This window comes from Streptomyces sp. NPDC052043, from assembly GCF_044548235.1.
Lineage (GTDB): Bacteria > Actinomycetota > Actinomycetes > Streptomycetales > Streptomycetaceae > Streptomyces.
Map to the genome: position 1 here is coordinate 627,670 of NZ_JBIUBT010000003.1, position 82,323 is coordinate 709,992.

Annotated in this window: 90 protein-coding genes and 1 riboswitch (1 of these 91 only partly in view); of the genes, 30 read left to right on the plus strand and 60 right to left on the minus strand. The window is 73.6% G+C overall.

Annotated features, from left to right (window positions below; genetic code table 11):
* From ACIHCX_RS10785 to ACIHCX_RS10800, 4 genes are all read right to left on the minus strand, one after another.
* Window positions 1-330 carry the 5' portion of a hypothetical protein gene (locus ACIHCX_RS10785; protein WP_400028563.1) on the minus strand. 138 nt of this gene lie to the left of the window's left edge, so the window shows 330 of its 468 coding nt (coding positions 1-330); the start codon lies at window positions 328-330; the stop codon falls past the left edge of the window.
* The gene (locus ACIHCX_RS10790) at window positions 327-2,441 is read right to left on the minus strand and encodes a hypothetical protein (RefSeq protein WP_400028564.1); all 2,115 of its coding nucleotides are present in this window, start codon (window positions 2,439-2,441) and stop codon (window positions 327-329) included. The genes ACIHCX_RS10785 and ACIHCX_RS10790 overlap by 4 nt, the downstream gene beginning before the upstream one ends.
* Before the next feature lie 10 nt (window positions 2,442-2,451).
* The gene (locus ACIHCX_RS10795; protein ID WP_400028565.1) at window positions 2,452-3,939 is read right to left on the minus strand and encodes a hypothetical protein; all 1,488 of its coding nucleotides are present in this window, start codon (window positions 3,937-3,939) and stop codon (window positions 2,452-2,454) included.
* A gap of 124 nt (window positions 3,940-4,063) precedes the next feature.
* Window positions 4,064-5,320 (minus strand): DUF2637 domain-containing protein, encoded by a 1,257-nt coding sequence (locus ACIHCX_RS10800; RefSeq protein ID WP_400028566.1) that lies wholly within the window; start codon window positions 5,318-5,320, stop codon window positions 4,064-4,066.
* A gap of 145 nt (window positions 5,321-5,465) precedes the next feature.
* On the opposite strand from ACIHCX_RS10800, the gene ACIHCX_RS10805 reads away from it, so the two are divergent.
* Complete coding sequence (locus ACIHCX_RS10805; RefSeq protein WP_400028567.1) at window positions 5,466-5,729, plus strand: hypothetical protein; 264 nt, start codon at window positions 5,466-5,468, stop codon at window positions 5,727-5,729.
* A gap of 94 nt (window positions 5,730-5,823) precedes the next feature.
* Window positions 5,824-6,045 carry a hypothetical protein gene (locus ACIHCX_RS10810; RefSeq protein ID WP_400028568.1) on the plus strand — a complete coding sequence of 74 codons (222 nt, stop codon included), beginning with the start codon at window positions 5,824-5,826 and terminating at the stop codon, window positions 6,043-6,045.
* Window positions 6,046-6,055: 10 nt separating this feature from the next.
* On the opposite strand, the gene ACIHCX_RS10815 is transcribed toward ACIHCX_RS10810, so the two are convergent.
* The 25 genes from ACIHCX_RS10815 to ACIHCX_RS10935 form a co-directional block, all read right to left on the minus strand.
* A complete protein-coding gene (locus ACIHCX_RS10815; RefSeq protein WP_400028569.1) occupies window positions 6,056-6,286 on the minus strand; it encodes a hypothetical protein in 231 nt (76 codons plus the stop codon).
* Window positions 6,287-6,555: 269 nt separating this feature from the next.
* The gene (locus ACIHCX_RS10820; RefSeq protein WP_400028570.1) at window positions 6,556-7,548 is read right to left on the minus strand and encodes a hypothetical protein; all 993 of its coding nucleotides are present in this window, start codon (window positions 7,546-7,548) and stop codon (window positions 6,556-6,558) included.
* A gap of 143 nt (window positions 7,549-7,691) precedes the next feature.
* Window positions 7,692-8,030 (minus strand): hypothetical protein, encoded by a 339-nt coding sequence (locus ACIHCX_RS10825; protein WP_400028571.1) that lies wholly within the window; start codon window positions 8,028-8,030, stop codon window positions 7,692-7,694.
* Between the two features lie 33 nt (window positions 8,031-8,063).
* Window positions 8,064-8,273 carry a hypothetical protein gene (locus tag ACIHCX_RS10830; protein WP_400028572.1) on the minus strand — a complete coding sequence of 70 codons (210 nt, stop codon included), beginning with the start codon at window positions 8,271-8,273 and terminating at the stop codon, window positions 8,064-8,066.
* The gene (locus tag ACIHCX_RS10835) at window positions 8,270-8,845 is read right to left on the minus strand and encodes a hypothetical protein (RefSeq protein WP_400028573.1); all 576 of its coding nucleotides are present in this window, start codon (window positions 8,843-8,845) and stop codon (window positions 8,270-8,272) included. Before ACIHCX_RS10835 ends, ACIHCX_RS10830 begins: the two co-directional genes overlap by 4 nt.
* A 35-nt stretch (window positions 8,846-8,880) precedes the next feature.
* Window positions 8,881-9,105 carry a hypothetical protein gene (locus ACIHCX_RS10840; RefSeq protein ID WP_400028574.1) on the minus strand — a complete coding sequence of 75 codons (225 nt, stop codon included), beginning with the start codon at window positions 9,103-9,105 and terminating at the stop codon, window positions 8,881-8,883.
* Entirely contained in the window at window positions 9,102-9,740 is a 639-nt protein-coding gene (locus ACIHCX_RS10845; RefSeq protein WP_400028575.1) for a hypothetical protein, read from the minus strand. Before ACIHCX_RS10845 ends, ACIHCX_RS10840 begins: the two co-directional genes overlap by 4 nt.
* Window positions 9,737-10,504 (minus strand): hypothetical protein, encoded by a 768-nt coding sequence (locus ACIHCX_RS10850; RefSeq protein ID WP_400028576.1) that lies wholly within the window; start codon window positions 10,502-10,504, stop codon window positions 9,737-9,739. The genes ACIHCX_RS10845 and ACIHCX_RS10850 overlap by 4 nt, the downstream gene beginning before the upstream one ends.
* Before the next feature lie 11 nt (window positions 10,505-10,515).
* Window positions 10,516-10,869 (minus strand): hypothetical protein, encoded by a 354-nt coding sequence (locus tag ACIHCX_RS10855; RefSeq protein ID WP_400028577.1) that lies wholly within the window; start codon window positions 10,867-10,869, stop codon window positions 10,516-10,518.
* Window positions 10,866-11,321, minus strand: a complete 456-nt coding sequence (locus tag ACIHCX_RS10860) for a hypothetical protein (protein ID WP_400028578.1) — start codon at window positions 11,319-11,321, stop codon at window positions 10,866-10,868. The genes ACIHCX_RS10855 and ACIHCX_RS10860 overlap by 4 nt, the downstream gene beginning before the upstream one ends.
* A gap of 3 nt (window positions 11,322-11,324) precedes the next feature.
* A complete protein-coding gene (locus tag ACIHCX_RS10865) occupies window positions 11,325-11,600 on the minus strand; it encodes a hypothetical protein (RefSeq protein ID WP_400028579.1) in 276 nt (91 codons plus the stop codon).
* Complete coding sequence (locus tag ACIHCX_RS10870; RefSeq protein WP_400028580.1) at window positions 11,597-12,775, minus strand: phosphoadenosine phosphosulfate reductase family protein; 1,179 nt, start codon at window positions 12,773-12,775, stop codon at window positions 11,597-11,599. The genes ACIHCX_RS10865 and ACIHCX_RS10870 overlap by 4 nt, the downstream gene beginning before the upstream one ends.
* Window positions 12,772-13,398 (minus strand): crossover junction endodeoxyribonuclease RuvC, encoded by a 627-nt coding sequence (locus tag ACIHCX_RS10875; protein ID WP_400028581.1) that lies wholly within the window; start codon window positions 13,396-13,398, stop codon window positions 12,772-12,774. The genes ACIHCX_RS10870 and ACIHCX_RS10875 overlap by 4 nt, the downstream gene beginning before the upstream one ends.
* Window positions 13,395-13,871: a phiSA1p31-related protein gene (locus ACIHCX_RS10880; protein ID WP_400028582.1), complete on the minus strand. Its 477-nt coding sequence runs from the start codon at window positions 13,869-13,871 to the stop codon at window positions 13,395-13,397. Before ACIHCX_RS10880 ends, ACIHCX_RS10875 begins: the two co-directional genes overlap by 4 nt.
* The gene (locus ACIHCX_RS10885; RefSeq protein WP_400028583.1) at window positions 13,868-14,680 is read right to left on the minus strand and encodes an exonuclease domain-containing protein; all 813 of its coding nucleotides are present in this window, start codon (window positions 14,678-14,680) and stop codon (window positions 13,868-13,870) included. The genes ACIHCX_RS10880 and ACIHCX_RS10885 overlap by 4 nt, the downstream gene beginning before the upstream one ends.
* Entirely contained in the window at window positions 14,677-15,774 is a 1,098-nt protein-coding gene (locus ACIHCX_RS10890) for a hypothetical protein (RefSeq protein WP_400028584.1), read from the minus strand. Before ACIHCX_RS10890 ends, ACIHCX_RS10885 begins: the two co-directional genes overlap by 4 nt.
* A 3-nt stretch (window positions 15,775-15,777) precedes the next feature.
* On the minus strand, window positions 15,778-16,608 hold the full coding sequence (locus ACIHCX_RS10895; RefSeq protein ID WP_400028585.1) for a hypothetical protein: 831 nt from the start codon (window positions 16,606-16,608) through the stop codon (window positions 15,778-15,780).
* Window positions 16,605-17,102, minus strand: a complete 498-nt coding sequence (locus tag ACIHCX_RS10900) for a hypothetical protein (RefSeq protein ID WP_400028586.1) — start codon at window positions 17,100-17,102, stop codon at window positions 16,605-16,607. The genes ACIHCX_RS10895 and ACIHCX_RS10900 overlap by 4 nt, the downstream gene beginning before the upstream one ends.
* Window positions 17,099-17,377, minus strand: coding sequence for a hypothetical protein (locus ACIHCX_RS10905; protein WP_400028587.1), 279 nt, complete (start codon window positions 17,375-17,377; stop codon window positions 17,099-17,101). Before ACIHCX_RS10905 ends, ACIHCX_RS10900 begins: the two co-directional genes overlap by 4 nt.
* Window positions 17,374-18,033, minus strand: a complete 660-nt coding sequence (locus tag ACIHCX_RS10910; protein WP_400028588.1) for a hypothetical protein — start codon at window positions 18,031-18,033, stop codon at window positions 17,374-17,376. The genes ACIHCX_RS10905 and ACIHCX_RS10910 overlap by 4 nt, the downstream gene beginning before the upstream one ends.
* Window positions 18,030-18,422 (minus strand): hypothetical protein, encoded by a 393-nt coding sequence (locus tag ACIHCX_RS10915; RefSeq protein WP_400028589.1) that lies wholly within the window; start codon window positions 18,420-18,422, stop codon window positions 18,030-18,032. The genes ACIHCX_RS10910 and ACIHCX_RS10915 overlap by 4 nt, the downstream gene beginning before the upstream one ends.
* Before the next feature lie 76 nt (window positions 18,423-18,498).
* The gene (locus ACIHCX_RS10920) at window positions 18,499-18,999 is read right to left on the minus strand and encodes a hypothetical protein (protein WP_400028590.1); all 501 of its coding nucleotides are present in this window, start codon (window positions 18,997-18,999) and stop codon (window positions 18,499-18,501) included.
* Window positions 18,996-19,364, minus strand: a complete 369-nt coding sequence (locus ACIHCX_RS10925; RefSeq protein ID WP_400028591.1) for a hypothetical protein — start codon at window positions 19,362-19,364, stop codon at window positions 18,996-18,998. Before ACIHCX_RS10925 ends, ACIHCX_RS10920 begins: the two co-directional genes overlap by 4 nt.
* Before the next feature lie 102 nt (window positions 19,365-19,466).
* Window positions 19,467-19,685 carry a hypothetical protein gene (locus tag ACIHCX_RS10930; protein ID WP_400028592.1) on the minus strand — a complete coding sequence of 73 codons (219 nt, stop codon included), beginning with the start codon at window positions 19,683-19,685 and terminating at the stop codon, window positions 19,467-19,469.
* Entirely contained in the window at window positions 19,682-19,930 is a 249-nt protein-coding gene (locus ACIHCX_RS10935; RefSeq protein WP_400028593.1) for a hypothetical protein, read from the minus strand. Before ACIHCX_RS10935 ends, ACIHCX_RS10930 begins: the two co-directional genes overlap by 4 nt.
* 202 nt (window positions 19,931-20,132) lie before the next feature.
* On the opposite strand from ACIHCX_RS10935, the gene ACIHCX_RS10940 reads away from it, so the two are divergent.
* Genes ACIHCX_RS10940 through ACIHCX_RS10955 form a run of 4 tightly spaced genes read left to right on the plus strand, consistent with a single transcriptional unit; the run spans window position 20,133 to window position 23,178 of the window.
* Window positions 20,133-20,633, plus strand: coding sequence for a hypothetical protein (locus ACIHCX_RS10940; protein ID WP_400028594.1), 501 nt, complete (start codon window positions 20,133-20,135; stop codon window positions 20,631-20,633).
* Between the two features lie 24 nt (window positions 20,634-20,657).
* Window positions 20,658-20,993: a hypothetical protein gene (locus ACIHCX_RS10945; RefSeq protein ID WP_400028595.1), complete on the plus strand. Its 336-nt coding sequence runs from the start codon at window positions 20,658-20,660 to the stop codon at window positions 20,991-20,993.
* 49 nt (window positions 20,994-21,042) lie between these two features.
* Window positions 21,043-22,656 (plus strand): recombinase family protein, encoded by a 1,614-nt coding sequence (locus ACIHCX_RS10950; protein ID WP_400028596.1) that lies wholly within the window; start codon window positions 21,043-21,045, stop codon window positions 22,654-22,656.
* 30 nt (window positions 22,657-22,686) lie between these two features.
* Window positions 22,687-23,178, plus strand: coding sequence for a metallophosphoesterase family protein (locus ACIHCX_RS10955; RefSeq protein ID WP_400028597.1), 492 nt, complete (start codon window positions 22,687-22,689; stop codon window positions 23,176-23,178).
* Window positions 23,179-23,580: 402 nt separating this feature from the next.
* On the opposite strand, the gene ACIHCX_RS10960 is transcribed toward ACIHCX_RS10955, so the two are convergent.
* From ACIHCX_RS10960 to ACIHCX_RS10990, 7 genes are read right to left on the minus strand one after another with little or no spacing between them, the layout of a single operon-like run.
* Window positions 23,581-24,264, minus strand: coding sequence for an SRPBCC family protein (locus ACIHCX_RS10960; protein ID WP_400028598.1), 684 nt, complete (start codon window positions 24,262-24,264; stop codon window positions 23,581-23,583).
* A 15-nt stretch (window positions 24,265-24,279) separates the two neighbouring features.
* Window positions 24,280-25,386, minus strand: coding sequence for an XdhC family protein (locus ACIHCX_RS10965; RefSeq protein WP_400028599.1), 1,107 nt, complete (start codon window positions 25,384-25,386; stop codon window positions 24,280-24,282).
* 2 nt (window positions 25,387-25,388) lie between these two features.
* Entirely contained in the window at window positions 25,389-26,630 is a 1,242-nt protein-coding gene (locus tag ACIHCX_RS10970) for a VWA domain-containing protein (RefSeq protein WP_400028683.1), read from the minus strand.
* The gene (locus ACIHCX_RS10975) at window positions 26,630-27,514 is read right to left on the minus strand and encodes an AAA family ATPase (RefSeq protein WP_400028684.1); all 885 of its coding nucleotides are present in this window, start codon (window positions 27,512-27,514) and stop codon (window positions 26,630-26,632) included. Before ACIHCX_RS10975 ends, ACIHCX_RS10970 begins: the two co-directional genes overlap by 1 nt.
* A gap of 6 nt (window positions 27,515-27,520) precedes the next feature.
* Window positions 27,521-28,375 (minus strand): FAD binding domain-containing protein, encoded by an 855-nt coding sequence (locus ACIHCX_RS10980; RefSeq protein WP_400028600.1) that lies wholly within the window; start codon window positions 28,373-28,375, stop codon window positions 27,521-27,523.
* Window positions 28,372-30,774 carry a xanthine dehydrogenase family protein molybdopterin-binding subunit gene (locus tag ACIHCX_RS10985; protein WP_400028601.1) on the minus strand — a complete coding sequence of 801 codons (2,403 nt, stop codon included), beginning with the start codon at window positions 30,772-30,774 and terminating at the stop codon, window positions 28,372-28,374. Before ACIHCX_RS10985 ends, ACIHCX_RS10980 begins: the two co-directional genes overlap by 4 nt.
* Entirely contained in the window at window positions 30,771-31,274 is a 504-nt protein-coding gene (locus tag ACIHCX_RS10990; protein WP_400028602.1) for a (2Fe-2S)-binding protein, read from the minus strand. The genes ACIHCX_RS10985 and ACIHCX_RS10990 overlap by 4 nt, the downstream gene beginning before the upstream one ends.
* A 263-nt stretch (window positions 31,275-31,537) precedes the next feature.
* Here ACIHCX_RS10990 and ACIHCX_RS10995 point away from each other — a divergent pair, with 263 nt between their 5' ends.
* On the plus strand, window positions 31,538-33,508 hold the full coding sequence (locus tag ACIHCX_RS10995) for a GTP-binding protein (protein WP_400028603.1): 1,971 nt from the start codon (window positions 31,538-31,540) through the stop codon (window positions 33,506-33,508).
* A gap of 73 nt (window positions 33,509-33,581) precedes the next feature.
* Here the strand turns inward: ACIHCX_RS10995 and ACIHCX_RS11000 are convergent, their stop codons facing one another.
* On the minus strand, window positions 33,582-34,811 hold the full coding sequence (locus ACIHCX_RS11000) for a glycosyltransferase (RefSeq protein WP_400028685.1): 1,230 nt from the start codon (window positions 34,809-34,811) through the stop codon (window positions 33,582-33,584).
* 139 nt (window positions 34,812-34,950) lie between these two features.
* Window positions 34,951-35,799, minus strand: coding sequence for a bifunctional 5,10-methylenetetrahydrofolate dehydrogenase/5,10-methenyltetrahydrofolate cyclohydrolase (locus tag ACIHCX_RS11005; protein WP_400028604.1), 849 nt, complete (start codon window positions 35,797-35,799; stop codon window positions 34,951-34,953).
* Between the two features lie 22 nt (window positions 35,800-35,821).
* A riboswitch (ZMP/ZTP riboswitch) is annotated at window positions 35,822-35,907 on the minus strand.
* Between the two features lie 429 nt (window positions 35,908-36,336).
* Between ACIHCX_RS11005 and ACIHCX_RS11010 the strand changes: the two genes are divergently transcribed.
* The 6 genes from ACIHCX_RS11010 to ACIHCX_RS11035 all read left to right on the plus strand — a co-directional run bounded on the left by ACIHCX_RS11010 (window position 36,337) and on the right by ACIHCX_RS11035 (window position 41,232).
* On the plus strand, window positions 36,337-37,422 hold the full coding sequence (locus ACIHCX_RS11010) for an S-(hydroxymethyl)mycothiol dehydrogenase (RefSeq protein WP_400028605.1): 1,086 nt from the start codon (window positions 36,337-36,339) through the stop codon (window positions 37,420-37,422).
* Window positions 37,422-38,051 (plus strand): MBL fold metallo-hydrolase, encoded by a 630-nt coding sequence (locus tag ACIHCX_RS11015; protein ID WP_400028606.1) that lies wholly within the window; start codon window positions 37,422-37,424, stop codon window positions 38,049-38,051. The genes ACIHCX_RS11010 and ACIHCX_RS11015 overlap by 1 nt, the downstream gene beginning before the upstream one ends.
* A gap of 181 nt (window positions 38,052-38,232) precedes the next feature.
* A complete protein-coding gene (locus ACIHCX_RS11020; RefSeq protein ID WP_400028607.1) occupies window positions 38,233-39,147 on the plus strand; it encodes an SDR family oxidoreductase in 915 nt (304 codons plus the stop codon).
* A 154-nt stretch (window positions 39,148-39,301) separates the two neighbouring features.
* Complete coding sequence (locus ACIHCX_RS11025; protein ID WP_400028608.1) at window positions 39,302-40,108, plus strand: SDR family NAD(P)-dependent oxidoreductase; 807 nt, start codon at window positions 39,302-39,304, stop codon at window positions 40,106-40,108.
* Between the two features lie 136 nt (window positions 40,109-40,244).
* Window positions 40,245-40,940: a L,D-transpeptidase family protein gene (locus ACIHCX_RS11030; RefSeq protein ID WP_400028609.1), complete on the plus strand. Its 696-nt coding sequence runs from the start codon at window positions 40,245-40,247 to the stop codon at window positions 40,938-40,940.
* A 106-nt stretch (window positions 40,941-41,046) separates the two neighbouring features.
* The gene (locus ACIHCX_RS11035; protein ID WP_400028610.1) at window positions 41,047-41,232 is read left to right on the plus strand and encodes a hypothetical protein; all 186 of its coding nucleotides are present in this window, start codon (window positions 41,047-41,049) and stop codon (window positions 41,230-41,232) included.
* 34 nt (window positions 41,233-41,266) lie between these two features.
* Here the strand turns inward: ACIHCX_RS11035 and ACIHCX_RS11040 are convergent, their stop codons facing one another.
* Window positions 41,267-42,649 carry a S1 family peptidase gene (locus ACIHCX_RS11040; protein ID WP_400028611.1) on the minus strand — a complete coding sequence of 461 codons (1,383 nt, stop codon included), beginning with the start codon at window positions 42,647-42,649 and terminating at the stop codon, window positions 41,267-41,269.
* Between the two features lie 242 nt (window positions 42,650-42,891).
* On the opposite strand from ACIHCX_RS11040, the gene ACIHCX_RS11045 reads away from it, so the two are divergent.
* Window positions 42,892-43,272, plus strand: a complete 381-nt coding sequence (locus ACIHCX_RS11045; protein ID WP_400028612.1) for a PPOX class F420-dependent oxidoreductase — start codon at window positions 42,892-42,894, stop codon at window positions 43,270-43,272.
* A gap of 122 nt (window positions 43,273-43,394) precedes the next feature.
* Complete coding sequence (locus tag ACIHCX_RS11050) at window positions 43,395-44,657, plus strand: glycosyltransferase 87 family protein (RefSeq protein WP_400028613.1); 1,263 nt, start codon at window positions 43,395-43,397, stop codon at window positions 44,655-44,657.
* 49 nt (window positions 44,658-44,706) lie between these two features.
* On the opposite strand, the gene ACIHCX_RS11055 is transcribed toward ACIHCX_RS11050, so the two are convergent.
* Window positions 44,707-45,120, minus strand: coding sequence for a Zn-ribbon domain-containing OB-fold protein (locus tag ACIHCX_RS11055; protein ID WP_400028614.1), 414 nt, complete (start codon window positions 45,118-45,120; stop codon window positions 44,707-44,709).
* A 141-nt stretch (window positions 45,121-45,261) separates the two neighbouring features.
* Window positions 45,262-46,026: a TetR family transcriptional regulator gene (locus ACIHCX_RS11060; RefSeq protein WP_400028615.1), complete on the minus strand. Its 765-nt coding sequence runs from the start codon at window positions 46,024-46,026 to the stop codon at window positions 45,262-45,264.
* Between the two features lie 181 nt (window positions 46,027-46,207).
* Here ACIHCX_RS11060 and ACIHCX_RS11065 point away from each other — a divergent pair, with 181 nt between their 5' ends.
* Window positions 46,208-47,041, plus strand: coding sequence for a hypothetical protein (locus ACIHCX_RS11065; RefSeq protein ID WP_400028616.1), 834 nt, complete (start codon window positions 46,208-46,210; stop codon window positions 47,039-47,041).
* A 53-nt stretch (window positions 47,042-47,094) separates the two neighbouring features.
* Here the strand turns inward: ACIHCX_RS11065 and ACIHCX_RS11070 are convergent, their stop codons facing one another.
* Entirely contained in the window at window positions 47,095-47,754 is a 660-nt protein-coding gene (locus tag ACIHCX_RS11070) for a nucleoside/nucleotide kinase family protein (RefSeq protein ID WP_400028617.1), read from the minus strand.
* Between the two features lie 142 nt (window positions 47,755-47,896).
* Here ACIHCX_RS11070 and ACIHCX_RS11075 point away from each other — a divergent pair, with 142 nt between their 5' ends.
* Entirely contained in the window at window positions 47,897-48,649 is a 753-nt protein-coding gene (locus ACIHCX_RS11075) for an HAD family hydrolase (protein WP_400028618.1), read from the plus strand.
* Complete coding sequence (locus ACIHCX_RS11080) at window positions 48,646-50,988, plus strand: glycoside hydrolase family 65 protein (RefSeq protein WP_400028619.1); 2,343 nt, start codon at window positions 48,646-48,648, stop codon at window positions 50,986-50,988. Before ACIHCX_RS11075 ends, ACIHCX_RS11080 begins: the two co-directional genes overlap by 4 nt.
* A 47-nt stretch (window positions 50,989-51,035) precedes the next feature.
* On the opposite strand, the gene ACIHCX_RS11085 is transcribed toward ACIHCX_RS11080, so the two are convergent.
* Both ACIHCX_RS11085 and ACIHCX_RS11090 read right to left on the minus strand, forming a co-directional pair.
* The gene (locus ACIHCX_RS11085) at window positions 51,036-51,929 is read right to left on the minus strand and encodes a M56 family metallopeptidase (RefSeq protein ID WP_400028620.1); all 894 of its coding nucleotides are present in this window, start codon (window positions 51,927-51,929) and stop codon (window positions 51,036-51,038) included.
* Entirely contained in the window at window positions 51,926-52,309 is a 384-nt protein-coding gene (locus tag ACIHCX_RS11090; protein ID WP_400028621.1) for a BlaI/MecI/CopY family transcriptional regulator, read from the minus strand. The genes ACIHCX_RS11085 and ACIHCX_RS11090 overlap by 4 nt, the downstream gene beginning before the upstream one ends.
* 188 nt (window positions 52,310-52,497) lie before the next feature.
* Between ACIHCX_RS11090 and ACIHCX_RS11095 the strand changes: the two genes are divergently transcribed.
* Window positions 52,498-53,994 carry a hypothetical protein gene (locus ACIHCX_RS11095; protein ID WP_400028622.1) on the plus strand — a complete coding sequence of 499 codons (1,497 nt, stop codon included), beginning with the start codon at window positions 52,498-52,500 and terminating at the stop codon, window positions 53,992-53,994.
* Between the two features lie 270 nt (window positions 53,995-54,264).
* On the opposite strand, the gene ACIHCX_RS11100 is transcribed toward ACIHCX_RS11095, so the two are convergent.
* The 5 genes from ACIHCX_RS11100 to ACIHCX_RS11120 all read right to left on the minus strand — a co-directional run bounded on the left by ACIHCX_RS11100 (window position 54,265) and on the right by ACIHCX_RS11120 (window position 58,178).
* Window positions 54,265-54,993 carry a phosphatase PAP2 family protein gene (locus ACIHCX_RS11100; protein WP_400028623.1) on the minus strand — a complete coding sequence of 243 codons (729 nt, stop codon included), beginning with the start codon at window positions 54,991-54,993 and terminating at the stop codon, window positions 54,265-54,267.
* On the minus strand, window positions 54,990-55,610 hold the full coding sequence (locus tag ACIHCX_RS11105; protein ID WP_400028624.1) for a phosphatase PAP2 family protein: 621 nt from the start codon (window positions 55,608-55,610) through the stop codon (window positions 54,990-54,992). Before ACIHCX_RS11105 ends, ACIHCX_RS11100 begins: the two co-directional genes overlap by 4 nt.
* Window positions 55,607-56,275, minus strand: coding sequence for a DedA family protein (locus ACIHCX_RS11110; protein WP_400028625.1), 669 nt, complete (start codon window positions 56,273-56,275; stop codon window positions 55,607-55,609). The genes ACIHCX_RS11105 and ACIHCX_RS11110 overlap by 4 nt, the downstream gene beginning before the upstream one ends.
* A 152-nt stretch (window positions 56,276-56,427) precedes the next feature.
* Window positions 56,428-57,831: a Si-specific NAD(P)(+) transhydrogenase gene (gene sthA / locus ACIHCX_RS11115; RefSeq protein WP_400028626.1), complete on the minus strand. Its 1,404-nt coding sequence runs from the start codon at window positions 57,829-57,831 to the stop codon at window positions 56,428-56,430.
* 140 nt (window positions 57,832-57,971) lie between these two features.
* Complete coding sequence (locus ACIHCX_RS11120; RefSeq protein WP_400028627.1) at window positions 57,972-58,178, minus strand: hypothetical protein; 207 nt, start codon at window positions 58,176-58,178, stop codon at window positions 57,972-57,974.
* 237 nt (window positions 58,179-58,415) lie between these two features.
* Here ACIHCX_RS11120 and ACIHCX_RS11125 point away from each other — a divergent pair, with 237 nt between their 5' ends.
* Window positions 58,416-60,260, plus strand: a complete 1,845-nt coding sequence (locus ACIHCX_RS11125; protein ID WP_400028628.1) for a glycoside hydrolase family 15 protein — start codon at window positions 58,416-58,418, stop codon at window positions 60,258-60,260.
* Window positions 60,261-60,291: 31 nt separating this feature from the next.
* On the opposite strand, the gene ACIHCX_RS11130 is transcribed toward ACIHCX_RS11125, so the two are convergent.
* Both ACIHCX_RS11130 and ACIHCX_RS11135 read right to left on the minus strand, forming a co-directional pair.
* A complete protein-coding gene (locus tag ACIHCX_RS11130; protein ID WP_400028629.1) occupies window positions 60,292-61,110 on the minus strand; it encodes a chitosanase in 819 nt (272 codons plus the stop codon).
* Window positions 61,111-61,217: 107 nt separating this feature from the next.
* On the minus strand, window positions 61,218-63,989 hold the full coding sequence (locus tag ACIHCX_RS11135; protein WP_400028630.1) for a SpoIIE family protein phosphatase: 2,772 nt from the start codon (window positions 63,987-63,989) through the stop codon (window positions 61,218-61,220).
* 225 nt (window positions 63,990-64,214) lie between these two features.
* Between ACIHCX_RS11135 and ACIHCX_RS11140 the strand changes: the two genes are divergently transcribed.
* A complete protein-coding gene (locus tag ACIHCX_RS11140) occupies window positions 64,215-64,679 on the plus strand; it encodes an SRPBCC family protein (protein WP_400028631.1) in 465 nt (154 codons plus the stop codon).
* Between the two features lie 22 nt (window positions 64,680-64,701).
* Here the strand turns inward: ACIHCX_RS11140 and ACIHCX_RS11145 are convergent, their stop codons facing one another.
* From ACIHCX_RS11145 to ACIHCX_RS11165, 5 genes are all read right to left on the minus strand, one after another.
* Window positions 64,702-65,586 (minus strand): fructosamine kinase family protein, encoded by an 885-nt coding sequence (locus tag ACIHCX_RS11145; protein ID WP_400028632.1) that lies wholly within the window; start codon window positions 65,584-65,586, stop codon window positions 64,702-64,704.
* Window positions 65,583-66,047 (minus strand): low molecular weight protein-tyrosine-phosphatase, encoded by a 465-nt coding sequence (locus ACIHCX_RS11150; RefSeq protein WP_400028633.1) that lies wholly within the window; start codon window positions 66,045-66,047, stop codon window positions 65,583-65,585. The genes ACIHCX_RS11145 and ACIHCX_RS11150 overlap by 4 nt, the downstream gene beginning before the upstream one ends.
* 33 nt (window positions 66,048-66,080) lie before the next feature.
* Window positions 66,081-66,755: a lipoprotein gene (locus ACIHCX_RS11155; RefSeq protein WP_400028634.1), complete on the minus strand. Its 675-nt coding sequence runs from the start codon at window positions 66,753-66,755 to the stop codon at window positions 66,081-66,083.
* 168 nt (window positions 66,756-66,923) lie between these two features.
* Window positions 66,924-68,522, minus strand: coding sequence for a glycerol-3-phosphate dehydrogenase/oxidase (locus ACIHCX_RS11160; protein ID WP_400028635.1), 1,599 nt, complete (start codon window positions 68,520-68,522; stop codon window positions 66,924-66,926).
* A complete protein-coding gene (locus ACIHCX_RS11165; RefSeq protein WP_400028636.1) occupies window positions 68,519-69,145 on the minus strand; it encodes a TetR/AcrR family transcriptional regulator in 627 nt (208 codons plus the stop codon). Before ACIHCX_RS11165 ends, ACIHCX_RS11160 begins: the two co-directional genes overlap by 4 nt.
* 46 nt (window positions 69,146-69,191) lie before the next feature.
* On the opposite strand from ACIHCX_RS11165, the gene ACIHCX_RS11170 reads away from it, so the two are divergent.
* Together ACIHCX_RS11170 and ACIHCX_RS11175 are read left to right on the plus strand one after the other, a co-directional pair.
* Entirely contained in the window at window positions 69,192-70,787 is a 1,596-nt protein-coding gene (locus ACIHCX_RS11170; RefSeq protein ID WP_400028637.1) for an FAD-binding oxidoreductase, read from the plus strand.
* A gap of 88 nt (window positions 70,788-70,875) precedes the next feature.
* Complete coding sequence (locus ACIHCX_RS11175) at window positions 70,876-71,757, plus strand: diacylglycerol kinase family protein (protein ID WP_400028638.1); 882 nt, start codon at window positions 70,876-70,878, stop codon at window positions 71,755-71,757.
* A 54-nt stretch (window positions 71,758-71,811) separates the two neighbouring features.
* Here ACIHCX_RS11175 and ACIHCX_RS11180 read toward each other — a convergent pair whose 3' ends face one another.
* Window positions 71,812-72,177, minus strand: a complete 366-nt coding sequence (locus tag ACIHCX_RS11180) for a transglycosylase family protein (RefSeq protein ID WP_400028639.1) — start codon at window positions 72,175-72,177, stop codon at window positions 71,812-71,814.
* 240 nt (window positions 72,178-72,417) lie between these two features.
* Here ACIHCX_RS11180 and ACIHCX_RS11185 point away from each other — a divergent pair, with 240 nt between their 5' ends.
* The 7 genes from ACIHCX_RS11185 (at window position 72,418) to hypE (ending at window position 80,606) form a co-directional block, all read left to right on the plus strand.
* On the plus strand, window positions 72,418-74,127 hold the full coding sequence (locus ACIHCX_RS11185; protein WP_400028640.1) for an enoyl-CoA hydratase-related protein: 1,710 nt from the start codon (window positions 72,418-72,420) through the stop codon (window positions 74,125-74,127).
* Window positions 74,124-74,726 (plus strand): hydrogenase maturation protease, encoded by a 603-nt coding sequence (locus ACIHCX_RS11190; RefSeq protein ID WP_400028641.1) that lies wholly within the window; start codon window positions 74,124-74,126, stop codon window positions 74,724-74,726. Before ACIHCX_RS11185 ends, ACIHCX_RS11190 begins: the two co-directional genes overlap by 4 nt.
* A gap of 96 nt (window positions 74,727-74,822) precedes the next feature.
* Complete coding sequence (gene hypB, locus ACIHCX_RS11195; RefSeq protein WP_400028642.1) at window positions 74,823-75,596, plus strand: hydrogenase nickel incorporation protein HypB; 774 nt, start codon at window positions 74,823-74,825, stop codon at window positions 75,594-75,596.
* Window positions 75,593-77,965 (plus strand): carbamoyltransferase HypF, encoded by a 2,373-nt coding sequence (gene hypF, locus ACIHCX_RS11200; RefSeq protein WP_400028643.1) that lies wholly within the window; start codon window positions 75,593-75,595, stop codon window positions 77,963-77,965. The genes hypB and hypF overlap by 4 nt, the downstream gene beginning before the upstream one ends.
* Window positions 77,966-78,038: 73 nt before the next feature.
* On the plus strand, window positions 78,039-78,371 hold the full coding sequence (locus tag ACIHCX_RS11205) for a HypC/HybG/HupF family hydrogenase formation chaperone (protein ID WP_400028644.1): 333 nt from the start codon (window positions 78,039-78,041) through the stop codon (window positions 78,369-78,371).
* Window positions 78,371-79,531 (plus strand): hydrogenase formation protein HypD, encoded by a 1,161-nt coding sequence (hypD, locus tag ACIHCX_RS11210; protein WP_400028645.1) that lies wholly within the window; start codon window positions 78,371-78,373, stop codon window positions 79,529-79,531. The genes ACIHCX_RS11205 and hypD overlap by 1 nt, the downstream gene beginning before the upstream one ends.
* Window positions 79,524-80,606 (plus strand): hydrogenase expression/formation protein HypE, encoded by a 1,083-nt coding sequence (hypE, locus tag ACIHCX_RS11215; RefSeq protein WP_400028646.1) that lies wholly within the window; start codon window positions 79,524-79,526, stop codon window positions 80,604-80,606. The genes hypD and hypE overlap by 8 nt, the downstream gene beginning before the upstream one ends.
* 68 nt (window positions 80,607-80,674) lie before the next feature.
* On the opposite strand, the gene hypA is transcribed toward hypE, so the two are convergent.
* Genes hypA through ACIHCX_RS11230 form a run of 3 tightly spaced genes read right to left on the minus strand, consistent with a single transcriptional unit; the run spans window position 80,675 to window position 82,229 of the window.
* Window positions 80,675-81,034: a hydrogenase maturation nickel metallochaperone HypA gene (gene hypA / locus ACIHCX_RS11220; RefSeq protein ID WP_400028647.1), complete on the minus strand. Its 360-nt coding sequence runs from the start codon at window positions 81,032-81,034 to the stop codon at window positions 80,675-80,677.
* Between the two features lie 5 nt (window positions 81,035-81,039).
* Window positions 81,040-81,636 (minus strand): DUF5947 family protein, encoded by a 597-nt coding sequence (locus ACIHCX_RS11225; protein WP_400028648.1) that lies wholly within the window; start codon window positions 81,634-81,636, stop codon window positions 81,040-81,042.
* Complete coding sequence (locus tag ACIHCX_RS11230; protein WP_400028649.1) at window positions 81,633-82,229, minus strand: NifU family protein; 597 nt, start codon at window positions 82,227-82,229, stop codon at window positions 81,633-81,635. The genes ACIHCX_RS11225 and ACIHCX_RS11230 overlap by 4 nt, the downstream gene beginning before the upstream one ends.
* Window positions 82,230-82,323: the final 94 nt, after the last annotated feature.

Here is an 82,323-nt window from a genome sequence, read left to right on the forward strand (position 1 = left end):
CAGTTGCACGATCGAGCCGACGAGTATCTGCAGCGCCTGCATGCCGAAGTACGCGCCGACGCCGACGCCGGCGGCGAACACGCCGCGGGCGGCGGTGCGCTGTGCCTGCGGGTCGAGCCCGGAAGCGGCTGGCTGCGGTATGGCCGCGGCGGGCACGTACTCGGGCCCGTACTGGGGGTGCAGCATGCCGTCGATGCGCACGTACCCGATCACGCGCATGCCGGGCGGCGGGGCGGGCACGAGGTGCTGCTCGGCGGCGGGCACGACGGCGGCGGGGTAGACGAGTGGCGGTGCCGGCTCGGCTCGGCGGGTGTCGGGTACGTGGCTCACTGCGGGGTGTCTCCGTTCGAGGGGCGCACGGCGTAGCGGCCGTACTTGGGTTGGTGCACGCGCGGGTCGGCGCCGAGCCATCGGCCGATCGTGGCGGCGTGCGGCACCTCGACGTCGGGGTGCAGGCGGGCGATCGAGTCGCGGATCGCCTCGGGCCCGATGCCGGTCGGGCCGGACTTGAGCACGATCTCGAACACGAGCTGCTTGCGCGGGTCGCCGCCGGCCGGCTGCGCCTCGTCGAGTGCGGCGGGCGGGGTGTACGAGAGTCCGCTCGCCTCGAAGATTTCGCGCGCTTGCCGTTCGAGGTCGGGGTCGCGCGCCGTCGCGTCGTCGATCTGCTCGTGAATGCGCCGCATGGCTGCGTCGGCGTCGGCGATCGCGGCGTCGCCGGTCGGCAGCGTCTCGGCATCCTGCGCCGGGCTGTCCCAATCGGCAGTTGGGTCGGTCCATCCCTCGCGTACCGGCTGCTCGGGCTCGGCCTCGGACTCGTCGACGGCGACTGGCTGCGGCTGCACTGCACCGGTGAACAGATAGTCGCAGTCGTCCCACCTGCGCTCGTACGCCTCGCCCGCCGCCCGACGCGACAACTCGTCGAGCTCGGGCCGGTACTCGGCAGTCGCGACGACGATCCGTGCGATCTCGGCCGGGGTGATCCGGTACGCCTGGAAGGGGCGCGCAGGCTTGTCGAGCACCTTGACGGCACCGGTGCCGGGCTCGGGCATGTCCTCGGGCCCGATCCGGTCGCCCCACCCCATCAGATAGTTGATCTCGCGTTCGTCGGACTGCATCCCGACCTTGAGACCGGACTGCACGACGAGCTGCGGCTCGTCGAGCACATCGCCCGTCGCGCGGAGCGCGGACATCATGATGTTGCAGGCGACCGCGCGGGCGAGCTCGACGACCTCGATCAACAGGTCGCCCGCCTTGCGCAGCGTCGGGTTCTTGCGCGCCTTGCCCGAGTACAGCTCGGCGATCTCGTCGGCGTTCGTGATGATCGCGGGTACCTCGGGCGACACCGGAATCTTGTCGTCGTTGTGCTCGATCATCAGGTCGGCGTATCCGGGCTTGCGAGCCTTCGAGATCCGCAGCAGCGCCGCAGCCATGGCGAGCGCCTTTTCGGGGGTGTCGGCGACCCAATCGATCGGCGGCCGGCCGGGGCGCCCCGCCTTGTGCCATGCGCGCAGCCACGGCAGCGCGAGCCCGCCGCCGTTCAAGTCGAGCACCCACACGAGCGCGTCGATCATGCGTACCTGACCGGCGATCCACACGTGCATCAGGTTCGACTTACCCGAGCCACGCCGGCCCGTTGCGATCCCGGTGAGCTCGCGGCAGACCGGCGACGCTTCGGATCCGTCGCGGTGCACGCCCATCTGCAACCCGTCGTTGTACGAGCGGGGCGCGTAGTCGTCGGGGTACATGCGCGGTTCGCCGGCGGTCTGGTTGACGGTCTCGATGTTCGCGAGGAAGCTGCCGCGGTCGGCGCCCTCGGTGATCTCGACCGTGCAGCCGTTCGGCAGTCGGGCGTCGCCGGCGAGTCCATCCTGCACGCGCTGCACGCTGCGCCACGTGTGCCCGCCCTCGGGCAGTACGCAGTCGAGGGTGAACCCGCCGCCCTCGGCCCACGACTCGACGCCGACGACCTGCACGCCCTCGATGCCACTTACACGGGACAGACGAGCCGACCATTCCGCGGCGAGCGCCCGGTGCCGCCCCTGCACACTCGCGTACGCCTCGGCGGCCGCCTCGACCGCTTGCTGCTCGTCGGCTCGACGCCGGGCGGCACGGTTGCCCGCCATGCCGGCGCCGAGGGCGACGCCGCCCGCGGCGAGCGCGCCGAGACAGTTCATCGTCCACGGACCGGCGACGAGCGCCCACGAACACCACGCGCCCGCACCGACCCACGCGGCCGCGCGCAGTACGAGGCTGCCCCGGTCGGCGCCGGACCGCCGGCCCGCGATGTGCGAGCCGACGAGCCCGGCGCCTGCGACCGCGGCGCCCCACCAGGGGGTGACGCCGGCCGCGTTCGCCGCGTACGAGGCGGCGAGCGCGGAACCGGCGGCGCTGAGTGGGGCGGTGAAAGGACCGTGCCCCGACTCCCAATCGATCTGCACTGTCTGCCCCTTACAGGCTCGCGTCGGCGTTGCGGGATACGTCCCACATGGACTCGGCATGCCGGCCCTTGCGCGGCGCCTCGATACGGGCGATGTCGAGGTCGTGCAGCTTCCGGAACGCGGGTTGCAGCTCGCGGGCGAGCTCGGCCGCCTTCATCTGCAGTAGATAGACCTGTTTCATGATCTCGGTGATCCGCGGGTCGAGCGGCTGCTCGGCGTCGGCCCGAGCGGTGCTGATCTTCATGGCGTTCGCGATGTGCGTGAGCGCGTCGGGCAGCGCAGCGAAGTCGCGGCCGACCTGCATCATCCCGTCGGGCGAGTACGTCGTCGCGATCCGTTCGAGTTCCATCGCAGGTGCAAGGAAGTGATGTCCGCCGGACATACGTCCTCCAAAGGTCGAGGGGGAACCGCCGGCGGTCGCCGGGCGGCGTACATAGGGAGCGATCGGGGGCGGCGTCGACGCGATCGCCGGTCCGGTCATCGCGGGTCCGGCGGCCGCCTTGCGTGCCGCTCGGTTCTTGCGGCGGCGCTGCCACACGGCGCGCAGCGTGTCGAGTCCGGCTCGCATGCTGCGGTGCCACACCGCCGAGGCGAGCCCGGCGATCCCGGCGAGTGCGCCATCCCACAGCGCGCCGGCGGCACGGCCGGTTCGGCGAGCTGCTGCTCGACGGGCAGTCGCGCTCTTGCGCCACAGCGCGCGGACCGGGGCGGCAGCCCAGCGCCCCGCGCGGCCGACACCGCGGGCGGCGGCCGCGATGCCGCGCCCCGTACCGCGGATCGCGCGCCCCGTGCCCGCCATGCCGCGGCGGGCGGCGCTCGCGGCGGGGCGCAGCATGCCGAGCCGGCTGCGGGTGCGGGGCGCGCGCTTCCTGGTCGAGGGCGAGGTGTCGCCCCGCTTGGGGCGCCGATGCTTGTCCGCACCCGTAGGCGAGGGCAGTCGGGGCGACTTGAGCCGTCCCGCGCCCCGACCGCCGAGCGAGCCGAGGGCGCCCCGGCGGGTACGTCCCGCACCGCCCCGCCCCGCGGATCCCGCCCCGAGGGCGCCGCCCCGACGAGACGAACCGCCCCGCCCCGAGCCGCCGCCCCGCCCTGCACCCCCGGACGCCCCGCCCCGAGTACGCCCTCGGGACGTCGAGCCCGCCCCGGTGCGGATGCGCCCCGTCCCGGTCGTGGTGCGCGAGCGGACGGTTCGCCGGCGCTGCAGGGCGCTGCCCGCGGCGAGGGCGACGACGGTTCCGGCGGCGGCCGCGAGCCCGATCGCGCCGGCTGCCTGATACGCGGCGGTCGCCGCGACAGCGGTTCCGTTTCCGGCGCCGATCACGAGCGGCTCGATCGGCACACCGCCACGGCGGCGGGTGCGGCGCTGCGTCGGCTCGGTGTCGGCCGGCTCGACGGCCGGCGCCGGTACGGGTGCGGGTGCGGGCGGCGGCGCGGGCGCCTCGACGGGCGGTTCGGGCGCGGCCGCGGCGGGTGCGGGCGGTGCTTCGGTGTTCGCCACCGTGCTACTCCTTCACTGCGACTGCGGTCGTAGTTGCTGCAGGGGTGTGTCTGCGGGCGGTTTTGGCGGGTCAGAGGGGGGTCGGGGGCGAACTGTGACTGCAGTTGCAGTCACAGTCAGACCGTCACGTGCCGGTCAGTGCGCGGACGTTCGACGAGCCGCGCTCGAGCAGCTTCGGTTCGTCGCGCTCGATCTCGTCGCGCAGCTTCTGCGCGTGCCGTCGGGACTTGTAGGGGTAGCCGTGCAGCGCCTCGGCCTCGAGCAGTGCGACGATCCGGCCCTCGCCCGGGCGGGCGTCGAGCTCGTCGTACAGCGCGCGGATCTTCCGCTTCACCTCGGCGCGGGTCGGCGGCCGCTGCTCGTCGCGCGGCGCCTCGCCCTCGTCGTCTCCCTCGTCGGCGGGGCGCTCGGGGGCGCCCTCGGTGTCCGGGGCGGGCTCGTCGGGGGCGCCCTCGTCGGCGGGGGCGTCGTCCTGCGGGGCGCCCTGGGCATCGGGGGCGGGGCGCTCGGGGGCGCCCTCGCTCGGGGCGGCCGAGGGCGGGGCGGGCAGTGCCGGGGCGCCCTGCGGGGCGGGGGCGAATGTCGGGGCGCCCTCCCACATCGGGTCGTCGAACGGGGCGCTCTCATCCCACGCCGGGTCGTACCCGTCGACGGTCGGGGCGCCCTCGGCCGGGGCGGGGGCGACGTCGACCGGGGCGAGGGGGCGCCCGTACCGCGTGAGCCGGTACGCGATGACGACCTCGACGGGCGCCTTACGCCGCCACCACCACCCGTACCGGGCGCGCAGCCGAGCCCGCTCGACGAGCCGCGACTGTTCGAGGGCGATCACCTCGTCGTACGAACGCAGTTCCCACAGCTTCATACGCCGCCACAGCCGGAACGTGGACAGCGGCGACAGCAGCCACCGCGACAGCCGCACCGATTCCATATGCCGGGCGGCGCTGATGTCCGCGGCGACCCCGACCGCGTGCCGTGCCGCCTCGACGACGGCGACGAACAGTACGGGGATCACGGCGTGCATGCCGACGCCGATCGGGTCGGGCCACGCGGCCGCGCCGTTGAACGCGATCGTCGCCGCGGTGAGCAGCCACGCGATATGACGCAGCATCGGCAGCGGCATGCGCAGCCACGTGAGCAGCAGATCGAGGGCGAGCAGCACGAGAATGCCGGCGTCGAGCCCGATCGGGAAGATCATCGCGAACGTGCCGAACCCCTTCGCGTGCGCGAGAGCGCGAACCGCTGCGTACGAGCCGATGAACCCGATCAGGGCGATCACGGCGGCGCCGACCGCTACGCCGGCGATGATGCGGCGCTGCAGGGCGGTGAGCTGCGATCGGTCACGCTCGGGTGTGGTGTGACGCTCGCCGTTACTATCAGCCACGGATCGGCCCTCTGCTCGACGTTGGGGGCACGGTCCGCCCCGGCCGTATGGCGTTCGCGGCGCCGGCCGGGGCGTCCGGTTGTGCGGGTTCGACGGTAGGTGAACCTGCTTTACAGTGTCAACTAGGTTAGGGCAGGATGAGCGCATGCCAGAGCGGGAAGAGCCGCAGTCGACGGACGCGAGCGAAGGGGAACCGACGTTGGTGAACATGTCGCAGCTCGCCGTCGAGCTCGGCGTGTCACGGCAGGCGCTGCACACATGGCGCCGCCATCACGACGACTTTCCGCAGCCACAGCGCCGGCCGGGCAGTACCCGCGACGAGTGGGATCTCGACGAGGTGCGCCGCTACTGGGATGCGCGCGACTTGCGCCCCGGCCAACGAACCGACCTACGCGCCGACGACGAGTAGTGACCCGGACCCCGCCCGATGTGGCGGGGTCGCTTTATGCCCGGACGGGGCATCCCGCGCTGCAGTCGTCGGCGGCCGGCCGGACCATGGCTGTATGGATGCGCCGCGCGTGATCGTGCACCCGCCGTCGGCGAGCGGCGGCCGGCGGGTGCGGGTCGGCGCCGAGGTGCTCGGCACTGCCTACTCGTTGCGTGACGTCGCCGAGTTCCTGCGCCGCGCCGGCCTCGAAGGGCTCGACGCGTCCGACGTCGCCGAGTCTGACCTGATCGAATGGCGCGGCGGCGGCCCCGACGAGTGGATGCCGCCGCCGCTGTGAGTCTGGAGAATCAGTCGCCGCCGCCCTTGACGATGTAGATCGCGATCGGGAGGGCGAGGGCGAGCGTCGTAGCGAAAGCACCCGCCCCGACGCCGGTCGCGTCGTAGACCGAGAGGTGCCCGACGACGCCCGCGAAGACGCCCGCAGCAAACCCGAGATCACCACAGCCGAGAATCAGCAACGTGATGAGGATCGCCCGCGAAGCGGTCTGCCGGGCGAGCGTGTTCTGTGTACTGTCCAAAGCAGGGCTCGTTTCTATGCAGGATTCGTGACCCCGAGGGACCCGTCGGTGCGCTGTGGAAGGTGACGCCGGCGGGTCCTCGCGTTGGGATGAATCTTCGGGCAGGCGCCCTCAGAAAAGCCAACACGATCAGGGCTTCTGAGACCCATCCCACACTTTTGACAACCACCCCATATCGGGCGCGTCTTGACGGGGAATCAGCCTTGCCTCGCATGTGGGACGGGGAAGCACGAGGGGCGCCCGCTGTCGAGCAACGGACGCCCCGCCCACTACGCCGCCGCACCCTGCCGAGCCCGAGCCGCAGCCCGCTGCCGCGCCCGAGCGTCGGCTCGCTTCCGACGCCGCGCGGCCGCGTCGAGGGCGACCTGCAGCGCGGCGAGCTGCGCCGGCGTCGACCAGGTGCGGCGGCCGCCGTCGAGCCCGACCGGCGCCTCGCAGCCCGGGCCAGCGCAGACGACGACGTCGTCGAGCCCGCCGCCGCGGTGCAGGGTGAGCTCGTCGCCGCAGTACGGGCACGGCCGGTCATCCATGGGGACGGCGTACCGGTCGCCGACCCCGCCGATCGTCCGCTCGATGCGGCGTGCCGCCTCGCGGGCGACGAGCGCGATCCGGGCGCGGTGCAGGCTGCTGATCGGCTTGCAGTGCGCGGTGTCGCCGTTGATCCGGGCGAGCAGCCACTCGGCGGCGCGTACAGCGGTGCGGCCGCTCGTGAACGACCAGCGCGCCGGGCTCGCAGCGTCCAGTGCCGCGAGCTCGTCGCGGCGAGCCCGGTCGGCGGCCGCGATCTGCGCCTCGCGCAGCGTGGCGTAACCGGAATGCTTGGCGGGCGCCATCGGGGCGAGGGGCGCGAGTTGCACCTCGGCGGCGATCTCGTCGGCGAGCGCGCACAGCGCGACCTCGACGGCGCGGCACGCGTCGACGACGTGCAGCCGCAGCGGCACGGGGCGCTCGCCGAGCACGAGCGCGTCGCGGTCGGCGCGCGGGGTGTGGGCGCGGCCCTCGCCGACGTAGTCGCAGTGCATGCACTCGTACTGCACGCGGCCGTGCTCGTCGCGGCGGGTGATGAGGCGCTGCGCGTGCTGCAGCGCGACGGCGACCTCGTCGCGGTCGTGGTCGTCGAGGGCGCGCAGGTACGCCGCGCGGTCCGTGTCGGGCTGCCACGGGGCGGGCGTCGAGGTGTCGATCAGGTCGCGCATGTCGGTCCAGTGGTCGAGGACGATCTGCAGGTCGTCGGCGGGGTGGCGGCGGGCGGTGTGCTGCATGGGTGTGCGCTCCTGATGGTGCGTGGGGCGTAGGCTGATCACACCGCGAAGGGGTGGCGGGGGCGCCCGGTTTGCTTGCCGGCTGTGGGGCGCCCCGCCGTCGAGTCAGGCTCGGGTTTCCGGAGCGCGAGCGATCACGCGGATTAGGCAGCCTCGATCTGATCCCACACGAGCCGTTGCGCCTCGAACGCCTGCGCCCGCGCGTTCATCAGCACGCGGTGCGCCTCGGCTGCCTCGGCTGCAGTCGCCGGTCGCTTGAGTTGCTGCAGGGGCACATCGCCGCCGACCGCGGCCGCGTCGAGGATCGCGTCGAGCGGCGCGAAGTCGACGGCGTCGCCGTGTGGCTGCAGGTGTCGCCATGCTCGGATCGAGTCGAACGCTGCGGCGAGCGCGTCGGCGCGGTCGCGGTGCGCCCACAGTGCGGCGCACGCTGCCTCGTATGCGTCGGGGGTCGGGCCTTTCAGGGCGGTCGGGTTGTCCACGGGTTTCCTCACAGTCTGTGGATGGCGGGCGGGTTACAGGGGCGGCAGATCGCGCATGCCGCGGCCGGCGGCTCGAGGTTTCTGCAGGCGGGTCACGGGGCGGGCGTATCCGTCGAGCGGGTTGCGCTCGCGCTCGTACAGCGCGTCGAGGGCGGCCGCGAGCTCGGCGTCGGTGAGCTCGCCGAGCGTCTCGACGTCGTCCTCGTCGAGGTCGGCGAGATCGTCGTGATCGAACGCGCTCATGCGGCTGCGCCCCCTTCGGTGTGCAGCCACGGGGCGAGCGCGCCGAGCACGACGTCGAGGCGCCCCTCGGTGCGGTCGGCGTCGGCACACCTGCAGGGCGAGGTGCGCTCGCACTTCGGGCATGGAACCGGCCGGCGCAGGGCGTGATCGAGGACGCGGCGCACGACGAGCGGAACGTCGCCCGCGCCCGTGGGCGCTGCGAGCTGCTCGTCGCCCTGGTCGAGGAACACGACCGCGGTCGCGCCCTGATGACCGTGGATGAGCTCGACCGACGCGCGGCCGCGGTCCCAATGCACCGTTGACGGGTGCTCGCCGCGCCATCGGATCGTTGCGGTTCCGTCGGGCCACAGCACGCCGTCGGCGACGTCGCCGAGCCCGCTGATCCCGGATATGTCCTTGTGGCGGCGCAGCACGAACCGCAGCGGTACGAGCTGCTGCTCGGGTCGCACGACGGTCCGGCCGGCGACTTCGCGGGTCGCCTCGTCGACGAGCGCCTGCGCCGCGTCGGGGTCGGTGTGCCGGCGGGCGAGGGCGAGCAGCGCGTCGACGGCGGTCATGTCCTGGTCGGCCATGATGGGTATCTCCCTCGGGCTGTGCGTACGGGTGATCAGGTGGCGGGCGGGGCGGGCTGTCGGTAGCGCAGGCTCACGCCGTACCCGCGGTCGTGGTCGATCTCGGCGACCGCGCGGGCGAGTTCGGCGAGGTGCCGAGCCGCGGCGGGGTCCGGCGTGCGGCGCTGCTGCTCGCGGCCGCGGGTGCGGCGAGGGCGGGCGCCGCCGAAAGTGCCGTCGGGCACCGCCTCGGCGAGCAGCCGATCGGCGTACACCTTCACGACTCGCCCCCGACCGCTTGTGCCTCCCACACGTCGCGCCGCGACGGGTGCGTGCCGACCATCTGCCGGCCGGTCGGCAGCCGGCACGGCCGCTTCTCCGACGCCCCGCACTTCGGGCAGTGCACGGCGAGCTCGGGCGGTCCGGCCGGCCGCTCGCGGCGCGGGTATCGGGTCTCTTTCGCCTCGCGGAATGCGTCGTTAGCGGGCACGAGTTCGGCGACCCGGCCGCCGCCGAGCCGGTCGCCGACCGCGGGCATCAGCTCGCGCAGTCCGACCGGCTCGGCGTCACCCCCGGCGACCGCGCCGCGGTGCGCGCGCAGCGCCCGCACGTACCCGCCGACGTCGTCGGGGTCGAGGTTCGGGTGATCCGTCGGCTCGAACGTGCCCGTCGACCTGCCGAGCCGGTCGCGCACCTGGTCGCGCCACCGTGACGCGATGTCCTTCGGCATGATCGGCCACGCCGACTCGGCGTAGTGCCGGCCGACTGCCTCGCCCGCGAACGCGAGGGGCACGTCGCGCAGGACAACCGCCCACATGGTGAGCTGCGCCCGCTGCTCGATGTGGTCGACCTTTACGACGCGGTCGTCGACGAGGGCGATCTGCGACAGCAGCTCGAGTGTTTCCTCGGGGCTCATGCGGGGTGTCCTCCGTTCATCTGCTGCCGCAGCGCTTCGAGTCCGGCGCGCTGCTGCTGCGACTTCGTCATGGCGCCGGGCAGCCGGTACACGTTGCTGCCGGGCTCGGGCGCCGGCTCGACGCGTTCGCGTTCGGCCCACTGCTGCCAGCGGCCGCCGAACCCGGCGGCACGCACGCCGTCGTCGGTCATGCGGCGCACGAACCGGCGGGTGAGCGTGTCGAGTTGCTGTGGGGTGAGCTGCGGCCGGCTCGCGTCGGCGCGGGCGAGCTGCGCCGCGCGCACGTCCTCGTCGGACGGTTGCCAGTCCGCGGGGATCGGCGCCGCCTCGGCGCGCTGCTCGCGGACTGGCGCGGGCGGCGGGGCGCCCTGGTCGCCGTCGTCGAGCGGAAGCTGCTCGCCTGCCCGTCCGGCGCGCTGCCGCCGTTTCTTCTCGGCCGCCCGGTCGCGCCGCGCCTCGACCTCGGCGCGAGTCGGGTTGTACGGCTCGAGATAGTCGTGAATGTAGAAGTCGCCGGGCGCCGGCTGCGCGCACTTCGCGTGTCGGCACGTGTGGCCGTGCTCGTGCCACAGACCGGCCGCGACCAACTTCCGCACCTGCGCGGGGGTGCCGTACATCTTCGCGATAACGCCGGGCACGATGCCGTCGGTCAGATGCTGCGCCGCATACGAGCCGCAGCGCAGCCACAGCCCGAGCGCTGCGTTACCCGCGGCGACGATCTTCGGGTGCATGTGACTGTTGTCGTCAACGACAAACCATGGCATCGGGTGAGCTCCTAACCGAGGGTTAGCTGTCCCTCGGGAACCGAGGTCGTACGGGTGCGGCGCGGCCGCGAGGCTGCGGCCGGCGGCGCCGTGCACTTGTGGTCGATCACGTGAGGGCGGGGGCAGCCCGCGGGATGGTTACGGCGGTCGACCCACGCGAGGTCGGGACCGCTCTTGCGCTGCCGCACACACCAGTCGAGCCGGTTCGGCTCGCGCAGCTCGGCGGCCGCCGCGGCGGTCAACTCATCGGCGTCGGCGGTCACATCGAGCGCCGCCCGGCGGCCGACGAGCTGCCGCAGTACGGTCCGGCCGCAGCGGCAGCGCACTCGGCGTGCGCCGCCACTGCCGGCCGGGGGGCGTGTCATCCGTACTGCTCGACTCGGCCGCCGTTCGCGGCGCGCTTACGCTCGCGCTCGCGTTCCTGGTGCGCCTCGAACTCGCCCTCGGTCGGGTGATCGGCGAGCAGATCGGCGATCATCGCCTCGACGTCGCGCGTGCCCGGCCCGAGCTCGTCGAGGGTGCCGTGCATCTTGCGGCGACGCATCATGGCGCGCATGACCTCGCGCACCTGCCGGATTTGGTCGTTGTCGGCCGCGACCTCGGCGAGCTTGACGCGCAGTTTCACTTGCGGGTCCTTGTCCTCGCCGGCGGCGTGCCCGGTGTACGTCGTCGACGCGAACTCGACGACCGCGACGATCCGCGAGCCGGGCGCCTCGAACAGTCCGCGGCGCAGCAGCGCGGGGATCGCTTGCTGCAGCATCCCGGCGGCGCTGTCGAGCTTGACCTCGACCTCGGCGTCGTTTTCGAGCTTGGGCATGGGTTACTTCCTCCGTCGTTTCGTAAGGGACTGCTGCAGGGCGGCGTACTCGCGTGCGCCCGCGGCTCGGATCTCGGGAATCGGGCAGTCGTCGCGTCGGTGGCGGCCGTACCGGATCGCGAGCGCCTCGACCTCGGCGTGTCCGGTCGCGTCCTCGGCGTGCCCGCACGGGCACATGTAGTCGCCCGAGGCGAGGCTCTTCGCCTTGTTGCTGTCGAGGCGGACCCGCAGCCCGCATCCGGGGCGCGGGTTGCCGATCGTCGGCCCGATCCCGTTCACGCCGCGTCCGTTGTCCGCGTGAACGTCGCGTACTGCGCGTCGGTGAGCAGCCCGCGGTCGCGCCAGTCGTCGAGAATGTCGGTCTGCCCTTCGAGGGGTGCCGGGCAGCCCGCGCAAAGCCACGGCGTCACCTTGCGCTCACCCTTGGGCGCCCGCTCGGTGCCCTTGGGGCGTACGCCCCACTTGCACCATGGCTCGCCGGCCGCCTCGACGACGCGCTGCATTTCGCGGATCTCGTCGGCTTTCTCTGGGTAGAACATGCCGATCTCGTCGAGCTCGTCGGGCTTCGCGTAGCAGCCGCACGTGCAGTCGCCGCTCATGTGCAGATGCGCCGTGACCTCGTTCAACGGCAGCGCATCGGGGGTGCACATGTGGTGCGGTGCGTGCTCGTGGTCGGCGCTGCAGCGGTACCTCGCGCGGTACTCCTGCATGTGGGCGTTCGTCCAGTGAATGAGGGGAGACACCCACACCGCGCCGCCGTCGACAGTGACCTCGCCGGCGTTGCGGAACCGCCGATCGGTCTCGTCCCACCGGGTACCGGTGATGTACAGCACCTTGCGTCGCACGCCGTCGCGGCCGACTTGCTGCGCCCGGAACCGCTCGAGCGGCTCGCCCTTGAGGCGCTGATAGAACACGTTGTGCGAGTCGCCGCCCGGACCGGGGAACCCTCGCCAGACCGGCCGTCCCTTGTTCTCACCGCGGGTCGACAGCACCTTGCCGAGCACCAGGTCGAGGTAACGAACCTTCGGCCGCAGCTCGTGCAGCGGCAGTCCCCACGCCGCGGCGACGTCGCGCACGTGCTCGGTCGTCTGCCGGATCGCGGTGCCGGTGTTCACGTGCACCATGCCGTCGACGTACGGACGGCACACCCGCGCCGTGATCACCGAGTCGTTCCCGCCCGAGTACAGGACGTACTTACCAGCGGTCTCGCGCGGCCCGTAGTTGCGAACAGACCCCTTGTGCCGCCCCTTCGTAACAGTGCTCGTCGCGTCACCCGTGCTGAACTCGGTGATGACGCGCTGCAGGACCTCGTGCGTGCGCTCGATCGCCTCGTCGAGGGTGCGCGCCTTCCATGCCTCGTCGTCGGCCGCCTTCGGCGGGCGCTTGTCGAGGGTGTCGGGCATGCCGGGGAACATGTCGCCGAGCGGTTGCCGCTTCGCGCTTCGTGAGCTCATGCCGCGACCCCCAGTGCGTACCGCTGCGCGTACGCGTCCGGCCAATCCGCCTTGCTCAGTGCGTCGCGCTGCGCCTGCGGCATGGTGAACAGCGGCAGCCCGAGCCAGTCGTACGCGGCAGCGCGCAGCCACCATGCGTCGACCTGGTCGGCGCCCTCGTCGTCGTCGAACGTGGCGCCGTCCGCGAGGAACGCGGCCGCGGTCATGTCCTGTTTCGAGGCGCTGCCGTTGTCGGTCGCGTACTTCTTCAGCGTCTTGGGGGTCACGTACGCCCACGGCACGTCGGCGTCGACGAGCGCCGCCTGCACGACGCCGTGCAGACTGGCGATCGTCTTCAGGTTCGCGATGCTCATGCGCCCCGTGGTCATCGGCAGGTCTTCGATCACGGCGAGGTGCGGCCGCTGCTCGGCGACCTCGACCGCCAACACGTCGCGAATGACCGTGAGTCGGCGCGGTCCGTCCTTTTGCCGGGTCCGGATCCGGAACGTCGAGCCGTCGATGCGGGCGACGCCGGTCGAGGTGATCGACAGATCGAGCCCGATCACCTGCAGCTCGGTCGGGGCGGCGGCACGGTCGTCGATCGGCAGGTCGCCGGCCGCGATCAGTCCGGGAATCTCGCTCACGCCGCACCCCCCAGCACCGGGGCGATCGGGCCACGGCCGGCGCGCAGCACGTCGAGCGGGTGCTCGCCCTTCCACTGGTCACAGCGCAGGATCGGAACGCCCGACTCGCTTTCGAGGGTGCCGTGCCACCGCCACGTGTCGCCGTACGCGTCGCCCCACGGCACCGACAGGTCCCACACGTGCCCGGTGCCGTCCGTCCACAGCTTCCGCGCCCGGTCGAGGGTGCCCGCCTCCGGGTGCAGCGCCTCGGGCGGCCGCGACCAGATCGGCGCCTCGGTCGACGGCGCGCAGCGGCCGAGCGGGTGCGAGGCGATCAGGTCGTTCGCGATGACGCGCAGCAGCGCGGCCGTGCGGATCGGGCAGATCGTGTTCTCGCCGTGCAGCTCGGCGTTCCCCTCGGTGTCGACGAGCAACACGAGCGGGTGCTCGGTGAAGTCGACGAGCCGGGCGTGCGCGAACAGGTCGTCGGTCATGCGGGTGCCCCCTCGGTGGTCGGCTCGACCCACGGGCGCAGCGGCCACGCGCCGTCGACGACGGCGTTCGGGTCGGTCTTGTGGAAGTGCTTTTGCAGTCCGGCCGCTTGCTCGGCGGCGAGGTCGATCTGCAGGGCGTGCAGCTCGGCGAGCGTGAGATCGCGGAACGCGTTGAAGCGCAGCCGGCGTTCGGCGAGCACCCGCTCGGGCCAGTCACGGCGCCGCGTGTGGGCGAGCGTTCCGATCCGGTGTGCGACGCGGGCGGCGATCAGCGCGTCGTACGAGCAGCCGTGCGCCGCCTCGTCGTCCCACTCCAGCCCGTAGAACTGCGCGAGGGTGATGAGCTGCCGCGCCCCCTGCGTCTCGCTCACGCGTTTCCGGTACGGCACGGCGTGCTGATCGAGTACGCGCGTGTCGATCACGTGCAGCGGCCGGTCGCCGATCCGCTCGGCGAGCGTCGGCAGCTTGTACCGGCGCAGCTCGCGGTCGAGCAGCGTGAGGTCATACGGCGCGTTGTGCCCGACGACCGGAACGCCGTCGCGCACCTGCACCGCCAGGAACGCGGCGACCTGATCGGCGACCATGTCGGCCGGGTCGCCATCCATGCGCGCCCGCTCGGTCGTGATCCCGTGCACGGCGGTCGCCTCGGCCGGAATCTCGATCCGCGGGTCGGCGAGCCACTCGTGCGACTCGCCCGCCTCGCCGCCGCCGAGGGCGTGCAGGGCAGCAGTCACGATCCGGTCGACCTCGACGTCGACGCCGGTCGTCTCCAGATCGAACGCGGCCAGTCGGCCGAGGTGCCAACTCATGAGCGCGCCCCCGTTCCGGGCTGCGCGGCCGCCGGCCACGACACCGCCGACGGGTTCGCGGCCGGCGGCTCGTCGCCGCCCTCGCCGACGACCTCGACGTCGTACACGCCCTCGTCGTCCGGACCGGCCTCGTCGCCGTCGTGCTCGCCGTCGTCGCCCTGGTCGCCGAGCTCGCCCGTGCGCGGGTCGACGCCCCGCTCGATGTCCGCGGCGATCGCCTGCAGGTCGTCGCGCAGCTCAATGTCGCCGGCGTGCCCCTCGGCCCGCGCCCGGTGCCACACCTTGATCACGTCATGCGCGTTGCGGCATTCCCGCGCCAACTGCCGGTAGTCGACCGCCTCGGCGGGCGCCGCGGCGATCGCCGGCCGGTCGAGGCTGCTCGGGTCGAGGGCGGCCGCCGTCGAGATCGGCCCCGACAGTGCGTGCCGCAATTTCGGCAGCGACGGCACCACCATGACGACCTGAAACTGCTTCGTCTTGCCGTTGCGGACCGCCGTGCGCTGCTCGATCCACATGCGCACGGGCATGAGCCCGCGCCCCTCGGTCGCCTGCAGCACGGTGTCGAGCCCGCCGGCGAGCGCGTCGGCCGCGTAATACGACTTCGTTTCGAGCCGCCACACGCCGAGGTCGGGCAGGTCGGGCAGGAACACGCCGATACGCGAGGTCGGGCGGCACACCTCGTCGGCCTTGCGCTCGTGCCAGTCCTCGCCGTACCGCGCGAGGCAGATGCACGGCTCTCGCTTGATCCTCTCGAACTCGCCGTCGCAGCGCCGCGAGCAGCCGCCACCCGACCACATCTCGTACGACTGCGACAGCGGATCGCCTGCGGGCAGGATCGCCCGCAGCTCGGTCGCCTCGGTGATCACTCGCCACTGCGCGACGGACTGCCCTTGCGGCGTCCACTGCTCGACCCGGCCGCCGTACAGATCGGCCGCGGCCGCGATGTAGTCGCGTGAGTGCGACGTCAGAATGAACGTCTTGCTCTTGACCGGGACCGGCCGGCGATTCGGGTCGGTATGCGGACGGCTCGAGCCGGTGCGGATCCGGCCGAGCTCGGCCGCCTGCCGCTTCATGGTCATGATGCGCGATCCCATGGGTCACGCTGCCTTTCGTTCGGAAGCGCCCGGCGCCCACGGCGGTACGACCGTCGGGTACGCGGCGGGTGCGGAGTGCAGATAGCGGGCGGTGCGCACGGCACCGAGGAACGCGCGGAACTGCTCGCGCCCGCTGGGGACTTCGATGAACCGGTGCGACCGCGGCCGCAGGTTGAGCAGCGCCGTACGGTGCACCCGCGGCGCCGGCTCGGACGTGTCGTCGGGCAGCAGCCACTCGGGCGCGTGCCGCAGCGCGGCGAGCTGCAGCGGCTGCTCGTCGTACACCGTGTCGGCCGGTTTCTTCGCGCTCGTCTTGTAGTCGACGAGCCACAACTGCCGCCGCCGGTACCTGCCGGTCGGCAGCCACAGCCACACGTCGCCCGTGCCGGCGTAGCCGTAGTGGCGGTGCATCACGGTCGTCTCGACCGACTCGACGTCGCGGTCGAAGTCGACCCGCCACAGCCGGTAGAAAGCGGCGAGCTGCACGGCGTACGGCTCGACCTCGGGGTCGTACGGGTGCGGGGTATTCAGCACGAGGGCGACCGCCCGCAGGTGCACGCGGGTGCCGAGGCTCTGCGCCCGCTCGGTGTACTGCCGCGGCGTGGCGACGAGTTCCTTCCGCAGCGCGGTCGGCTCGGTCCGTGCCCGGCGGGCAGTAACGATCGGGTCGGCGATCACGGCGTCGGCGACGAGCCCGGCGCCCCACGGCACAAGCGCAGGCTTGTGCACGGCGGTGCCGAGTACGTTCGTGACGCTGATCAGGTCGGGACCCCCGGCGGGGTCGGTGTAGTACCGCCCCCGCTCGGTGTCCCGTGCCCACTTCGGGTCGGTCATCGCGCGCCGCCCGCCTGCGTCGGCCGACGAGTGGACTCGCCCTGATGCGGCGATCCGCCGCGGGTGTCCTTCTCTTCGGGCTCGGCGTTGAGCAGCTCGACCAGGTACGCGGCGACGACCGGCGAGTCGGTCTCGAACTGCGGCCACGGACAGCAGTCGTAAACACCCTCGTCGTCGCGCCGCGGTCCGCTCGGGTGGTCGTCGATCACGTGGTGCTCGTCGTCGACGCCCTCGGCGGTGCAGATCGGGGCGACGCCGGTCGGCGACTCACTGTCGGTGTAGATGACCCGCCACGCCGGGCGGCGCTCGCCAGTCTCGGCCTCGAACAGCGCGGCGACCGCCTCGCGAGCCCGCTGCAGCGTCGTGTTCACCGGGCGCTGCGCGGTGATCCTGTCGAGCGCTTCCGCCTCGATGCGGTCGGCGAGCCGGATAGCGCCGTCTGAGCCGTACCCCGCCCGCATGAACGCGGCGAGTGCCTCGTCGCGGGCGCTCATGCGGGCTCACCCGCCTCGCGGTCGGCGTTGAGCAGCTCGACGAGGTACCCGGCGAGTTCCGGCCCGACGTCGATCACGGGTTCGGGGCAGCAGCCGAACGCCGTCGGGTCCTCGGATGCGATGTGATCCTCGTCGGTGCAGACGGGCGCGATCGCGTTCGGCTCGTCGTGCACCCCGTACTCGGTGTACGTCGTGCGCCACTTGGGCCGGTCGCTACCGGTCGTCGTACGCAGCAACTCGGCCGCCGTGCGGCGGGCGTCGTCGAGGGCGCTCATGCCGACTCACCCGCCTCGGTGATCAGCACGTCGCGGCCGCACTGAGTGCTCGCGTCGGCCGGGTCGCCGTACGTGCACAGACCGCCGTCGGGCAGATCGTCGGACTTGAGCGGGACCAGACCGGCCCACGCGTAGCCGTGCTCGCGGCACAGCAGCACGCCGGAGCGGTCAGGGTTGCGGTAGGCGACGACGCCGTCGTCGAGCCGAGGGATACCGCGCTCGGCGCGGAACTCGTCGATCGCCCAGTTACAGCAGACGGGCTCACCCTCGATGCTGTGCTCGTCCTGCCGGTTCGCCGGGTCGGCCGCCTCGGCGGCGGTGAGCGTCTCCCACCCGCAGCGGCAGTGCGAGCACGTGTGCGTCTCGGTGCACGTCACGGTGACCTCGTCGACCTGCGGGCGGTGCCGCAGCTCGGCGGCGATCTCGTCGCAGCGCTGCCGGTACGCGCCGTCGACGTCTCGACTCACCATGTCGTCGGGCACCGACATGCCGGCCGACAGCTTGCCGAGGCGGCGCGGCAGCACGGCGATCGTGATCGGACCGGGCGGTGCAATGAACTCGGCGAGCTCGTCGAGACCGGTAAGCCCGAGGTCGGCGGGGCGGCGAGGCTTGAGAGTGACCATCACGCGCCACTCGTCGCGATACGTCTCCTTCACGCGGCCGCCCTCCCCTCGAGCGCCGGCTCGGCGACGACCGGGGCGCACAGCGCGTCGACCGCCGTCGACGTGATCCGGCTCGCGAGCTGCAGGCAGCGCCGCAGCCCGTAGACCGCGACCTTTGTGCCCGCCTCGGCGACGAGCTCGTCGACGAGTTCCTCGAACGGCAGCGACCGGGCGGTCGCGTACGGGTCGCTCGGCTGCTGCTCGTCGCGCAGCGCGTCGAACCGCTCGCCGAGGTCGTCATCGTTGATCAGCCGCTCGACGACGGTGTGCGCGACGAGCTGCGCGAACCCTTCGAGGTCGAGCGCGATGCCGGTCGGCAGCGCCTCGACGCCGATCCGCAGGTTCCCGGCGACGGGAACCTCTGTCAGGTGTGTGTCAGTCATCGGGAACCCCTAAGCGCAAGGAAGATCGCGAACGCGGCGAGCAGCAGAACGGCAGCGACGGTGAGGTTCGGATCGATCACGGCCGCACCCCCGCCCTGCGGTCGAGGCGGCCGTGCAGCTCGCCGTACATGGCGGGCACACCGACCCCGACGAGGCGAGCGCGGACACCGCCGACCGTGCAGCGGACGATCATCGACACCCCGGTCGAGGTGCCGCGGGCGTCGCCGACGCCGAGCGCGTGCATCCACTGCCGCCAGTCGGCGAGCGAGGTCGGGTGCACGACGAACTGCACCTCGCCGCCGGCCGCGGACACGTTGGGCCTGCCCGGCATGCCGTCGGTCTGAGCGCGCGCGGTGTCGGCGACTTGCTTCGCCCTGCGGCACTCGGCGAGGGCGGCGAGGGCGGCCGGGCTCGCCGTGTGCCGGCTGCGGCCGGGCGCGGCGAACGGGTCGGCGGGCACGAGCAGCCGCGCGTCGTCGAGTGCCTGCGCGACGTCGAGGGCGGGATCGCCCGACGTGCCGTGCACGATCGCCGCGGCGACGACGCGGGCGGCGCGCTCGATGTTCGGGTTCGTCATGCCGACACCGACCCGCGGAACTCGGTCGGCACGAACTCGTCGTGCACGAGCGCGACATGCACGCGGATCGCGACGGTCGAGCCGTCGGCGCGGGCGGGCGTCTCGGTGCGCAGCGTCCACAGCGACGCCCCGTCGAGGGCGGGCGCGCGGTTCACGTCGCCGCCGAGTGCCCACACCCACGCGGCGAACTGCTCGCCGCCGGCGACGACGACATGCACGGCGTCGTCACGGACGATCGGCGGCCGCGCGGTCGGCAACATCAGGTAGGCGATCGCCGCGTCGACCGCGACGAGCTGCTGCTCGGCGACCGGCTGCTCGGCGAGCGGCCGGCGGCGTTGGTGTAGGGGGATAGGCTTGACGCTCACGGCGTCGCCTCGCTTTCTTCCTAGCTGGGATTGGTGGGGCGCGCGCCCCGGGGTCGTTCCGCTGCTTGGCCGTTGCGGGACGGCCCCTTTGGCGTGTGCGGACTACGCCGCGCGCTGCCCGTGCTCGTCGGGGGCGCGACGGCGGGCGATCTCCGCCTCGATCGCATCGACCGATCCGAGCGGGTGACCGGGGTAGAACGCCGCCTCGGCTGCCTCGCGCGGGCTGCGGCCGGCGCGTTCGGCGACCGCGTCGACGAGGGCGTCGGCGGCGGCGCGGACGGCGCGGGCTCGTATCAGCGACGGCGTCTCGGCGGCGCTCATGCGGCGACCGCCTTGTTCTGCGGCTGCGCCTGCACCTCGCCGATCACGAACACGTCGGCGAACTCAACTCCGTACGCGCTGCAGATCGCGGCGACGGCGGTCGAGCTCGCCGGCTGCCCGCGGCGCAGTCGGTGAATCGTGGCGATGCCGACGCCGGTCGCTATCGCTTGCTGCTCGAAGGTGTGGTGCCCCCTCGACCGGGCGAGGTCGAGGAACGCGGCCACCCTCAGTTTGATCACGGACACGGCAGTTCCTTCCGTCGATGGAAGTTCCATCGATGGAAGGAAGCTGCGAGATCGCGAGATTGATTGCGGTATTCGGACGCGTGTTCGATGATGGGTCACGGACTGCAGGAACGCCGAAAGGTTGCCCTGTACGAACCTTGCGCTGTGCTTCCATCGGTGGAATGTCGACATGCCGATCATCCATCAGCGGTAGCCTGCGGCCATGCGGAGACGAGATGATCAAGATCAGACTGAAGGGCTCGGGCACGGCAGCCCGACCGCGCCGCCAGGCGAGCCGGCATGGCTGACCTGGCTCAAGGGCGAGTTGACCGACCGTGGGTACGACGTCACATCAGAGCGCGGCGGCGGCCGGGCGCGGCTCGTCCGCGAGACCGGCCTCGGGCTCGCCACAATTTCGCGTGTGCTTGACGGGAAGGTTCCGGGGTATGAGACACAGCTTGTGCTTTCTCGTCATCTCGGAATCCCTATCGAGCACTTTCTGATTCGAACGGGCAAGGCGGCGTCGACAGATTTTCTAACTGTCGGTTCGGAAACTGATCACTCTCGGGTATCGTCCGGACAGGAACTGACGCCAGAAGAGATTGCCGTGCTCGCGGGCGTGCCAGAGGATGACCGACCCTGGTTCACGACCATGATCCGACGCCTGCGTCGGGCCGGCGACGATGGTGACAGCACGACGGGGGGTGCTGTCGCAGAGGGGTGAGTCATGCGGGGACGGAGATTGCTGGTGGCGTTTTCGGTGAGCGCGATTGTGGGGATCGTGCTCGCCGTTCACGGAATCATCACAGACGTTGACGAGGCGTACGAGTTCGGGTGGGTGGTGCTGCTCATCGGCCTCGCGGGCATCGTCGATACCCGTTTCCGCATCAACGCACAAAGAGTCATCGATCACACCACGAACGTCGCGACGCTCGCCGAGCAAGAGCGGCAGAGCTACGCGGAAATGGGCTGGAAAGCTGCCCGGCTTAGCGCGACATCGGAACCCGGACGCACGGCGGGCGCGCAAATCGTAGAACTGCCCACCCGCCACACCTCCGAAATGCGCCGAGGCGGCAGCGCATAAAAGAGGGGGTTAACGTTTCGTGAATAGTCGGACACGCGCAGGTCTCTACGTGCCCGCGCAGCCGTCCATTACAGCCGTCGAGCTGAAACCCGTCATCGGGTACGCCCGCGTCAGTACGTGGCGCGAGGAAATGATCAGCATCGACATTCAGAAGAGCGTCGTCGAGGAAGCGGCCGCCCGCCGGAACCGGTACGTCGCCGAGTGGATCGTCGACCCGGACGCGACCGGCAGGAACTTCAAGCGCAAGGTGATGCGCGCGATCGAGATCATCGAGGACCGTGAGCGACCCGAGCGCGAGCTGTGGTCGTGGAAGTTCTCACGGTTCGGCCGCAACCGGCACGGCATCGCGATCAACCTCGCCCGGATCGAAAACGCCGGCGGCGAGCTCGTCTCGGCGACCGAGGACGTCGACGCGTCGACCGCCGTCGGCGAGTTCACGCGCGACATGCTGTTCGCCGTCGCCGCGTTCGAGAGCAACCGGGGCAGTGAGCAGTGGATCGAGACGCACGAGCTGCGCCGCGCCGCGGGGCTGCCCGCGACCGGGCGGAAGCGGTTCGGGTACCGATGGCACCCGAGACGCCTGCCCGACGGCGAGGGCGGATGGAAGCTGCAGGATGAGTGGTATGAGGTGCTGCCGGATCAGGCAGAGGTTATCCATGACAGCTACACGCGGTACACAGCCGGTAAGACGGGTTATCACTCGCTCGCCACATGGTGGAATGATCTAGGGCTGCGTAACGCGTGGGGCAACCCGTGGCAGGACCAAACCGTCAGGTCGTACATGACAGCCGGATTCTCTGCCGGGCTGCTGTACGTGCACCGACGGGACATTACATGTCCGAACCTGCGCCGGTCGCAGCGCTGCCTCGACGCCGACCATTGGTGCTACCGGCCCGCCGAACATGAGGGAATCCTCGACGGCGGCGAGTGGGACGCGTTCCGCGACCGGCGCAAGGAACGCTCACGTACGCCGCGCCGATCGCTGAGCCCGACGTATCCGCTGTCCGGGCTCGTGTTCTGTGGCGTGTGCCGCGAGGACAAACGCGAGGCACGGTGCAACGTCACCCACAACGGATCACGGCCCGACCTCACGTACTACGTGTGCGGCGCCAACCGGCGCGGGCTCACCACACACGGCCGCGTTCGGGCACGCCGCAGTCACGTCGAGGGCGAGGTGTACAAGTGGCTGCACGACGTCCGCGACGAGATCGACGCGATCGCCGCCGGCCGGGTCGTCGTGCCGCAGCAGCGCATCGACCAGGGCGACACCGAGCACAAGCGGAAACAGCTCACCGCAGAGATTGAGAAACTGACGCGCGCCCTCGACCGCGCCGCCGAGGCGTACGCCCTCGGCGACATGCCGCGGGATACGTTCCTGCGGACGCGGGACAAGCTGACCGGCGACCGTACGGCACGGCAGACCGAGTTCGACGCACTACCCGACCCGGCGCAGGCGCCCGCAACGCCGATGGCGCACCGCGAAGTCGTCGCCGGTCTGCTCGCCGAGTGGGACACGATCAGCGTGCAGTCGAAACGGCTCATGCTGGCGTCTTTGATCCGGCGGGTCGAGGTCGGCCTCGACCGATCAGTGCAGGTCGTGCCCGTGTGGGCGCCGCCCGACGAGCCGCTGCCGGTAGTGAAGGGATCCCGCCGACAGAGCTAGCCTGACCTTATGGGGGTTTCTCTACTACTGATGTCCGACACCCATCTGCCCAAGCGCGCCAAGGAACTGCCCGCGCGACTGCTCGCCGAACTCCCGCACGCCGACGTCGTCCTGCACGCCGGGGACTGGGTCGACACCGACACGCTGGACCTGCTGGAGAGCCGCAGCCGCCGCCTGATCGGCGTGTACGGCAACAACGACGGTCCCGAACTGCGCGCCCGGCTGGCCGAGGTGGCCGAGGCCGACCTGGACGGGCTGCGCCTCGGCGCCGTCCACGAGACCGGACCGGCGCAGGGCCGTGAGGCCCGCTGCTCCGCCCGCTTCCCCGACCTCGACGTCCTGGTCTTCGGCCACAGCCACATCCCCTGGGACACCACCACGCCCTCCGGCCTGCGCCTGCTCAACCCGGGCTCACCGACCGACCGCCGCCGTCAGCCCTACTGCACCTACATGACCGCGACCGTCACCCGCGGGCGTCTGACCGACGTGGAACTGCACCGGCTGCCGCGCCGGACCGCGTGAGGCCCCGGGACCGTGCGGCGTCGGGACCACGCAGGCGGGCAGCCCCTGAACTCAGGGGCTGCCCCGGGGTCACTCTTCCCTTCCTCGTTTCCGACTTCTCGGCGAGATCCGGGCCGCTGTGTGCGTGGCGGCGGCCCGGGCGCTGCGAGTGTGCGCTGTCACGGACCTCCTTCCCACTGGGATGTGCGGCACATGTGCTGCGGAGGCGATGCATGCCTCATCCGTTGATGGCGCGCGTACCCTTCCCGCACCACCTCACACCATCGAATCCGCAAAACCCGGCTGAAAGCCGAAATACGTCGAAACAGCAGGTCACAGCGGCAACGAGGGACTGCTCGCGGCTCACGCGCACCCTGCGCACCGGACACGGTCCGGCGACCGTCCGCTCCGGCGGCCGGCCGGTCAGGGGCGCCGGAGCCGGCGTACGCCCGCGATCAGCAGCGCCACTGCCAGGGCCACGCCGACCGCCGCGGCGGCACGCTTGGCGACCGGTACGCCGGCGGTACGCAGCAGGTCGAGCGGCTCCGGCTCCGGCTCCGCGGACCGGGGCGCGTGCCGCGCGGGCTCCTCGCGCACCTCTGCCGGAGCGCTCCCTGCGGCACCCTCGGCGGCGCCGGGAGGGGACTCGGCGGCGCCGGGAGGCGTCTGTGCGAGGCGCTGCGAAAGACACTCGGCGAACTGCCCCACCAGCCGGTCGCCCACCTCCGCCAGCACCCCGCGCCCGAACTGCGCCGGGCGGCCGGTCACCGTCAGATCGGTCCGCACGGACACCGCCGTGCCGCCGTCACGCTCCTGAAGCGTGCCCGTGACGGTGGCCCGCGCCGTGCCCTGCCCGCGCGTCTCCCGGCCGTTGGCGAGGAGGACCATGCGGTGCGCCGCCTCGTCCTGCTCCTCGAACACCGCCGTCCCCTTGTACGTCACCATGATCGGCCCCAGCCTGACCTTGACCGAACCGGTCACGGTCCTGCCGTCGTACTCCTGCACGGAGGCCCCCGGCAGACACGGCGCCACGCGCTCGATGTCCAGGAGCGCCCGCCAGGCGTCGTCGACCGGCACGGGCACGGTGAACTCGTGGTGCATCTCCATGACGTCTCCTCGTACTCAGGCGGAGCCGGTCGCGTGGATGGCTCCGATGGTCGCGGTCAGGGGCGCACCAGTGCCGCCCCAGCGCAGCGCGACGATCTCGGCCGCCACGGACACGGCCACCTCCTCCGGGGTGCGGGCGCCGAGGTCGAGACCCACCGGGGAGCGCAGCCGGGCGAGTTCGTCCTCCGTCAGGCCGGCGTCGATCAGTCGTTCGAGGCGGTCGTGGTGGGTACGGCGGCTGCCCATCGCGCCGACGTAGGCGGCGGGCCGGCGCAGCGCCTCCTCCAGCAGCGGCACGTCGAACTTCGGGTCGTGGGTCAGGACGCAGATCACCGTGCGCTCGTCGGTGTCCGTGCCGTGCAGATAGCGGTGCGGCCAGTCCACGACCACCTCCACGCCCTCGGGGAAGCGTTTCGGCGTGGCGAACACCGGACGGGCGTCGCACACCGTGACGCGGTAGCCGAGGAAGGCGCCGATGCGGGCCACCGCGGCCGCGTAGTCGATCGCGCCGAACACCAGCATCCGCGGCGGCGGCGCGAAGGACTGGAGGAACACCGTGACGGCGTCCTCGCGGCGCTCGCCGTGCGCCCCGTAGTGCCTGAGCCCGGTGGCGCCCAGGGCGAGTTCGCCGCGGGCGTCGGCGGTCACCGCCACGTCGAGGCCGGACGCGCCCAGCGTGCCCGCCACCGCCCGGGGCCACACCGTGAGCGTCGCCGCGCGCGGGGCCGGTCCGTCGACCACCGTCGCCACGGTCACCGGGTCGCCCGCCGCGACGGACGCGGCGAGCGCCCCGAAGCCCGGGTCGGACTCCTGGGTCACCTGCCTGACCAGCACGGAGATCTCACCACCGCAGGTGAGCCCCACCGCGAAGGCGTCCTCGTCGCTGTAGCCGAACGTCGCCACCCGCGGCTCGCCGCCGGCCGCGACCTCCTGGGCCAGGTCGAACACCGCCCCCTCCACGCATCCGCCGGACACGCTCCCCACCACCTCGTCGTCCGGGCCCACGGCCATCGCCGCACCGGGTTCGCGCGGCGCGCTGCGGCTGACCGTGACGACGGTGGCGAGGCCGAACGGCACCCGCGCCGCGTACCAGCGCTCCAGCACCGGAAGAATGTCCCGCACGCTCAGCTCCTCTCCCGCGGCCCCGGCACCCCGCCGGCCGCGTCCGGGCCGGCGCCCCGCACCACCGCCGCCAGACGCTCCAGGGCGGCCAGGCTGTGACCCTCGACGAAGTCGTCAACGCTGGGCAGCGCCGCCGCCATCCCCGCGGCCAGCGGCGCGTAGCCGGGGCGCGCCTTGCGGGGGTTGGACCAGACCACCCGGTGCGCGAGCCGGTGCAGGCGCCGCATCTGGGCGGCGAGCAACTGCGGGTCGCCGCGCTCCCACCCGTCGGACAGCAGCACCACGACGGCACCGCGCGCCATGCCCCGCTGGCCCCAGCGGTCGAGGAACTCCCGCAGCAGCTCGCCCAGGCGGGTGCCCCCGCGCCAGTCGGGCACGGCCTCGGCGACCGCGGCCATGGCCAGGTCCGGGTCGCGGTGCGACAGCTCCCGGGTCACCCGGGTCAGCCGGGTGCCGATGGTGAACACCTCCGTGCGCCGTCCCCGGGCGGCGGCGTGCGCGAACCGCAGCAGGGCGTCGGCGTAGGGCCCCATGGATCCGCTGACGTCGACCAGCAGCACCACCCGTCGCGGCCGCTTCGCGCGCGTGTGCCGCCGCGGCGGGGCGGGCTCGCCGCCCCGCCGCAGCAGTTCCCGCACGGTGCGGCGCGGGTCGACGTCCCCGCGCCGGGCGGGCCGTCGCCGCGCGGTGCGCCGCGGCTGCCCGTGCAGCGCGAACGCGGCGAGCAGCCGGCGCACCTGCGCGCGTTCCGCGGGGTCCAGCTCCGCCACGTCGCGGTGGCGCAGCACCTCGGCGGAGCTGGCGAGCGTCGCGGTGGGCGGCCCCTGGCGCTCCTCTCCGGGCGGGCCGGTGCGCGACCCGGCGGGCGCCTCGCGCAGCACCAGCCGCGGCGGGGGCGGGGGAGCGGTCCGGGCCGGGCGGGCCGGTGTCCCGTCGGTGCCGAAGTACGCGGCGAACACCCGCTCGTAGCGTTCCAGGTCGTCCCGGTCCCCGCACAGCGTCACCCGGCCCGCCCAGTACACGTCCGTCCGCAGTTCGGGGCGCAGGGCGTCCACCGCGCGCAGGTAGGCGTGCACCCGCTCGGCGCTCGCCGCGACCCCGGCGGCCCGCAACGCCCGGGCGAAACCCAGCAGCGCGGCATCACCCCCCGGCCCACGGCCACCGGCCCCGGTGCCCGTGCCGCGCTCCGCGCCGCCGCCTCCGTGCGCCTCGGGGTGTCCCTGCCCTCGCCCGGTCACGCCGATCACGCTCCCCGTCCCGCGAGGACCGCCGCGAAGTCCAGGGAGCGGGCCCGGTCCGTGTCCTCGCGGTACTTCAGGACCGAGCCCAGGGTGGCGACCGCCAGCTCCGCGTCCACCTCGTCCGCGCCGAGGGCGTCCAGGGCGCGTGCCCAGTCCAGGGTCTCGGCCACGCCCGGCGGCTTGAGCAGGTCCTCGGCGCGCAGCGCCTGCACCAGCGCGGTCACCTGCTCCGCGAGCCGGGCCGACACCTGCGGCAACCTGCGCCGGACGATGGCGAGTTCGCGGCCGAAGCCGGGATGGTCGAACCAGTGGTACAGACACCTGCGCTTCAGCGCGTCGTGCACCTCGCGGGTGCGGTTGGAGGTCAGCACGACCACCGGCGGCACCTCGGCCCGCAGCGTGCCCAGCTCCGGAATCGTCACCTGGAACTCCGACAGCACCTCCAGCAGGAACGCCTCGAACTCGTCGTCGGCCCGGTCGATCTCGTCGACCAGCAGCACCGACGGCTGGGTCTGCAGGGCTCGCAGCAGTGGCCGGGCGACCAGGAACCGCCGGTCGTACAGCTCGTGCTCCAGCCGCTCGGCGTCCCTGACCCCGGCGGCCTCGGCGGCCCGCAGATGCAGCAGCTGACGGGGGAAGTCCCAGTCGTACAGCGCCTGGGAGGCGTCGATGCCCTCATGGCACTGGAGCCGGATCAGGGGCGCGTCGAGCACCTCGGCGAGGGCGGAGGCGAGCGCCGTCTTGCCGACGCCCGCGTCGCCCTCGCAGAAGACCGGCCGGTGCAGCCGCAGCGCCAGGAAGCAGGCGACGGCGAGCCCGTCGTCGACGAGGTAGCCGGTCTGCTCCAGGCGGGAGCGCACCTGCTCGGGGCTGTCCAGGGAAGTGATCGGCGCTCACCCCATTCCGGCGGCGGCCAGGACCGCCCGCTTGGTCAGCACCCGCGCCAGATGCGCCCGGTACTCGGGCGAGGCCGACGCGTCCCGCGAGGGCCGGGTGCCCTCGGCCGCCGACCCGGCGGCCCGCGCCACCGCGTCGGCGTCCCCGGCGCCGGCCAGCGCCTCCTCCGCCACCGCGGCCCGCAGCGGGGTCGCGCCCATGTTGGTCAGGCCGATCCGCGCCTCGGCGATGTGCCCGGCCTCGCGCCGCACCAGGGCGGCCACGCCGACGATCGCCCAGGCCTGGGCCACCCGGTGGAACTTCTCGTAGTGGAAGCCCCAGCCCTCCCGCTTGGGCACCCGTACCTCCACCAGGAGTTCGTCGGGGGCCAGCGCGGTCTGCAGATAGTCGGCGAAGAACTCGCGCGCCGGGATCGCGCGCCGCCCGCCCGGCCCCTCGGCGACCAGTTCGGCGTCCAGCGCCAGCGCCACTGCGGGCAGGTCCCCGGCCGGGTCGGCGTGCGCGAGCGAGCCGCCGAGGGTGCCCCGGTGCCGTACGGCGGGATCGGCCACCGTCCCGGTGGCCTGGGCGAGCAGGCCCGCGTGCCGCCGCACCAGCGAGTCGCGGACGACGTCGTGATGCGTGGTCAGCGCGCCGATGACGAGCGTGTCGCCGTCCTCGCGGACCCCGCGCAGCCCGGGGATCCGCCCGATGTCGACGACGAGTTCGGGGAAGGCCAGGCGCAGCCGCAGCAGCGGCAGCAGGCTCTGCCCGCCGGCCAGCACCTTGGCGTCCTCGCCCGCGTCGGCGAGGGTGCGTACGGCCTCGTCGAGGCTGGTCGGGCGGGCGTAGTCGAATGCGGCGGGAATCATGCCGAGGCCTCCTTCCCCGGCGAAGCGGACGACCGAGCCGACCGCGCGGACCGCACGGCCTCCCAGACCCGCTCGGGGGTGCACGGCATCCGCACGTCGTGCACGCCCAGCGGGCGCAGCGCGTCCACGACCGCGTTGACGACGGCGGGCGTCGAGGCGATGGTGCCCGCCTCGCCGACGCCCTTGACGCCGAGCGGGTTGGAGACCGCGGGCGTCTCGGTCCGGTCGGTCACGAACTCGGGCAGGTCCGCCGCCGACGGCACCAGGTAGTCGGCCATCGTGCCGGAGACCAGGTTGCCCTCCGCGTCGTACACGGCCTCCTCGTACAGCGCCTGCGCGATGCCCTGGGCCAGTCCGCCGTGCACCTGCCCCTCGACGATCGCCGGGTTGACCACCCGGCCCACGTCGTCCACGCACACGTAGGAGCGGATACGGGTCTGCCCGGTCTCGGTGTCGACCTCGACCGCGCACAGATGGGTGCCGTGCGGGTAGGAGAAGTTCTCCGGGTCGAGCAGGTACTCGGAGTTGAGGGTGGGTTCCATGCCGTCGGGCACGTCGTGCGAGGTGAACGTCGCGAAGGCGACCTCCTGGATGGTCCTGCGCGCCTCGGGCGAGCCCTTCACCGAGAACACGCCGCCCTTGAACTCCAGGTCGTCCTCGCCGGCCTCCAGCAGGTGCGCCGCGACCCTCCGCGCCTTGTCCACCACCTTCTCGGCGGCCCTGTGCACCGCCGAACCGCCCACGACCAGCGAGCGCGAGCCGTAGGTGTCCATGCCCTGCGGCGCCGCCAGGGTGTCGCCGTGCAGCACCTCGACGTCCTCGAACGGCACACCCAGCACGTCCGCGGCGATCTGGCTCCAGCAGGTCACGTGCCCTTGCCCGTGCGGGCTGGTGCCGGTGACCACCTCGACCTTGCCGGTGGGCAGCATGCGGATGCCCGCCGCCTCCCAGCCGCCGGCCGAGTACCTGAGGTCCCGCAGCACCCGGCTCGGCGCCAGCCCGCACATCTCCGTGTACGTCGACACGCCGATGCCCAGGCGCACGCTGTCCCCGCGCTCGTTGCGCCCGCGCTGCTCGGCGCGCAGGTCGTCGTACCCGAACAGGGCGAGCGCCTTCTCGGTCGCCGCCTCGTAGTTGCCGCTGTCGTAGGTCAGGCCGGCGATCGAGGTGTACGGGAACTCCTCGTGCCGGATCCAGTTGCGGCGCCGCACCTCGACCGGGTCCAGACCGACCTCGGCGGCGAGTTCGTCCATGGCCCGTTCGATGGCGTACGTGGCCTCCGGGCGCCCGGCGCCGCGGTAGGCGTCGGTCGGCGTGCGGGTGGTGAACACCCCGGTGCAGTGGAACTCGTAGGCGTCCATCTTGTAGATCCCCGGGTACATGAACGCGCCCAGGATCGGGATGCCGGGCGTCACCAGCATCAGGTAGGCGCCCATGTCGGCGAGCAGGTCCACCTTGAGTCCGAGCAGCCGGCCCTCGCGGGTCGCGGCGATCTCGACGTCCTGGATCATGCCGCGGCCGTGGTGGGTGGCCAGATAGCCCTCGGAGCGGGACTCGGTCCACTTCACCGGCCGTCCCAGCCTGCGCGCGACCTCGACCGCGACGGCCTCCTCGCCGTACACCTGGAGCTTGGAGCCGAAGCCGCCGCCCACGTCGGGCGCGACCACCCGCAGTTTGTGCTCGGGCACGCCGGTGACCACCGAGAGCATGACCCGCAGGATGTGCGGGATCTGCGTCGCCGAGTACACCGTGAACTCCCCGGAGGCGGCCAGCGGGGTGACGACGACCGCACGCGGCTCCATGGCGTTGGGGATGAGGCGCTGCTGCCGGTAGCGGCGTTTGACGACGACGTCGGCGCGCTGCCTGACGGCCTCGAAGTCCTCGCCGGTCCTGAACGGCCACACATAGGCGCGGTTGGTGCCCTTCTCGGCGTGGACCAGCGGGGCGTCCTCGGCGAGCGCCTCCTCCAGGTCCAGGACCGGCGGAAGGGGCTCGTAGTCGACCTCGACCGCCTCGAGCGCGTCGGCTGCCGCGTACCGGTCGCGGGCCACCACGACCGCCACCGGGTCACCGGCGTGGCGCACCTCGTCGACCGCGACCGGCGGATGGTCCGGCAGCACCATGTCCTCGGTGACCGGCCAGGCGCAGGGCAGCGAACCCAGTCCCGCGGCGAGGTCGCGGCCGCTGAAGGCGGCGACGACCCCGGGCCGCTCGAGGGCGGGGGAGACGTCGATCCGTTCGATGCGGGCGTGGGCCATGGGGCTGCGCAGGACGGCCAGGTGCAGCAGTCCGGTGACGCTGATGTTGTCGGTCCAGTGGGTCTGACCGGTGATCAGCCGGGCGTCCTCCTTGCGGAGCCGGGCCCTGCCGACCTCGCGTTCGACGGCCTGGTCGGTCATGCCGTCACCTCCTGGGCGGAGGTCCGCTCACCGGAGGCCGCCTTCCCCTCGGCGACGGCGAGCACCGCGCGGACGATGTTCTGGTAACCGGTGCACCGGCACAGGTTGCCCTCCAGCGCCTTGCGCACCTCGTCGGGACCGGGGCGGGGGTTCTCCCGGAGCAGATCGCGCGCGGCCATGATCATCCCGGGGGTGCAGTAGCCGCACTGGAGCGCGTGCCGCTCGTGGAACGCGCGCTGGAGGTCCGTCCACTCGCCGTCCTTCGCCAGCCCCTGGACCGTGGTCACCACGCCGCCGTCCGCCTGGACCGCCAGCACCGTGCAGCTCTTGACGCTCGCGCCGTCCAGCTCGACCGTGCAGGTTCCGCAGTTCGAGGTGTCGCAGCCGATCGGGGTACCGGTCAGTCCGAGGCGGTCGCGCAGATAGTGGACCAGCAGAAGACGCGGTTCCACCTCGTCCTCGTACACCGTGCCGTCCACCGTGACCGAGATGTGGGCCATGTTCCCTCCAGGGAACCGCATGGGCAGGGTTGGGGGATGGGCGAAATGTCGCCGACCGAGTGGTGTACGTCACTCTATGACCGCGTCCGGGTGGCGGCGAGTGCTGCGGCAGGCTTTGTTGACCGTTAATCCATTGCCCTGACGCTCCCGGCTCTGCTGCACTGCACGTCACCACGTCGTCACCGAGCGAGGAGCACCCATGCGCACAGCGTCCATGTCCACCCCGGAAGGAATCCCCGCCATCAAGAAGGACATGACGCCCTGTGCACTTGCTCAACCTCGGCATTCTCGCGCACGTCGACGCAGGTAAGACCAGCCTCACCGAACGGCTGCTGCACTCCGCGGGGGTGATCGACGAGATCGGCAGCGTCGACGCCGGCAGCACGCGGACCGACACCCTCGCGCTGGAGCGGCAGCGCGGCATCACCATCAAGTCCGCCGTCGTCTCCTTCCCGGTCGACGACGTGACCGTCAACCTCATCGACACCCCCGGCCACCCCGACTTCATCGCCGAGGTGGAGCGGGTGCTGGGCGTGCTCGACGGCGCGGTGCTCGTGGTCTCCGCCGTCGAGGGCGTCCAGGCGCAGACCCGCGTCCTGATGCGCACCCTGCGACGGCTGCGCATCCCGACCCTGCTCTTCGTCAACAAGGTCGACCGGCGGGGCGCCCGGCAGGAGGAACTGCTGCGCGCCGTCGCCCGGCGGCTGACACCGGCCGTCGTGCCCATGGGGCGGGTGACGGGGATCGGCGCCCGCGAGGCCCGCTTCGTCCCCGGCCTCGGCCCGTCCGCGCCGGACGTCCTCGCCGAGCACGACGACGACCTGCTGGCCGCGTACGTCGACGGCAGGCTCTCCCGCGACCATCTGCGCGCCGCCCTCGCCGCCCAGACCCGGCAGGCCCTCGTGCACCCGGTGTACTTCGGCTCCGCGATCACCGGTGCTGGAGTGGACGCGCTGGTTGCAGGCGTCAAGGAACTGCTGCCCGCCGCGGGCGGCGACCCCGACGGACCCGTCTCGGCCACCGTGTTCAAGGTCGAGCGGGGCCTCGCCGGAGAGAAGGTGGCGTACGCGCGGATGTTCTCCGGCACGCTCCGGGTGCGGGACCGGGTGCCGTACGGGGACGCCCGCACGGAGGGCAGGGTCACCGCGATCGGCGTGTTCGACCACGGCACGGACGTCCGCGCCGACGCCGTGTCCGCGGGGCGCATCGCCAGACTGTGGGGCCTGGCGGACGTCCGGATCGGCGACGCCGTCGGCGAACCCGGCGCGGCCCGCGAGCGCTTCTTCGCGCCGCCGACCCTGGAGACCGTCGTCGTACCGGGCCCCGGCGTGAGCGGCGGGGCCCTGCACCTCGCGCTCACCCGGCTGGCCGAACAGGACCCGCTGATCGGGCTGCGCCACGACGAGCTGCGGCAGGAGACCTCCGTGTCCCTCTACGGGGAGGTGCAGAAGGAGGTCCTCCAGGCCACGCTCGACGACGAGTTCGGCCTGTGCGTCTCCTTCCGGGAGACGACGCCGCTGTGCGTCGAGCGGCCGGTGGGCACGGGCGCGGCCGCGGAGTTCGTCAAGAAGGGCGGCAACCCCTTCCTGGCCACCGTCGGACTGCGTGTCGACCCCGCGCCGGCCGGCTCCGGGGTCGACTTCCGCCTGGAGGTCGAGCTGGGCGCGATGCCGTACGCCTTCTTCAAGGCGGTGGAGGACACCGTGCGCGAGACCCTCGGGCAGGGACTGCACGGCTGGCAGGTCACCGACTGCACGGTCACCCTCACCCACTGCGGCTACTGCCCCCGGCAGAGCCACGCCCACCAGGGCTTCGACAAGAGCATGTCGAGCACCGGGGCCGACTTCCGGGGCCTGACCCCGCTGGTGCTGATCGAGGCGCTGCGCCGCGCGGGCACGCTGGTCCACGAGCCGGTGCACCGCTTCCGCGTCGAGGCCCCGGCGGACACGCTCGGCGCCCTGCTGCCGGTGCTGTCCGCACTGCGGGCCGTGCCGCGGACGACGGTCACCCGTGGATCCGTGTGCCTCCTGGAGGGCGGCGTCCCGGCCGCCCGGGTCCACGCGCTGGAGCAGCGGCTGCCGGGGCTGACCCGCGGCGAGGGCGACCTGGAGAGCGCCTTCGACCACTACGCCCCGGTCACGGGCGACACGGTCCCCGAACGCCCCCGCACCGACCACAACCCACTGGACCGCAAGGAGTACCTGCTCAACCTGACCTGCCGGGTGGGCCGCTGACCCGGCCGCCGCGGGCCGGCGGAGCCGCCGCCGGCCCGCGGGTGTCCGGTCGGCGGCGGCCCGGAGGCGGTGCTCAGCGGGCGAGTTGTTCGACCGCGCCCAGTACCGGCGCCAGGCCGTTCTCCGCGCGGATGCGGGTGCCGAGGGCTCGCGCCCGTTCGCGGTGCCCGTAGTCTCGGGTGGCCCGGATCAGGGCCGCGGCGAGGCGGTCCGCGGTGAGGCCGCGCAGCGGGACCGCGCAGGGTGCCACGCCGAGACCGACGAGGCGATCGGCCCAGAAGCCCTCGTCGAACTGCACGGGCACGGGCACCGCGGGGACACCGGCCCGCAGCCCGGCCGCGGTCGTGCCCGCCCCGGCGTGATGCACCACGCCCGCCAGCCGCGGGAACAGCGCCGCGTGCGGTACCTCGCCGATGGTCAGCATGTCCTCGCCGGACGCCTCAAGACCGGCCCAGCCCCGCTGGACCACACCGCGCAGCCCGGCTCGGCGCAGCGCGCGCACGATGGTGTCGCTGAACCGCCCGGGGTCGGGCACGGTGGCACTGCCCAGCCCCACGTAGACCGGTGGGGGCCCCGAGTCGAGGAAGTCCCACAGGCCGTCGGGGAGCTGTGTGTAACGGTCGTACGGCCACCAGTACCCGCACACCTGGAGCGCACCGCGCCAGTCGCGGGGCCTGGGCACCACGAGCGGGCTGAAGCCGTGGTACACCGGCCGGTACGGTCCCCGGCGGCCGAGCCACCCGGTGCCCGCGCGGGCGGGCGGCAGCCCCAGCCGGGCTCGCACGGCGGGTACGGCCGCCGAGAAGATCCGTTCCACGGCCAGGTTCACGCCGTGCCCGGCGAGGCGGTTCGCGGCCGCCCCCCAGTGTCCGCCGCCCAGCAGCGGAGGGGCGAACTCCCTTGTGGGGGAGAGGGGTTGGAGATGGGCGCCCAGGCTGGGCAGGTTCAGCCCCTCGGCGATGGCGTGCCCGACCGGCCCGAGCGAGCCGGCGAGCACCAGTACGTCGCTCTTCTCGGCCGCCGTGATCAGGTCGTCCGTCATCCGGCCGATGGCCGCCCGCACCAGCCCCACGGCGCGGAGCACCTTGCCCGCGCCGGTCGCGCTGCGGTGCAGCCCCCGGCCGCGCGAGGACTCCAGCTCGGCCCGCGGGTCCACCGGCAGTGGGTGGAAGCCGAGGCCCGAGCCCGCGACCAGCGGTTCGAAGCATGCGTGCGTGACCAGGGTGACCTCGTGACCGGCGAGAGCCAGGCCGTGTCCCAGTCCGGTGAAGGGGGCCACGTCGCCCCGGGATCCCGCCGTCATGATCGTTACGCGCACGACGGTCAGTATGGCCGCGCGGCCGCCCCCCGCCCGTGAACGACCCGACGGGTGTCGGCGCCGTCACCCTCTGCTCGGGTCCCGCCGCGGGCCGGGGGCGAGGGCACCAGCCGGCACGCGCCGGTCACACGCCGAGCTGCCGGGCGGCGGCCGTCACGGTCTGCTCCAGCAGCGTGGCGATCGTCATCGGGCCCACACCACCGGGCACCGGGGTGATCAGCGAGGCCCGCCGCACGGCGGAGTCGAAGTCGACGTCGCCGACGTTGCCCGGGTTGTAGCCCGCGTCGATCACCACGGCACCCGGCTTGACGTCCTCGCCGCGGATGAGCCGGGGCCGGCCCACGGCGGCGACCACGATGTCCGCCTCGCGCACGGCGGCCGCCAGGTCGGAGGTCCGCGAGTGGCAGTACGTCACCGTCGCGTCCCGCGCGAGCAGCAGCATCCCCACCGGCTTGCCGAGGATCGCGCTGCGGCCCACCACCACGGCGCGGCGCCCGCCGAGCTCGACGTCGTACGCGTCGAGCAGCCGCAGGATGCCGCCGGGGGTGCAGGACACGAACCCCGGCAGACCGAAGCTCATCGCCGCGAACGAGGCGCAGGTGACTCCGTCGACGTCCTTCTCGGGCGCGATCGCCTCGAACGCGGCCCGCTCGTCGATGTGCTCGCCGACGGGATGCTGGAGCAGGATGCCGTGCACGGCGGGATCCCCGGACAGCGAGCGCAGCGTGCCGACCAGCTCCTCGGTGGTGGTCGCGGCCGGAAGCACCACGCGGCGGGAGTCGATGCCGGCCTTGCGGCAGCGGTTCTGCTTCATCCGCACATAGGTGACGGAGGCGGGGTCCTCACCGACCAGCACGGTCGCCAGACAGGGCGCCGTACCGGTGCGCTCGGTGAGGGCGGCGGCCTTCTGCGCGGTCTGCTCGACGACACGGCGGGCGAGCGCGGTGCCGTCCATCGGACGGGCCTGGGACATGGTCCACTCCTGGGCGTTCGAGGGAAATCGCCCAGGCGCGCGGCTCACGACTCTGCGTGGGCCGCTCCCCGGTGGTGCTCCACCTCAGCGCCAGTCACGGCCCCGCCTCACCCTAACCGACCCGGCCCGCCGCGGTCGCGTGCCGTGCGCGCCGCACGACGAACTGCTGCATCCGGTGCGGCGTGTCGCGGGGTGCGAACGCGGTCCGGGCGTTGCGCCCGACGGGTGAGCGCGGCCCGCGGACCGTGCCCGGGCCGGCCCGGACGGCGTTGCCGAGGGCATGACCCGCACTCGACGCCCGGCCGCCGCCCTCGGACGCGCCGTCTCGGTCACGGGCCCGACCGCGCTGCCCGCGGGCGCCTCGTCCGCCGGCGGGTTCCAGCCCCTCCGGCCCACCGCCGGGGCGGCCGGGCGCCCACGCCCCGCCACCCCGCCCGTCCACCCATCCGCGCAGATCAGGGGCCCCTCGGTCCCCTTGCCGATCAGTCGGACGTAGGGTCGGGGGACGTACACCGCTCGATGGAAGGGACCACCACCATGGCGCAGGAAGTGCGCGGCGTGATCGCACCCGGAAAGAACGAACCGGTGCGGGTCGAGACGATCGTCGTGCCGGACCCCGGGCCGGGAGAGGCCGTCGTACGGATCCAGGCCTGCGGCGTCTGCCACACCGACCTGCACTACAAGCAGGGCGGAATCAACGACGAGTTCCCGTTCCTGCTCGGCCACGAGGCCGCGGGCGTCGTGGAGTCGGTCGGCGACGACGTCACCGACGTCGCGCCCGGCGACTTCGTGATCCTCAACTGGCGAGCCGTGTGCGGCAAGTGCCGCGCCTGCCTGCGCGGGCGGCCCTGGTACTGCTTCGACACCCACAACGCCCGTCAGCGGATGACCCTGACCGACGGCACCGAACTCTCCCCGGCGCTCGGGATCGGCGCCTTCGCCGAGAAGACCCTGGTGGCGGCCGGTCAGTGCACCAAGGTCGACCCGTCGGTCTCCCCGGCGGTGGCCGGGCTGCTGGGCTGCGGCGTGATGGCCGGCATCGGCGCGGCCATCAACACCGGCAACGTCGGCCGCGGCGACTCCGTCGCCGTCATCGGCTGCGGCGGCGTCGGCGACGCGGCGATCGCCGGGGCGTACCTGGCGGGCGCGGCGAAGGTCATCGCCGTCGACATCGACGACCGCAAGCTGGAGACCGCCCGCACCATGGGCGCCACGCACACGGTCAACTCCAAGGAGAACGACGCCGTCGAGGCCATCCGCGAGCTGACCGGCGGCTTCGGCGCCGACGTCGTCATCGACGCGGTCGGCCGCCCCGAGACGTACCAGCAGGCCTTCTACGCCCGCGACCTGGCCGGCACGGTCGTCCTGGTCGGCGTGCCGACCCCGGAGATGAAGCTGGAACTGCCGCTGCTGGACGTCTTCGGACGCGGCGGCGCGCTGAAGTCGAGCTGGTACGGCGACTGCCTGCCCTCCCGGGACTTCCCGATGCTCATCGACCTGCATCTGCAAGGGCGCCTGCCGCTGGACAAGTTCGTCACCGAGACCATCCAACTGGACGAGGTGGAGAAGGCGTTCGAGCGGATGCACCACGGCGACGTGCTGCGCTCGGTGGTGGTGCTCTGATGGCCGCCCGCATCGAACGCCTCGTCACCTCCGGGCAGTTCACGCTCGACGGCGGAACCTGGGACGTCGACAACAACGTGTGGATCGTCGGCGACGACCATGAGGCCGTCGTCATCGACGCCGCCCACGACGCCGAGGCCATCGCCGCGGCGGTCGGCGACCGCCGGCTGACCGCCATCGTGTGCACCCACGCCCACAACGACCACATCGACGCGGCCCCGGCGCTCGCCGACCTCACCGGCGCGACGATCTGGCTGCACGCCGACGACCTGCCGCTGTGGAAGATGGCCCACCCGAACCGGGATCCCGACGAGCACCTGGTCGACGGCCAGGTCATCGAGGCGGCCGGCGCCGACCTGAAGGTCCTGCACACGCCCGGCCACGCCCCGGGCGCGGTCTGCCTGTACGACCCCGGACTCGGCGTGGTCTTCACCGGCGACACGCTCTTCCAGGGCGGCCCCGGCGCCACCGGCCGTTCCTACTCCCACTTCCCGACGATCATCGACTCGATCCGCGACCGCCTGCTGACGCTGCCGCCCGAGACGAAGGTCCTCACCGGGCACGGCGACTCGACCACCATCGGCGCCGAGGCCCCGCACCTTCACGAGTGGATCGCCCGCGGGCACTGACGGAGCACGACCGGACCGGGAGCCGACGACCCCGGAGGGCGGGCCGCACGAGACCGAGAGGCACTCGTGCGGCCCGTTCCGTCTCTCCGCCTCCCACGCCTGAGAAAGGCGACAGAAGGTGTCCGGTTTCCCCGGCATTCTCGATGGCGGCAACGACACAGGACGCATCGGGAGGTCGGACATGCCGGGCCCACTGGAAGGCAAGGTCGCGCTGGTCGCGGGGGCGACGCGGGGAGCGGGCCGGGGAATCGCGGTGGAACTCGGCGCCGCCGGTGCCACCGTCTACGTCTCCGGACGCACCACCCGCGCCCGCCGCTCGGAGTACGACCGCCCCGAGACCATCGAGGACACCGCCGACCTGGTCACCGAGGCGGGCGGCCACGGCATCGCCGTACCGGCCGACCACCTGGAGCCGGACCAGGTCCGCGCCCTCGTGGACCGCATCGCGCGCGAGCAGGACCGTCTCGACGTCCTCGTCAACGACATCTGGGGCGCCGAGCACCTCTTCGCGTGGGACACCCCGGTGTGGGAGCACGACCTCGACGACGGACTGCGGCTGCTCCGGCTCGCGGTGCAGACGCACGCGATCACCAGCCACCACGCCCTGCCGCTGCTGCTGCGCCACCCCGGCGGCCTGGTGGTGGAGATGACCGACGGCACCGCCGAGTACAACCGGGACACCTACCGCGTCAACTTCTTCTACGACCTCGCCAAGGCGTCCGTCCTGCGGATGGCCTTCGCGCTCGGCCACGAACTCGGCCCGCGCGGCGCCACCGCGGTGGCCCTCACTCCCGGCTGGATGCGCTCGGAGCTGATGCTCGACCACTTCGGGGTCCGCGAGGACAACTGGCGCGAAGCCCTCGACCGGGTCCCGCACTTCGCCATCTCCGAGACCCCGCGCTTCGTGGGCCGCGCCGTCGCCGCCCTGGCCGCGGACCCGAAGGCGGCCCGCTGGAACGGCCGCTCCCTCTCCAGCGGCGGCCTCGCCCGGGTCTACGGCTTCACCGACCTGGACGGCAGCCGCCCCGATGCCTGGCGCTACCTCGTCGAGGTCCAGGACGCGGGCCGGCCGGCCGACCCGACCGGCTACCGCTGACCGCTCCCCGCCGGGCCGCGGCTCCTCCCGGTCCGCGGGCCACCGTGCCGAGGGGCGCGGGGAGTCGCGAGGGAACCGGGCGGGAGCCGCGGGAGGGCGAGGTCGTACCGCACGCTGCTGCCCAAGAGGCCCTTCATGGCAGTAGGTTCGGCGCATGACGGACAGCGGGCGCTTCCATGGACACGGGGTTCTCATCACCGGCGCGGGCCGGGGCATCGGCGCGGCCACCGCGCGCAGGCTGGCCGAGGAGGGGGCCGGGGTCCTGGTCACCGACGTGGACGGGGACGTGGCGGAGCAGACGGCGACGGCGCTGCGCGAGCGCGGACTCACCGCGCAGGCACACGCGTTGGACGTCGCGGACCGGGACGCGGTCCCGGCGGCCGTGGAGCTGGCCGTCCGGACCTTCGGGTCCCTCGACGTCCTGGTCAACTGCGCGGCGCACTGCACGCCCGACACCCCGCTGTTCGAGGACGACCCGGAAGCGGTGTGGGCCCGCGACCTCGACGTCACCCTGACCGGCACCTACCGCTGCTGCCGCGCCGCCCTGCCCCACCTGGCGGCGGGCGGCAGAGGAGCGATCGTCAGCATCGGCTCGGTCAACGGCCTCCAGGACTTCGGCAACCACGGCTACAGCGCGGCCAAGGCCGGGCTGGCCTCGCTCACCCGCACCCTCGCCGGACACGCCGCCGCCCGCGGGGTCCGCGTCAACCTGGTGGTGCCGGGCACGGTCCGCACCTCGGCCTGGGAGGGACGGGAGGCCGAACTCGACCGGGTACGCAGCCTGTACCCGCTGGGCCGGATCGGCGAACCGGAGGACATCGCCGCCGCGGTGGCCTTCCTCGCCTCCCGCGACGCGGCCTGGATCACCGGCACCACGCTGACCGTGGACGGCGGACTCACCGCCGTCAACACGGCCTTCCGCGCGGCCGTTCAGGCGGAGCGGGAAGAGGCCGACACCTGAGCGGACCCGCCTGGGGCCCCGACGGCCGGGCGAGTGTCACCGTTTCGTCTCGGCATGCGACGGTTCACAACCGATGCGCCCCCTCCGTGGTCTAGGTGTCGAAAGCACCGGAACGCACCGAGGGGGAAAGGTCGCGATGAGGGACATAGGCAGGCGGGGAGCGGTCGTACTGGGCGTCACGGGACTGGTGGCGCCGCTCACACTCGCGCTCGGTACCGCGCCGGCGCAGGCGGCGAGTTGCACGACGCAGACGGGGCCGAACCAGAAGCAGGTGGAGAAGTTCCTGGGGCGGCCGGTGGACGGACGGCAGTCGGCCGCCGACTGCAAGGCCATACGCGCCTTCCAGAACAAGCACGGCATCACCCCGAACATCGGCTACGCGGGTCCCGTCACCTGGGGCGTGATGAACCTCATGAACAAGCAGAAGGCCGTGGGCAAGAAGCCCAACAAGAGCGGCAAGTGCCCGGTCAACAAGGGCCGTATCGCCTGCGTCGACCTCACCCTCCAGCTCAGCTGGATCCAGGACGGCGGCCGGCTCGTCTACGGGCCGGTACCGGTGCGCACCGGACGCAAGGGGTACGCGACCCGCACCGGCCTGAAGAAGATCTACTGGCGGCACATCGACCACTACTCCACGCTCTACAACGTGCCGATGCCCTACAGCCAGTTCTTCGACGGCGGCGAGGCCTTCCACTCCGTCACCCTGAGCATGTGGAACCCGCCGGGCTCGCACGGCTGCGTGAACATGACGAAGAAGGACGCCAAGAAGTACTGGTCGCTGCTGAAGAAGGGCAACGCCGTATACGTCTACGGCCGCAAGCCCGGGACCTGAGCGGCCCCGTCCTTCAGGGCGGGCGGCGCGTCACGTGATGAGCGACACGGTCCGATATGCCGGTATCGGTCATACTTATTCACGGCGCCTTCACGTCGGGCGGCATATGCTGCACGGCATGTCCACCAGTGTTGAACCCGTCTCCGAGCGATCGGCCGCGGAGGTCAACGAGGAGATCCGGGCGCTGTGGCGCAGGTCGGGAGGGATCCTGACCACCGAGCAGCGCGAGGAGTACCAGCGCCTGGTGATGGAGTGGGCCGCGGCGGCCCCGCCTTCCGCCAAGGCGGCCTGACGCGGCTCCGACCTCCGACCTCCGCCGCCCTCGATCAGCTCCACGTCGCCGAGTAGTACCTCCGGTAGGCCTTGCGGTCCCGTTCCGAACGGATCCAGCGGGTGGCGACCAGGGCGATCAGGCTGCCGCCCATGACCAGGAGGCCGGGGCCGACGTTGCGCGGGTCGGAGAGCCGGGAGAGCAGCGTGCTCCCGTCGGCGGTGCCGGTCATCGGCGCCTGGGAGCCGGGGGTTGCCCCGCCGGGCGCGAGGGCGCCGTGGGGCGCGGGGCCGGACGGCTTCGCGCTCTGCCCCGTGCCCTGCCGCGCGTCGGACACGATCAGCCGCACCTCCAGCGCGGAGAGCGCCTCGGTGACCGGCTGGAAGAACGTCGTACCGCCCGTCGTGCAGTCGCCGCTGCCGCCCGAGGTCACCCCCAGCGCGATGCCCTCGGAGAACAGCGGACCGCCGCTGTCGCCCGGCTCGGCGCACACCGTGGTCCGGATGAGGCCCGTGACGGTGCCCTCGGGATAGTTCACCGTCGCGTCCAGACCGGTCACCTCGCCGTCGCGCAGCCCGCTCGTGCTGCCGCTGCGGAACACCCGCTGTCCCACGGCCGGATCGCCCGCCCCCGTGATCCGTACGCCGTTGCCGCCCCCGATCGCCACCACGTCGGCGCCCCGGCCCGCGCTGCCGGAGTCGTACCGCACCAGTGAGAAGTCGCCGCCGGGGAAGGAACCGGCGACCGTCCTGCCGAGCCGCCGGTCGCCCTGGCCGTCGGCGAACCAGACGGAACCGGTGGGCCCGCAGTGGCCGGCGGTGAGGATGAAGTCGCCGCGCCCGTCGGTCGCGTTGAACCCCGCCGAGCAGCGCCCGCCGACCGACCGGATGGGCTGCGCCCCGTTGAGACGGGTGGTGAAGGCGCCCTCGGCGCGCTCCATGCGCACGAAACCGCCGATCCTGCCGGCGACCTCGGCCATCCGGTCCCAGTCGGCGGCGGACACCGTGCTGTCGGCCTCGACCGTGACCCGGTTGGCGCGGTAGTCCACCGTCCAGGCCGTGCCGGGCACCCGGGGCGCCGCGCGCAGCGCCGCGGTGGCCGTCCTCAGCTCGTTCATGCTGTGCCGCACGACCTTCGCCCCGGCGCCCGCCCGCCGCACTTCCACCGCCGCCCGCTCGTCGGTCACGGCGACCACGGGGCGCCCGTCGGAGTCGATCCAGCTGCCCGCCGTGCGCGAGGTGCCGAGTCGGGCCACCAGGTCGGCGCCGGACGTGCCGGACGTGCCGGACGGCCGCGCGGAGCCGCGTGCGGCGGCGGGGGCGTCGGGAGGCTCGCTCGCCATCGCCGCCTGCGTGACCATCGCTCCTCCCAGGAGGAGTCCCACGACGGCCGTCAGCCGTGTCACCCGCCGGACGACCCGTCGTCGTGCGTGCCTCATGCATGGCTCCCGAACCCGAACACGCGGTCTCAACACCGCGGGGCCCTACGGTCGTTGAGCGCCCTTCCCCCATACGTGGCACGGCACGGCCCTGTTCAGCGCCCGGACGGTCTTCTCGACCGCCCGGCGGTCCTGGTCCGCTTCGGCGTGGGACCGGGAGCTCCCTCAGCGCGACGGCGCGACCCGCGTCGTGCGGCGCCGCGACGTGTGAGCGCAGGCGCCTGCCGCTTAGACTGCGGTGCGTGGACGACACTCTGGCGGATCGGCTCGGGGCGGGGAAGTACCTGCTCGTCACCAGCTACCGGAGGAACGGCACCCCGGTCGCCACCCCGGTCTGGGTGGTGCGCGACGGCGACGCGCTCGGGGTGTGGACGGCCGCCGACTCCTGGAAGGTCAAGCGGATCCGCAACCGCGCCGAAGTCCTCGTCGGCGCCTGCGACCTGCGCGGGCACCCGACCGGGGAACAGGTGGCGGCGCGGGCGGAGATCTGCGACCCGGCCACCACCGCCCGATACCGGGGCCTGATCGCCCGCAAGTACGGCCTGATCGGGCGCCTCACCCTGCTGGGCAGCAGGCTGCGCCGCGGCCTCGGAGGAACCGTCGGAATCCGCGTGACTCTCTGACCGCGTGGCAGCCGCCTGACGCGGTACCCGCTCGGCTAGGGTCTTTCGCCTGGATCAGCCCGGTCTGATCCAGGCGAGAGGCCCTGGGGTCCGGGGCGTTGCGAGACGACGGGGCTGGTGCGGTGGAAGGGATCGGGGCCAGGATCCGGGGGATCGGACAGTGGCTCACCGGCCATGCCGGCTGGTGCCTGGCCGTCTCCCTGGCGGTGCACGTCGTCGCCGTCGTCACCCATCCGACGCAACCGCTGGACCTGCGCGTCTACCGCGAGGCCGCTCCGCACGTCCTGTCCGGAGGCCTGTACGACTACGCGCTGCACACCACCCCACCCATCCCGCGGCTGCCGTTCACCTACCCGCCCTTCGCCGCCCTGGTGTTCCTGCCGCTTTCGCGGCTTCCCTGGCCGGCGCTGGTCGCGCTCTGGCAGACGCTGTCCGTGGCCGCCCTGGTCGTCGTCGCCCTCTGCGCGGTACGGCTGCTGGGCCCGCGTGCCGGCGGCCGGGCGGCCCGCCGGCGCGCCCTGCTCTGGGCCGCCGCCGGGCTGTGGCTGGAACCCGTGCGCCACACCCTCGACCAGGGCCAGGTCAACCTGCTGCTGGGCGCGGTGGTCCTGTGGGGCTTGGCCGTGCCGCGCGCGGCGCCGGGCAGGGGGGCGGGGGTGGGCCTGGCGGCGGCGGTGAAGCTGACCCCGGCCGTCGGCGGACTGTACCTGCTGGCGACCCGCCAGTGGCGGGCCGCCGCGTGGGCGGTCGCGACCGCGGCCCTGGCGACGGCGCTCGCCTGGGGCGTCGCCCCGCGCGAGTCCGCCCGCTACTGGTCCGCGCTCGTCACGGACACCCGCAGGATCGGCCCGGTCTGGTCGGTGCGCAACCAGTCGCTGCGCGGGGCCGTCGCCAGACTGCTCGGCCAGGACGCCACCGCCACCGTGGTCCTCTGGTCCGTGCTCGCGGTGCTGACCGTGGCACTGGCCTGTGCCCTGCGCTCCGCGGTACGGCGGCACGACCCGCTCGGCGTCCTGGTCGCCGTGGAGCTGTACGGGCTGCTGGTGAGCCCCGTCTCGTGGAGCCACCACTGGATCTGGTGCCTGCCCGCCATGATCTGGCTGGCCCACGGCCCCCTGCGCCACCGCCTGCTCGGCCGCGTCGCGCTCGCGCTGTGGGCCGTGGCCGCCGTCGTCCGAGTGGTGCCCTTCCTGATCGGTGCCGAGGACCGCCTGGCGCGTCCCGCCCCCTACCCGCAGCTGCTTGCCTGGCCCGGCTGCGTCTACGCCCTGTGCGCCGTGCTGACGCTCGCCGCCGTGGCACTCGGCCCCGGGGGGCGTGACCGGCCGGTCCGCGCCCCCGACAGTGCGCCGGAGCGGGATCGCTCGGAGACCGTGGCCGGTTGACGGCCGGTCGGCTCCAGGCGCCCTACGGTCGGCTCCAAGCGTCGTACCGTCAGTTCCAGGCGCCGTACGCCTCGTCGAACAGGTGGAAGACCGGCTCGCCGCGCACCGGGTCCTTCGCCATGGACAGCCGGACCCGGTCACCGCCGTGGATGCCGATGGGCGGCCCCATGACCCGGCCCCGTACGACGAAGCCCTCGCGCATCTCGACCAGCGACACATTGCGCGCGGCGGGGGAGTTGCGGTTCACCACCGTGGAGTGGCGGACCGTGCCCGTCCCCGTGCTGCGCTCGGTGCGCAGGTCGCTGCCCCGGCAGACCGGGCACAGCAGCCGGTGGTACACGGCCGTCCCGCACCAGGTGCAGCGCTGGAAGTACAGGGCCTGCGTGTCACGGGCCGCGGGCTCGAGAAGACCGGTCGCGGAGCCGGCCACCGGAGGAACGGTGTTTCCTGAGCGGTAGTGCACGCTGGTCAACTCCCTGGGCTCGGCCGGAATCCCGGGTGCGCGCGCACCCGGGCACGCACGTGCGCGTCGTGCCGCCGTGCACGGCCCCAGCGTATGGCACTGGGTGTCACTCGTAAAGGCACTGCGTACCCTCAACTGCCCTCAGCCCCGGGGCGGTAGGCCCTCCGTGAACGCCGTCTCGACCTCCCGCACCACCTGCCACAGAGGCGCGCCGCGCCGCGCGACCACGACGACCACGTCGTCCGGAGCCGCCCCGGGCCGCCGCTGGGCGCGGGCGACGGCGGGCGGGGCGCAGAAGGCGGCCTGCACATGGTTCAGCGCGTGGTCCACCGCCGCGGCCGGGTCGCCCCGTCCGTCCGAACGCAGCCACGAGCGCAGGGCGTTGTTGTGCGCCGCCACCACCGCCGCCGCGATCACGTCCGCCCGCAGCGTGCCGTCGCGCCGGCCCGCGAAACGGGCCCGCAGATACCCGGCGAGGGCGCGCTCGTAGCGCCACACCACCGACAACTCGTGGGCCCGCAGCCCCGGTACCCGCTTGGCGATCCGGTAGCGCTGGACGGAGAACGCCGGGTCCTCGGCGTACATCCGCAGGACGAGCCGGGCCGCGTCACAGACCCGCCGCACGGGCTCGTCCTTCTCGTCGCCGGCGGCGAGGAAGGCCGTCATGTCGGCGAGGTACCGCTCGTGGTCGGGGAAGACCACGTCCTCCTTGGAGGGGAAGTAGCGGAAGAACGAACGCCGTCCGACCCCGGCGAGCGTCACGATGTCGTCGACGGTGGTCTGTTCGTAGCCGCGCTCCAGGAACAGCCGGAACGCCGCCGCCACGAGGGCCTCCCGCATGGGCGGCCGCCCGGCAGCCGTCCGCGGCTTCTCGCCGCGGCGGGGCGCGGCACTGCTGGAGCTCATGGCCGGGAACGTAGCACCCGGACGGGCCCCGGTGGCACTCGGTGCAGCCGGTGGGGGAACCGAGTGCAACGGGAGCCACCGGACGGTCCGCGCAGTAACCTTTCCCTCACCTTCTCGACCGTTCCCCGCCTTTCCCCGCTCCCCGTCCGTCCCACCGGACACCACGTCCCAGGAGACGCCCATGGCGCCCGTACGCTCCCGTCTGCTCTACGTCACCGACCTGGCGTACCCGGCGCGCGGGCGCCGCTACGGCGACGAGGACATCCGGCTCACCTCCCGCCTGCGCGAGGACTTCGACCTGGCCCTGTGCCACCCCCGGGACGCCGCCGCGCTGATGGACGCCTTCGACGCCGTCGTCGTCCGCAACAGCGGGCCCGTCCTGGAGTACCGGGAGGCCTACGACGACTTCCGGGCCCGGGCCCTGGCCCGGGGGACACCGGTCTACAACCCGCTCACCGGCCGGGCGGACATGGCCGGCAAGCAGTACCTCCTCGACCTGAGCGCCGCGGGACGTCCGGTCATCCCCACCGTCGACCGCCTCGAGGACCTGTGCCGTCTGCCCGCGAGCGACCGCTACGTGGTCAAGCCCAAGCTGGGCGCCGACTCCATAGGCCTGCGCACCGTCCCCGCCGGGGAACTGCCCGGCCTGGCCGACGGCAGCGTCCTCGTCCAGCCGCACATCGACTTCGCCTACGAGGTCTCGTTCTACTTCGTCGACCACGACATCCAGTACGCCCTGTACGCCCCGGACCCGGAACGGCGCTGGGAGCTGCGCCCCTACGAACCCTCCCGCGAGGACCTGGAGTTCGCCCGGAGCTTCGTCGAGTGGAACACCCTCGCCCACGGCGTCCAGCGGGTCGACGCCTGCCGTGCCCCGAGCGGCGAACTGCTGCTGGTCGAACTGGAGGACCTCAACCCTTACCTGTCCCTGGACGCCGTCGACGACACGCGCCGGGACGCCTTCGTCGCCGCGCTGAAGTCCTCCCTGCGCCGCTTTCTCGCCGCCACCGGGTGAGCCGGCCGCCGGCTCCGCCCTGCGGACCTCCCACCGCGCCCCGGCCGGCGCGGTCAGGCCGCGTGCGGGGCGGGCGGCAGGGCCGACCTCGGCACGATCAGGTCCGCGCGACCCCGGGTCGCCGCGACCAGGTCCGCGTTGCGCTGGTCGGTGCCCAGGACCCAGGCCACCGCCTCCCGGTGCGACTTGCCGAACTCCTCGTGGCGGGCGACCAGGCGGCGTACCCGCTCCGGCTCGTCGAGTTCGCAGAACCACACCTCGTCGAGGCGGGGCCGCACCCGCGCCCAGGGGCCGGTGTCCAGCAGCAGGTAGTTGCCCTCCGTCACCACCAGCCGGGCCGACGGCGCAACCGGGACGGCGCCCGCGAGGGGCTGCTCCAGGACGCGGTCGAACCCGGGCGCGTACACCGTCTCGTCCGTCTCCTCGCGCAGCCGGCGCAGCAGCGCCGCGTACCCCGCCGCGTCGAACGTGTCCGGCGCGCCCTTGCGGCCTTGGCGGCCGAGCCGGTCGAGTTCGGCGTCGGCGAGGTGGAAGCCGTCCATCGGGACGTGCGCCGCCCATGGCTCCCCGTCCCCGTTCAGCGCCCGCACCAGGTGCGCGGCCAGGGTCGACTTGCCCGCGCCGGGGCTGCCCGCGACACCGAGGACCGCCCGGTGTCCGGCACGGGGCAGGGCCCGGGCACGGGCGAGGAGGTCGTCGAAGGCCGTCAGCACACGGCACAGTGTGTCACCCGGTCGGTGAGGACGGACCACCGAGCCGCCGGGAGGGACCGGACGGCGGCGGCGAGCGGATGGCATCGGACGTATGTGGCACCCGACACCTTGTCAAAGCCGCGATGCGGGGAAAGGTGCCTGTATGACACAGCTCGGTCTGCCCGAAGACATCACCGTCTGCCTCTTCGACCTCGACGGGGTGGTCACCAAGACGGCCGTGGTGCACGCGGCCGCGTGGAAGGAGACGTTCGACGCCTTCCTGCGTGAGCGGGAGGGGGACGGGTTCCGGCCCTTCGACCAGGCCGCCGACTACGACGAGTACGTCGACGGCCGCCCCCGCGCCGACGGGGTGCGCACCTTCCTCGCCTCCCGCGGCATCGAACTGCCCGAGGGAAGCCCCGACGATCCGCCGGGCGCGCGGACGGTCAACGGCGTCGGCAACCGCAAGAACGAACTCCTCCTGGAGAAGATCCGTACCGAAGGCGTGGAGGCGTACGAGGGCACCCTGCGCTACATCGGCGCCGTCCGGGCCGAGGGCCTGCGGACCGCGATCGTCTCCTCCAGCGCCAACACCCGGGACGTCCTGCACTCCATCGATGCCGAACACCTCTTCGACGTCCGCATCGACGGGGTGGTCGCCCGCGAACGCGCGCTGCCCGGCAAGCCCCACCCCGACACCTTCCTGGCCGCCGCCCGCGACCTGGGGGTCGACGCCGGGCGGGCCGCCGTCTTCGAGGACGCGCTGGCCGGCATGGAGGCGGGCCGCTCCGGCCGCTTCGGATACGTCGTCGGCGTCGACCGCGTGGGCCAGCGCGACGCACTGTACGCGCACGGCGCCGACGTGGTCGTCAAGGACCTCGCCGAACTTCTCGGCGTGGGAGGAGGAGCCGCGTGATCACCCACCGTTCGTACGCCGTCGAGCCGTGGTCCGTGCGTGAGACGGAACTCAGCCTCGACGTCCTCGCCCAGAGCGAGTCCGTCTTCGCGCTGTCCAACGGGCACGTCGGCTGGCGCGGCAACCTCGACGAGGGCGAACCGCACGGACTGCCCGGCTCCTACCTCAACGGCGTGTACGAGGTGCACCCGCTGCCGTACGCGGAGGCCGGCTACGGCTACCCCGAGTCGGGTCAGACGCTCATCAACATCACCAACGGCAAGGTGCTGCGGCTGCTCGTCGACGACGAGCCGTTCGACCTGCGCTACGGCCGGCTGGTCTCCCACGAGCGCACCGTCGACCTGCGCCGCGGGGTGATGGAGCGGACCTGCGAGTGGATCTCCCCTGCCGGTACGAGGATCCGGGTGCGCTCCACCCGGCTGGTCTCCCTCACCCAGCGGTCGATCGCCGCGGTCGCCTACGAGGTGGAGCCCGTCGACTCCCAGGCCCGCGTGGTCATCCAGTCGGAGCTGGTGGCCAACGAGCAGATGCCCCAGTCCGACGGCGACCCCCGGGCGGCGATGGCCCTGGAGTCCCCGCTGGAGCCGGAGGACGACTTCGCCTCCGGCAAACGGCTGCGGCTGGTCCACTGCACCCGGCACAGCGGCCTGCGGGTGGCCGTGGCCGCCGACCACGTCGTCTCCGGGCCCGAGCACACCAGGACCGACAGCGAGAGCCATCCCCACCTGGCCCGGCTGACGGTCACCTCCGTCCTCGAACCGGGACAGCGGCTGCGGGTGGAGAAGTTCGTCGCGCACGGCTGGTCCGGCACCCGCTCCCTGCCGGCGATGAGCGACCAGGTCGACGCGGCCCTGGCGGCCGCCGCGCACGGCGGCTGGACCGGCCTGCTCGACGAACAGCGGGCGTACCTCGACGACTTCTGGTCCTGTGCCGACGTCGAGGTGGACGGTGACGAGGAGATCCAGCAGGCCGTCCGCTTCGCCCTCTTCCACGTCCTCCAGGCCGGCGCCCGCGCCGAGGAGCGGGCGATCGCGGCCAAGGGGCTGACCGGCTCCGGTTACGACGGGCACGCCTTCTGGGACACCGAGATGTTCGTGCTCCCCGTGCTGACCTACACCGCGCCCGACGCCGTGACCGAGGCGCTGCGCTGGCGGCAGAGCACCCTGCCAGCCGCCCGGGAGCGCGCCGCCCAACTGGGCCTGCGCGGCGCCGCGTTCCCCTGGCGGACCATCGAGGGCCAGGAGGGGTCGGCGTACTGGCCGGCGGGTACCGCCGCCTTCCACGTGAACGCCGCCATCGCGCACGCCGTGGTGCGCTACGTCGCGTCGACGGGCGACGAGGACTTCGAACGCGACACCGGAGTCGAACTGCTCGTGGAGACGGCCCGGCTGTGGCGCTCGCTGGGCCACCACGACCACCATGGCACCTTCCACATCGACGGCGTCACCGGCCCCGACGAGTACAGCGCGATCGCCGACGACAACACGTACACCAACCTGATGGCCCGGGCGAACCTGCTGGCCGCGGCCGACGTCGTCGAACGCCATCCGAAGGCGGCCGAGCGGCTCGGCGCCGACGACGAGGAGAGCGCCACCTGGCGGGACGCGGCCGAGTCGATGAACATCCCGTACAACGCCGAACTGGGCGTGCACGAGCAGCACGCGGGTTTCACCCGCTACCAGCGCTGGGACTTCGCCGGCACCCGGGCCGACCAGTACCCGCTGCTGCTGCACTTCCCCTACTTCGACCTGTACCGCAAGCAGGTGATCAAGCAGGCCGACCTGGTGCTGGCGATGTACACCTGCAGCAGCGAGTTCGACGAGGAGCACATCGCCCGCAACTTCGCCTACTACGAGCCGCTGACCGTTCGGGACTCCTCGCTGTCGGCCTGTGTGCAGGCCGTCATCGCCGCCCAGGCCGGTCATCTGCGCCTGGCCTACGACTACGCGGCCGAGGCCGCCCTCATGGATCTGGAGGACCTGGAGCACAACACCCGCGACGGGCTGCACATCGCCTCCCTGGCCGGTACCTGGCAGGCGCTGGTGGTCGGGTTCGGCGGCACCCGCCGGGCCGGTGAGGAGCTGTGGTTCCTGCCGCGGCTGCCGGAGAGGTTCAGCCGCCTCGCCTTCACCCTGCAGTTCCGCGGCCGCCGGCTGCGCGTGGAGATCACCCAGCAGAGCGCCACGTACTCGCTGATGGACGGGCCGACCATGACGATCCGTCACCACGGCGCCCCGGTCACGCTCCGCCCGGGCACCGCCACGGTCCGCCCGGTTCCGCCGCCGCAGCACCTGCCGGCCCCGGAACAGCCCCCGCACCGCAAGCCCAATGCCCGCTGACCCGGTGGGCACCCCTCGCACGGGCCCTCGTACGGGACGCCGTCGATCTACGGGAGAACGTGCGCCAGCAGGCGCAGCAGGTCGCCCGTGGCGTCGGCGGCGCCCAGGGCGGGCAGCGCGCCGAGGGCGAGGACGGCCGCCGCGACGGAGCGCAGATGCGGCGGCGGGGCGGCCTGGAGGGCCGCGATACGGCGGGTGACGGCGTGGTCGGAGAAGCCCGGCGCGCCCGACGGCTTTGCCCGCCCGGCGGTGAGTGCCGCGCGGGCGAGCGCGCGGGCGGTGGTGGTGCGGTCGCCGACCGCCGCGGCGGCCCGCTCGTCCGCCCAGCGCTCGACGAGGAAGGCCACCTGGTCGCGGACCGGCCCGAGCAGCGGGTTGGCCGCGAAGGCCAGCGTGGCCGCGGTCACCAGCAGCGCGTGCCGGTACGCCAGATGGGCGCGTTCATGGGTGAGCAGCACCCGGCGCTCGACCGGCTCCAGCGCGCCGAGCATCGCCGCGGTGACCAGGATCCGGCCCGGCGAGCCGGGGATGGCGAACGCCCGCGGCACGGGGGAGGCGGCGACGATGAGCTCGGTGCCCCCGGGCTGCCCCTCGCACAGCCGGCGCAGCGCGCGGCGCGTGGCGTACTCGGCGCGGACGGCCCGCCACAGCCGGTGGGCGATCAGGACGAGGGCCGGGCACGCGGCGATCCCGATCGCCTCGGGCACCGGGTCCGGGAGCCGGTGCCCGGCCTCCCGGGCCTCGGCGACGACCGGCGGCGCGTCGTCGAGGAGGGTGGCGGCCAACAGGACGAGGGACCACACGGTGGCGGCGGCCGTCACCACGGCGGCGGCGGTCAGCACGCGCGCGGCCAGGGCGGGGGCCACCCGCCGGCCGACCGCGGGGCTGATCGCGGCGAGCAGCGCGGACAGTGCCAGCGGGATGTAGACGTCCACCGTCACGCGGCTCCTCCGGTGAGCAGCTCGCGCAGGGCCCGCTCCTCCTCCGGGCTCAGCCCGGTCACGAACTGCTGGAGGGCGGCGATCGGATCGGGGCCGCGGTCCAGGGCGTCGTGCATCGCCTGGGCGGTCAGTTCCGCCGCGTTCTTGGCGGGCCGGTAGGCACCCCGGCGGCCGTCCACGTCGCGCAGCACCAGGCCCTTGTCGTACAGGCGCTTGAGGATGGTGTGCACGGTGTTGTAGGCCAGGCCGCCGCCGATCTCCAGCTGGATCTCGGCGGGGCTGAGCGGGCGGTCCGTGGACCACAGGGCCGCGAGGACCTCGCTCTCCAACTCGCCCGAACTGCGCCGTTCCACCCTGCCCTGAGGCCCTCTGCCAGCCATGCCCTCAACCTTACAGCGCGTAGGGGTTTGGGGCGTCCGGCGGTGTCCCGTCCGGCGTGTGTCCGTGAGAAGGGTAAGTTTGTCCCTGTTTCTCTGACGTCCTGTCCGGTTCCTGGTTACCTGGTTCCCGCGCCGGCGGCGCGGAACGCGGGCGTCCGAAACCCGCGGTGCGGGGGTGAGGGGTGGAGATGACCGAGAGTGCGCACGCCGTACTCGCCGGGGCACGGCGAGCGGGACCGGGGTTCGGCTCCGCCCGCGTCCGACGGGTTCGCGGCGATGCCCTCGTGGCGGCGGTGGCCGCCGCCTTCACCCTCGTCCAACTCCTCCTCGTCCGCCCCGGCATGGGCCTCGGCTGGGACGAGTCCGTCTATGTCAGCCAGGTCAGCGGGCACGCGCCGGCCGCCTACTTCAGCGCCCCGCGCGCCCGAGGCGTCCCGCTGCTCGTCGCGCCGGTCGCCTCCTGGTCGTCGTCCACCGTGCTGCTGCGCGTCTACCTCGCGCTGCTCTCCGGGGCCGCCCTCTACCTGGCCCTGCGCGTGTGGCGGCATGCGTTCCGCCCCGGTGTCCTGGCCCTGGCCGGCGCCCTGTTCGCGTCCCTGTGGGTGACGCTGTTCTACGGTCCGCAGGCCATGCCCAACTACTGGGTCGCCATCGGCGCCCTCGTCTGCGCGGGCTGCTGCCTGCGGGTCCGGGCCGACCGGCGGGACCGCGCCGCACTGTGGGGCCTGGCGGGCGGCGCCGCCCTCATGGCGTTGATGCGCCCCATGGACGCCGTCTGGGTGGCCCTGCCCCTGCTCGCCCTCGTCCTGCTGGAGCGGCACTGGAAGCCGCTCGCCGCGCTGCTCGCCGGACTGGTCGCCGGGGCCGCCGAATGGGTGATCGAGGCGTACGTCGCCTACGGCGGCCTGTTCCAGCGGCTGTCCGACGGCTCCGCCATTCAGGGCGGCCTGGGCTGGCACCTCGCGGTGGCCGACCAACTGCGCAGCCTGGGCGGGCGGGCCCTGTGCCGACCGTGCACCGGCGCGCAGCCGAACCCGGCGGTCACGGCCTGGTGGTACGTCCTGCCGCTGCTCGCGCTCCTGGGCCTCGCCCTCGCCGTGCGCGCCCGGCGCACCCCGCCCACGCTGGTCGCGGTGGCCTGCGCGGCCACGGCCGCCTTCCCGTACCTCTTCATGATCGGATACGCGGCGCCCCGCTTCCTGCTGCCCGCCTACGCCCTGCTCGCGATCCCGGCCGCCGACGCCCTCCTCCACCTCGTCAGGACGCCGAACGGCAGCTGGCGGCCCCTCGCCCTGTCCCTGGCCGCCCTCGGCCTCGCCGGGCACCTGGCCGTGCAGTACGCCGTCCTCACCGAAACCGTCCACCGCACCACTGTCGACCACCGCGCCTGGTCCGGCACCGCCGCCGCGCTGCACCGCCTCGGGGTGCGCCCGCCCTGCCTGCTCACCGGTGAGGAGGCCATCCCGATCGCCTTCTACACGGGCTGCGGCTCCGCCGCGGTCTCGGGCCCCAACGCCAACAGCACTCCGGGGGCCATCGAACGGGCCGCACGGCGCCTGCCGGTCGCCGCCCTCACCACCGCCGACGGCACCCCACCCGCGTACGCCCGCACCTGGCCCTCCCACCGCTTCGGCGACCTGCGCCTCTACGTCTCGCCCCAGGCTCGCAAGGACACCGGCACCTGACACTCCGGCTCCGCCCACCCGTCACCCACGTGCCGGGCCGGCGGACCTGGTGGCACACCGGAGCGGAAGCCGTGCCGACCGTCCCGCCGAGCGCGGCACCGGCCCGCCCGCCGGGGGGGGGGAACCCGCTGGGGCACATCGTCTGGCGCACAGGCCCGTCTGAACCACGCCGCGTGCACCACGGCGCCGGGCAGTCCGAGGCCGGCGCGACGGCGGCCGCTCCCTCGTCGGCGGGCCGCGGCCTGGTGACCCTCGCCGGGGGGTAGGGCGTCACGCAGGGTGTGATCGTCCTCGGCCGCCCGGATCCTGGCCCGCATGCTCCTGCGCCGGTCCCGAGGCTCTCGCCGTCAGGCCGGACAGCAGGCCGGCGGGCAGCCACCAGGTCGCCGCGCACAGGCACACCCCGAGCCAGCCCGCGGCGAACAGCCAGCCGCCGACCACGTCGGTGAACCAGTGCACCCCGAGATACACCCGGGTCAGCCCCACCAGCGCGCCCCAGCAGCCGACGACCAGGCGGACCGCCGTCCGGCCGCGCGGGGCGCGCGCGGTCACCGCCAGGATCACCAGCCCGGCGGTGAGCGCCGAGGTGGTGGTGTGCCCGGACGGGAACGACCAGCCCGAGGCGTGGGCCGCCCAGTCCTGCCGCGGCGGACGCGGCCGGGCGACCAGTTCCATCACGCCGTAGCGCACGGCCTGGCCCGCCACCAGGCAGCCGAGGCCGAGAGCGGCCGCGGCCGCACGCTGCCGGGCCGTGCGGCCGACGGCGAGGCCGGCCAGCGCGACGAGCAGGTACGGGACGGCTCCCGCCCCCGTGGAGGTGAGCGCGCGGGCCGCCGCCACCGCCACCGCCGGGCGGTGTCCGAGGGACCAGGAGAGCAGACTGTCGTCCACGGACAGGGGGGTGCCGTGGCCGCCGACGACCAGGCCGAGCACGATGAACGCGGCCCAGGCGGCGAGCCCGGCGCCGCCCACGAGGCCGGCCGCGCCCCGGGGCCTCATGACACCAGCAACGGCCGCAGCCGTGTCGCGGCGAGGCGACGGGCGAGTGTCTCCGGCCGGCGCAGCAGCGCCCTCATCACGACGTAGGCCACCAGGGCGCCGGACAGCAGCCCCACCGCCACGTCGTGCGGATAGTGGGCGCCGACCCAGACCCGGGAGGCGGCCATCGCGACGGCGGCCAGGCAGGCGAGCGCGCCGAGCCGGCGCGAGACGCCGAGCCGGCGTGCGACGAGGAGTAGCGCCACCGCGGCCGCGGCGGCGATCGCCGCGTGATTGCTCGGGAAGGACCAGTCGGTGCGGGCCGGACAGGCCTCCAGGGTGACCACGTGCAGCGTGCGGCACGGGCGGACCTCGCGCACCAGCAGCTTCAGGAGCGAGTTGACGGCGTAGGCGAGGACCACGACGAACGGCACCGCCAGGGCCGCGACCGCCGTCCCGGCGCCCACCCGGCGCGAGCGCCACCAGACCGCCGTCATCAGCAGGGCGAACACGCCCAGGCCGTAGGCCGACCACACCGTCACCATGTCGTCCCACCACACGGGGGAGCGGCGGGCCAGGTCCACCACGTCCACGTACAGGGACCCGTCGACGGACGAGCCCGACAGGGCGAGGATCATCCGCGCGCCTCCTTGGCCTTCGCCGCCCGGCGCGAGCGCAGGACCTCCGGGACGAGCGGGATCAGCGACACGATCACGACGAGCCCGATCACCGGCAGCAGGTACTTGTCGATGTTCGGCACGGAGGAGCCGAGCGCGTACCCCGCGAGGGTGAGGCCGACGCTCCAGGCGAGACCGCCGACGACCTGCCACAGGGTGAAGGTACGGGTCGGCACGCCCAGGGCGCCCGCCATCGGGTTGAGCACCGTGCGCACCACCGGTACGAAACGGGCCAGTACGATCGCCTTCGCGAACCCGTACCGCTCCAGGAGCTCCTCGGCGCGCTCGGCGCCCTCGCGCAGGCGCGGGGAGCGGCTGCGGGCGAGCAGGGCGCCGCCCGCCTTGCGGCCCAGCAGGAAGCCGCACTGCGAGCCGGCGAGCGCACCGATGACGGCCGCGACCAGCAGCGGGGCCAGCGACAACTTCACCCCCCGGTCGGCCGTGCCGGTGCACAGCAGGCCCGCGGTGAACAGCAGCGAGTCGCCGGGCAGGAAGAAGCCGATCAGGAGCCCCGTCTCGGCGAACATCACCACGCCGACGCCCAGCACGCCGAAGGCGGCCAGCAGCGACTGGGCGTCCAGCACGTTGACAGCGAGCTGCGACGACAGGTGCGGGAGTGCGATCATCGTCGCGAGCCCTTTCCCTCGGGACGGCGGGCGCGCGACGGAGGGCACCGGCCGAGTGACTACAAAACTGTAGACCGTCTACGTCACTGTAGACGATAGCGGCTCCCGAGGGGTTCCCGTGATCGCCCGCACGGGTGAACCGGGCCCGGCCTTCAGCCCCCGATCCAGTCGATCTGCCGCAGCTTGTTCGTCGCGTCCAGGGCGGCCACCTTGTACGACTCCGCGAGCGTCGGGTAGTTGAACACCGAGTCGACCAGGTAGTCCACGGTGCCGCCGCAGCCCATCACGGTCTGCCCGATGTGGATGAGCTCGGTGGCCCCGGTGCCGAAGCAGTGCACCCCGAGCAGTGTGCGGTCCTGAGGCGAGACCAGCAGCTTCAGCATGCCGTGCGAGTCGCCGATGATCTGTCCGCGGGCCAGCTCCCGGTAGCGGGAGACGCCCACCTCGAACGGTACCCCGTCCTCCGTGAGCTGGTCCTCGGTCCGCCCGACGAAGCTGATCTCCGGGATCGTGTAGATGCCGATCGGCTGGAGGCCGTTCATCCGGCCGACCGGCTCCCCGCACGCGTGGTACGCCGCCGCCCGCCCCTGTTCCATCGAGGTCGCCGCGAGCGCGGGGAAGCCGATCACGTCGCCGACCGCGTAGATGTGCGGCACCCGTGTGCGATAGTGCTCGTCGACCGCGATGCGGCCGCGCGCGTCGGCACTCAACCCGGCCTTCTCCAGGTCGAGTCCGTCGGTGAGGCCCTGCCGGCCCGCCGAGTACATCACGGCGTCGGCCGGAATCTTCTTGCCGCTCTCCAGCACGGTGAGCGTGCCGTGCTCGTGGCGCTCCACCGCGGCCACCGTCTCCCCGAAGCGGAAGGTGACGGCGAGGTCCCGCAGGTGGTAGCGGAGCGACTCGACGATCTCGGCGTCGCACATGTCGAGCATGCCCGGACGCCGTTCGACGACGGTCACCCTGCTGCCGAGCGCGGCGAACATGGAGGCGTACTCCATCCCGATGACCCCGGCGCCGACGATGACCATCGACCGCGGCACCCGCTCCAGCGTGAGCACGTTGTCCGAGTCCATGATGGTGCGCCCGTCGAACTCCACGCTGTCCGGACGGGCCGGTCGCGTACCGGTCGCGACGACTATGTGTTCGGCGGTCAACAGCCTTTCCTCGCCGGTCACTTCGCGCAGCGCGACGGTGTGCTCGTCGACGAAGCGGCCGGTCCCGGAGAGCAGGGAGACCTGGTTGCGGGAGAGCTGGCTGCGGATCACGTCGACCTCGCGGCCCACCACGTGCTGGGTGCGCGCGGTCAGGTCGGCGACGGTGATGTCCTCCTTCAGCCGGTAGCTCTGACCGTACAGATCGCGCTGGGTGAGTCCGGTGAGGTAGAGCACCGCCTCGCGCAGGGTCTTGGAGGGAATGGTTCCGGTGTGGATCGAGACCCCGCCGACCATGTCGGGGCTGTCGACGACAGCTACCCGGCGGCCCAGTTTGGCCGCGGCGATGGCGGCCTTCTGGCCGCCCGGTCCGGATCCTATGACGATCATGTCGAAGTCGGGCACGCCCCGGAGTCTCGCAGAGCGAGGGCCCCGAGCGAAAGGGACGAGCGAGAGGGCCCCGAACGAAGGGGACGGGCGAAAGGGACGAGCGAAAGGGACCGGAACGGCAGGACCCGGTCCCTTTCGCTCGGTTCCTGGAGCCCCTAGGGCAGCAGCTTGTCCAGGGCGGCGGGGCCCTCCGTCTCGATCTTGCGCTTGGCCCACTCCAGGTTGCGCGGCGTGATGTCGCGGCCCGCGGCCAGCACCACGTCCTCGGGCGAGACGTCGGTGCCGGTACGGGCGTGGAGCACGTCGTCCGGAGTGCAGCGGTCCCCGGACTCGCGGGATGCATCGGGTTGTGACGTCGACATGTGGCCTCCTCGGGTCCGGCTGGGTCCCCGCCCGGGTCCGGAGTGCGGGCCTCGTGCTGCGGGAGCGGGACCTCCTCCCACGATTGCCCGTCGGACGGCACCCTGCATCCGGAAGGCCGCTCCTAAGCTGGAGGGACGGCAGGAGCCGCGAGCACGGTCCGCGGGAGGAGGCAGCGAGGGGACAGGGGGACAGCGAGGGGACAGCCAGGGGACAGAGAGGGGACAGGAGGCGGCGCGATGGCCGACACCCGAAGCCGAGGCCCCGAGACGGGCGCACCCCGCTACGTTCCGATCGCCGACCACGGCCTGATCGGCGACCTGCGCAGCGTCGCGCTCGTCGGCACCGACGGCACGATCGACTGGTACTGCTGTCCCGCCTTCGACGCCCCGAGCGTCTTCGCCTCGATCCTGGACGCCGAGCGCGGCGGCCGCTTCGAACTCGCGGCGGCCGAGGCGGCGCGCACCAAGCAGTTCTACTTCCCCGACACCAACGTGCTGATCACCCGGTTCTTCACCGAGGACGGCGTCGGCGAGGTGCAGGACTTCATGCCGGTGACCGGCGACCGGCGGGAGAGGGCCGAGAGCGAACGGCACCGCCTCATCCGGCGCGTGCTGTGCGTGCGCGGCACCCTGCCGTTCCGGGCCCGTGTGGCTCCCCGCTTCAACTACGGCGCCGACGCGCACACGGTCCGGATGGAGGGCTGCACGGTCCTGTTCGAGTCCGCGACCCTTTCCCTCGCGCTGACGTCCACCGTGCCCCTGGAGAGCGACGGCACGGACGTGTGGGCGAACTTCAAGCTCGCCGAGGGCGAGTCGGCCGTCTTCGCGCTGGACCAGGTCGGCCACGAGGTGGCCCCGCGGCGGTGCGCCCACGCCGAGGCCGAGGAGCAGTTCTGCGCCACGGTCACCTACTGGCGCCGCTGGCTCGCGCAGTCCCGCTACCGCGGCCGCTGGCGGGAGATGGTCCACCGCTCCGCCCTCACCCTGAAGCTGCTCACCTACGCCCCGACCGGCGCCATCGTCGCGGCGCCCACCACGAGCCTGCCCGAGCGGGTCGGCGGTGAGCGCAACTGGGACTACCGCTATGTCTGGGTGCGCGACGCCGCGTTCGCCGTCTACGCGCTGCTGCGGCTCGGCTTCGCCGGCGAGGCCGAGGCGTTCATGCGCTTTCTGACCCGGCACATCAGCCCAGGCGACGGCAAGGCGACGGGCCCGTTGCAGGTCATGTACGGCATCGACGGCCGTACCGAGCTGCCCGAACGCGAACTCGGTCATCTGGAGGGACACCGGGGATCCGCGCCCGTCCGGGTCGGCAACGCCGCCGCCGACCAGCTCCAGCTCGACATGTACGGCGCCCTGATCGACTCGATCTACCTCTTCGACAAGTGGGCCCAGCCGATCTCCAGCGATCAGTGGGACGACGTGTCCGCGCTGGTGGAATGGGTGTGCCGGCACTGGGACCAGCCCGACGAAGGGGTGTGGGAGACTCGCGGCGGCAAGAAGGACTTCCTGTACTCGCGCCTGATGTGCTGGGTGGCCGTCGAACGTGCCATGCGGCTGGCCAACCGCCGCGGCCTGCCCGCCGACCTGTCCCACTGGAGGCAGAGCCGGGACGCCATCTACCGCCGCATCATGGACCGCGGCTGGTCCGCCGAACGACAGGCCTTCGTCCAGTACGAGGACGGCGACGTACTGGACGCCGCCGTGCTGATGATGCCGCTGGCGAAGTTCATCGCGCCGACCGACCCCAAGTGGCTGTCCACCCTCGACGCGCTGACCGGGGAACTGGTCTCCGACTCGCTCGTCTACCGGTACGACCCGCAGGCCAGCCCCGACGGGCTGCGCGGCGACGAGGGAACGTTCTCCATCTGCTCCTTCTGGTACGTCGAGGCCCTCACCCGGGCCGGCCGCCTCGACGAGGCCCGCCTCGCCTTCGAGAAGATGCTCACCTACGCCAACCACCTGGGCCTGTACGCCGAGGAGATCGGCCCCACCGGCGAGCAGCAGGGCAACTTCCCCCAGGCCTTCACGCACCTGTCCCTGATCAGCGCGGCCTACAACCTCGACCGTGCGCTGGGCTGACACCGAGCGCGGGTCCCGGTCCGCCGCGGTGTCAGCCGATGTGGTAGCCGTCGCCGTACACCTTCCAGTCCAGCGGCGGCTCCAGATCGAGATTGCCCCGGCGCAGGAAGACCCGCTGCCCGGTGTCGACCCTGCTGGTCTCGCGATGCGCCGCCTCCTGCCGCATGGCCCACAGCCGCGCGTCGAGGAACGCGTTCAGGTACTCCATCTCGTCGCCGCCGCGGGCCGGCGGCACGGCCCCGCGCAGGGCCCGTTCGCGGATGCGGCGGAAGCCGTTCGGGCCACCGCCGCCGTGCATGACCATCGCGTCGAAGTACGCGAACTGGCCGAGGGCGCGCAGCCCGTCCGCCTTGCCCCGCGCGACGGCCGGGTCGAAGTAGACGCGGTCGCGCTCGTCGTCCTGGGCCCGCTGGAAGGCGGTGTCCTGCGCCGCCCTGCGCCAGTCCCCGGGGAAACCGGGGTCCAGCCCCCGGTGCCCGTCGGTGCCGACGAGGCGGCGCAGCGCCGGAAGGTATCCCGCCAGTACGTTGTGGGGCCTGCGGTCGGTGTAGAGCCGCACCAGGTTGAGCATGTCGCCGCTGCCGGAGCAGAAACCGACGACGCCGGCCGTGTAGCCGCGTGCGTCGCCGAGGTCCTCGATGTACCCGTACTGGGCCCTCCAGTCGAGCGTGGAGTTCTCCGCGCTCGACACCAGTTTCATGGCGATCTCCTTCTTCGCCGGATCGTCCAGGCCGGGCGCCGCCGCGGTGGTGCGCCGCGCGCCGACGAGGGCGACGGCGGCGAGCGAGGCGCCGATCACGGCGAGGGCGCCGCGGCGGCCCGACCCGGTCGGGCCGGGGATGTCGTGCACCAAAGGAACTCCAAGTGACTCGACTGCTCGACTGCTCGACTGCTCGACTTGAGCGTCTTGAGCGTGGGGGAGTGCGTGTATGCGGGGGAGGGAAAGGGGAAAGCGGCTCAGGGCAGGGTGCGGGGCAGCGGTTGCTCGGCCCATATGACCTTGCCGGTGGGCGTGTAGCGGGTGCCCCACCGCTCGGCGAGCTGCGCGACGAGGAACAGCCCGCGGCCCCCTTCGTCCGTGCTGGCCGCATGACGCAGGTGCGGGGAGGTGCTGCTGCTGTCGAAGACCTCGCAGATCAGGGCGCGGTCACGCAGCACCCGGACGCGGATGGGCTCGGCGCCGTAACGGATCGCGTTGGTGACCAGCTCGCTGAGGATCAGCTCGGTGGCGAACGTCAGCTCCTCCAGCCCCCACTCCGCCAGCCGCCGGCTCACCGACGCGCGCACGTCCCCGACGGCCGCAGCCTCCCCGGGCACGTCCCACTCGGCGACCTGCCCGGGCCCCAGGGCCCGGGTGCGGGCCACGAGCACCGCGATGTCGTCCACCGGCCGGGCGGGCCGGACGTCCAGGACGGCCCGGCAGGTGTCCTCGGGCGACTCGCCGGCGGAGGCGAGAGCGGCGCGCAGGTCCTCCAGACCCGTGTCGATGTCCCGCTCCCGGTCCATCACGAGCCCGTCGGTGTACAGGACCAGCCGGCTGCCCTCCGCCAGCTCCAGCTCCGCCGTCTCGAACGGCAGCCCGCCGAGACCGAGCGGGGGACCGGCGGGTACGTCGGGGAACGTCACGCTTCCGTCGGGTCCGACCACGGCGGGCGGCGGATGGCCGGCGCGGGCGACCGCGCAGCGGCGCGAGACCGGATCGTAGATCGCGTACAGGCAGGTCGCGCCGGTGACGGGCACGCCGGCACTGTCCGCGGCCTCGTCCTGGTCGATGCGCCCGACCAGCTCGTCCAGCAGCCCGAGCAGCTCGTCGGGCGGCAGGTCCAGGGTGGAGAAGTTGCTGACCGCGGTCCGCAGCCGCCCCATCGTGGCCGCGGCGTAAAGCCCGTGACCGACCACGTCCCCGACGACCAGCGCGACCCGCGCCCCGGACAGCGGCAGCACGTCGAACCAGTCCCCGCCCACGCCCGCCTGCGCGGGCAGATAGCGGTGGGCGATGTCCAGCGCGTTCTGCTCGGGCAGGCTGCGCGGCAGCAGGCTGCGCTGGAGGGTGACCGCGAGTCCGTGCTCGCGGGTGTAGCGGCGGGCGTTGTCGATGGAGACGGCGGCCCGGGCCACGAGTTCCTCGGCGAGGGCCAGCTCCTCGGCGTCGAAGGGCTCGTCCTTCTCCGACCGCCAGAAGCCGACCAGGCCAAGGAGCAGGTTGCCCGCCCGCACGGGCACGGTGATCAGGGAGTGGATGCCGAACGCCAGCACCCGCTCGGTGCGCTCGGCGTCCTGGGCCTGCCAGCCCGGGGCCGCCTCCAGCCGGGGCTCCAGGACCGGCTGGCGGGACTTGAGACTGAGGGCCTGCGGGGTGGAGGGGACGAAACGGATCTCCTCGCCCAGCGGGTAGAGCGGCGCGTTCTCGCGGATCCCGGCGAGGGCCGTACGGCGCAGCGCGGCTCCCGGGTCCGGGTCGTCGCCGGCCAGCACGGCGTCGTACAGGTCCACGGTGGCGAAGTCCGCGAACCGGGGAACGGCGAGCTGGACGAGTTCCTCGGCGGTCCGGGCCACGTCCAGGGTCGTGCCGACGCCCACTCCGGCGTCGTAGAGCAGGCTGAGGCGCTCCCGTGCCTTCTCCGCCCGGCCGGACAGGGCGCGCAGCTCCGTGGAGTCGCGCAGCGTGGCCACACTGCCCGCCGGGCCGCCCGCCATGTCCGTGGGGCGCTGGTTGACCGCCAGCAGCCGGTCGCCGACCAGGTGCACCTCGTCGGTGGCGATCCGTCCGGAGGCCAGCAGGTCGGCGGTCTCGGGGGTGAGTCCGAGGTCGAGCACGTGCCGGCGCTCGGCGTCGTCGGGCAGGTCGAGCAGGCGGTGCGCCTCGTCGTTGGCCAGCAGCAGCCTTCCGTCGTCGCCGACGATGATCACGCCTTCCCGGACGGAGTGCAGCACCGCGTCGTGGTGCTCGTACATCCGGGTCATCTCCTGGGGGCCGAGCCCGTGGGTCTGGCGCAGCAGCCGCCGGGTGACCAGCGCCGTCCCCGCCGTGGCCAGGGCCAGGGCGACGGCCGCGGCGCCCAGGACGACCGGCAGCTGCCGGTCCGCCAGGCCGCCGGCGTTCCGGGTGGTGATGCCGGCCGACACCAGGCCCACCACCTTGCCGTCGGGTGCCTGGACCGGCACGACGGCCTGCACCAGCGGCCCGAGGGTGCCGTCGACCTGTTCGACGACCGTGCCGCCGGCCAGCGCGGGCCGGAGGGAGCCGACGAACCTCTTGCCGATGCGGTCCGGCTCGGGGTGGGTGTAGCGGATCCCCTCGGTGTTCATCACGACGAGGAAGTCGACGTGCGACTCCTTGCGGGCCGCCTCGGCGCGCGGTTGCAGCACCGCCGTCGGGTCCGGGGCGGCGAGCGCCTCCCGGACGCCCGGCGCGTTGGCGAACGTCTCGGCGACCGCCAGGGAGCGGTTGCGGGCCTCCTGGTCGCCGTCGTGCCGCACCTGGAGCACCAGCGCCACCACGGCCGCCGCGACCAGCAGCACCACGATGGCGACCTGGAGCAGGAACACCTGCCCGGCGACGCTGCGCCCGCCGAGCGCCGAGCGCAGCCCGCGCGGTCTGCCGGGGCCCGTTCGGCCATGCCCGGCCCGCCCGCGCGCCCGCCGGGCATGGCCGGACGCGAGCTGGGGACGCCGTCCGCTGGGACGGTGGGCCGACCGGGAGCCGGTACGGCCCGGGAGCCGGACCATGAGCCATGTCTACACCGCCGCGCCCCGCGAGGCGAGAGGCAGACACCTGCCCGGTCACACGTGCGGGCACGGGACGACCCCGCGGACGCCTCCACTCGAACGCCCGGCGCTGCCGCTCTGCGGCGCGGCGGTCGCCGCGGAAGCGGCCCCGGCACAGCCCGGTTGCCCGGCGAAGGCCGGTCGAGGGGCGGGTGCCGACGCCGGCCGAGGCTGTATGTTGCCGCCATGTACGCCACGCGGATCTCACGGCGGGTGCAGGCGTCTCCCGCCGCCGTCTACCGGGCCCTCACCGACCCGGACGCGGTGGCGAGATGGCGCGTCCCCGACGGTATGACCGCCCACGTCCACGCGTTCGACGCCCGCGAGGGCGGCGCGTTCCGGGTGTCCCTCTCCTACGACGAGCCGGGGGCCCAGGGCAAGTCGGGTGCCCGCACGGACACCTACCGGGGGCACTTCGCCCGGCTCGTGCCCGATCGCCTCGTGGTCGAGGTGCTCGCGTTCGAGACCGACGAGGACGCCCTGCGGGCCACGATGACGATGACCACGTCACTGGCCGAGGTGGACGGCGGGACGGAGGTCGTGATCGTGCACGAGGGCATCCCCGACGAGGTGCCGCGCGCGGACAACGAGCTGGGGACGCGCATGGCCCTGGACCACCTCGCCCGGCTGGTGGAGGGCGGCCCCCACTAGGGTCACCGGTCGGCTCCTGGGGTCACCGGTCGGCGGTGCGGGCCGCGGCGACCGCCTGTTCGGCGTAACCGCGTCCGAAGAGCACCGTGTGCACCAGCAGCGGGAAGAGCTGGTGCAGCCCGACACGGCCGGCCCAGCCGTCGGCGAGCGGCGCGACCTGCTGGTATCCGTCCAGTACGCGGTCCAGGTGCGGGCAGCCGAACAGCTGGAGCATCGCCAGGTCGGTCTCCCGGTGCCCGCCGTGCGCGGCGGGGTCGATCAGCCAGACCTCGTCGTCCGGGCCCCACAGCACGTTGCCGTTCCACAGGTCGCCGTGGAGCCGCGCGGGCGGTTCGGCGGGGCCGGCCAGCTCGGGCAGCCGTTCGAGTACGCGTTCGATCAGGGCCGCCTCGGCGGGGCGCAGGACGCCGTCGTCGACCGCGCGGCGCAGATAGGGGAGCACCCGGTGCTCGGCGTACCAGCCGGGCCAGTCGGTGCCGGGAACGTTGCGCATCGGCGCGAGCCCGATGTATGCCTCCCGCGGTCCGCTGGGCGGAGCGGCACCGAACGCGGGCGCCGCGGCGGCGTGCAGGGCGGCCAGGTCACGGCCGAACCGCATCGCCGCCCCCGGACCGGGCCTGCCGGGTGGCACCCGGTCGGTCACCAGCCAGCGGCGGTCGTGGCCGTGCACGGCGGGGACCCGCACCGCGCCCGCCTCGGCGAGCCAGCGCAGCCCCGCGGCCTCGGCGCGCACCGCCTCCGGATCCTCACCGCGCTTGACCACGACCACGTCGCCGTCGTCGAGGGTCACCTCGGTGGGGTTCGCCGCCGACGAGCCCCGGCCGCTCGCCGCACGCCCGGTCAGCCGGGCGGCCGCGGCGACGGGATCCTGGCCGGAGCCGGCGCCGCCCGGCGGACGGCCGGTCACGCGGGCAGGCGCTCGCGCACCCAGTCGAGCAGGCCCGGGGTCGCGGCCTCGATCATGGCCAGCACCTCCTCGAACCCCTCCGGGCCTCCGTAGTACGGGTCCGGCACGTCCAGGTCGCCGATCGCCTCCGGGTCGAAGGAGCGCAGCAGCCGCACCCGGGACGGTTCGTCGACGAGCCGGCGCAGGGACTTCTCGTGACCGCGGTCCATGGCCAGGAGCAGGTCGGCGTCCAGGTGTTCGGCGCCGACCTGGGCGGCGACGTGCCGGACCGGGTAGCCGTGCCGGGTCAGCACCTCACCGGCCCGCTCGTCGATGGCCTCCCCGACGTGCCACGGGCCGATGCCGGCGCTGCTGACCCGGACCGTGTCCGTGAGCCCCTCCCGGCGCAACCGCTCGGCGAACACCAGCGCCGCGGACGGCGACCGGCAGATGTTCCCGCTGCAGACGAAACAGATGTGCACGGCCCCACAGTACGGGCCCCCTCCCGAAGCCGCTCAGGTGCTGCGCAGGGTCTTCCTGGCGAGTTCGTAGGCGGGGAGCATCTGTTCGTGTTCCTCGGTGTCCATGCCGCCGAGGTGCAGTACCACCGGGCCCCGGGCGGTGTCGACGGCCAGGGCGCGTTCCTTCTTCGTCTCGTCCAGGAGTTCGCTCGTGCGCAGGTAGGCGACTTCGACGCCTTGGAGCCCGCCCGCCGCGAACGAGTGGTACGTCTCCCCGCTCACTCCGTCCTCGGCGGCCACGAAGGCCCGCAGCGCCGTGCTCGCGTCCCCGGCGTCCGGGGAGCCGGTGAACACGCGGAGGAAGCCGATGTGCCCCGCGGGCCTGGCGTCGACCTCGCACACGGCGGTCACCGGCCCCTGGCGCAGCAGGGCGTCCGTGACCTCCTTGCCTGCGGGGGAGTCGCCGGCCGCCGTCGGATCCACCGCCTCGGCCTTCCAGCCCTCGGCGATGTCGAAGCTGACGGGCAGCTCGCACGCCGACCCCGGGGCGCCGATCGTGCCCCCGCCGCGGACGGATGTGCCTTTCGCGTCCGTCGCATCCGTCGCGGCCGCCGCCCGCACGGTGGACGCCCCCTCCCGCGACGCTCCCGAACACGCCGTCAGCGCCCCGCCCAGCAGCACCGCCACGACGGCCGGACCCCACCACGCCGTGCCCACCCGAACCCGCACCGCTCTCTCCCCTCCTCGCCGGCTCGCCACCGTAACCGGTCGCGTCCTGGAGGCCTTGGGCGGCCCCGTCCCGCTACGGGCTGCGGACGGGGTGCGGGCCGTGCGCGGCGCGGTGCTCGCCGAGGGGCGCGCGGCGCTTCGCTACGGGACGTCGGCCGTGAGACCGGTTCACCGGGAGCCCAGTGTCCTGCCCAGGGCCTCGCGCGCGGCCTCCAGCGCTGTCGTGCGGTCGGACGGTACGAGGCCGATCCGGGTGCGGCGGTCCAGGAGGTCGGACTCGTCGAGTGCGCCCTCCTGGCGTACGGCCCACAGGAGTTCGGCGCGGGTGACGGGATGGCCCTCCAGCACGGGCGTGCGCAGACGTGGGTCCCGGGCGCCCAGGGCGTGGACGGCCGGTGCCTCCGTGCCGTAGCTCCGGACCAGGCGCCGCGGGGCCCGGAGCGCGGCGAGGGTGCGCGGTGACGCGGCGCCGACCAGGGGGAGGGAGGCCGTGGGGGACGGCCCCGCACCGAGCCGGTGCGCGGCGACGGCGGTGTCGACGGCGTCCTCGGCCATGCGCCGGTAGGTGGTGAGCTTGCCGCCCACCACGGTGACCACGCCGTCCGGGGAGGTGAGCACCGCGTGCCTGCGGGAGACGTCCGAGGTCCGGGGCGCCGAGGCGGATCCGGCCGCCGCGGTGGTGTCCAGCAGTGGACGCAGGCCCGCGAAGGCGCCGGCCACGTCGTCGCGGCGTACCGGCACGTCGAGGGCGGAGGCCAGCACGTCGAGCAGGAAGCCGACGTCGGACTCGGGGACCTCCGGCACGTCGGGGATGCCGCCCTCGACGGGTTCGTCGGTGAGCCCGACGTAGACCCGGCCGTCGTCCTGCGGCAGGACCAGGACGAAACGGTTGGCCTCCCCGGGCACCGGGATGTGCAGCCCGGCCGACAGCGGACCGAGCAGGCCGGAGCGCAGCACGAGGTGGGTGCCGCGGGAGGGGCGGATCCGGATGCCGTCCACCAGGCCGGCCGCCCACACTCCCGAGGCGTTGATCACGGCGCGGGCCCGGATCTCGCCCTCCTCGCCGGTCAGTTCGTCCCGCACCCGGGCGCCGGAGCCGGTGAGTGCCAGGGCCCGGACCCGGGTCAGGACCCGGGCACCGTGCCCCGCCGCCGTACGGGCGAGCGCGGTCACCAGGCGGGCGTCGTCGGTCAGCCGCCCGTCCCAGGACAGCAGACCGCCGCGCAGTCCGGTGCCGCGCAGGGCGGGCGCGAGGTGGCGGGTCTCCACCGTGGACAGCCGACGCGGCACCGGCAGGGTGGCGCGGGCCGTGCGCGCCGCCAGCCGCAGTCCGTCGCCCGCGCGGAGGCCGGCCCAGGCCAGGGCGGCCTGGCCGCGCGAGACCAGCGGGGTGAGAGGCAGGACGAACGGCTGGGCCGCGACCAGGTGGGGGGCGGTGCGTTCCATCAGCACACCGCGTTCGACCGCGCTCTCGTGGGCGACGTCGAACTGGGCGGAGGCGAGGTAGCGCAGTCCGCCGTGGACGAGTTTGGAACTCCAGCGGGAGGTGCCGAAAGCCAGGTCGTGGGCGTCGATGGCGGCGACGCTCAGTCCGCGCGCCGCGGCGTCCAGCGCGGCCCCGGCGCCGGTCGCGCCGAGACCGACGACCAGGACGTCCACGGCCGGACCGCCGACGGTCCGGGCCAGTTCGCGGGAGCGGCGGGCGGCGGTGAGGGAGGTGCCCGCAGCCGTGGGCTCGGGAACGGCCGGGTCGTCGCCGAAGCTCATGGCGTCAGGGTCCTCTCCAGGATGGTCCGCAGTTCCGCGAGGAAGGCCTCGCCGTCCAGCTCGGGGTCGTCCTCCTCGGTCATGGTGCGCAGCGACAGCGTGAAGGACTGCACGACCAGCAGCAGGGACCGCGCCTGCCGTTCGGTGGGTCCGACGCGCACCGATCCGTCGGCGTGGCCCTCGCGCAGGTTCTCGGCGAGCAGGGAGAGCAGGGCCTCCTGGCTGGCTCCCCGGCGGTCCAGTACATAGGGGAGCAGGAGTTCGGGGTCCACGTCGACGATCTTGCGGAAGAGCGGGTGGGCGCGGAACGCCCTCACCCCGGCCACGAGCCCCTCGACGATCCGCGTGCGCGCGTTCGTCCCGGGTCCGCGCTCAGGTATCGCCGCGACGGCCACGGCGATCCACTCCCGCGTCATCAGGTCGCCGACCAGGGACCGCACATCGGGCCGGCGGCGGTAGAGCGTCATCCGGGACACGCCCGCGCGGCGGGCGACGTCCGTCAGGGTCGTACGCCGGACGCCGACGGCCAGGACGCAGTCGCGCACGGCGTCGAGCACGGGATCACCGGCCGAGCTGTCGGACCGGTCCGGCCCGTCCGAACCGTTGTGACGAATAGGCGTCATGTGTCACAGTGTAACGCCCCTTCGATGCGACCGGTGAGGAACACCCATGGACATGCTGTGGAGCGGCTGGGGCGACCCGGCCAGGGCCACTTCGCTGCCCGAGCCGGTGACCGGACTCCTGCGCGATCTGCTCGGCGTCGAGCCCCGCACGGCGGGACCGGTCGCCCTGGAGGAGATCCGCGTCCCCGCCTCACCGCTGACCGCGCACGCGCTCCGCGCCCTGGGCGAGGCCGTGGGCGACGAGGCGCACGTCCGCACCGACGCCGAGTCCCGGATCCGCCACACCCGCGGCAAGTCCACCCCCGACCTGCTGCGCATCAGAAGCGGCGACGTCGCGGACGTCCCGGCGGCCGTGGTGCTGCCCGCGGACCACGACGACGTACTCGCCGTGCTGCGTACCTGTGCCGCCCACGGCCTGGCCCTGGTCCCGTTCGGCGGCGGCACCTCCGTCGTCGGCGGGCTCGCGCCCGAGCGCCGGCGCCCCTTCGTCGCCCTGGACCTGCGCCGCATGAACCGGCTGCTCGCCCTGGACCCGGTCTCCCGCACCGCCACCCTGCAAGCGGGCCTGCGCGGCCCGGACGCGGAGGCCCTGCTGGCCGGACACGGCTTCACCCTCGGCCACTTCCCCCAGTCCTACGAGTGGGCGACCCTCGGCGGTTTCGCCGCCGCCCGCTCCAGCGGGCAGGCCTCGGCGGGCTACGGACGCTTCGACGAGATGGTGCTCGGCCTCACCCTCGCCACCCCCGAGGGCACCGTCGAGGCGGGCCGCGCCCCGCGCTCGGCGGCCGGACCCGACCTGCGCCAGCTCGTCCTCGGCTCCGAGGGCGCGTTCGGTGTCATCACCTCGGTGACCGTACGCCTGCGCCCCCTCCCGCAGACCCGCGTCCACGAGGGCTGGCGCTTCGCCTCCTTCGAGGAGGGCTCCTCCGCCCTGCGCCGGCTCGCCCAGGACGGGCCGCGCCCGACCGTGCTGCGGCTGTCCGACGAGACCGAGACCCTGATCGGCCTCGCCCAGCCCGACGCCATCGGCTCCCTGGACCTCCAGCAGGGCGCCGGCTGCCAGGCGATCGTCGGCTACGAGGGCACCGAGGAGGACACCGGCCACCGCAGGCGCCGGGCCGCGGCTGTGCTGCGCGAGTGCGGCGGCACCTGCCTGGGCGAGGAGCCGGGGGAGCGCTGGGCCCACGGCCGCTACTCGGCGCCGTACCTGCGCGACTCCCTCCTGGACGCGGGCGCCTTCGCCGAGACACTGGAGACCGCCGCCTTCTGGTCCTGCCTCCCCGGCCTGTACGCCGCCGTCCGCGAGGCGCTGACCGCCACGCTCACCGAGTCGGGCACCCCGCCCCTGGTGATGTGCCACATCTCGCACGTCTACGAGAACGGCGCCTCGCTGTACTTCACCGTGGTCAGCGCCCAGGGCGACGACCCGGTGGCGCACTGGGCGCCCGCCAAGCGGGCCGCGAACGAGGCGATCCTCGCCGCGGGCGGCACCATCAGCCACCACCACGGCGTGGGCACCGACCATCGCGACGGGTACGTGCGGGAGGCCGGACCGCTCGGCGTCGAGGCCCTGCGGGCCGTCAAGCGCCGCCTGGACCCCGACGGCCTGCTGAACCCGGGCGTCCTCCTGCCCGCCGACTGACCCCGGCCGCCGGTCGGCCCCGGCCCATCGGCCGACCTCGGCCCGGCACCACCCGCGAGCGATCACTTCCCGTCCCGGAGGCCCACCGATGCGACAGTTCACCGCCATCGTCAATCCCACCGCGGGCGGATCCGCCGGGGCCGCGGCGCTGCTGCGGGTGGCCAGGCTGCTGCGCGAGGCCGGCGCGGAAGTGGAGGCCGAGTACAGCCGCAGTCTCGCCCACGCCCAGGACCTCGCCCGCGGGGCCGGGCAGCGCGACCGCGTCGTGCTCGCCGTGGGCGGCGACGGCATCGCGGGTGGCATCGGCGGAGCCCTCAGCGGCACCGGCACCCTGCTGGGCCTGGTCCCGGCGGGCCGCGGCAACGACTTCGCCCGTGCTCTCCACCTACCCGCCGAGCCGTCCGAGTTGGCCCGGATCCTGCTGCACGCCGCCCCGCGCCGCGTCGACACCATCGAGGTGGAGTCGGCCGCGCACCCGCGCACCGTCGTCCTCGGCAGCGTGTACGCGGGAGTCGACGCGCTCGCCAACCGGCACGCGAACAACTCCCGGCTGCTGCGCGGCGCCGCCTCCTACTACGCGGGCGGGCTGCGCGCCGTGGCCACCTGGCGGGCGGCGACCTACCACGTCACCGTCGACGGCGAGGAGCACACTCACCGCGGATACACCGTGGTGGCCGCCAACTCCGCCTACTACGGCTCCGGTCGCATGATCGCGCCCGGCGCCCGCGTCGACGACGGCCTGCTCGACGTGGTGATGATCCGCGAGGCACCGCGCCGGCTCTTCTTCGCGCTGATGAACGAGCTGAAGTCGGGCGCGCACGTCGAGCGCCCCGAGGTGCGGATCCTGCGGGGCACGCGGATCCGTGTCGCCGCCGACCGCGAGGTGCCCTACGGCGCCGACGGCGAGGTCGAGGCGGTCCTGCCCGTCACGGCCCGTGTGCTGCCGGGCGCGCTCGCCGTGCTGTGCTGACCCCGTCGACTCAACGGGTTTTGGTGGAGCGGTACTTGGACGACCGCGGTCTCGTCAGGCGCATCCCCAGGCCGACATCCCCTGCGCGGTGGCGAGCCGCCTGGCCACGGTGATCTGTTGTCTGCGCGAGGCCAGGTCCGCTCGGCGCGCGTACTTCAGGCCTCCCGCGGCGACCCAGCTGGACTGACGGAACTGGAGCCCGCCGTAGTACCCGTTGCCGGTGTTCGCCCTCCAGTTGCCGCTGGACTCGCACGCTGCGATGGCCTCCCAGTTGGTACCGAGACCGGAGGTCGGGGCCGCCGTCGCCTGGGGCCCGCCGGCCAGTGCCGCGGTGGTCGCCGCGGCGAGCAGCGTCCCGCGCAGCGCGCGACGGCGAGAGGAGCGGCCGGGGGCCCTGTCGATGCTCTGCTGACAGATCATATGCAGACTGTTACATCAGATAAGCAGAAGGTAATGAACCGACGCGCCGGGTGCCGGCCCGTCGAGGCCCGTCGAGCCGCTGCCGGCCGGCGCGTCCGTGACCGCGCCTTCGAGGACCCGCGCACCGCGATCCGGATGGAGGAGACCTGACGCGGACGGCGGAGGACACCTGACGCAGACGGACGAACGCCCCGCCGGGGTCCTTCCCGGAGCCCCGAGAACCGGACACCATGCCGCGTCATGGACATTCTGCTCGTCGCCAGCGCGTTCAACAGCCTGTCCCAGCGCGTCTACGCCGAACTCGCGGACCACGGCCACCACGTCGACGTCGTGCTCGCCGCACACGGCCCCGACGCGGTCCGCACCGCCATCGCCGAGACGAACCCGGAACTCGTCATCGCGCCGATGCTCAAGACCGCGCTGCCCGAGGACGTGTGGCGGGAGGTCACCTGCCTCATCGTGCATCCCGGCCCACCGGGGGACCGGGGCCCCTCCTCGCTGGACTGGGCGATCGCCGACCAGGCGCCCGACTGGGGCGTGACGGTCCTCCAGGCCGAGGCGGCGATGGACGCCGGCGACATCTGGGCGGCCATGCCGTTCGCGACCGCGCCGGTCGGCAAGAGCGACCTGTACCGCAACGAGGTCTCCGACGCCGCCGTGGCCGCCGTGCTGCTGGCCGTACGACGCTACGCCGAGGGCTCCTTCAAACCGCTGCCGCAGAGCGACCCCACCACCCGCGTCGTCCGGCGCGGCTTCCTGCGCCAGGAACGGCGCCACGTCCACTGGGGGAAGGACAGCACCGCGACCGTGCTGCGCAAGCTCCAGGGCGCCGACTCCCAGCCCGGCGTCCTCGACGAACTCCTCGGCCGTGAGCTGTACCTGCACGGCGGCCACCCGGAGGACCAACTGCGCGGCCGCCCCGGAGAACTGCTCGCCACGCGGGCGGGAGCGGTGTGCCGGGCCACCCGGGACGGCGCCGTGTGGATCCCGGAACTCAGGCCGCGCAAGAACTCCGGCGACCCGGCCCCCTTCAAACGCCCGGCCGTCTCGGTCCTCGGCCCGACCGGTCTCCCGGAGGCGGCCGTACCCCTCGAACTGCCGGCCGGCCGGCGCACCTGGACCGACATCCGCTACCGGCAGCGCGGCGACGTCGGCTTCGTCACCTTCTCCTTCCCCGGCGGCGCGATGAGCACCGACCACTGCCGCAGGCTGCTCGCCGCCTACCGCCACGCCCTCGACCGTCCCACCCCGGTCCTCGTCCTCGGCGGCGCCCGCGACTTCTTCTCCAACGGCATCCATCTGAACGTCATCGAGGCGTCCGACGACCCGGCCGCCGAGTCGTGGGCCAACCTGGGCGCCATGAACGACCTGGTCGAGGCGGTGCTGGACACCACCGACCGGATGGTCGTCGCCGCGCTCGGCGGCAACGCCGCCGCGGGCGGCGTCATGCTCGCCCTCGCCGCCGACGAGGTGTGGTGCCGCACCGGCGCCGTGCTCAACCCGCACTACCGCAGGATGGGCCTGTACGGCTCGGAGTTCTGGACGTACACCCTGCCGCGCCGGACCGGCACCGGCACCGCCGAGCGGCTGACCACCGAGGCCCTGCCGGTGAGCGCCGCGACCGCGCACGGCCTCGGCCTGGTGGACCGTCTCGTGCCCGTCCCCGCCGGGGAGTTCACCGCCGAGGTCGACCGCATGGCGGCCGCGCTCGCCGACGCCCCCGACCTCGGCCGGCGGATCGACGCCAAGGCGGCGGTCCGGGCCCGCGACGAGGTGGTACGGCCGCTCGCGGACCACCGCCGCGCCGAACTCGCCCGGATGCACGCCGCCTTCTTCGACCCCGCCGCCCCCTACCACGCGCTGCGCTCGGCGTTTGTACGCAAGGTGCCCGGCGCGTGCACGCGCCCCCTGTCCCCGGCCGGCGCCCCGCTCACCGGAGGCACCCGATGACGCCGTCGCCCGCCACCCGGCTCCTGGTCGCCGGCGTCGGCAACATCTTCCTGGCCGACGACGCCTTCGGCCCCGAGGTGATCCAGGCCCTCGCCGCCCGCCCGCTGCCGGCCGGGGTCCGGGTGCGGGACTACGGCATCCGCGGCCTGGACCTCGCCTACGAACTGCTGGACGGATACGACACCGCCGTCCTGGTCGACGCGGCGCCGCGCGGTCACCGGCCCGGCACCCTGTCCCTGATCGAGGCGGACCTCCCCGACGCCGAGACCGGCGCCGCGGCCCCGCCGGAGGCCCACGGCATGGACCCGGCCAAGGTGCTCGCCCTGGCCGCGCACCTGGGCGACGGGCCGCTCCCGCGCGTCCTCGTGCTCGCCTGCGAGCCCCAGGTGCGGCCACGCGGCGACGAGGACATCATGGCCGGGCTCAGCGACCCGGTGCGGGCGGCCGTCGCCCCGGCCGTCGAGGCCCTGCACACCATGATCCCGGTGCTGCTCGCCGATCCCGCGGCCACCCCGCCGTTGGTCCGCACGGAGGAATCCGCCCCGGCGCACACGGCTGCGCTCCCGCACCTGGCCACCGACGCGGCCGAAGATCGGTGAGGGGACCCGCAACCGTCCGCCCCGTCCCGTCCCCGTCCCCTTTTTTCCCTTCCCGTCCTCTCCCCGCCTTTCGAGCTCACCCCGAGGAGCAGCGCCATGTGCCGGTCCGTCGACGTCAAGCAGGCCGTCCTCGCCAGGAACGACGATCTGGCCGCCACCCTGCGCGGCGATCTGGCCCGGCAGGGCGTCGCCGCTGTCAACCTGCTGTCCAGCCCCGGCAGCGGCAAGACCGAACTCCTCGGCCGGGTGCTCGCCCGCGCCGTCGAACGGGGCGTCCCGGTGGCCGCGCTGACCGCGGACCTGGCGACCGAGAACGACGCCCGCCGGCTGGCCCGCTCCGGCGCCCCGGTGCAGCAGGTGCTCACCGACGGACTCTGCCACCTGGAGGCCCGGCAGGTCCGCTCCCGGCTGGAGGGCTGGCTGCCCGAGGACACGGCGGTGCTGTTCGTGGAGAACGTGGGCAACCTCGTCTGCCCCGCGTCGTACGACCTCGGCGAGACCCTGCGGATCGTGCTGATGGCGGTGACCGAGGGCGAGGACAAGCCGCTGAAGTACCCCACCGCGTTCGGCTCGGCCCACCTGGTCGTGGTCACCAAGACCGACCTGGCCGAGGCCGCCGGGTTCGACGAGGCCGCCTTCCGCACCCATGTGCAGCAGGTCAACCCCGGGGTGGAGATCGTACGGACCTGCGCGCGCACCGGCGACGGCGTCGACACCGTCCTGGACCGTGCGCTGGCCGCCCGCGACGGCGCCCCGCAGCACCGGCCCCCGCTCAGCCCGCACCCCCACGTCCACGAGCACGCCGCCGACGGCGAGCAGGCCCACGACCACCACACCCACCCGCATCCGGCGACCGCCCCCGCCTCATGACCGCACCCGTCACCGGCCCGGTACGCCGCAGGCTCACCGTGCGCGGCACCGTGCAGGGCGTGGGCTTCCGGCCGTACGCGCACCGCCTGGCCGCCGACCTGGCGCTGGCCGGCTTCGTCAGCAACACCGCCGCCGGCGTGCTGATCGAGATCGAGGGCCCGGCGGACGACGTCACCCGCTTCTGCGACCGGCTGGCCCGGCAACCGCCCCCGCTGGCCGCCGTGACCGGCATCGGCCTGGAGGACCTCCCCGCCACCGGCGCCACCGACCCGTTCGCCATCCGGCCCAGCGCGCACTCCCCGGGACACACCCACCTCCCGCCCGACACCGCGACCTGCGCCGACTGCGTGCGCGAACTGGCCGACCCGGACGACCGCCGCCACCGGCACCCGTTCATCACCTGCACCCACTGCGGCCCCCGCTTCACCATCGCCACCGCCCTGCCCTACGACCGCGCCGCCACGACCATGGCCGGCTTCCCGATGTGCCCCGCCTGCGCCCGGGAGTACACCGACCCCGCCGACCGGCGCTTCCACGCCCAGCCCGTGGCCTGCCCGGACTGCGGCCCGCAGCTGCGTCTGGTCCCCGCCGCGGGCGACGGACTGCGCCCGGCCCGGGACGCGGAAGCCCTGGCGGCGGCCCGGTCCCTGCTCGCCGCCGGACGGATCGTCGCCGTCAAGGGCGTCGGCGGCTACCACCTGGCCTGCGACGCCACCGACACCCGCGCCGTTGCCACCCTGCGGGCGCGCAAGGAACGCGGCGGCAAGGCGTTCGCGGTGATGTGCGCCGACCTCCCCACCGCCGAGCGGATCGCCGACCTCACCGACCGCGAACGGGCCGTGCTCACCGGCCCGGCGCGGCCCGTCGTCCTGCTGCGCCGGCGCGCACGACCGGACGGGCTCCGCCTGTCCGACGCCGTGTGCCCGGGCAGCCCCCACGTCGGCGTGCTGCTGCCCTACACCCCCGTGCACACCCTGCTGTTCGGAATGCCCGGCGATCCCCCCGGTCCGCGCGTCCTGGTGATGACCAGCGGCAACCGCTCCGGGGAGCCGATCGTCACCGACGACGCGGAGGCGCTGACCCGGCTCGCCGGGCTGGCCGACGCCTGGCTTGCCCACGACCGCCCCATCGCCTGCCCCTGCGACGACTCCCTGCTGCGGGTACGCCCCGACGGCACCGAACAGGTGCTGCGCCGCTCCCGCGGCTACGCGCCCCGCCCGCTGCGCCTGCCGCTCGCGGTGCGCCCCGCGCTCGCGTTGGGCGGCGACCTGAAGAACGTCCTGTGCGTCGGGGACGGCGAGCAGGCCTGGTTCGGGCCGCACATCGGCGACATGGGGGACCTCGCCGCCCAGGAGGCCGCCCGGCGGGCGGAGCGGCACCTGCTGCGCCTGACCGGAGTGACCCCGGCCCTGGTCGCCGCCGACCGCCACCCCGGCTACCACTCGGCCCGCTGGGCCCGCCGCCGCGCCGCCGGACTCCCGCAGCCGGAGCCCGTACTGGTCCAGCACCACCACGCCCACGTCGCCTCGGCGATGGCCGAGCACGGCCTCGACGGCACCACGCCCGTCATCGGCGTCGCCTTCGACGGCACCGGATACGGCGACGACGGCACCGTCTGGGGCGGCGAGTTCCTGCTCGCCGACTACACCGGCCACCGCCGCTTCGCCCGGCTGACCCCCGCCCCGCTGCCCGGCGGCGACGCCGGTGTGGCCAACCCCTGCCGGCTCGCCCTGGCCCGGCTGTGGGCCGCGGGACTGCCCTGGGACCCCGGCCTGCCCAGCTTCGCCGCCTGCACCCCGGAGGAACGGGCGCTGCTCCAGCGGCAGTTGGAACGCGACCTGGCCTGCGTGCCGAGCTCGAGCACGGGGCGGCTGTTCGACGCCGTGTCCTCCCTCGCCGGTGTCTGCCACCGCGCGGGATACGAGGCACAGGCCGCGCTGGAACTGGAGGCGGCCGCGGCTCAGGCCCGGGACGCCGACGGCGGAGCGTACCCCTTCGGGTTCACCGACGGCCCCGGCCCCCTCGGCTGCGATCCGGCGCCCATGCTGCGGGCGCTCCTCGACGACCAGCGGCGCGGCACCCCGCCGGCGGTCCTCGCGGTCCGCTTCCACCGGGGCCTCGCGCGGGCCGTCGCGGAGGTCTGCCGCCGTGCCCGCGCGGCCACCGGCCTGACCACCGCCGTCCTCAGCGGCGGTGTCTTCGCCAACGGTCTGCTGGAGGACGCGTGCGCCGCGCTGCTCGCCGAGGACGGCTTCACCGTCCTGCGCCACGGCGAAGTCCCCCCGAACGACGGCGGACTGGCCCTCGGACAGCTCGTGGTCGCGGCACACGAGCCACACCGCCGGCGGCGTCCGGGGGCCGCCGGATGAGCCGACCGGGCCGGGACCCGCGCGAGGGCGGCGGGGCCGGCGGACGAGAGACAGCGACGAGACGGAGTGACCCATGTGTTTGGCAGTGCCCGGCAGAGTCGTGGCCATCGACCACCGCGCCGACCCGCTCACCGGTCTGATCGACTTCGGCGGGGTGCAGAAACAGGCATGTCTGGAGTACCTGCCCGATGTGCGGGTGGGGGAGTACGTGATCGTCCACGTCGGCTTCGCCCTCCAGCGCCTGGATGAGGAGTCGGCCCGGGCGTCCCTGGAGCTGTTCCAGCAACTGGGGCTGCTGGACGAGGAGTTCGGCGACGCCTGGCTCCAGGCGGCCGAGCAGGCCGGTGACCCGGCCCCGCACACTCCGGAGGCCCAGGGACGCGAGAAGAGCGGGAGTGAGGCCTGATGAAGTACATCGACGAGTTCAACGACCCCGAACTGGCCCGGCGGCTGCTGGACGAGATCCGCGCGACGGTCACCCGGCCGTGGGCGCTGATGGAGGTCTGCGGCGGCCAGACCCACTCGATCATCCGGCACGGCATCGACCAACTGCTGCCCGAGGAGGTGGAGCTGATCCACGGTCCCGGCTGTCCGGTGTGCGTGACCCCCCTGGAAGTCATCGACAAGGCACTGGAGATCGCCGCCCGCCCCGACGTGGTCTTCTGCTCGTTCGGCGACATGCTGCGGGTGCCGGGCACCGACCGGGACCTGTTCCGGGTCAAGGGCGAGGGCGGGGACGTACGGGTGGTGTACTCGCCGCTCGACGCGCTCCGGCTCGCCCGGCAGCACCCGGACCGGCAGGTGGTCTTCTTCGCCATCGGCTTCGAGACGACCGCCCCCGCCAACGCCATGGCCGTGCACCAGGCCCGCCGCCTCGGCCTGGACAACTTCAGCCTGCTGGTCTCGCACGTCAGGGTGCCGCCGGCCATCGAGGCGATCATGACGGCCCCGGCCTGCCGGGTGCAGGGCTTCCTCGCCGCCGGGCACGTGTGCAGCGTCATGGGCACCGCCGAGTACCCGGACCTGGCCGAGCGGCACCGCGTCCCCATCGTCGTCACCGGCTTCGAACCGCTGGACATCCTCGAAGGCATCCGCCGGGCCGTGCACCAACTCGAGCGTGGCGAGCACCGGGTGGACAACGCCTACCGGCGTGCCGTGCGCGAGGCGGGCAACCCGGCCGCCCTGAGCATGCTCGAGGAGGTCTTCGAGGTCACCGACCGGTCCTGGCGCGGCATCGGGCGCATCCCCGCCAGCGGCTGGCGGCTGTCCGAGGCCTACCGCGCCTACGACGCCGAGCACCGCTTCGACGTCGGGGGCATCCGCACCGAGGAGCCCGCCGTGTGCCGCGCGGGCGAGGTCCTGCAGGGGCTGATCAAGCCCACCGAGTGCGCCGCGTTCGGCACCGCCTGCACCCCGCGTACCCCGCTCGGCGCCACCATGGTCTCCAACGAGGGCGCCTGCGCCGCCTACTACCTGTACCGCCGGATGACCGGACAGGCCTCACCGGGCGCCCCGGCGCCGCAGGGCTCCCGTGTCCCGCAGGAGGAGATGAACCCCGTTGGCTGAACTGGCTTACACGGTGGGCGACGCCCCCGTCGACCCGGTGAACTGGACCTGCCCCGCCCCCCTGCACGACCAGCCGGTCGTGGTGATGGGCCACGGCGGAGGCGGCGCCCTGTCCGCCGAACTGATCGAGGGCGTCTTCGCCCCGGCCTACGGCAACCCCGTCCTCGCCGCGATGGGCGACTCCGCCGTCCTCCACCTCGGCGGCACCCGGTTGGCGTTCTCCACCGACTCCTACGTCGTCAGGCCGCTGTTCTTCCCCGGCGGCAGCCTCGGCGACCTGGCGGTCAACGGCACCGTCAACGACCTGGCGATGAGCGGCGCCCGCCCCGCCTACCTCTCCGCTGCCTTCGTGCTGGAGGAGGGCGTGGAACTGGCCGTCGTCGACCGGATCGCGCGCGCCATGGGCGCCGCCGCGGAGGCCGCGGGTGTCACCGTGGCCACCGGTGACACCAAGGTGGTGGAGGCCGGACACGGCGACGGCGTGTACGTCACCACCGCCGGGGTCGGCGTCGTCCCCGAAGGAGTGGACATCCGCCCGCAGCGGGCCCGGCCGGGCGACGCCGTCCTCGTCAGCGGCCCGATCGGCCTGCACGGCGTGGCGATCATGAGCGTCAGGGAGGGCCTGGAGTTCGGCGTCGAGGTCGCCAGCGACACCGCGCCGCTGGGAGACCTGGTGGCCGCCATGCTGGCCGTCACCCCGGACATCCACGTGCTGCGCGACCCCACCCGGGGCGGTCTCGCCGCCTCCCTCAACGAGATCGCCCGCGCCTCCGGCACGGGCGTCCGGCTGCGCGAACGCGCCATCCCCGTCCCCGAGGCGGTCGCGAACGCCTGCGGATTCCTCGGCCTCGACCCGCTGTACGTCGCCAACGAGGGCCGGCTCGTCGCCTTCGTGCCCCGCACCGAGGCCGAAGCCGTCCTGGCGGCGATGCGTGCCCATCCGCGGGGCGGCCAGGCCGTGCTCGTCGGCGAGTGCGTCGAGGAGCACCCGGGCATGGTGGTCGTCGCCACCGGCCTCGGCGGCACCCGGGTCGTCGACCTGCCGCTGGGGGAGCAACTGCCGCGCATCTGCTGACCCGTGGGAACGTACGGCCCCCGTCGGCGCGCGCGCCGACGGGGGCCGTACGGCCGTCGGGCGGCCCGTCAGGGCGCGGGCGACGGCGCGGGCTCGATGGCGATGATCTCCAACTCCCGCCCGCTGCGCAGGTCCCGCGACGGACGGTCGCAGTGCGGGCACCAGAAGAACGGCGGCATGCCGACCGGGAACTCCGCGTCGCACGGCACGCAGTAGGCGTGCGCGGTCACCTGCTCGACGACGAGCCGGGCCCCGGACAGGGCGGTGCCCTCGCGGGCGACCTCGAAGGCGAAGCTCAGCGCGTCGGGTACGACCCCGGCCAGTTCGCCCACCCGCACCGTCACCACCGAGACGGTCCCCGTCCCCTCGGCCCGGGCGACCTCGTCGGCCTGTTCCACGATGGCCGTCGCGATCGACAACTCGTGCACGTCGGTCAGCTCCGTTCGGTCAGCTCCGCGAAGAACTCCTCGACGGCGGGCCACACCCGGGCCCCGCCGGACAGGCCCCGCCACTCGCTGCGGACCACGGCCACCATCCGGAAGCAGTCGTCCACGGGCACGATCCAGTGATGGTCCAGGCCCTGGACGGTGTTGACCAGCAACGCCTCCACCTCGGGCTCCAGGGAGGCGAGTTCCGGGTACCCGGTGGCGAACCGCCGCCAGGTCGCCGCGTCCACCTCCCAGCGCATGGCGCCCGCCGGGCTCGGGCCCTCGGCGGTGACCGTGCCGTCGGCGCGCGGTACGAAGAAGACCAGGCCGACCGGCACCCCCAGCGCCGCCGTGTCGAGGCGCGGAAGCCGCACCCGGCGCCGGGGGACGAGCCGGTGGTGCCCACCGCCCGCCCCGTCCCCGGCGAAGAGCACCGAGCAGGGGCCGCAGGCGCACCGCACCTCGGCCTCGGCGGTGTCGTAGAGGTGGCGGTGGTCCCCGGGCACCGGCGCGGCGCACAGGTCGCACACCTCGCCCGCTGCGGCGGTGCCCCCGCCGGCCGAGGAGCGGATGAGGCGGGCCAGCGCCCCGTCCCCGGTCACCGCGGCTCCTGCGGCCGCGGCGCACCCCGACGCATGAGCGAGTCCAGGGGGACGAACGCCGCAGCCGCCTGCCGCTCGGACGCGCCGGCCACCGCCTCCACCGCCGCCAGTTCGGGCGCGGCGGCGAGCACGGCCGCACGGACGGCACCGGTCACGTCGTCCGTGGCGCCGCCGCACCCGGAACCGCACCCGCCGCCGCCCGTGGTGATCCGCACCCGGGCCACCTGTTCCTCCAGGCCCACCCACTCGACGTCGCCGCCGCGCTCCCGTACGGCCGGGCGCAGCCGTTCGACGGCGCGCTCGGCCCGGCGCTCGGCCGGCTCCGGGTGGATCTCGTGCAGGACCAGCAGGTGGCCCACCAACTCGTCCTCGGCCAGACGTGCCGTCAGTTCACCGCCCGCGCGGTCGAGTACGCGGCCCAGCGCCTCGCCGTAGACCTCGGTGAGCAGCCGCACCGCCTCCAGGGCGGACCGCACGGTCGGCCCCGGAGCGGACTCGAGCCCCGCCAGCAGTTCCTCGAGCCGGGCGAGCCGCGCCTCGACGTCCGGGTCCGCGAGCCGGGCGGGCCGGACGCCCTCTTCCGTGTCAGGCATGGTCGGTTCCGTAGGTGGGGGTGTGGGTGGTGGTGAGGGTTTTGCCGTTGCCGAGGTACATGTGGACGCCGCAGGGGAGGCAGGGGTCGAAGCT

Coding starts and splice junctions, on each gene's coding strand:
- ACIHCX_RS10805 (WP_400028567.1), top strand. CDS start 5,466: ATGCCAGAGCGGGAAGAGCCGCAGTCGACGGACGCGAGCGAAGGGGAA.
- ACIHCX_RS10810 (WP_400028568.1), top strand. CDS start 5,824: ATGGATGCGCCGCGCGTGATCGTGCACCCGCCGTCGGCGAGCGGCGGC.
- ACIHCX_RS10820 (WP_400028570.1), bottom strand. CDS start 7,548: ATGCAGCACACCGCCCGCCGCCACCCCGCCGACGACCTGCAGATCGTC.
- ACIHCX_RS10830 (WP_400028572.1), bottom strand. CDS start 8,273: ATGAGCGCGTTCGATCACGACGATCTCGCCGACCTCGACGAGGACGAC.
- ACIHCX_RS10835 (WP_400028573.1), bottom strand. CDS start 8,845: ATGGCCGACCAGGACATGACCGCCGTCGACGCGCTGCTCGCCCTCGCC.
- ACIHCX_RS10845 (WP_400028575.1), bottom strand. CDS start 9,740: ATGAGCCCCGAGGAAACACTCGAGCTGCTGTCGCAGATCGCCCTCGTC.
- ACIHCX_RS10850 (WP_400028576.1), bottom strand. CDS start 10,504: ATGCCATGGTTTGTCGTTGACGACAACAGTCACATGCACCCGAAGATC.
- ACIHCX_RS10855 (WP_400028577.1), bottom strand. CDS start 10,869: ATGACACGCCCCCCGGCCGGCAGTGGCGGCGCACGCCGAGTGCGCTGC.
- ACIHCX_RS10860 (WP_400028578.1), bottom strand. CDS start 11,321: ATGCCCAAGCTCGAAAACGACGCCGAGGTCGAGGTCAAGCTCGACAGC.
- ACIHCX_RS10870 (WP_400028580.1), bottom strand. CDS start 12,775: ATGAGCTCACGAAGCGCGAAGCGGCAACCGCTCGGCGACATGTTCCCC.
- ACIHCX_RS10880 (WP_400028582.1), bottom strand. CDS start 13,871: ATGACCGACGACCTGTTCGCGCACGCCCGGCTCGTCGACTTCACCGAG.
- ACIHCX_RS10885 (WP_400028583.1), bottom strand. CDS start 14,680: ATGAGTTGGCACCTCGGCCGACTGGCCGCGTTCGATCTGGAGACGACC.
- ACIHCX_RS10890 (WP_400028584.1), bottom strand. CDS start 15,774: ATGGGATCGCGCATCATGACCATGAAGCGGCAGGCGGCCGAGCTCGGC.
- ACIHCX_RS10895 (WP_400028585.1), bottom strand. CDS start 16,608: ATGACCGACCCGAAGTGGGCACGGGACACCGAGCGGGGGCGGTACTAC.
- ACIHCX_RS10900 (WP_400028586.1), bottom strand. CDS start 17,102: ATGAGCGCCCGCGACGAGGCACTCGCCGCGTTCATGCGGGCGGGGTAC.
- ACIHCX_RS10905 (WP_400028587.1), bottom strand. CDS start 17,377: ATGAGCGCCCTCGACGACGCCCGCCGCACGGCGGCCGAGTTGCTGCGT.
- ACIHCX_RS10915 (WP_400028589.1), bottom strand. CDS start 18,422: ATGACTGACACACACCTGACAGAGGTTCCCGTCGCCGGGAACCTGCGG.
- ACIHCX_RS10920 (WP_400028590.1), bottom strand. CDS start 18,999: ATGACGAACCCGAACATCGAGCGCGCCGCCCGCGTCGTCGCCGCGGCG.
- ACIHCX_RS10930 (WP_400028592.1), bottom strand. CDS start 19,685: ATGAGCGCCGCCGAGACGCCGTCGCTGATACGAGCCCGCGCCGTCCGC.
- ACIHCX_RS10940 (WP_400028594.1), top strand. CDS start 20,133: ATGCGGAGACGAGATGATCAAGATCAGACTGAAGGGCTCGGGCACGGC.
- ACIHCX_RS10955 (WP_400028597.1), top strand. CDS start 22,687: ATGTCCGACACCCATCTGCCCAAGCGCGCCAAGGAACTGCCCGCGCGA.
- ACIHCX_RS10960 (WP_400028598.1), bottom strand. CDS start 24,264: ATGGAGATGCACCACGAGTTCACCGTGCCCGTGCCGGTCGACGACGCC.
- ACIHCX_RS10980 (WP_400028600.1), bottom strand. CDS start 28,375: ATGATTCCCGCCGCATTCGACTACGCCCGCCCGACCAGCCTCGACGAG.
- ACIHCX_RS10985 (WP_400028601.1), bottom strand. CDS start 30,774: ATGACCGACCAGGCCGTCGAACGCGAGGTCGGCAGGGCCCGGCTCCGC.
- ACIHCX_RS10990 (WP_400028602.1), bottom strand. CDS start 31,274: ATGGCCCACATCTCGGTCACGGTGGACGGCACGGTGTACGAGGACGAG.
- ACIHCX_RS11000 (WP_400028685.1), bottom strand. CDS start 34,811: ATGACGGCGGGATCCCGGGGCGACGTGGCCCCCTTCACCGGACTGGGA.
- ACIHCX_RS11005 (WP_400028604.1), bottom strand. CDS start 35,799: ATGTCCCAGGCCCGTCCGATGGACGGCACCGCGCTCGCCCGCCGTGTC.
- ACIHCX_RS11010 (WP_400028605.1), top strand. CDS start 36,337: ATGGCGCAGGAAGTGCGCGGCGTGATCGCACCCGGAAAGAACGAACCG.
- ACIHCX_RS11015 (WP_400028606.1), top strand. CDS start 37,422: ATGGCCGCCCGCATCGAACGCCTCGTCACCTCCGGGCAGTTCACGCTC.
- ACIHCX_RS11020 (WP_400028607.1), top strand. CDS start 38,233: ATGCCGGGCCCACTGGAAGGCAAGGTCGCGCTGGTCGCGGGGGCGACG.
- ACIHCX_RS11025 (WP_400028608.1), top strand. CDS start 39,302: ATGACGGACAGCGGGCGCTTCCATGGACACGGGGTTCTCATCACCGGC.
- ACIHCX_RS11030 (WP_400028609.1), top strand. CDS start 40,245: ATGAGGGACATAGGCAGGCGGGGAGCGGTCGTACTGGGCGTCACGGGA.
- ACIHCX_RS11035 (WP_400028610.1), top strand. CDS start 41,047: ATGCTGCACGGCATGTCCACCAGTGTTGAACCCGTCTCCGAGCGATCG.
- ACIHCX_RS11040 (WP_400028611.1), bottom strand. CDS start 42,649: ATGAGGCACGCACGACGACGGGTCGTCCGGCGGGTGACACGGCTGACG.
- ACIHCX_RS11060 (WP_400028615.1), bottom strand. CDS start 46,026: ATGAGCTCCAGCAGTGCCGCGCCCCGCCGCGGCGAGAAGCCGCGGACG.
- ACIHCX_RS11065 (WP_400028616.1), top strand. CDS start 46,208: ATGGCGCCCGTACGCTCCCGTCTGCTCTACGTCACCGACCTGGCGTAC.
- ACIHCX_RS11075 (WP_400028618.1), top strand. CDS start 47,897: ATGACACAGCTCGGTCTGCCCGAAGACATCACCGTCTGCCTCTTCGAC.
- ACIHCX_RS11090 (WP_400028621.1), bottom strand. CDS start 52,309: ATGGCTGGCAGAGGGCCTCAGGGCAGGGTGGAACGGCGCAGTTCGGGC.
- ACIHCX_RS11095 (WP_400028622.1), top strand. CDS start 52,498: ATGACCGAGAGTGCGCACGCCGTACTCGCCGGGGCACGGCGAGCGGGA.
- ACIHCX_RS11100 (WP_400028623.1), bottom strand. CDS start 54,993: ATGAGGCCCCGGGGCGCGGCCGGCCTCGTGGGCGGCGCCGGGCTCGCC.
- ACIHCX_RS11105 (WP_400028624.1), bottom strand. CDS start 55,610: ATGATCCTCGCCCTGTCGGGCTCGTCCGTCGACGGGTCCCTGTACGTG.
- ACIHCX_RS11110 (WP_400028625.1), bottom strand. CDS start 56,275: ATGATCGCACTCCCGCACCTGTCGTCGCAGCTCGCTGTCAACGTGCTG.
- ACIHCX_RS11120 (WP_400028627.1), bottom strand. CDS start 58,178: ATGTCGACGTCACAACCCGATGCATCCCGCGAGTCCGGGGACCGCTGC.
- ACIHCX_RS11125 (WP_400028628.1), top strand. CDS start 58,416: ATGGCCGACACCCGAAGCCGAGGCCCCGAGACGGGCGCACCCCGCTAC.
- ACIHCX_RS11135 (WP_400028630.1), bottom strand. CDS start 63,989: ATGGTCCGGCTCCCGGGCCGTACCGGCTCCCGGTCGGCCCACCGTCCC.
- ACIHCX_RS11140 (WP_400028631.1), top strand. CDS start 64,215: ATGTACGCCACGCGGATCTCACGGCGGGTGCAGGCGTCTCCCGCCGCC.
- ACIHCX_RS11160 (WP_400028635.1), bottom strand. CDS start 68,522: ATGAGCTTCGGCGACGACCCGGCCGTTCCCGAGCCCACGGCTGCGGGC.
- ACIHCX_RS11165 (WP_400028636.1), bottom strand. CDS start 69,145: ATGACGCCTATTCGTCACAACGGTTCGGACGGGCCGGACCGGTCCGAC.
- ACIHCX_RS11170 (WP_400028637.1), top strand. CDS start 69,192: ATGGACATGCTGTGGAGCGGCTGGGGCGACCCGGCCAGGGCCACTTCG.
- ACIHCX_RS11175 (WP_400028638.1), top strand. CDS start 70,876: ATGCGACAGTTCACCGCCATCGTCAATCCCACCGCGGGCGGATCCGCC.
- ACIHCX_RS11180 (WP_400028639.1), bottom strand. CDS start 72,177: ATGATCTGTCAGCAGAGCATCGACAGGGCCCCCGGCCGCTCCTCTCGC.
- ACIHCX_RS11185 (WP_400028640.1), top strand. CDS start 72,418: ATGGACATTCTGCTCGTCGCCAGCGCGTTCAACAGCCTGTCCCAGCGC.
- ACIHCX_RS11190 (WP_400028641.1), top strand. CDS start 74,124: ATGACGCCGTCGCCCGCCACCCGGCTCCTGGTCGCCGGCGTCGGCAAC.
- hypB (WP_400028642.1), top strand. CDS start 74,823: ATGTGCCGGTCCGTCGACGTCAAGCAGGCCGTCCTCGCCAGGAACGAC.
- hypF (WP_400028643.1), top strand. CDS start 75,593: ATGACCGCACCCGTCACCGGCCCGGTACGCCGCAGGCTCACCGTGCGC.
- ACIHCX_RS11205 (WP_400028644.1), top strand. CDS start 78,039: ATGTGTTTGGCAGTGCCCGGCAGAGTCGTGGCCATCGACCACCGCGCC.
- hypD (WP_400028645.1), top strand. CDS start 78,371: ATGAAGTACATCGACGAGTTCAACGACCCCGAACTGGCCCGGCGGCTG.
- ACIHCX_RS11230 (WP_400028649.1), bottom strand. CDS start 82,229: ATGCCTGACACGGAAGAGGGCGTCCGGCCCGCCCGGCTCGCGGACCCG.